Source organism: Bacillus sp. 007/AIA-02/001, assembly GCF_004634455.1.
GTDB lineage: Bacteria > Bacillota > Bacilli > Bacillales > Bacillaceae_G > Bacillus_A > Bacillus_A cereus.
In genome coordinates, this window is the sequence record NZ_SEIY01000001.1 from 57672 (window position 1) to 173014 (window position 115343).

Below are 115343 nucleotides of genomic sequence, written 5' to 3' on the forward strand. Positions count from 1 at the left end.
ATTCCTGTTCAAATGGGATACGAGACATATGGCACTTTAAATAGAGAAAGGTCAAATGTGATTTTGGTTTGTCATTATTTTAGTGCAACAAGTCATGCGGCAGGAAAATATACAGTTCATGATGAGGAGTCTGGTTGGTGGGATGGGCTAATTGGACCTGGAAAAGCAATTGATACAAATAAGTATTTTGTTATATGTACGGATAATCTTTGTAATGTGCAGGTGAGGAATCCATATGTAATTACAACAGGACCGAAATCAATTAATCCAGAAACTGGAGAAGAATATGCTATGGATTTTCCGATTTTTACATTTCTTGATGTAGCTTGTGTGCAATATGAGTTAATAAAAGGTATGGGAATTTCAAGGTTACACGCTGTAATCGGACCGTCGGCGGGGGGAATGATTGCACAACAATGGGCGGTTCACTATCCACATATGGTAGAGCGGATGATTGGCGTTATTACGAACCCACAAAACCCAATTATTACGTCAGTAAACGTAGCGCAAAATGCGATTGAGGCAATTCAACTCGATCCAAATTGGAAAGATGGAAAATATGGAGAAGAGCAGCCGATAAAGGGGCTTCATTTAGCAAATAGAATGATGTTTATGAACGCGTTTGATGAGCATTTTTATGAAATGGCATTTCCTCGTAATAGTATAGAGGTAGAACCTTATGAAAAGTTTTCTACACTAACATCATTTGAAAAAGAGATAAATAAAGCGACGTATACAAGTATAGAGCTAGTAGATGCAAATTCATGGATGTATACTGCGAAGGCAGTTTTATTGCATGATATTGCACATGGGTTTTCTTCACTAGAAGAATCTCTTTCTAACATAGAAGCGAATGTACTTATGATTCCGTGTAAACAAGATTTGCTTCAGCCGTCTCGTTATAATTATAAAATGGTAGATATTTTGCAAAAACAAGGGAAGTATGCGGAAGTGTATGAGATAGAAAGTATAAATGGGCATATGGCGGGAGCATTTGATATTCATTTATTTGAAAAGAAAGTTTATGAATTTTTAAATCGGAAAGTATCTAGTTTTGTTTAGAAGACAAATGATGGGGAAAAGGTGCGATGTTTGTAGTAGGCACCTTTTTTTACATGATTTGTAGACGGAAAATATATGTAGCTATTGCTATACCGAAAAACGCTATGCTAAGCAATAGAAATAAGAATGACATTTCTTGTGGGGATTTTATTTTTCTATTATTTTTCATACTAAGAGCAATAATTGCAGCGAGTAAGAACACAATGCCCATAATGAAAAGAAAAAGTGTCATTTTAATCGACTCCTTTCATAAAACAAGTATATTGAGGATACAATGTGCTAGTTATGTTTGTAAAGAATAAGTTTTACGAGAAAATTGAGAAATAGCTTTTCGATTCTTTGCGTTCTTTCTTTTGCATGCTAAAATTGGTAGAGAATGTTTGTGAAAAAGAAACTAAAGGTTTTATTGTATATAAGGAGGAACTACATATGACAGAAGTTAAAACAATCACTACAGAAGAGGTACAAGAGCGTTTAGAAAATGGAGAAACGTTATTTTTAGTAGATGTAAGAGAAGATGAAGAAGTAGCGGCAGGAAAGATTCCAGAAGCTGTACATATTAAAATGGGCGATATCCCACATAAAGTAGATTTCTTTAATAAAGAGAATGAATATATCTTTATTTGTCGTTCAGGAATGCGCAGTGAAAATGTATGTCATTATTTAAATGAACAAGGGTTTAAAACAGTGAACATGGTTGGCGGTATGCTTCAATATGAAGGTGAAACGAAATAGTTAATTGTAAAAAACTTGAAACGAGTCTGTTTCAAGTTTTTTTCTTTTGCATACAGTATAAAAAAGGAGGAGGGGTAAATGGGGATTAATTTGCGTAAAGTAAAAATTATTAATAATACAGGAGCTGTTAATGTCGGTGACTGTTATGATCTCTCACCTTTAGCTGTAGCAAAAGTATATGCAGGTGCTGGAGGATCGAGTGCGGCTATTTTTTTAAATGGAAAAAGGCAGCCAGAAGCGGTCATTAGAACATCAGTATTTCTTCCGCCTTTGGCAACGAGTACACGTACGTTAGGTTCATAGAGGAAAGGTAGAGTGTAATTATGCCTGCTCATATAAAAGAGTTTGTTATTGTGAATAACACTGGAAATATATTTACCGGTGATAATTTGAGCGACACTTCATTTACTGCTTCGAAATCATATAGTGGTTCAATGGGGTGTACTTGGATTGATGTTGTTACAGTAATAGGGACGGAGACGAAGCTTTGTTTACAGCCGGGAGATTCGGTGACGACGACGTATACAAGGGGCACTCCTGCTGGTACTGTAACAGGAGCAAATATGGGGCAAAATGTAAATACATCGAGTATAGCGCAAGCTGTCCCTAATACAGATAATATGGATTCAATTGCAGGACTTCCTTAAGAAATTAAGGGAGTTTTTATTATTTAAAATAAAAATAGTCTTGGAAATTATTTTTGTAAATAGATTAAGAAGAGGCTTATTTATTATGAAAAAGACGGTTTGTAGGCGGTGAAAGTGTGAAGAATCGTGATAATAATCGGAAGCAAAATTCGTTAAGCTCTAATTTTAGAATTCCACCCGAACTTATTGGGCCTACTTTCCCCCCTGTTCCAACTGGGTTTACAGGTATAGGGATTACTGGTCCAACCGGTCCACAAGGCCCAACAGGACCTCAAGGACCAAGAGGATTACAAGGTCCGATGGGGGAGATGGGCCCGACAGGACCTCAAGGTGTGCAAGGGATACAAGGATCAGTTGGGCCAATAGGTGCAACTGGACCAGAAGGACAGCAGGGCCCACAAGGATTGAGAGGACCACAAGGAGAAACTGGAGCGACAGGACCTCAAGGGGTGCAAGGGTTACAAGGTCCGATTGGTCCAACGGGAGCGACTGGGGCACAAGGTATACAAGGGATACAGGGATTACAGGGGCCAATTGGAGCGACGGGACCTGAGGGACCTCAAGGGATTCAAGGCGTCCAAGGGTTACCGGGTGTAACTGGTCCACAAGGAATACAAGGAGCACAAGGGATACAAGGAACACAAGGACCGAGTGGAAATACAGGTGCAACCGGAGCAACTGGTCAGGGGATAACAGGCCCGACTGGAATAACAGGTCCAACTGGGATAACTGGACCATCTGGAGGACCTCCTGGTCCGACGGGGCCGACTGGTGCGACAGGTCCGGGCGGTGGACCGAGTGGAAGTACAGGTGCGACTGGAGCAACTGGGAATACTGGAGCTACAGGAAGTACAGGGATAACAGGAGCAACGGGAAGTACAGGTCCGACTGGAAGCACGGGAGCACAGGGCTTGCAAGGAATCCAAGGGATTCAAGGGCCAATTGGTCCAACAGGTCCAGAAGGTCCGCAGGGTATTCAAGGTATTCCTGGTCCGACGGGAGTAACTGGTGAACAAGGAATACAAGGAGTTCAAGGTATTCAAGGGGCAACGGGAGCAACAGGGGATCAAGGTCCACAAGGTATACAGGGGGCTATAGGGCCTCAAGGGGCCACAGGAGCAACAGGAGATCAAGGTCCACAAGGAATACAAGGAGTACCAGGGCCATCAGGAGCAACAGGCCCACAGGGAGTTCAAGGGATACAAGGTCCGATGGGTGATATAGGACCAACAGGTCCAGAAGGCCCAGAGGGACTTCAGGGCCCGCAAGGAATACAAGGTGTGCCAGGGCCAGTTGGAGCAACGGGTCCAGAGGGTCCTCAGGGGATACAAGGTATTCAAGGATCGGTAGGAGCAACAGGCCCACAAGGTCCACAAGGAATTCAGGGAATACAAGGTGTGCAAGGGATAACGGGAGCAACTGGAGTACAAGGAGCAACTGGAATTCAAGGGATACAAGGGGAAATAGGAGCAACGGGTCCAGAGGGTCCCCAAGGAGTGCAAGGTGCTCAAGGGGAGATTGGTCCAACAGGTCCGATGGGTCCCCAAGGTGTGCAAGGAGTACAAGGAATTCAAGGAGCGACGGGCGCACAAGGAGTGCAAGGTCCACAGGGAATTCAAGGAATCCAAGGTCCGACGGGGGCAACAGGAGATACGGGAGCAACTGGGGCGACAGGGGAAGGCACTACAGGTCCAACAGGAGTAACCGGTCCAACAGGGGTAACAGGCCCATCTGGAGGACCAGCAGGACCGACCGGCCCAACGGGGCCATCAGGTCCGGCGGGAGTAACAGGTCCATCTGGTGGACCACCTGGCCCGACAGGAGCAACCGGGGCGACAGGAGTAACAGGAGATACTGGGGCGACAGGCTCAACTGGAGTGACAGGAGCGACAGGAGAAACGGGAGCAACCGGAGTGACGGGTTTGCAAGGTCCGCAAGGAATCCAAGGTGTGCAGGGAGAGATAGGTCCGACGGGTCCCCAAGGTGTTCAAGGTCCCCAAGGAATTCAAGGAGTAACGGGGGCCACTGGAGATCAAGGTCCGCAAGGGATTCAAGGCCCACAAGGCGACATAGGTCCAACCGGCCCACAAGGAATTCAAGGCCCACAAGGTTCTCAAGGAATCCAAGGAGCGACAGGGGGAACAGGAGCACAAGGTCCACAGGGAATCCAAGGTCCGCAAGGTGACATAGGTCCGACTGGGCCACAAGGTCCAACTGGAATCCAAGGGATACAAGGAGAGATAGGTCCAACAGGTCCAGAAGGCCCAGAGGGACTTCAGGGCCCGCAAGGAATACAAGGTGTTCAAGGGCCAGTTGGAGCAACGGGTCCAGAGGGTCCTCAGGGGATACAAGGCATTCAAGGACCGGTAGGAGCAACAGGCCCACAAGGTCCACAAGGAATACAGGGAATACAAGGTGTGCAAGGGATAACGGGAGCAACTGGAGCACAAGGAGCAACTGGAATTCAAGGGATACAAGGGGAAATAGGAGCAACGGGTCCAGAGGGCCCCCAAGGAGTGCAAGGTATACAAGGGGCGATTGGTCCAACCGGTCCGATGGGCGCACAAGGAGTGCAAGGAATACAAGGGATTCAAGGAGCAACAGGTGCGCAAGGAGTGCAAGGCCCACAAGGGATTCAAGGGATACAAGGTCCGACGGGAGCAACAGGAGATACGGGGGCAACCGGAGCGACGGGAGAAGGAACTACCGGTCCAACAGGAGTAACCGGTCCAACAGGGGTGACTGGCCCGTCAGGAGGACCAGCAGGACCGACCGGCCCAACGGGGCCATCAGGTCCGGCAGGAGTGACAGGTCCATCAGGTGGACCACCTGGCCCGACAGGAGCAACAGGTGCGACAGGAGTAACAGGAGATACCGGGGCGACAGGCTCAACTGGAGTGACAGGAGCGACAGGAGCAACGGGAGCAACCGGAGTGACGGGTTTACAGGGCCCGCAAGGAATCCAAGGTGTTCAAGGAGAGATAGGTCCAACCGGTCCACAGGGTATTCAAGGTCCACAAGGAATCCAAGGAGTAACGGGGGCAACCGGAGCACAAGGTCCCCAAGGAATTCAAGGCCCACAAGGCGACATAGGTCCAACCGGCCCCCAAGGAATTCAAGGTCCACAAGGACCTCAAGGAATCCAAGGAGCGACAGGGGCAACCGGGGCACAAGGCCCACAAGGAATCCAAGGTCCGCAAGGTGATATAGGACCGACCGGCCCACAAGGCCCCCAAGGAATTCAAGGCCCGCAAGGAATTCAAGGCCCAACGGGAGCTACAGGAGCAACCGGAGCGACAGGTCCACAAGGAATTCAAGGTCCACAAGGAATTCAAGGTCCACAAGGAATCCAAGGCCCGCAAGGAATACAAGGTCCAACGGGAGCTACAGGAGCAACCGGAGCGACAGGGCCACAAGGAATTCAAGGTCCACAAGGAATCCAAGGCCCACAAGGAATTCAAGGTCCAACGGGAGCTACAGGAGCAACCGGAGCGACAGGGCCACAAGGAATTCAAGGCCCGCAAGGAATCCAAGGTCCAACGGGGGCTACAGGAGCAACCGGTTCACAAGGTCCAACTGGAGATACAGGTCCAACCGGAGCTGGAGCCACTGGAGCGACCGGGGCGACTGGAGTTAGTACAACTGCAACGTATGCATTTGCGAATAATACATCAGGAACCGCTATTTCCGTTTTATTAGGTGGTACGAATGTACCATTACCGAACAATCAAAATATTGGTCCAGGAATAACCGTTAGTGGTGGAAATACTGTATTTACAGTTGCGAATGCAGGAAATTATTATATAGCTTATACAATTAATTTAACGGCAGGATTACTTGTAAGTTCTCGTATAACTGTAAATGGCAGTCCGCTTGCGGGAACGATAAACGCTCCGACAGTGGCTACTGGTTCATTTAGTGCAACAATAATTGCTAACTTGCCTGCTGGAGCTACTGTTAGCTTACAGTTATTTGGAGTAGTTGCAATAGCTACATTATCTACAGCAACGCCAGGGGCTACCCTGACTATTATTAGATTAAGTTAATAAGCAGAGAACCTTGAAGCTTTTATGTTTCAAGGTTTTTCTATCTTTGTATTTGTAAGTAAACCTCGTTAACCAGGGGGAGTGAATCCCCTCTAATTATTTAAAGTTTCACTTTATTCACTTGAGCAAAAACATCGCAGTTCGAAAATATATTATAATAGAATGAAAAGAAAGAAATTTGGCAGAAAGGGAGGGTGGCGATGCAGGAGATGGTTAAAGATTTTTTTGGACGCCCACTTCAAGATTTACGTATATCTGTCATTGATCGTTGCAATTTTAGATGTACATATTGTATGCCAGCGGAAATATTTGGGCCAGAATATGCTTTTTTGAAAGACGAGTTTTTACTAACTTTTGATGAAATTGAGCGTTTGGCAAAATTATTTGTTAGCATCGGTGTACGGAAAATTAGACTTACTGGCGGTGAGCCACTGCTTCGTAAAGATTTAACAAAACTTATTGCACGTCTTGTGAAAATTGATGGGCTAATAGATATAGGGTTAACGACAAATGCTATTCATTTAACGAAACAAGCGAAGGCATTAAAAGAAGCTGGATTACATAGAGTGAATGTTAGTTTAGATGCGATAGATGATGACATATTTAAGAATATTAATGGTCGAAATATTAATACGAAACCGGTAATTAAGGGAATTATAGCAGCTAAAGAGGCGGGCTTGGAAGTAAAGGTAAATATGGTTGTGAAAAAAGGGATGAACGATCATCAAGTACTACCGATGGCTGCGTATTTTAAAGAGCAAGGAATCACGCTTCGGTTTATTGAGTTTATGGATGTTGGTAGTACAAATGGGTGGAATTTTGATCAAGTCGTTACAAAACGAGAATTGATTGAGATGATTCATAAGGTGTATCCGCTTGAGCCAGCTGAAGCGCATTACTTTGGTGAAGTTGCGAAGCGATATCGGTACGTTGGAACAAATGTTGAAGTTGGTTTTATTACATCTGTTTCTGAGTCATTTTGTGTCTCTTGTACGAGGGCGAGAATTTCGGCAGATGGAAAGTTTTATACGTGCTTATTTGCGACAGAGGGTTTGGATGTAAGAGAACTTCTTAGAGGAAATCTTTCGGATGAGGAGTTATTAAGTGTTATACAAGATGTATGGATGAATAGAAAAGATAGGTATTCGGATGAACGAACAGAAGAAAGTGCAAAAAATCGTCCGAAAATCGAAATGTCTTATATAGGAGGATAAGAAAGGGGGGTATCGCATGCAGGAGCGATATTCAAGACAAATATTATTTTCTGGTGTTGGAGAAGAAGGACAGAGAAAAATAAGAGAGAAGCATGTGCTTATTATTGGTGCTGGTGCTCTCGGTGCGGCAAATGCAGAAGCGATTGTTAGAGCGGGTGTTGGAAAAGTAACGATTGCTGATCGTGATTATGTAGAATGGAGTAATTTACAAAGACAACAACTATATACAGAAGAAGATGCAAAGCAGTATAAACCGAAGGCGGTAGCGGCAGCAGAGCATTTAAGAGCGATTAATTCTGAAGTGGAAATAAATCCGGTTGTGACAGATGTAACGGTGCAAGAAATGGAAGAATTAGTGAATGATGTAGATTTAATATTAGATGCGACAGATAATTTTGAAACGCGTCTTCTCATTAATGATATTTCACAAAAGTATAATATTCCGTGGATATATGGTGGGTGCGTTGGAAGCTACGGAGTAACGTATACAATTTTACCAGGGAAAACACCGTGTTTTCGCTGTTTAATGGAGCATCCGGCGAGCGGAGCAACATGTGACACAGCTGGTATTATACAACCGGCAGTACAATTAGTAGTTGCGCATCAAACTACGGAAGCGCTGAAAATATTAGTAGAAGACTACGGAGCGCTTCGTGAAACGATGTTATCATTTGATCTTTGGAATAATCAACAGATGGCATTTAAAGTGAATAGGCAGAAAAAAGATACTTGTTTATCTTGCGGAAGGTTACGTACATATCCGAGTTTAACATTTGAAGCACAAACGAAAACAGAAGTGTTATGTGGGCGAAATACAGTGCAAATTCGTCCAGGTGTGCGGAAGAATTTTAATTTGGAAGAAATTAAAAAGCGCTTACAAAGAAGCGTAGAGATAAAGGCGACACCTTATTTATTGTCGTTTCCGGTAGAAGAATATCGTTTTGTTTTATTTACAGATGGCAGAGCTTTCATTCATGGGACGAATGATATAAATGTAGCGAAAAGTTTATATGCAAGATATATAGGTTGAACCTAAAGGGGATCCTTTAGGTTCAACGGAGAAAGGATTATGAATTTCTCGTATAATCTCCACTTTTTCCGCCTGTTTTTTCAAGTAAGTAGGTTTCGCCGATAATCATACCTTTATCGACAGCTTTACACATATCATACACAGTAAGAGCGGTAGCCGAAGCAGCTGTTAAAGCTTCCATTTCAACACCGGTGCTACCTTCTGTTTTAACTTTTACTTCAATGAGTAAACGATATTGTTCTTCTGATTGTTTCCAATCGAAAGAAACGTCAACACCTTTTAATAGTAAAGGATGGCACATTGGGATAATATCAGAAGTTCGTTTCGCAGCCATAATGCCTGCGATTTGCGCAACTGCTAATACGTCACCTTTCCCAATTTCATTGTGAGAGATTTTATCGTAAATTTCTTTCGTAACGACAATGCTAGAGCACGCAATTGCTGTTCGAACGGTTGCTTTTTTGTCACTTATATCAACCATCTTCGCGCGTCCTTGGTCATTAAAGTGTGTAAATGAAGACATGGAATTCCTCCTTGAAGTAATTTCTATTGAATATATAAAGTTTAATCGAGATAAAAAAAATTGCAAATATGAGGTGAGAAACGATGGTAGAAAAACGAATTCCAATTCAAGTTGCTGAGGCAGTAGAACGGGTAATGAAATATGCAAAGCATGGTGAAGTAGAAGAAATTTCTATTACGGAAAGTTACGGGAGAATTCTCGGGGAAGATGTTGTCTCAGATCATGACGTTCCTCATTTTGATCGTTCCCCTTACGATGGTTTCGCCATTCGAGCAGAAGATACGAAAGAAGCAACTCAAGAGAATCCAGTTGAATTTGAAGTAATAGGAGAAATCGGGGCAGGTTCTGTTTTTACAGAAGAAGTAGGATCTTTTCAGGTGGTTCGTATTATGACAGGAGCAGCTATTCCACAAGATTGCAATGCAGTCGTAATGCTAGAGCTGACAGAAGGGTTTGAGAAGAACGGGAAAACATATATGAAGTTAAAACGCCCTTTTAATAACGGTGACAATGTGTCGTTTAAAGGAGAAGATATAAAACAAAATCAAGTTCTCGTTCAGAAAGGCGTTGCAATTAATCCAGGTGTTGCCGCCTTATTAGCAACGTTTGGATATAGCACTGTGAAAGTTGTAAAACAGCCTGTTGTCGGTATTGTAACGACAGGAAGTGAATTATTAGAAGTACATGAGCCGTTAGAACCGGGGAAAATTAGAAATAGTAACTCGTATATGATCGCAGCTCAAATTATGAAAGCTGGCGGGAAAGTTCGTTATTATGGTCAACTCGCGGATGAGTTAGATGCATGTTTTACAGCTGTTCAATCAGCGGTGGATGAGGTCGACATTTTAATTACAACAGGCGGTGTATCAGTAGGAGATTATGACTACTTACCAGCTATTTATGAAAGGTTACAGGCAAATGTACTCTTTAATAAGATAGCCATGAGGCCCGGAAGTGTAACGACAGTAGCTGAAGTTGATGGAAAGTTACTCTTTGGTTTATCAGGAAATCCGTCTGCTTGTTATGTAGGCTTTGAATTATTTGTGCATCCAATTATAAAAACGTATTTGTATGCGAAGGAACCTCACGTATATAGAGCGGATGCTATTTTACAAAAAGATTTTCCAAAGCCAAATCCATTTACTCGTTTCGTAAGAGCGAACGTAACAATTGTGGACGGGGCGTTACAAGCGATGCCAGTTGGTTTAGATAAATCGAGTGCGGTATCTTCACTTGCAGATGCGAATGCTTTTATCGTGTTACCTGGAGGAACGAGAGGATTTGAGACCGGAATGAAAGTATCCGTATTATTGTTAGAGCACTCTGAGGGATGTGATTGGCCATGGGCAAAGCCCCTTCAATCTTACAAATAGTAGGATATCAAAATAGCGGGAAAACAACACTTGTTGAGAAAGTGGTGCATGCATTAGCTGAACGAAAAATGAAAGTTGCTACAATTAAACATCACGGGCACGGAGGCTTTCCAGAAGTAGCGCAAAAAGATAGCGAAAGACACCGTAAAGCTGGTGCTGTCGTAAGTAGTGTAGAAGGTGCTGGATTGCTTTCACTTTCTTCACTAAGAAAGAAATGGTCCTTGCAAGAAATTATTCGCTTATATGAGTTTTTTGAAGTGGATACAATTTTAATAGAAGGCTATAAAAAAGAGAATTACTCGAAAGTAGTGTTACTTCGTTCTGCGGAAGACATTGAGCTTTTACATAAAGTAGAAAATATAGTGGCGGTTATTACGTGGTATGATGTTCCGGCAAATATACGAGAAGAATATAAAGTATTTCATATAACAGAAGAAGAGTTGTACATAGACTGGTTTTTACAAACGGTTAGGAGTGCGAAATGATAAATACATATTATGAAGTAATTGATACAGAAATCTCAATTGAAGAAGTAACGAAGAAAGTAATTCGACGTGAATGCGGTGCTGTTACAACATTTATTGGAACGGTTAGAGAGTTTACGAAAGGGCGTCGTACATTATACTTAGAGTATGTTGCTTATAAGACGATGGCAGAAAAGATGCTAGAGAAAATTGGCTTGGAAGTGAAAGAGAAATGGCCAGGTACATATGTTGCGATTACACATCGCATCGGTACGTTGCAAATTTCTGATATAGCGGTTGTTGTTGCTGTTTCAACACCACACCGTAAAGCGGCTTATGAAGCGAACGAATATATTATGGAACGCATAAAACAAATTGTTCCGATTTGGAAAAAGGAGTTTTGGGAAGATGGTGACTCATGGATTGGTGATCAATTAGAAAAAACACCATATCCGGCGGGAGAGCCTGGGAAGGAGCTATAAGTATGATTAGAGTATTGTTATTTGCGCACTTGCAAGAAGAAGCAGGGACAAGTGAATTACAAATAGAGAAAGAAAATATTACGGTTGCACAGTTAAAAGATGTTGTTGCGAACGAATATAATGTACCAGTTTCAGAGCCAATTATGGTTGCGATTAATGAAGAATACGCAAATGAAGATGACAGGGTCCAATCTGGTGATGTTGTTGCACTAATTCCACCAGTGAGCGGTGGTTAATATTGGATTTATTAAAACGACTTTCCTACATAGGGAAAGTCGTTTTTTTATGGCAGTTTTGAGAACACTAATCTATAGAACAAGGAGGGAACTATGAAAAAAATATGTGTCGTTATCACAATGCTATGTGTGGCCTTTTTCTCTTCTCCAAGCGATTCTTTCGCGAAAGAATCAAGAGAACAGCTTTTAGAGAGTGCATTATCAAATAGGTACTATTCAGTTATTAGACAAGTGACAGAAGATCAATATGAATGTGCTTCAGTTATAGATATAAAGCGTCTCGGCAAGAAAGATGAATTTGTTCCTAGATACGAATTGAAGCTACAATTTCTTACATTTCAAGGAGCGCATAATCCGCCGAACGATAAAGTTACGCTTACTTTGGAAGATCATTTAGATCACGTAAAGATAAAGAAAGTGGAGCGAGAAAAGAATGTTTCTGACGCTATTGCAGAAAAAGTTTGTGAACGGGAAAAAGAAAAAATAAAAGCTCACTCTAACGATTTAGAGTGATAATCTATGGCATTTAGTAAAGAAAGGTAATGAGTGATGGATATATTTTTAGCGATTTTACCAGCTATATTTTGGGGAAGTATTGTGCTATTTAACGTAAAACTGGGCGGGGGCCCGTATAGTCAAACGCTCGGAACAACATTTGGAGCACTTATTTTTTCAATTGTTGTTTATATTTTTATGAAGCCAGTATTAACACCTACCGTTATCGGAGTTGGAGTTGTGTCAGGTTTATTTTGGGCGCTTGGTCAGGCGAATCAATTGAAAAGTATTGATTTAATGGGTGTTTCGAGGACGATGCCAATTTCAACAGGACTTCAATTAGTCGCGACGACTTTATTTGGCGTTATCGTATTTCATGAATGGTCCACGACAATATCGGTCGTTCTTGGGGTTTTAGCGCTCGTTTGTATTATTATCGGTGTTATTTTAACATCGCTTCAAAGTGAAGAAGAAAAGAATGCAGAGCAAGCAGCAAACTTTAAAAGAGGTATCGTAATTTTATTAATTTCAACAGTCGGTTATTTAGTTTACGTAGTAGTAATTAGGTTATTTAACGTAGATGGCTGGTCGGCTTTGTTGCCACAAGCAGTTGGTATGGTGTTAGGTGGGATTTTGCTTACCTTTAAACATCATCCATTTAATAAATATGCAATTCGCAATATTATTCCAGGATTAATTTGGGCAGCTGGAAATATGTTTTTATTCATTTCACAGCCGCGTGTTGGAGTCGCAACAAGTTTCTCGCTATCGCAAATGGGAATTATTATTTCCACGCTTGGTGGGATCCTTATATTAGGTGAAAAGAAAACGAAACGTCAATTAACGGGTATCGTTGTCGGTATCGTTTTTATTATCGCAGCCGGAATTATGTTAGGTATAGCCAAAAGTTAAAGGAGGTATGGAAATGTATAGTGATTTAGCAGGGAAAGTTGTCGTTATTACAGGATCAGCAACTGGTCTCGGAAGAGCGATGGGAGTGAGGTTTGCTAAGGAAAAAGCGAAAGTGGTTATTAATTATCGCTCACGAGAATCAGAAGCGAATGATGTGTTAGAAGAAATTAAAAAGGTAGGCGGCGAAGCGATTGCTGTAAAAGGTGATGTAACCGTCGAATCAGATGTTGTGAATCTCATTCAATCTGCTGTGAAAGAGTTTGGTACGCTTGACGTTATGATTAATAATGCAGGGATAGAAAACGCGGTACCGTCGCATGAAATGCCGCTTGAAGATTGGAATAGGGTAATTAATACAAATTTAACAGGTGCTTTTTTAGGAAGTCGTGAAGCGATTAAATATTTTGTAGAACATGATATTAAAGGGTCTGTCATTAATATGTCTAGTGTTCATGAGAAAATTCCGTGGCCACTATTTGTGCACTATGCAGCAAGTAAGGGTGGCATTAAACTGATGACAGAAACGCTAGCGTTAGAATATGCGCCAAAAGGTATTCGAGTAAATAATATTGGGCCAGGTGCAATTAATACGCCAATTAATGCCGAAAAGTTTGCTGATCCTAAAAAACGTGCTGACGTAGAAAGTATGATACCTATGGGCTATATTGGAAAACCTGAAGAAATCGCAGCAGTAGCAACTTGGCTTGCTTCATCAGAGGCGAGTTACGTAACTGGAATTACGTTATTTGCAGATGGTGGAATGACTTTATACCCATCGTTTCAAGCTGGGCGTGGGTAATATGAAAAGGACAAAGAGTTTTATCTCTTTGTCCTTTTTTACAAAAAAAATAGCGTTCGGCTATTTTAAAATTAATGATTAATTGTATCTTGAAGAAATTCTGTTGCTTGATGTTCAGTAACATTTTGTACGAGCGCGACTTCGCTGATCATCATTTTTCGTGCATTATCTAGCATTTGTTTTTCGCTCGCATTTAATGTTCTCTCTTTATTACGGCGAAGTAAATCCCGAACCACTTCTGCGCTATCTTGTAAATTGCCATTTTTCATTTTTTCCATATTCATTGTATATCTTTGTTTCCATGAGAGTGATGGGTCTGACTCCCCGTTTTGAAATTCAAGAAGTATATCATCTAACGTACCTCGATCAACGATATAACGAATACCTGATTTTTTTAATTGTTCCATCGGAAGCATTACTTGCATATCTTTACTAATGATGCGTATCACACAATATTGACGTGAAGTACCTAATATTTCTTTCTCTTCAATTGCTTCGATAATTCCTGCACCGTGCATTGGATAAACGATTTTATCACCAATTTGAAACAAATCATCCACCTCCATATGTGGTAACCACTTTTAATGATAGCATACGCATGTAAAAATGTCAAATTTTATATAATAACATAACATTTATATTAGAGTCAATAATATGGAGTGGTTTTTTTATGTTTTTTTGAACATATTTATCCCGCATTAACGGGCGATAAGACCCCCATCTCAAAATTTAGAAAAAGCAAAGAAGTTAGGTGGGGGGCGGGCTGATTAAAGTTTCACTTTATAGTGATTTTTTTAGAAAAATAGTACAGGTGAGAAAGAAGGCATATCCACTTATTTTTAAGCATAAAATGTAAAAGCGCTAATACAATATACCTAAATCCGTTCTTTGCAAAGGAGGGAGAGAAGGTGAGGCGCACAATAAAAATTGATATTACAAATAAAGTTGTAGCTAAATTTAGACCAAATTATTTGGAATTATATACGAGTAAATTTATGATAGGTAAGTTTTATGTCTATACTGAAGATAAAAAATATGTGTTAGAAGACGGATATATATATGAGAATGGAAAGTTTTATCGCATCATAGATACGCACCGTGGCAATAATCAAGCGGCGGAGGGCTGCGATCTAGGATGGTGTTAACATGATTCGTGTGAAAGTGTTTGATGAAAGTCACGAAAAAGACTTAGAAGACGCTGTGAATGTGTTTTTGAAAAAGATTGATGATAGCAACTTTGTAGATATTAAGTATCAAGTTGGTGTTTCCATTAACGACGATGAAAACCAAATTTATTGTTTTTCAGCAATGATCGTTTATAAAGCATAAAAAAGAGCTGGCTCACCCAGCTCTTTTTTATGTTTTATGTTGGGACAACATGTGTCGGTAATACGTTCATAATAGATTGGGGTGTGCCTAATTTCTTTGTCGTTAAAAGAGGCTCCCCTGTTTCATGATTTTGGGCATCTTTACACATACCAAGGTGATAACGATCACCTAAAAATGGATCAATATAAAAACCGTTTTTGAATACTTTATCATTCGGATGTTTTTCATGATGAATATCAGAGCAGTTAATGCAATAGAACATAGCTTTCATCCCCTTTTTATTTTTGTTTGAAAAAAGTGAGTCGGTAGTCATTTCGCTCCTGAGGAAATGTTGAGGAGAAGAGAAATAACTACCTACTCAAATGGTGGGCATATTCCTTCTGATTTGTCATATCTCGCGTATTGTCCCTTGAGGGAAGGAGGAGAGACGAAGTACGCATGATATAAGTAAGGCGCTTCTCTCAAGATAAATGATGGAGTTTCATGTTGAGAGAAGTTTTTATTTTGTATTGCCTTTGTGAGTATATTATGAGGAAATGCTAAGAGGGTGTTTGTCCTGTTGAAAAAATGTTGAGAATTTCTCAACAGTAAAAGAATTAGCGTTGACATGAAACTAAAAGGTGTTATATTATCGAAGTATAACCAAAAGGTGTTATGTTATAACGCCGAGTAAAGGAGAATGAAAATGGAACAACAAAATACATTAAATGATATTAAACAAACAATCGTTTTTAACGCGTCTATTCAAAAGGTATGGAGTGTAGTATCAACTGCAGAAGGGATTGCGTCATGGTTTATGCCAAATGATTTTGTATTAGAGGTAGGACATGAATTTCATGTGCAATCACCATTTGGGCCATCACCATGTAAAGTGTTAGAGATTGATGAGCCAAACTATTTATCTTTCTCATGGGATACAGATGGCTGGGTTGTTTCATTTAATTTGAAAGACTTAGGAGATAACAAAACAGAATTTACGTTAATTCACGGCGGCTGGAAACATCCTGATGAAATTCTTCCGAAAGCAAATGCGAAGAGCTCTATTATTCGCGATAGAATGAGCGGTGGTTGGGTAGCGATTGTAAATGAAAAACTGAAAAAGGTTGTCGAAGGCTAAGTGTCCTCGTCAGCAGCGAAATATGATGTATTTCAAGCAATTGCTGATCCAACCCGCCGAGAAGTAATACGGTTATTAAGTGACAAAGAGTTACCGATTTCCAAAATAACGGATCATTTTCCGATGAGTCGTACTGCGGTTGTAAAGCACCTTCATATTCTTTCGGAAGCGAATTTAGTAAGTGGAAGAAAGAGCGGAAGAGAGAAGATATATCGCTTGCATCCAGAGCCATTAGAGGAATTACAGCAGTGGCTCTCGTATTATGAACGTTTTTGGGATAATAAATTGTCCATGCTGAAACATATTGTGGAGAATGAAGAATAAAAAAAGGATGACCAAAATGGTCATCCTTTTTATTGTTGCTCACTTGTTTGTGTAGCTGGCTTTAATAAAAGCCAACCGATAATTAATGTACATACTGCTAATACGAAAGTGCTCATATAAATAACGTGTACACTTGCAGCTAATGCGGATTGTGATTCAGTGGCTACACTTGCTGTAGTCCCGCCGTGTCCACCAGATACAAGATCAAGGTTTTTAATGCCGCGTGCATGAATCATCGTATTAAAGATTGTTCCAAAGATTGCAGCACCTAACGTTTGACTGAATGTATTAATAAATGTGTTTAAACCAACGGCTGTTCCGCGTGTATGAGCTGGTACGGCTGCTTGAATTGTTACCATGTAAATCGGTGTCACAAGCCCCATTCCTAAGCCGAATAATCCGACTGCTACATAAATAAGGAACGATGGTGAATTTGTTGATAGTGTAAATAATAAGAACGTAGCGACTGATAAAATGCTAGCTCCAAGTAAAATGATTTGTTTCGTTTTTAATTTGCCTACTAAGTTACCAGAGAAAATAGCGCCAAATGTCCACATAACAGGGATTGGCATTAAAATAAGTCCAGCTTCTGTAGCATTTTTCCCTAATACACCTTGGCTCCAAATTGGAAGGTACATTGTAATACTAATAATCATTGCGCCAGCAATAAGAGTTAATATATTTATCGTAGATAATGTACGGTTAGAGAAAAGTGCTAGCGGAATTAATGGTTCTGGAGATTTTTTCTCGATGAATAAGAAAATAATAAATGAAATAGCGGCAAAGATTAATAGGCCGATAATTGTCATGTCTCCCCAGTTTTGCTTACTGCTACCTGTTAATAATGCATATAGTAGAGCGATTGTACTTAATGAGAAGACTGTTGCACCAAGATAATCGATATGATGCTTAGCAGGTTTAATAGATTCTTTGTAGTAAATTGCAATCATTAAGCAAGCGATAATTCCGAATGGAACGTTTAGGAAGAAAATATAGCGCCAAGAAAGGGAATCAACTAAAAATCCACCTACTAACGGTCCGATAACACCGGATACACCCCAAACGGCACTCATCCAACCTTGTGCTTTCGCGCGGTCTTTCGCTTCGCTATATAAGTCTCCAATAATCGTCATTGTGATTGGCATAACAGCACCAGCACCGATACCTTGAAGCGCGCGGAAAAAGATTAATTGTTCCATCGATGTAACGACTCCGCAAAGTGCAGAACCGACTAAAAAGATTGTAGCTCCGATCAGTAAAACTTTTTTACGGCCAAATAAATCAGCGAGCTTTCCGTATATTGGAGTCGAAACAGCTGTTGCAAGCATATAAATTGCATATACCCAACTAACAAGTTCGACGCCTGACAAATCACTCGTTATACGAGGGATTGCTGTACTAACAATCGTTCCTTCTACCGCAGAAAGAAACGTCATTAACATTAAAGACATCATGACTTTTTTTCTCATTTGTTTTCCCCTTACCCTTTTTTAAATATTCAACAATATAAAATATAAAGGTACTAAGGTAAATAAAGCAACAAAAAAGCAATGGAAAGTTACATGGAGCAGATATTTGTCGCTTCTTGTCGGTAAGTCGATAAATTTGGAAAATCGCCGATATAAGTTGCAGAATCGCTGATAAATTTGCGGAATCGCTGATATATTTGTGGAATTGCTCGTATAATTTCATGTACCTATAAAAAAAGAAACAGGAATCCCTGTTTCTTTTTTTAATACTGCATTTTCGCGTTTTCTCCAGCTGTCGTTCCGGCAATTCTACCAGTAACAAGGGCTGATGTAATATTATAGCCACCAGTATAACCGTGAATATCAAGAACTTCTCCGCAGAAATATAAGCCGTTCGTAAATTTAGAAGACATTTCTTTCGGGTTAATTTCTTTCACGGATACACCGCCGCCAGTAACGAATGCTTTTTCAATTGACTGCGTACCATTTACATTCACAGTAAACTCTTTAAAGTCTTTCACAAGTGCACGAATCTTTTCGTGAGAAACTTGTCCAGCTTGTTCGCTACCGTCAATTTCATTTTTTTCTAATAAGAATAGGAAGTAACGTTCAGGAACATAACCTTTTAAAACGTTTTTAATTCCTTTTTTCGGATCTTCTTTCATTTGTTTCAGCATGCGCTGGAATAGTTGCTCACTATTTTCCTCTGGCAATGCATCAATACTCATTTGTATTGTATTCGTTTTAAACTTTTTCAGTGCTTTCACGACGAATTGACTACAGCGAAGAGCAGCGGGTCCGGATAGGCCGAAATGAGTGAAGAGCATGTCCATTTTGTGAGAAATGATAGCTTTTCCTTTCGGGTTTAATACACTTAAGTTTATATCACGTAAAGCAAGGCCTTGTAATGAGCGGTCACGTATAAACGGCTCGTTTGAAAGGATAGGTACTTCTGTTGGGAATAATTCTGTGATTGTATGACCCGCTTTTTCAGCCCAAGCATATCCGTCTCCAGTAGATCCAGTTTGAGGAACTGATTTTCCGCCAACAGCGATAACGACGTGATTTGTTTCTAACACTTCACCTGTTTGCAGTATAACTGCTTTCGTTTGACCATTTTCATATTCAATCGTTTCAACAGGCGTATTTGTACGAATTTTTACACCTAAGTCTTTTAATCGTGTTAAAAGTGCGTCTACAACAGATTGTGCTTTGTTTGACACAGGGAACATGCGACCATGGTCTTCTTCTTTCAATTTAACACCAAGATTTTCGAAGAATGTGATAATATCTTCATTATTAAAAATAGAAAAAGCGCTGTATAAGAAGCGACCGTTTCCTGGTATATGTTTAACAATTTCATCAAGTGGTAGACGGTTCGTTACGTTACAGCGTCCGCCACCAGAAATTGCAAGTTTACGCCCAAGTTTATTTCCTTTATCAAGAAGTAAGACATTTGCGCCTTCTTCTGCAGCACCAATTGCAGCCATTAGCCCAGAAGGACCGCCGCCGATGACAATAACATCATAATGCATAATATATCGACCTCATTTTCTACATTTCCTGCCTAAAAGAATAGCATGTTTTCCCTTAAAAGAAAAATAGAGTGAAGTACTGCTTAATGAGAGAATTGTGGTACAATACAAAAGTTAGAGTTCAGCACTATCCTGCCATTTGTAGGCGATAAGACTAAAACCTCAAGATTTAGGAGAAGTAAATAGGGAGTCTGTTAGCCTGTAAATGCTCGAATGGTTCAACTAATAAGGAGTAGGAGAGAAGTCTCCAACTAATTATAGTTTCACTTTATGTAGATGTAGGAGGATTTTTGTATGTCCGATTCGAAATTTCTGCGCGGAACGCTTATTGTTACGCTAGGGACATTTTTAGTAAAGTTCTTAGGCATGATTTACGTCTTTCCGTTTCATGCATTAGTAGGAACAGAAGGCGGAACGCTCTATACATATGGATACATTCCATATACGATCTTTTTAAGTATCGCAACGGCAGGTGTGCCACTTGCTGTTTCAAAATTTGTTTCCAAATATAATGCGCTTGGCGATTATAAAACGAGCCGGAGAATGTTCCGCTCGGGAATGGTTATGATGATAGTAACAGGAGTTCTTTCGTTCCTAGTACTGTACATGACGGCGCCATTGTTTGCAGAAGCGATGCTTGGTAAACAAAGTATACACAATAATGTAGGAGAAGTTACGACGATCATTCGTCTTGTAAGTTTCGCACTTATTGTTGTACCAGCAGCGAGTTTAATTCGTGGTTATTTCCAAGGTCACCAGTCTATGGGACCAACTACCGTTTCACAAATTATTGAACAAATTATTCGTATCGTCTTTTTATTAGCAGGTAGTTTTATCGTTATTAAAGTACTTGGCGGTACAGTTGCAACAGCAGTTGGAGTAGCGACATTTGCTGCGTTCGTTTCAGCGGTTGGAGCACTCGGTGTGTTAATTTGGTACTGGCTAAAACGTAAAAAATATTTGGATCAATATTTAATTGAACAAACTGTACCAGAATCAACAGTAAGCACCGTTCAATTGTTTAAAGAGTTATTTGCATATGCGATTCCTTACGTTGTAATTGGGTTAACAATTCCTTTATATCAACAAATTGATACATTGACATTTAACTCAATTATGCAGGCGATTGGTCAAGGTGATATCGCAGAGCGAGCTCTCGGTATTTTCACAATGTGGACGCATAAGTTAATTATGATTCCTGTATCACTTGCAACAGCGTTTAGTTTAACGCTTGTACCAGCAATTACAAAATCATTTACTGAAAAACAATACCGCTATTTGAAATTGCAAATTACACAAACATTCCAGGCGAATATGTTTTTAACATTGCCAGCAGTTGTCGGTATTTCTTCACTGGCATATCCAATTTATACTGCGTTTTACGATTCAGATCCACTAGGTGGACAAGTATTAATGTGGTATGCACCAGTTGCGTTGTTATTCGCTTTATTTACAGTAACAGCGGCAATCCTGCAAGGTATTAACCAGCAGAAGCATGCGATTATTGCGCTTATAATGGGCGTTATTTTGAAATTTGTATGTAACGTAATCTTTATTCGTTATTTCGGTACAGTAGGAGCAATTCTAGCAACAGCAGTTGGTTTCTTAGCTTCTGTTTGGTACACAAATCAACAAATTAAAAAATACGCACACTATTCATTCGGTGTTGTATATAAAAGAACATTCCAAATTGCAGTACTAACACTTATAATGGTCGTTGCTGTAAAACTATCACAATGGCTTCTATCCTTCATGATTTCGCCTGATGGCCGTATTGGTGCTCTTATAACAGTTGCAATTTGTGCAGGTATTGGCGGTCTTGTTTACGGATTGTTAGCAATTCGCACAGGAGTACTTGAAAGAGTATTTGGCGGAGAAGCATTAGATAAAATTCAACGTAAACTTGGTAGTAGATTTAAAATAAAGTTGAAATCAAGAGGGGCGTAATTACGTCCCCTTTTCTATGATAAATAAAGAAGGTGAAAAACGTGAGATTAGATAAATTATTAGCAAATATGGGATATGGAAGTAGAAAAGAAGTAAAGAAATTATTGAAAGACGGCGTTGTGAAAATTGATGGAACGCCAGTAAAAGATGCGAAAGTTCATGTAAATGTAGAAGAGCAAGAAGTTATGATTCACGGTGAAGTTGTGGAATACAAAGAATTTGTTTACTTAATGATGCATAAACCACAAGGTGTTATTTCAGCGACGGAAGATGATAATCATGAAACAGTAATAGATTTATTAGAATTAGAAGATGCAATCTTTGATCCGTTCCCAGTTGGACGACTTGATATCGATACGGAAGGTTTCTTATTGATAACAAATGATGGGAAGTTATCACATCAATTATTATCTCCGAAAAAGCATGTGCCGAAAAAATATTATGCACACGTTGCAGGAGTAGTAACAGAAGAGGATGTAAAAGAGTTTGCTAAAGGTGTTATTTTAGATGATGGCTATGAAACGAAGCCAGGTGCACTTACAATATTGAAAAGCGATGATATTTCTGAAATTGAGCTTGTGATTACGGAAGGGAAATTCCATCAAGTGAAGCGTATGTTTGAAGCGGTAGGGAAAAAAGTAGTCTACCTAAAGAGAACAGAGATGGGTCCGTTAGTATTAGATGAAGAACTAGAACTTGGACAATACCGAGAGCTAACAGATGAAGAAGTAGAAATGTTAAAAACATATCAAGTAGATACTGAAAAGTAGTACCTTTATAGGCGCAGAAAAGACCCCTTTCTAATTATTAGAAAGGGGTATGTATTTATTTACATACAATTATTTTTCATTATGAGGTCATTCTCACTTTCTTTCCTGTTGTTGTCCACTTACCGCGGCAAGGGCTATACACGAGTTCATTAAACTGCAACACATTTAGATCACGTTGTATCGTTCGCGGTGTGATCCCGAACTCATCTACAAGGTCTTTCGTCGTTACCGTTCCGTTTTCATTGATGTACATATAAATTGATTTAATGCGTGTTAGCATACGAGTAGTTGTAGGTTTCAAGAGAAAACCACTCCTCTACTAGTTTTTTTGACCCCATTCAGGAAAGAAGGTCGTTACTACCATTGTACTCTACATGATAAAATTCATGCTTTAATCTACTTAAATTTTACAGAAATTTAACAAATATTCATATAGAAAAATATTGGTAGTTGACATTGTATATATGGTCAGTCAACTAACACATAAAATTCTACGTAAAACGCCAAATTCCTGCAAATTTTTTTGAAAAAATAAAAGAAAAACTAATAAGAAATATCTGAAATATTACAATTGTTCGGTATTTAGTTTTCGTGTATGGCATAAGAGATTTCGGTTTGTTATGATGAAAGAAACAATATAGTGAAGGATGGATGCGTGATGTCAGCAATTAATTGGACAGAAGAAGTTGCGAAACGAAAAGATGATTTAATTCGTGATACACAACAATTTTTACAAATTAAAAGTGTATGGGAAGAAGAATCGGCGAAAGAGGGCGCACCATTCGGTGAAGGTGTAGAAAAAGCTTTATCTTTCATGTTACATAAAGGAGAAACTGAAGGTTTTGCTTCTAAAAATTTAGAAGGATATGCAGGTCATCTTGAAATGGGACAAGGAGAAGAGTTAGTAGGCATTCTTTGTCACGTTGATGTTGTACCAGAAGGAGATGGCTGGACGACTCCTGCATATAGTGCGGATATTCGCGATGGAAAGATTTTTGCACGTGGTGCAATTGACGATAAAGGCCCAACGATGGCAGCATATTATGCGATGAAAATTGTGAAAGAATTAGGCTTACCTCTTTCCAAACGTGTTCGTATGATTATAGGAACAGATGAGGAAAGTAATTGGAAATGTGTAGATCACTACTTTAAAAATGAAGAAATGCCAACAATCGGTTTTGCACCAGATGCAGACTTTCCAATTATTAATGCAGAAAAAGGAATTTCTGACATACAAGTTGTGCAAAATGGTAGTGAAGAGAAAAAAGGTACATATGAACTTGTTTCATTTGATTCAGGGCGCCGTTTAAATATGGTTCCTGATTTTGCAGAAGCGGTTATTACAGGAGAAGATGTAAATGCACTTACAGTAGCATATGAAGAGTATTTACAAACTGCTAAAAAAATAGGGAAATCGACTATAGAAGGAAATGCAGTGACGTTGCAAATAGAAGGAATTTCAGCGCACGGATCTACTCCTGAAAAAGGAGAAAATGCAGGTTTATTATTAGCAAACTTCTTAACTACAGTTTCACTTGATGGAAAAGCAACTGCATTTGCGACATTTGCAACAGAAACATTTACTGGTGATATTTTTGGTGAAAAAGCTACTATTGCTTATAAAGATGAAATTAGCGGTCCGTTAACAGTGAATGTCGGTCGCATTTCTTATACGAAAGAAAACGGTGGTAACTTAGGGCTAAACGTACGTTACCCAGTTACAACTAACTTTGAAGAAACAATTGTGAAGTTGAAAGAATATGTTGGTACGCATGGTTTTGAAGTGGCTGACTATTCTAATTCTCGCCCACATCACGTCGATAAAGATCACGTATTAATCCGTACGTTACAACGTGTGTATGAAGAACAAACAGGTGAAAAAGCAGAACTATTAGCAATCGGCGGCGGTACTTATGCTCGTTCATTAAAAGCTGGTGTGGCATTTGGCCCGCTATTCCCTGGAAAAGAAGAACTTGCACATCAAAAAGATGAGTATATCGAAATTGAAGACTTATTAAAAGCAACAGCAATTTACGCGCAAGCAATTCATGAATTAGCGAAGTAATGGATATATAAATAATGTCCGCTCTCTATTTTGGAGAGCGGCTTCTTTTTACCTGAATGAGATAAGAAAGAAAAGCAACAATAGAAAGAAGGAGAAGATGTACATGGAACTGCATTATTTTGTCGCAATTACGTTACCGAATCATATAAAAGAAATGCTGTATAACTATAAAAAGGACATGCAAGAGGAATTACAATTTCGTTCATGGGTACATAAAGAAGACTATCATATTACCCTTTCATTTTTAGGGAGTGCAACGGAGGAACAATTAGAGGGAATAAAAAATGGATTACAAACAGTTGCAGAAACAAAAGAACTATCGTTCACGTTACAAGGTTTTTCAACGTTTGGTAGGGAAAATCAGCCCCGTATTTTTTGGGCGAAGGTAAGTGAGAATCACGATTTGTTTCAGTTGCAAAAGCAAGTACATGCCATTTGTGAAGAAAATGGATTTTCTCTAGAAATACGCCCGTATCACCCGCATATTACCGTTGCTCGTAAATGGATAGGAGAAGAAAAGTTTCGTTTAGAAAGTATAAAAGAAGTGCCTGAAATATCATTTCAAGCAGATACAATTACTTTATACGAATCCCACGTGAAAGAAACCCCGAAGTATAAATCGATTGCTGAAATAAAATTACAAAAATAGAATGTTGAAAACGTTTTTTATGCAGGTGAATATACTATAGAGAAGAATGGAGTTACTGTATAGAGTCTTGTTGATAAGAAAAGCCTTATCATTTGCAGCTCATTTTATCTCGCCTAATTGGTCAAGGCTAATAATAAGTGAGGATGGAAAAATTTTCTCGCTCATTAAAGTTTCACTTTATTTTAACTTTGAGAATGATGGTGATTTTTTTATGTTGAAAGTAAAACGTCCATTTGATGCCTATTTAGATGAAATGAATAAAATTACAATTTTGCTCCCACATGCGTATGGAACAAGTCGGACATTTCGTTTGCAAGAAGGAAGTAATGTGAAAGATTTACCGATTGCTCATACTATTGCGCTTCCAGATGCAACGAAGTATGAGTGCTTTATAGAAGAGCCGCTAGATGTGGGGAAGTATTATACAGTACGAGATGAACGGAATGAAGAAACTGATTTACAAATAGGTGCTGTTATTCGAACAAAAATTTTCGATGAAAAGTATTATTACGAAGGTACAGATTTAGGTGCTGTGTATCAAAAACAAGAAACGACATTTAAAGTATGGGCCCCAACTGCAAGGCTTGCGAAAGTAAGAATTTATAAGAGTGATAAAGAATATACCGATCATGAAATGTACAGGGGAGAAAACGGAGTTTGGATTCAAACATTACAAGGTGATTTAGACGGAGCACGCTATACATTTCTTGTTTGTATTAATTTAATATGGAACGAAGCGGTGGATCCTTACGCAAAGTCAGTGACTGTAAATGGAAAGTATGGCATTGTTATCGATTTAGAAAAGACGACTGTAACGAAACGAGAGCAATTACCACCATTACAAGCAATGACAGATGCCATATTGTATGAATTGCATATTCGTGATGCTACTATTCATCCGAACAGTGGAGTGAGTAAAAAAGGGACGTATAAAGGGCTAATGGAAGAAGGAACAACAGGACGAAATGGGACATTGACAGGTTTGTCTCATATAAAAGATTTAGGCGTTACGCATGTTGAATTATTACCTTTATATTGTTTCGGTGGTGTAGATGAGGCGAATCCTTCGTCCGCCTATAATTGGGGATATAATCCATTATATTACAATGCACCAACAGGATTTTATGCTACAAACCCCTCTGATCCGTATAACAGGATAGTTGAGTGCAAACAACTAATTGAAACATTTCATGAACAAGGTATTAGGGTGATTATAGATGTTGTATATAATCATGTTTATGAAAGAGAGCTATCATCATTTGAGAAGCTTGTTCCAGGATATTATTTTCGTCATGGTGAAGATGGTATGCCTTCTAATGGGACGGGAGTCGGAAATGATGTAGCGTCTGAACGGAAAATGATGAGGAAATTCATTGTAGAGTCTATTTTATATTGGCTTACTGAATACAATGTCGATGGATTCCGATTCGACTTAATGGGAATTTTAGATGTTGATACAATGAATATGATAGAGAAAGAAGTGCGAAACATAAAACGAGATGCTTTGTTATTAGGAGAAGGATGGGATTTACAAACACCGCTTCCTCTTGAGGAAAAAGCAACGTTAAATAATGCGAAGAAAATGCCACATATCGCGCAGTTTAATGATCAATTTCGTGATGGGATAAAAGGGAGTACATTTCATATAAATAAGCGTGGTTTTGCATTTGGTGGGCATGTAGACTGTAATCATTTGCAGTATATTGCAGCAGGAAGTCTTTTAAGTATGAAAGAAACAGGGCTGTTTTTAGAGCCGGCGCAAAGCATTAACTATGTAGAATGTCATGATAATATGACGATGTGGGATAAACTAGTGCGCAGTAATGAAGAATCAGAAACGATTTTGAAAAAACGTCACCTATTAGCGAGCGCAATGGTTATTCTTTCACAAGGCATTCCTTTCTTACACGCAGGGCAAGAGTTTTATCGTACGAAGAAAGGAAATGAAAATAGTTATAATGCAAATGATGAGATCAATCAATTAGATTGGGATCAAAAAGAGAAAGAGATAGAGACCGTTAACTATATAAAAGGTTTAATTGCGATTCGTAAAGAGCATGGGGCATTCCGATTACAAAATGCAGACCTTATAAAAAAACATATGACTTTTTTACAAACATCTACAGAAGTACTTGCATATCACCTAGAGCATGCAGAATCGTTTGGGCCGTGGAAAGAGATTATCGTCTTATTTAATAGCGGTTTAGAAGCTAAAACTGTGCAACTTCCGAAAGAAGCAACGTGGCATGTGTTAGTAAACGAAAACGAAGCGAAAATAGAGCCAATTTCTTCATTTAGAGGAAAGGAACTTAGGCTCGCTCCAATTAGCACGTATATATTGACGATAATGTGACAAATCGCTACTTGACGATGAGAATGTAATAAATGTAGAATTGACAAAGGTGACGATTTTGATAAGTTGTCATTCTATGACAGGTTTTGTAAAATAAAATAGAGAATTTTTGGCTTAGGCTAATTTTTCTTTTCATTTACAGTAAAATATATGAATCCACAACATGTGTAGAACTGTTGCGGTTTTTCTTTTCATAACTATAAAAGATAAGGATTTGTTAACGGGTAATGAATATGGAATGGTTGGAACAATTATTAGGAAAAGAGTGGAGTCTTGTACCGGCTGGTGGAGTAACGGGCGATGCATATATTGCGCAAAACGGACAACAGAAGTTATTTTTAAAGCGGAATACATCGCCCTTTTTAGCGGTATTGTCAGCAGAAGGAATTGTTCCAAAATTACTTTGGACAAGAAGGGTAACGAATGGTGATGTAATTTCTGCTCAAAAATGGCTTCCGGGACAGAAGCTAGAGCCAGAGGATATGAAACTAGAACGTGTTGCGAAACTTTTGAAGAAAATACACTCCTCTAAAGCGCTTGTACAGATGATTCAAAGACTTGGGAAGCAGCCGCTTCACGCACAAGAGTTATTACAACAACTGCAACTCGTTTTAAGAGGAGATATAAGGGATGATGAAACAATTCAGCAAGGCCTTCAATATTTAATGGATTCATTAAAAGCTATTGAATACAATGAATTCGTTGTATGCCATTGTGATGTAAACCATAACAACTGGCTATTGTCGGATGAAGATGAATTGTTTTTAATTGATTGGGATGGAGCTGTAATTGCTGACCCAGCTCTAGACCTCGGTATGTTATTATATTGGTACATTCCGCGCCAGGAGTGGAGTGAGTGGCTCGGTTATTATGATATTGAAATGGATGAATCGCTGCTTAGGCGTATGAGATGGTATGTGATAGCACAAACGATTTTGTCTATTCAATGGCATACAACAAAAAAACAGCAAGCAGAAGCTGAATATTGGCATCAATATTTACAGCAACTACTTGCTTCAGAATAATACTTAAGAAAAATTGTCCATTCCAGCAATCCACTGAGTAAGTTGTTCTTGATTATTGGAAATATGGTTGTCCAAATTAGAGGAAGATTTACCCGATTGACTATAAGAATATACATCGTTTAGCATTGTTTTAGCGTCACTACTTATATTATCGTTTGCGAGTAACGATTGAATGAGGCGCTCTAATTGCTCGCATTCTGAAACTGTCCCGCAGCAATCACTTTGGTGGTTGACTAAAATATCTTTCAGCACTTCTAATTGATGTTGTTGATTAATTGGCATGAACGGATCATCCTTTCGATTGTTTTTCTCTTCAAATGTAAGAGAAAAAGCTGTTTCGTCATGGAATGTTTAATGCTGTATGTAGTTTTTATCAAAATGGTACATCTTATACTTGAAAGAAACGGACCGAGTGCTCGTACGTACTTGGTTTTTTGTTTGGTAGATTGATTAAAAAAGAAAGAAGGAATTATTCCTTTAAAATAGCTATGTAAAGAGAGGGAAACATCTATGCGTTTAAGACACAAACCGTATGCAATGGATCGAATTAATGAATATTCACATATCGTAATCGGAAACCCAGAGGAGCGCGCTGGTAGCTGGAAAGAAGTATTTGGAAACGAACAACCAATTCACATTGAAGTAGGTACAGGTCGTGGCCGCTTCATGTATGATATGGCAAAAGCGAATCCACATATTAATTATATTGGAATTGAAAAATTCACAAGTGTTGTTGTAGATGCACTTGATAAATTAATTGAAGAAGAATTACCAAACTTAAAGTTAATTAATAAAGATGCTGAAGATTTAACAGTTTTCTTTGCGAAAGGTGAAATTGATCGCGTTTATTTAAACTTCTCAGATCCATGGCCAAAGAAACGTCATACGAAGCGTCGTTTAACGTATAAAACATTTTTACGTAATTACGAAGAAGTGTTAGTAGAAGGCGGAGAAATTCATTTCAAAACAGATAACCAAGGTCTATTTGAATATTCTCTTATGAGTATGGCTGAGTATGGTATGTTACTAACGTACTTAAGCTTAGATCTTCATAACAGCGACTTTGAAGGTAACATCATGACTGAATACGAAGAGAAATTCTCTAGTAAAGGTCATCGTATTTACCGAGTTGAAGCAAAATATCGTACAGAGCCTATGCAGTAATGCATAGGTTTTTTTACATCTAAAATAATCAGAATTTTATGTTAAGATTAATTGAAAGGGGGATGTGTAATGGAACAGTTACAAATTGGAGATATAAAAGTAACGTGGTTAAAAGGCGGGAATACACATTTAGACGGGGGAGCGATGTTTGGTGTTGTGCCGAAAGTACTTTGGTCACGTAAGTATAAACATAATGATACAAATCATATTTATTTACGAACAGATCCGTTACTTTTGCAAACGAAAGACGGAAATATGCTCATTGATTCCGGAATAGGAAACGGTAAATTGAATGAGAAGATGAAGCGGAATCAAGGTGTAACAGAAGAATCATCGGTTTATGAATCATTAGAAAAACTAGGATTAAAGCCAGAAGATATTCACTATGTTTTAATGACGCACCTTCATTTTGATCATGCATCTGGTTTAACAAAATGGGAAGGTGATCACCTTGTACCAGCGTTTCCGAACGCGAAAGTTTACGTAAGTGAAACAGAGTGGAATGAAATGAGAAACCCAAATATTAGATCCCGTAATACATATTGGAAGGAAAATTGGGAGCCGATTGTAGATCAAGTTGTTACGTTCCAGCAAGAAATAGAAATTACAGATGAAATAAAAATGGCGCATACAGGTGGTCATAGTGATGGACATGCAGTTATTGCTTTAGAAAGCCATGGGGAAACGATGCTTCATTTAGCAGACCTATTACCAACGCACGCACATCAAAATGTATTATGGGTAATGGCATACGACGATTATCCGATGACCTCGATTGAAAATAAGCAAAAGTGGATGAAGTATGGTGCTGAAAAAGAGGCATGGTTTACGTTTTACCATGACGCATATTATCGCGCTGTGAAGTGGAATGAGGAAGGGCATATCGTAGAAAAAATAGAACGGAAAACGAGTATAGAAGCATAAAAATAGGAGGTTGTTCCATCATATTTATTGGAGCAGCCTCTTTTTTATTGTCGGGTTTTGTCGGTAAGTCGATATATTTAAACAAACGCTGATATAAATTGAGTTGCGCCGATATATTCGGAAAATCGCTGATATAATTTTAATCAATACCCGCAATTTCAAAAAAATAAGAGGTTCACCTAATGGGAACCCTCCTTTTTATGCTGCTATAACCTCTAAAACAGTACCTGTTTTAGCATCAACTAAAAATTCAAATCGTTCTTGTATATCATTTAACATTGTTGTAAGACCGCCGCGATAAACTTCATATGCGACATCATATTTTTCAAATGTCTCTGGAACCATATGTACCCAAGAGCCAGTAATTTCACCTTTATGACTTAATGCTTGTTTCACCATTTTCAATGCTTTTTCTGAAGAAATATGGGATTGTTCTTGTACTTTGTTTGCAACGAGATAACCAGCTGCGAACCCAACGCCAAGACCTGCTACTAAACCTTTCCAGCTCATATATTCACCTCAATTCTATAAAATAAAAATAGTGTACCGATAATAATTATAAAGCAAATACAGCTAAAAAAGAAGAAACTAGAAACATTTCGAAAATTTCGTTACAATAAAAGGGGTATTCTACTAAGGTTTGAAAGAAGGGGACTTCGTGAATAAAGAGACATTACAATTATTTCGTACGTTAACAGAATTACAAGGTGCATCAGGTTTTGAACATGATGTACGCCGTTTTATGAAACAAGAATTAAGCAAATATGCAGATGAAATTGTACAAGACGGTTTAGGGAGCGTATTTGGTCTGAAAAAAGGGGACGGAACTGGCCCGCGTGTTCTTGTAGCAGGTCATATGGATGAAGTAGGTTTCATGATTACGCAAATTACGAAAAACGGAATGCTTCGTTTTCAAACGTTAGGCGGATGGTGGAGCCAAGTTTTATTAGCACAGCGTGTACAAGTTATGACGAAGAATGGTCCTGTTATTGGGGTTGTTGGTTCTATTCCTCCTCATTTATTAAGTGACGCGCAACGTGCAAAACCGATGGATATAAAAAATATGTTAATTGATATAGGTGCAGATAGTTATGAAGATGCGATTGAAATTGGTGTAAAACCAGGACAACAAATCGTGCCGATTTGCCCATTCACGCCGATGGCAAATGAGAAGAAAATTATGGCGAAAGCTTGGGACAACCGTTACGGATGTGGTCTTGCAATCGAATTGTTAAAAGAATTAAAAGATGAAACATTACCAAATACATTATATTCTGGTGCTACTGTACAAGAAGAAGTAGGCCTCCGCGGAGCACAAACAGCTGCAAATATGATTCAACCAGACATTTTTTATGCGCTTGATGCAAGTCCAGCAAACGATGCATCTGGTGACAAAACGCAGTTCGGTCAATTAGGAAAAGGTGCTCTTCTTCGTATTTATGATCGCACGATGGTAACACATAGAGGAATGCGCGAATTCATTTTAGATACAGCAGAAACAAACAACATTCCGTACCAATACTTTATTTCACAAGGTGGTACAGATGCGGGCCGTGTACATACAAGTAACTCTGGTATCCCATCAGCAGTAATTGGTGTTTGTGCACGCTACATTCATACACATGCTTCAATTTTACATGTTGATGATTATGCAGCGGCGAAAGAATTAATTACGAAGCTTGTAAGAACAACAGATAAAACGACGTTAGAGACAATTAAGAATAACGCGTAGAGAAGAAGGGCGAAAAACCCTTCTTTTTTTAGGTTGAATAGATGACCCAGCGATGAGTGGTGGCGGTTAGTGCCTAATGGGTGCTCGAATGATGTATTAAGACCGCGGGTAGGAAGAAAGAAGAAGCCTGTTTTTGTGTTTAGGACCAGTAATATTGTAGAAAGCGACCTTCTTTTATGGGGAGAAGGAATTCCCTGATGGTGTGTGGTAGTGGTTGGTACTTAATTTGTGCCGAAGCGGATATTAGAATAGAATGATGAATTTTTATAGAGGTGAACGAAATGAAAGTAGTAGTTGGATCAAAGAATAAAACGAAGGTTGGCGCTGTGGAGAAGGTTTGGAAAGATGCTGAAATTACATCTCTTTCTGTTCCGTCAGGAGTATCAGCTCAGCCTTTCTCAGATGAAGAGACGATGCAAGGAGCGATCAATAGAGCGAAGCGAGCGCTAGAGGAAGGAGAAGCTCCAATTGGTATTGGGCTAGAAGGCGGCGTAATGAAAACGGAGCACGGTTTATTTATGTGTAACTGGGGCGCGCTAGCAACAAGTGATGGGAAAGTATTTGTGGCCGGAGGAGCGCGTATTACGTTACCAGACGATTTTTTAGCACCTCTTGAAGATGGTAAGGAATTAAGCGAAGTGATGGAAGAGTTTGTGCAGAGAAAAGATATTCGTAGTCACGAAGGTGCGATCGGTATTTTTACAGAGGATTATGTCGACCGTACGGAATTATTTGTACACGTTGTTAAGTTGTTAGTTGGGCAATATAAGTATGACAAAAAGCAAGCATAAACCTTGCACCGTGCGCGATGTATGGTAGTATAAAAGAAAGATTATAACATGAAAAATGCACTCGTTAGAGGAGGAAATATAGATGAAGTCATTAGAAAGCATGGAGCAATTCCAACAATTAAAAAATGAAGAGAATGTAGTCTTTATGTTCTCAGCAGAATGGTGCCCAGACTGCCGCTTTGTAGACCCATTTATGCCAGAAGTAGAAGAGAAATATAGTGATTTCTCATTTTACTATGTAGATCGCGATGAGTTTATTGATCTATGCGTAAAATTAGACGTATTTGGCATTCCGAGCTTTGTAGCGTACAATAAAGGTGAAGAAACTGGTCGCTATGTAAACAAAGATCGTAAAACACAAGAACAAATCGAAGAGTTCATTGAAGGTTTAAAATAAGGCAATTTGCCAATTGAATTGTAAAACAACCTCTACCTTCGCGGGGGAGGTTATTTTTTTGGAAGGGAGGAAAAAGAGATGAAGATGACAAGTAAAAAGATGAAAGATGAGTTAATAAAGAAATTATCTCGCCCAGAATGGGACTTTCAGTATGATAGTGAGAAAGAAGTTTTACGTATTGAACAAAAAGACTCCAAAAAAGGTATTAACGTATCGCTTCCAGGAGTTGTGGCAAAATGGGAAGTGAACAAAGAAAAGGCAATTGAAGAAGTTGCTTATTACGTACAAGAAGCGCTAATTGCGATGCATAAAGAAGAAAATAGCGGAGCGAAAATTTTACCTGTTATTCGCTCTACTTCTTTCCCGAAACAAGCAGAAGAAGGAAATCCGTTTATTATGACGGATCATACGGCGGAAACACGTATTTACTATGCGTTAGATTCGAATAAAACGTATCGACTAATTGACGAGCGTCTATTACAAAAATTAGAACTTACAGAACAGCAAGTGCGTGAAATGGCATTATTCAACGCACGCTCATTAGGTTATGAATTTAAACAAGACACAGTAGCGGGGAATACATTCTACTTTTTAAACACAAATGATGGGTATGACGCGACTCGTATTTTAAACGAATCGTTACTACAATCGATGCGTGAAAAGATTTCTGGTGACATGGTTGTTGCTGTTCCTCACCAAGATGTATTAATTATTGCTGATATCGTCAACGAAATCGGTTATGATATTATTGCACAAATGACAATGAAATTTTTTGCCGAAGGGCATGTTCCGATTACATCACTTTCATTCGTATATGAAGATGGAGAATTTGAACCAATCTTTATTTTAGCGAAAAATCGGAAGAAGACAGATGGAAAAGAGAAAGGATGAACGAAGTGAACGTTTTTTACAACCTTGAAGGAATTGGTGACACTTTAATTGTTGCCTTACAAGATATTACTTTAGAGAACCGTACTTTTGATCGCAAAGGAGATGTTGCACGCGTATACGATCGTGAAAGCAACGAGACAGCAGGATTCAACATCTTTAATGCATCTTCTTACTTAGAAGTAAAAGAAACAGGCAACCTTACATTAACGAAAGAGCTTGTAGAGAAAATCAACGAAATTTTAGCGAAGAATGGCTTTGAAGAAACAGTAGAAGCAGATCTTTCTCCGAAATTTGTTGTAGGCTATGTAGCTGAAAAAGAAAAACATCCAAATGCTGATAAGTTAAACATCTGTAAAGTAGAAATCGGTACAGAAACATTACAAATCGTATGTGGTGCACCAAACGTTGATGCAGGACAAAAAGTTGTCGTTGCAAAAATCGGCGCTGTAATGCCAAGCGGTATGTTAATCAAGCCAGCTGAGCTTCGCGGTGTTCCTTCTTCTGGAATGATCTGCTCTGCACGTGAATTAGAGCTTCCAGATGCTCCACAAGAAAAAGGTATTCTTGTATTAGAAGATAGCTTTGAAGTTGGACAAGAGTTCAAATTTTAATTGATATAAGAAAAGAGAGGTTGTCCTTTTGGACAACCTCTCTTTTTTTTGCATTCATTGTTGGTAATTCGAAATTTCGTGTTGAATCGTTGATATATTGAGAATAGTGATAGATATATTTAAAAAATCGTTGATATATTGAGAGTAGTGATAGATATATTCAAAAAATTGTTAATATGATAAGGATGTCACCTTTTTTCTTAAAATCTATATTGTATTTTATAAACAAATTAGTTAAAATTTAGAAAAATAGAAGGAGATAGACGTATGAAACAGCAACCAAAAATCGCAGAACTTCTAAAACGAATTGAAACTTCAAAACAGCAAGATGTTGAGCTAGGTACTTATGAAATATATTTGTTTAGTGAAAGTGAATTAGAAAAAGGACAAATCGGTTACCGATACGATAAACATAAAAATTCATTAATAAGTGAAGAACACGGAAAATGGAAAGAAGAATGGATTACAATTGGATATGAAACGGATATGGGCGATCCAGTTTTCGTAAATATAGATGATGCCGCTTATCCGCTTTATACTGCAGAACGTGGTACAGAAAAATGGCAGCCAGTTTATATTGGAAATATAGATGAGATTATAGGGCAATTATAAGAAAAACTTTGAATCCGGTGCAAAGTGATGGGGGAGAAGTATGAAGTATATAAAAATAATGAGCATGATTGCATTCATTGGAATATATATGGCCGGTTGTTCACAAGAGCAGCCGAAAAAAGAAACTACATCTTCTATACAAGAGAAAAACAAAGATACCAAAGAAGACGCACCGGTAGAAAAGAAGCAAGAACAAGAAAAGAACGAAGAATCGCAAGCAATTCAAACGAATGACCAAGTAGAACATAAGCAAGAGGAAGTATCATCTGATGAAAAGAAAGAAGAAACTACGCCAGTGCAGCCGACTGAGCAACCAGTGCAAAATAATGAACAAAAAATAGAGAGTAATGAAAAACAAGAGAAGTTTCTCGTCGTTATTGATCCAGGGCATCAACAAAAAGCGAATTTAAATTTAGAGCCGATTGGACCAGGGGCAACAACGCAAAAATATAAAGTGACAGACGGTACAACAGGTGTTGTGACGAAAAAGAGAGAGGCTGTACTTGTATTAGAAATGGCTTTTTTATTAAAAGAAAAGCTTGAAGCAAAAGGGATACAAGTATTAATGACGAGAACATCACAAGACGTTGATATAAGTAATAAAGAAAGGGCGACATTCGCAAATAATCATAAGGCTAATTTATTTTTACGTCTGCATGCAGATGGTTCTGAAAATCCAAACCAAAGTGGATTCGCTGTATTGACGCCGGCAGAAGGAAGTCCGTATACGAAAGAGATTTATGCGGAAAGTCTTCAAATCTCTCAAATGATTGTAAATAAAATGAGGGAGAACCAGCAAGTAAAAGTAAATGGAATTAAATTTCGGGATGATCTTTCTGGATTTAATTGGGCAAAGGTTCCTGGTGTGTTATTAGAACTTGGGTTTATGTCAAACCATGAAGAAGATAAAAAATTATCTGACCCGCAATATGTAAATTCTTTATTGCAAAGTGTAACGGATAGCATAGATGCATATCAGAAGAGTAAAGCTTAAGCGCAGTCTTATATGAAAGGCTGCGTTTTTTCATATGAAACACTCGTAAATTAGAATATTGTGGATAAATATGACATGCTTAATTTTACCTGCACTTTTTGCCGAATGCTGATACAATAAAGGATGTTACTATTTAGTAGAAAGAGTGGTAAGCATGTTAGATTGGATGAAAAAGCTGTTTAACAAAGAGGAAGAACAAACAGCGATGAATAAAGAAGTACCAAAGCAAATTGAAAGTCAGCCGAAAATTCCTCGTGTAAACCACTACACTGAAGCAAGAGAAGCACAAATGGCAAGTAGGAATGCAGGTAAATGCCGTTTTCCTTTAGTACCGGATAATGGGTTCGATGAAGAGGATGAAAGCGAAGTAAATCGCTTCGAAGAACAACCTGTTCAAGGAGTAACATATGAAGAACCGACTGCCCAAAGAGGAATAAAGGTGGAAAGAAGCAGACGACCGTATGTGGAAAAGGTAGTTTCTACATATGAAGAGCCGGAAGTGCAATATGAACCGGTGCGGGAGTCTGTCGTTAAAAAGGCATCTGTACCTTCGCAAGAGAGTAACCGTAGACCATTTCGTCCAACAGAAATGATTTCGCCAATTTATGGATATAATCGTCCTTCAGTAGAGAAAAAGGAAGAAAAGCAGGAGGAAGTAAAGGAAAGAGAAGACCTTGAAATATCTGTAGAGGGTAAATCAGTCGTTGATGCATGGTTAGAGAAAAAAGGATATACATTATCTGATTTCTCAGAAGGACAAGCACCAACTTCTTCTAGTCATAGAGCTGCTAACCAGCAAGGGGAGCAACAATATGAAGAGAATAAAAAGGAAGAAAAGTCAGTAGTTGATCAATGGCTAGAGAAAAACGGTTATGAAATTGAACGCCAAGTGCCTTTAGTAGAAGAAAAAGAAGTGATTCAAGAAATGAGTACACCGCAGGAAGTTTCAGCGGATGAATTACTTCATAAAACAGTAGCTGAGCAGATGGAAAGTGCTAAGCTAGAAAAAGATGTAGTGGTGTTAAACAAAAACAATCTACAAGAAGAATTAGTAGCTTCTAAAGTAGAGCACGAGGATACAATATTATCAGAAGAAATTAAACGTAATACAGAAATAAAACAACCTACTATTGAAGTAGAAAAGCAAGCTCCAGAAGAATCAGTGATTGTCAAAGCAGAAGAAAAACTTGAAGAAACAATCATTGTGGAAATACTAGAAGAAGTGTCAAAAGTAGAAGTAATTGCAGAAACGGAAGAGTTTGAAGAAGTAGTTATGGAAACAGAGGCACCTGAAGAAGTGGAAGTAATTACAGAAACAGAAGAGTCAGAAGAAGCTGAAGTAATTGCGGAAGCAGAAGAGTCAGAAGAAGTGGAAGTAATTGCAGAAGCGGAAGAGTCAGAAGAAGTAGAAGTAATTACAGAAACAGAAGAGCTAGAAGAAGTAGAAGTAATTGCGGAAACAGAAGAGCTAGAAGAAGTAGAAGTAATTGCGGAAGCAGAAGAGTCAGAAGAAGTGGAAGTAATTGCGGAAGCAGAAGAGTCAGAAGAAGCTGAAGTAATTGCGGAAGCAGAAGAGTCAGAAGAAGCTGAAGTAATTGCGGAAGTAGAAGAGTCAGAAGAAGTGGAAGTAATTGCGGAAGCAGAAGAGTCAGAAGAAGCTGAAGTAATTGCAGAAATAAACGCGCCTGTAGTAGAGACATTTGTAGCACTTGAGGAAATTCAGCAAGAAGATGAAGCAATTGAACAAAAGAGTGAATTCATATATGTTGCTGAGGCTGATGAACAAACGAAGAAAGATGTTCAAAGCTTTGCGGATGTTTTAATTGCAGAAGAGCAACGAGTTGTAGAAGAAGCGCCAGTCGCAGAAGAGCAACAAGTTGTAGAAGAAGCACCGGTCGTAGAAGAGCAATCAGTTGTAGAAGAAGCGCCAGTCGTAGAAGAACAACCAGTTGCCGAGGAAACACTAGTCGCAGAAGAGCAACGAGTTGTAGAAGAAGCGCCAGTCGCAGAAGAGCAACAAGTTGTAGAAGAAGCACCGGTCGTAGAAGAGCAATCAGTTGTAGAAGAAGCGCCAGTCGTAGAAGAACAACCAGTTGCCGAGGAAACACCAGTCGCAGAAGAACAACCAGTTGTACAAAAAGAAGAACCAAAACGTGAGAAAAAGCGTCATGTACCATTTAATGTTGTTATGTTGAAACAAGATAGAACACGATTAATGGAAAGACATGCAGCTAGAGCAAATGCAATGCAGCCTTCTGCTAATGTACGAGTAGAGAATAAGCCAGTGCAACAAGAGGTAGCAGAACCACAAGTGGAAGAACGCCCAGTGCAGCAAGTAGTAGCAAAACCACAAGTGGAAGAGCACCCAGTGCAGCAAGTAGTAGCAAAACCACAAGTGGAAGAGCAAACAATGCAGCAAGTAGTAGCAGAGCCACAAGTGGAAGAACGCCCAGTGCAGCAAGAGGTAGCAGAACCACAAGTGGAAGAGCAACCAATGCAGCAGGTGGTAGCAGAACCACAAGTGGAAGAACGCCCAGTGCAGCAAGTAGTAGCAGAACCACAAGTGGAAGAGCACCCAGTGCAGCAAGTAGTAGCAGAGCCACAAGTGGAAGAACAACCAATACAGCAAGTAGTGGTAGAGCAAGTACAAAAGCCAATTTCAAGTACGGAAGTACAAGAGAAAGCATATGTTGTAAATCAAAGAGAGAACGATATGCGAAATGTATTGCACACACCACCGACATACACTGTTCCGCCATTAGCGCTGTTGTCGATTCCACAGCAATCAGCGTTAGATAATACAGAATGGTTAGAGGAGCAGAAAGAATTATTAGATACAACGTTTAATAATTTTCACGTTGGAGCACATGTTATTAATGTATCGCAAGGGCCAGCAGTAACTCGTTTTGAGGTGCAGCCAGACCCAGGTGTGAAAGTAAATAAAATTACAAATTTAAGTGATGATATTAAGTTAAGCTTAGCTGCGAAAGATATTCGTATTGAAGCACCGATTCCAGGGAAGAGTGCGATTGGAATTGAAGTTCCAAATAAAGAAAGTAAGCCAGTATTTCTTCGCGAAATTTTAAGAAGTCCTGTATTCACAAAGAGTGAATCACCGCTTACTGTTGCGCTTGGACTTGATATTTCAGGGGATCCAATTGTAACGGATATTCGAAAAATGCCGCACGGACTTATTGCGGGTGCAACGGGTTCAGGTAAAAGTGTGTGTATTAACGCGATTTTAACGAGTATTTTATATAAAGCGAAACCACATGAAGTGAAGTTAATGTTAATTGATCCGAAGATGGTTGAGCTTGCACCATACAATGCTGTTCCACATCTTGTAGCACCTGTTATTACGGATGTAAAAGCAGCAACAGCTGCATTAAAATGGGCAGTTGAGGAAATGGAACGTCGTTATGAATTGTTTGCGCACGCAGGTGCTCGTGATTTAACTCGTTATAATACGATTGTAAGTGAGCGAGAAATTCCGGGAGAAACATTACCTTATATCGTTATTGTCATTGACGAGTTAGCCGACTTAATGATGGTAGCACCTGGTGATGTTGAAGAAGCGATTTGTCGTATTGCGCAAAAAGCACGTGCTTGTGGTATTCATTTATTAGTAGCGACGCAGCGTCCATCTGTAGATGTTATTACAGGTTTAATTAAGTCAAACATTCCAACGCGTATTGCGTTTACTGTATCATCTCAAGTTGATTCGCGTACGATTATCGATATTGGTGGCGCGGAGAAATTACTTGGCCGTGGTGATATGTTATTCTTAGGGAACGGTACATCTAAGCCTGTTCGTGTACAAGGTGTATATGTATCAGATGATGAGATTGAAAAGACAGTTGATCATGTGAAAAAGCAAATGAAGCCGAATTACTTATTTAAGCAAGAGGATTTATTAGCGAAAACAGAACAAGCTGAGTCGGAAGACGAATTGTTCTTCGAAGCATGTCAATTTGTTGTAGAACAAGGGGGAGCGTCCACATCTTCTGTACAGCGAAAATTCCGCATCGGTTATAATCGCGCAGCACGTCTCATTGAAGAGATGCAATCGCAAGGAATTATTTCTGAAGCAAGAGGAACGAAGCCAAGAGATGTCCTTATTTCTGAGGATGAATTCGCTGCTATGCAGGAAACAAATGTATAGTAAACGGTTATGCTGTATACTAAGAGAAAATGTTGGATAGTAAAGTAGGGAGTAAAGCGACATGAAAGAAATTGAATTAAAATTAAAAGGTGAAATAAATAGACTAACAAATAAAACATTTAAATTTGACGAACGTGTTGGAGAAGGGTGGTTCTCTGCCGTTTACTTTTTAAAGACTAGAGAAATCATCGAAGAATTTCGCCCGAAAAGTGTTGTAACGATGCAATTTTTCCAAAAGGAAAATGCAGTTCTTTGCGGAACGGATGAAGTAATTGCGTTGCTACAAACATTCGCTAAAAATCCTGAGGAACTTGAGATTAACTCTTTAAAAGATGGCGATAAAATTAGTCCATTTGAAACAGTGTTAACAATTCATGGTCCTTATGAAAATTTCGGATTTTTAGAAGGTGTCATTGATGGGATTTTAGCTCGTCGTACATCGGTTGCGACAAACGTATATAACGTTGTCCAAGCTGCGCGTAGCGTAGATAAAGAAAAACCAGTTATTTTCATGGGAGATCGTGACGATCATTATACACAACAAGCTGGTGACGGTTATGCAGCATACATCGGAGGTATGAGCGCACAAGCGACGCATGCGATGAATGAATGGTGGGGCAAAAGTGGTATGGGGACGATGCCTCACGCATTAATTCAAATGTTTAATGGTGATGTTGTAGAAGCGGCAAAAGCATATCATAAGAAATTCCCAGAAGATGAATTAGTTGTATTAATTGATTACAACAATGATGTCATTACAGATGCACTTCGCGTAGCGCGTGAATTTGGATCAACATTAAAAGGTGTACGTGTAGATACGTCCCGCACGATGATTGATCAATACTTCATTCGCCACCCAGAAGTACTTGGAACATTCGATCCACGTGGTGTAAACCCATCGCTTGTATTCGCACTTCGTAAAGCACTTGATGAAGAAGGATTCCAGCATGTAGACATCGTTGTAACTGGTGGATTTGATGAGAAGCGTATTCGTGAATTTGAAGCTCAAAACGTACCTGTTGACATATACGGGGTAGGAAGTAGCTTATTAAAAATGAATATTGGCTTTACTGGTGATAATGTAGAATTAAATGGGAAACCAGAAGCAAAAGCTGGTCGTAAATATCGTCCAAACCCACGTTTAGAGCGTGTTCAATTAGAAAAAAGAGAAGAGATGTAAAAGAGAGAAAAACTGATAGGTGATTGACCCTATCAGTTTTTCTGTTATCATAGTATAGCGGCTTCTTTTTTGCTATAATGGACTTGTTATGGATATATAAAGAAGTACGTACGAGTTTATCCTGATAAGTGAAGGGAAGAATAACTTCACTACATCAAAAATGTATGATGATTACCAAAATAAGAAAAGATTCATATACTGTCTTATAGATAGGCCGTTGTATTAGTTCGAAATGTTGGAGGTTCTTTAAGATGACAGTTTACCATTTTGTAGGAATTAAAGGAACAGGAATGAGTTCATTAGCGCAAATTCTTCATGATATGAAGCATACTGTTCAAGGGTCTGATTATGAAAAGCGTTTCTTTACACAAACAGCGTTGGAAAAGCGTAGTATCTCGATCCTTCCTTTTGATAAGAATAATGTAGAAGAAGGACAAGTGATTATTGCAGGAAATGCATTTCCTGATACGCATGAAGAAATCGTAGCAGCAAAAGAATTAAACATCCCAGTCCATCGTTACCATCATTTCTTAGGTGACCTGATGAGCCAATACACAAGTGTTGCTGTAACTGGTGCACACGGAAAAACATCAACAACAGGTTTGTTAGCCCATGTAATGCAAGGTGCACACCCGACATCTTACCTTATTGGAGATGGAACAGGGCATGGGGTAGAAAATAGTAAGTATTTTGTATTTGAAGCTTGTGAGTATCGTCGTCATTTCTTGTCTTATAATCCAGACTATGCAATTATGACGAATATTGATTTTGATCATCCAGATTATTTTGCAGACATCAATGATGTATTCAGTGCATTCCAAGAGATGGCATTGCAAGTGAAAAAAGGCATTATTGCATGTGGAGATGATGAAGAACTTCAAAAAATTCAAGCGAAAGTACCTGTTATTTTCTATGGATTTGGAGAAGATAATGATTTCCAAGCACGCAACATCCAAAAGAGAACAGATGGCACGATATTCGATGTATTCGTTCGTAACACGTACTATGATACGTTCAAAATTACAGGATACGGCAATCACAGCGTATTAAATGCGTTAGCAGTAATCGCGCTTTGCCATTATGAAAATGTTGATGTAGAAGCAGTAAAACATCAATTAACAACTTTTGAAGGCGTAAAACGTCGCTTTAATGAAAAGCCGATGGGAGAGCAAGTAATCATCGATGACTACGCACACCATCCGACAGAGATTAATGCAACGATTGAAGCTGCTCGTCAAAAACATCCAGAGCGTGAAATTGTCGCTGTATTCCAGCCACACACATTCTCACGTACAGAAAAGTTCTTAGATGAGTTCGCAGAAAGCCTAAGCAAAGCTGATCAAGTATACTTATGTGATATTTTCGGATCAGCACGCGAAAACAAAGGTGAATTAACAATCGAAGATCTGCAAAAGCGTATTGACGGTGCAGAACTAATTACAGATACAACAACGGATGTATTAAAGAAACATAAAAACGGCGTTCTAATTTTCATGGGCGCAGGAGACATCCAAAAATTCGAAGCAGCTTACGTAAAAGAAGTTCAAGTTGCAGAGAAGTAATAGGAAAGACGCATAGCTTGGCTATGCGTCTTTTTTGTGTGCTATGTTGGCATATATGATTCTTGAGGTTAGTCGATAAGTCGATATATTAGCGTGTATTTCTTTAGTTATAAATGTTAGAATAATAAGAAAAAAAAAGGGGACCAAAAAACATGTTCACACTTCGAGTAGACGATGAAATCGAATTACAGTTATTAGAGAAGCATCATAAGGAGGAACTATATCAATTAATAGATCAAAACCGTAATCATTTACGAAAATGGCTCCCTTGGGTAGATGGGACGAAATCTGCTGATGCTTATGATGAGATTTTTCCGATGTGGTTAAAGAAGTTTGCAGAGGGAGACGGTTTTGAAAGTGGTATCCGTTACAAAGGAAAGCTCGTTGGGATGGTAGGCATTCATCCAGTGAGCTGGGGGAAGAAAGCGACGAGTCTTGGGTATTATCTTGCAGAAGATGCTGGCGGGAAAGGTATTATGACGCGTAGCGTAAAGGCTGTACTTCACTATGCATTTGAAAATTTAAAGTTGAATAAAATTGAAATTCGGTGCGGTGTTGGAAATGCGAAGAGCCGCGCAATTCCAGAACGTTTAGGATTTAAGTTAGATGGTATTTTACGAGATGAAGAATGGCTATATGATCATTTTCATGATATCGCTGTATATAGTTTACTAGCTTCAGAATGGAAAGAGATTCGATGAACGAGAAGATTCGTATTGTTCCATATGAAAGTACGTTTCAAGAGGAAGTAGTAGATCTTATCGTTCATATTCAGCAAAAAGAATATAATGTTCCCATTACGAAAGAAGAGCAACCTGATTTACTTGAAATAGAAACATTCTATCAAAAGGATCACGGAAACTTTTGGGTAGCAATTTATGATGGGAAAGTAGTTGGAACAGTAGCTTTATTAGATATTGAGAATCTTCAAGTAGCGCTAAGAAAAATGTTCGTGAAGAAAGAGTTTCGCGGAAAAGAATGGAGCGCGTCACATATGTTGCTTCAAACAGCAATTTCATGGGCTGAGGATAAAAAATTGAACGATATTTACTTAGGAACAACAGTAAAATTTTTAGCGGCACATCGTTTTTATGAAAAGAATGGTTTTGAAAGTGTGAGTATAGACGAGTTGCCGAAAAACTTTCCGGTGCTACAGGTAGATAAGAAATTTTATAGGTACATTTTGTAAAAGGTCATTTAGAAATGGCCTTTTTCTATGAAGCAAAATGGAAATAGTGGTATAATTTGGGTTAGGGGGTGTAGGTATGAACTTTCCAATTCAAAGAAGTAAGTCAGTAGTCATTTTCGTTTGTCTTACGTTAGCGTTTATGTTTATATATCCAATTGTCATGCTTTTCACCAATAAAGCGCATTGGATGTCAGCGTTGATTGGGATGGGTTTATGCTTCATTGTAAATGTACCACTCGTTTGGGAAGTATTTATTAAAAAACATAAAGTAGAAAATGGCGTATTAAAGTACGGTATTTTAAATGATGATATTGTATTAAAAGATGTGAGAATTATACGTCAGGTCGGAAAGTCTCTTGAAATTACGACGAATGCATATAAAGTACATATGGTTGCGATGCCGCAAAATATGGATGAATTCTTGGGGCTTATAGAGAAAGAAAATCCACATGTGAAAATAGAAATGGTAGGAAAGAAATAAAAACGCTCGGCGAAAATTCCGAGCGTTTTTATTATTATTTTAAGTTCTCTGGGTTTAAAGCTTCTAGTTCAGGTACAACGAAGCGTCCGTCTTTACGGATTAGTACGTCGTCGAAGTAAATTTCGCCGCCGCCGTATTCAGGGCGTTGGATGCATACTAAATCCCAGTGGATGTTCGAGTTGTTGCCGTTCCATGCATCGTCGTAAGCTTGTCCAGGAGTGAAGTGGAAGCTGCCATCGATTTTTTCATCGAATAGGATGTCTCCCATTGGATGTAAGATGTATGGGTTTACGCCAATTGCGAACTCACCAACGTAGCGTGCGCCTTCGTCTGTATCGAAGATTTTGTTAATGCGCTCTGTATCGTTTGCAGTTGCTTCAACGATTTGACCGTTCTCAAACTTAAGTTGTACATTTTCAAATGTATAACCGTTGTAAGGAGATGGTGTGTTGTAAGAAACTGTACCGTTAACAGAATCACGAACTGGTGCAGAGTATACTTCACCGTCTGGAATGTTTAAATGACCTGAGCATTTAATTGCTGGAATGTCTTTAATAGAGAATGTTAAGTCAGTTCCAGGACCAGTTAAACGAACTTTATCTGTTTTATTCATTAATGTAACAAGGCTATCCATTGCCTTATCCATTTTACCGTAGTCTAAGTTACATACTTCGAAGTAGAAGTCTTCGAAAGCTTCTGTACTCATTTTAGCAAGCTGTGCCATAGAAGCATTTGGGTAGCGAAGAACAACCCAGCGTGTTTTTGGAACGCGAATGTCTCTATGAACTTTTTTACCAACTGTTTGGCCATGAACTTTCATACGCTCACTTGGAACGTCAGCTTGTTCATTAATATTATCACCAGAGCGAAGGCCGATATAAGCGTCCATGTCTTTCATTACGCTTGCTTCATATGCAGCGATTTGTTCGAAATGTTCTTCAGTAGCACCCATTAATAAAGAGCGATCTACTTGATGATCTTTTAAAGAGACGAATGGGAAACCACCAGCTGCATATGCTTCTTTTACAAGTGCAGTTACAAGTTCTTTTTGTAAGCCAAAGTTTTCAATTAATACTTTTTCACCTTTTTGTAAGCGGATAGAGTAGTTAATTAAATTGTATGCTAACTTTTCAATACGTGGATCTTTCATATGTAAAGCCTCCCTACTAATTATGTATCCTCTCCTATTGTAACCTACTTAGTGGAATTTGTTGAATGATTTATGTTACAGTTAACGAATAAGTATGAAAATTCTAATGATGAGATAGGGATTAGAATGAAACGGAAAATGATTGTATAATAGGGGAAAGTATGAAAAAGATAAAGGAAGTGATGAAATGCAAGTTCTTTTATATGTAAGTGCGGCTATTATCGCGGTTGCTTTTGCAGTATTAGTAGTGTATGTATGCAGAACGTTGTTATCGGTTCAGAAGACGTTGGAAAACGTTGCAAGTACGTTAGAAGGTTTAGAAAAGCAAATGCAAGGAATTAGCGTAGAGACAGAGCAATTATTACATAAAACGAATGCGTTAGCTGATGATATTCAACAGAAGTCACAGTCATTAAATAAAGTGGTAGCGGGTGTAGATGGGATTGGAACGACAATCCAATCTTTAAATACGAAGCTTCGTAATGTATCGGACTCTGTAACGGACGAAATTGAAAATAACGCTGATAAAGTAGCGCAAGTTGTACAGTGGAGCAGTGCGGCGATTGAAGTATACAATCATTACCGTGCGTCGAGACAAGAGAAGAAGGTTGAAAAAGAAGAGCGTAAATTAGAAAGAATTGAGAAAAAAGCTGAAAAGAAAGCTGAAAAGAAAGAGAAGCGCTCTAGATTTCGTATGAGAGGTGAATCGTGATGAATATGACAAAACTTGAAACAATTGAAGAGCTTGAAGTCTTAGTAGAAAAGAACGAGCCGTATGTTCTTTTTAAACATAGTACGACATGCCCGATTAGTCACGGTGCATACACAGAATTTCAAGCGTATTGCAGCGAAGAAAGAGAAGTGCCAGCGTATTACTTATACGTACAAGATGCGAGAGATGTGTCAAATCGTGTTGCAGAACAATACAGTATTAGACATGAATCACCGCAAGTGCTATACATAAAAGATGGGATGGTAGTATGGAATACATCTCATTGGAATATTAAAAAAGATGCTTTAGAAGAGAATATAAAGTAAAAAGAAGCAAGCTAAAGGTGCTTGCTTCTTTTTTTTTGTTTTTGTTGAAATATATTTAGTGGTACACTATTAATAGTTCAAACTAAATAACTAGATTGTTGAAAGTAGGTTTTAAGTAATGAAGAAAATGGCATTATCCTTCGCAGTCGTAAGTTTATTACTAGGAGCTTGTAGTAACAATAGTAATACGATTAGTAAGAAGGATGAAGTTATACAAAAAGATACAAAAGAAAAAAGTATGATTCCGAGAACTGCTGTTTCTAAAGATTATTATAGAACTGTTATTCCTTTAAAAGAACAAAAGGTTATTAATACAGCTAATATAAAAACAAATTCTAAATTAGATTTAGCAGAGTATGAAAATGGTTTAATAAATATTGCAACGCAGCAATTTGATACAGAGAGTCACGTACTGCAATTAAACCAGTATATTCCAGAGAAACTAATTGATGAACTAGTTGCGAAAGTAGAAGCGCCAGTTTTGACGAATATTATAGAACAAGACTATTTCGGAAAACAGAATTCAAATGAATTAAGTTTATCTGGTGTTATGATTGGCTTAGCTATGTCTTCAAGTGTATCGAATGAAGAGGCTATGTCTAAAGGGACTGAAGTTGCTAAACAACTTATTGAAGCTATTAACAAAAATGATAAGTATAACAAATCTCCAATTACGTTTGCTATCTTTAAGCAAGAAAGTACTAGTTCTTTAAAAAATGGTACGTATATTGCTAGTGCTACTGTTCAAAAGAATGATACGAACCTTGGAAATTGGAGTACAATTGATGAAAAGTCGTATTCATATCCTTCTGATGAATTTACACAAGCACATGGAGAAGATAATACAAAAATAAATAACTTTGCTAAGGAAATAAAAGGTTTTTCTAATGGAGATTTTATTCCAGTCAACGCTAAAGTTTCTTATAAGAAAGATCAAATGGATACATTAAATATGAATATTGTTATTAAATATAACGGTAAAACAGAATTAATGGCTCTTACCCAATTAGCTGCGCAAGGTATGTTAGACAAATTGCCTAAAGATGCGAAAGTACAATTACAGATCAAGTCCGAGAGTAAAATCGAGGCTGTGATTATAAAAGAGAAAAACAGTGATAAACCGTTTGTTTCCTTCTTGTAAAAAAGACAGTATGTAAACTGTCTTTTTTTATTTTAAATGAAAATATACAACGTTTTTTGATAGTAATTCATTGCTGTATATCGTGTGACAATCGTATATGTATCAGCTATAATAAGTTATCTTAAAAAAGTAACATATAGGAATTTGAAAGAGGTGGCTTTCTTATGGCATCACAACAATTAGGTCGTTTACGTTCTGAAATTGATCAACTTAATTTACAAATATTAGAGTTACTAAACGAAAGAGGTCGTCTCGTACAAGAAGTTGGTAATTTAAAAGAAGTACAAGGTGTGAAACGTTTTGATCCTGTACGTGAAAGAAATATGCTGGATTTAATTGCAGAGAATAATAATGGTCCATTTGAAACTTCGACTTTACAACATATTTTCAAACAAATTTTTCAAGCTGGTTTAGAATTACAAGAAGATGATCATCGTAAAGCATTACTTGTTTCTCGTAAGAAAAAAACAGAAGATACGATTGTTGAAATTAATGGTGAAAAAATTGGTGACGGAAATCAGCATTTTATTATGGGGCCGTGTGCAGTGGAAAGTTATGAACAAGTACGTCAAGTTGCTGAAGCAATGAAAGAGCAAGGTCTGAAATTAATGCGTGGTGGTGCGTTCAAACCACGTACTTCACCGTATGATTTTCAAGGTCTTGGATTAGAGGGATTACAAATTTTGCGCCAGGTAGCAGATGAATATGATTTGGCTGTTATTAGTGAAATTTTAAATCCGAATGATATTGAGATGTCATTAGATTACGTTGATGTTATTCAAATTGGTGCTCGCAATATGCAAAACTTTGATTTGCTAAGGGCAGCTGGTGCTGTAAATAAACCAGTATTATTAAAACGTGGTCTATCAGCAACGATTGAAGAATTCATTAATGCGGCAGAATATATTATGGCAAAGGGAAATGGGAACATTATTTTATGTGAACGAGGTATTCGCACGTATGAAAGAGCGACGCGTAATACGCTTGATATTTCCGCTGTGCCGATTTTAAAGAAAGAAACACATTTACCTGTCGTTGTCGATGTAACGCATTCTACAGGGCGACGTGACCTTCTCTTACCAACTGCAAAAGCAGCGATGGCAATTGGTGCAGACGCAATTATGGCTGAAGTACATCCAGATCCAGCTGTAGCTTTATCTGATGCAGCGCAACAAATGAATATACCGCAGTTCAATGATTTTATGAATGAATTAAAATCATTTGGAAGTAAATTATAAAAACTTTTAATGGGCTGTTCCAAAAAGGCATTTTGGAACAGCTTTCTCTTATTGTATAGCGACTGTCATTGTCGATTTTTGTTGGTAAGTTGATATATTTAAAAAATCGCTGATATAATTAGAGTTGCGGTCGATATATTTGGAAAATCGCTGATATATTTCGAGTTACAGTCGATATATTCGAAAAATCGCCGATATAAATTTCATTTACTATCGTACTGCTTAAAATAAGATTTCTACTTAGGAAACATCTATTTTTTTACAAAAAATGCCCTTTTTTCATAAAAAATACGAAAATACGAGAAAAGAAGCGAATTTTTTCGAAACTTTTGCGGGAAAATATTGTATGAGCCTGCGTTTTTATCGTATCATTAGTAAAAGGAAGAACTCGGGACGATTGGTGGCATCTGCAAATAGAGTTGATGTCTTTTTTTCATTCAAGTAACCGATACATAAAAATAGATAACAAAAATAGAAGGAGTGTGCGATGAGATGAACGTAACAATCTATGATGTAGCGCGCGAAGCAAACGTTTCAATGGCTACCGTATCTCGTGTTGTGAACGGTAACCCAAATGTAAAGCCTACAACAAGAAAGAAAGTATTAGAAGCAATTGATCGTTTAGGATACCGCCCGAATGCGGTAGCACGTGGACTAGCAAGTAAGAAGACAACTACAGTAGGTGTTATTATTCCTGATATCTCAAATACGTTTTATGCAGAACTTGCACGTGGAATTGAAGATATCGCAACAATGTACAAATATAACATCATTTTAAGTAACTCTGATCAAAACAAAGAGAAAGAGTTCCATTTATTAAATACGATGCTTGGAAAACAAGTGGACGGAATTGTTTTCATGGGTGAAGATATTACAGACATTCACATTGAAGAATTTAAAAAATCTCCAGTACCAATTGTATTAGCAGCGTCATTTGATGAGCAAAATGAAACGCCATCAGTAAATATTGATTATACACAAGCAGCTTATGATGCAATGAAGCACTTTATCGAGCAAGGACATAAACGTATCGGTTTCGTCTCTGGTCCTTTCATTGATAAAGCGGGAAGTGCGAAGAAGTTACAAGGTTATAAAAAAGCTTTAGAAGAAGCTGGTATTTCATATGATGAAAATCTTGTAATCGATGGAGATTACACATATGACTCAGGTATCGAAGCATTCGAAAAGCTTTGGAGCAATGATGAAAAGCCAACAGCAATCTTCGTGTCTTCTGATGAAATGGCACTAGGTGTAATCCATGCAGCACAAGACGCTGGATTAAACGTACCAACTGACGTAGAAGTACTTGGTTTCGATAATACACGTCTTGCATTAATGGTTCGTCCGCAGCTTTCAACAGTTGTTCAACCGATGTATGATATCGGTGCAGTAGCAATGCGTCTATTAACAAAGTATATGAACAAAGAAAAAGTGGAAGATCACACTGTTATCTTACCTCACCGTATCCAATTTAGAGATTCAACGAAGTAAGTATAAAAAAGCTCACAGCGATTGCTGTGAGCTTTTATTCGGATTCAGGATAGTATTTTTGTACGACTGCATTTACCATTTCGTCTTTCTTAATGTGTAAAAATCTTGCGTACAGTTCTTTTCCGGTTTCAAATGGTGTATCGTCTAATTCAAACACATGCAACACTTTTCGGAACTTCCACGTTATTTGCTCACCGTACACATTATCGTACGTATCTTCAGATTGCATAGCAATTTTTTTACCAAGTTCGTGAGCATCTTCTAAATTGTTTGCTTTAACAAGAATAATACTTTCTTCAAAAAGTGTATCGTGATTCTCTTCATAATGCCTTCGCTATAGATGGGGCTATTCCTTGTTATATGTCACATAAGTGCAAATTTAACTATTATAGGGCAATGTCATGTATAATAGAAAGAAAAGGCTTGTGAGGGGGGAAAAGAGATGATCGTTCTTTGGATAATTACGCTTTGTATGACTGCTATTTTTGCATATATGACGTTAAAACAAAATGGTTTAAAGCGATTTGTTCCAGGAAGTATTCTTGCAGGAATTGCCCTTATCACGTATGTAATTTCTATTTTTATTGAAAGTGTATCAGTAGATATGAGCACAAGTTTAATGTTTATTGGTATTACACTATTTGCAGGTAGCATTATGGTACTTATGGTTGCTGGTATTATTTTATTTATTCATATGAATTCGGAAACGTTATAGCATATAGAAAAGGCATGTCCCGAGGGACATGCCTTTTTATCCGTTCAATTATGCTCTATCTTTAGAAGAGTTTTGCTGTTTTAGTAAGTCGCGAATTTCGCCAAGAAGAACTTCTTCTTTTGTTGGTTCTGGAATTTCTTCCTCTTTTTCTTCTTCTTCTTTTTTAGATGTTAGTTTGTTGAAAACTTTAACAAACATAAAGATAGAAGCTGCGATAATTAAGAAGTCAAAAATTGTTTGGATGAAGTTACCATACATAACAGCAGATTTACCGTATCCAAAGTGTAAATCTGTAAAGTCAACGCCACCTAATACCATACCAAGTAATGGTGTGATGATATCTTTTACTAAAGAACTAACGATTTTACCGAATGCAGCACCGATTACAACCCCGACAGCTAAATCAACGACATTCCCTTTGAAAGCGAATTTTTTAAACTCGTTCCACATGTGTTAATCCCATCCTTTCCACGATTCATTATGAAATTTATAATTCCTATCAACATATTCTATAGAAATTTACGAGAGAAATAAAGAGGGAATGGGAATGAAAGTAAATTCTGAAAAATGTATCCGTTTTAATTTTTGTTTACATCATCTAGTAAAGATTGTAGCATTTGCTGTGTTTTTAATCCTTCTAATCCATCTACAACGGGCTTTGTATCGCCTTGTACACACTCAATAAAATGATGAACAGCATCTTCAAAACCACGTTGTTTTAACGTCGTATCCCATGATGGGGAACCACTTTGTGAAACTGAGTTTTCCTGTTCAATTTCAAATGTATTCATATTTTTTACGCGAATGATTTTCCCTGGCGTTACAAGTTCAATTTGTTCTAAATTAGTACCGGCATGGCGATGCATTGCAGTAGAAAGTAACAGTCCACTTGGAGTTGTATATGTATGATGTCCGTAAAGAAGTTCATTCTTTTCATTGATTTGCATCATATTGTGAACGGCGTTAAGGTCATCATTAGCTAACCAGCGAGCGGTATCTACAATGTGTAAATAATCATCTAACATAGTGAAGTCGTACGTATATGGCCCGACTTTATTTGTACGATGCTTTTCAATTCGAATCCATGAAATATCATTAGCCTGTTCTTTGGCAGCGACATACATAGGAACGAATCTGCGATTAAATCCGACCATTAATTTTCGGTTATACTTCTCGCTCAACTCGACTAGTTGCTCAGCTTGTTCCACTGTAGCTGCTAGCGGTTTATCAACATAAACGTCGATCCCTTTTTTTAGAAGTTCAGAAACGATTTCATAATGCGATGCAGTTGAACTATGAACGAAGATTGCATCGCATTCCGAAGCTAACATTTCAATAGAATGAAAGTCTTGAATTCGGTATTGCTGGCAAACTTGTTTTCTTTTCTCTGCATTAGGTGTAAACGCCCCTACAAAATTCCAATCAGTTTCTTTTGTAAGTGTTGGAAGATAGGCCTTTTGCGCAATACTTCCAAGTCCAATCATTCCGATTTTAGGTATATTCATTTTATCTCCGCCTTATTATTCAATATTTATATGCCGGAATAAATGTAGCATAGGATAGCTGAGAATGGCAAAAATGAAGAATCTATATTGAGAGATTCTTTATATCATAGTAAGTTCGCTGTCGCTTAATAATTTGTGTAGCATTTTTTCTTGATTTTGTTTAGCTGTTTTATTCCCTGTTTTAGCGTATAAGGAAATTAAATGGTGATACGTATTTTCTTCAAATGGATTCATAGATTGCATACGCATGCAAATATCAATTGCTTCAGTGTAACTCGCGCCTTCTATATAAAAACGAATAAGGGAAAAGGCGTGTTGAAAATATAAGTTTTGTAATCTTGTTCTTTCTCCTTCGCTCCACCAATAGTCCATATCAATAAGGTAATCTCCAGTATATAAAGAGAGGCATGCAATGTATTTATCTAATGTATCGCTACATATTTCTTTTGGAAGAGCGGCTGCTGCTTGTTCGAATAGATCAACATCAATCAAAATGTTTTGTAAATCGAGTTTATATCCGTCATTCACTCGAGTAATGTTTACATTCATTTCGTAAGCATGGATGGTTCTTCGAATTTGATATATGGCTGAATGTAGATTTACTCTTGCTTGTTCTAAATCCGTATTTGACCAGAGTAATTCAATTAAAGTATCTCTATTAATAACTTTATTTCGATTATGAACTAAAAATAAAAATAGTTCTTTCGCTTTTTTTGTGCGCCATTTTTCTAGGGGGATTTTTTTGTCTTTTTCATGATCTACATAATATAACTCACCAAGGCAATTGAGTATCGAAGTTTCTATTGTAGAGGAATTAGTTGTTTCAATCGTCATGCTTTGCATAAGACGTTGAATAGTGTTATGCAATCTTTCCCTCGTAATAGGTTTCATAATGTAATCCAATGCATAAATTTCAAATGCTTCAACCGCATAACGGTCGTGTCCTGTAATGAAAACTATTTTTATATTTTTATGTTTTGATTGTAGTTCGCGGGCTAACATAACGCCATTTTTTTCAGGTATCTCAATATCAAGAAATGCGACATCAATTGTATGATCTTTACTATAAAAACTAAGAGATTCACAATCATCAAAGCAAACGATATCTTTAAAAATTTGAAGTTCTTTTAACATCTTTTCAAGTCTTTGGAGTATTAATGGTTCATCATCAACAATAATTGCCCTCATAGTTCATTACCTCTTTCTTACAATCTTGTTTAATGATTTAACTCAAGTCATATCACCAATAAATATTTAGACAAAATAGGACATTTTTCATTCCTCCATAAATAACCATAAATATTACATGGTAATTATTTGTAATTACTATTATAAATGATTCTTATTAATTGTTATATACGATAAATTATTTAAATATTTCTATTTTTTGATTTTTTGTTCAGTTTTTGTTCAGTATCCCAATTTATACTTTGAGCGTAAAAGTAATTTAGCGAAAAAGGGGGAAATGAGGCGAGATAAATTTATGTTAAGTGAGAGGATGGAACGATGAAGAAGAACGTCACATTATTTATGTTGCTTCTACTCGTATTTCAAGTGATTAGCCCAGGGATAATAGCGGTTGCTGCTAATACGGTGGAAGCGGTGCAGCATAAGGTAACAACTAAATCGACAGGGAATATGTGTTTAAGGGAGCATGAAGGGGAGCTAAGTTTTAAGTGGCCAGCACCAAAACAAAAGAAAGTTGATTTTGTTATTGTGCAAGATGCAAGTGGAAGTTTCAAAGGCACAATGCCAAATGTGAAAAAAGCATTGAGCAATATCGTAGATGAACTAAATCCTGCGACGGATCGGATTATGGTAACGAGTTATCAAGATTATAAGGGATATAAAGCTAGTGACGGTCGTGTACTTGAAAGTAGAGGTAATGGGATTAAAACAACCTTGCAAGCAGGATTAACTAATAACTTTACCTCAGCAAAGAATGGCATCAATAAAATAACTCCAGATAGCGGTACACCAACTGCCAGTGGTCTTCAGTTTGCGTTAGCTGAGTATGAGAAAGCGAAGGGACAAAATGATCCAGACCGAGAAACAGTTTTTCTGCTTGTTACAGATGGTGTTGCTAACATTCGAAAGGATGGCTATATTTACAAATTAACAAATCAACTAACGGATCAGGGCACAGGTTATAGGTCGAATGAATATGGGCAAGATTATGTAGGTGCTTTGAAGGAAGTAACTACAGAGGCTCAAAATATAAAAAACGCGGGATATAAACTTGTTACAGCTTTTTGGGAAGATAAAAGTATACTAGCAGCATCTGACCAATATTATACTAAGTACGATAAAGAAGTAGGTCCATATGCAAGGCAAGAGTTAAAAAAGATGGCAACAAAACCGGAATGGTTTGTACTGGCAAATGATATTGAAGAGTTTACAAAAAATTTAATTGAAACCGTTACAAAAGTGACAAAAAAAGAAAAAGATAAGTTGATTTTAAATATTAATAATGATTTGCTCGTAACAGGTGTGCAAGGGTCTGGTCCAAATGGTGTTAATACAAAGCCTGTTATACAAGGGAATCAGATCATTTGGGATTTAGACGGACAGCCAGAAGGAACTTATAAAGTCACTTATAAGGTGAAGGAAAAAACACCGCAATCGAAAGAATTTAATGTTGCGGATGGATATTTTATGTTCTTTGATCAAAAGTTTGATATTCAAGCCGTCAAGGCACTTCCGAATGAAAATGCTACTAAGTGTAATACGGCGGTAACGAAAAAAGTTTCTGATTCAGATCAAAAACTGGTCGATGAGGCATTGTTAAATTCATTGCATGAAGAATTTGTATATGATGTCAATTACAACTTTGGATTTGATATGGAGTCAAAACAAGAAATCGTTATACAAGATGATTTGGAAGATATTTTAGAAGTTTTAGAGACGAAATTAGTAAATGAAAAAGGCGAAGTTGTAAATATAGCGCCAGTTATAGATAAAGAAAAGTCAATTGTAACGTATAAGTTGCCAAAGCAAAATGATTCGTACGCGTATTTAGCTGGTGGACAATATCGATTAACGATTAAAGCGAAGATAAAGATTGGTACAAATATCGATGTGATCAAAGGGTACCTAGATAAAGGTGGCGTTCCGAATACGGCAAAGCTCATTATAGATAACAATCCAGTTGTTTCTAATAAAGTCATTGTGAAGCCACCAATTGAAGAACCGAAATTACGCAAGACTGTATCGGATGATGATGAAAAGAACGTGGAAAAGGCTACATTATCCAATGTAAAAGAGAAGTTTGTTTGGAATGTGCAGTATGAATTTGGAAGTTCACCAAGTGGATACGATTCTATCGTATTACAAGATGATTTAGAAGATGTTTTAGACATATTAGATGTGAAGGTCATCAATAAAAAAGGTGAAGTCGTAAATATAAAACCAAAAATTGATACTGCTAAGAAACAGGTAATGATTGAAGTACCGAAGCAAGAAGGAAGTTATGTGTATTTAACAGGTGAAGTATATACGGTGCAAATTACATCTAAAATTGCTGATGGTGTAAATCAATCAGAATTAGCACGTTATATAGTAAAAGGTGGAATCCCAAATACAGCAGAGTTAGTACTAAATAATAAGTCAGTGAAATCTAACGAAGTGTATGTGGTTCCTCCGAAGGAAAAACCGAAAGTAACAAAAACCGTTTCTACTCAAAATGAGAAAGAAGTGGAAAAGGGTACATTGCAAGAGAGAAATGAAGAGCTTACTTGGAATGTAGCATATCAATTTGGTAATGATACAGCAAATTTAGAGAAGGTTACCTTACAAGATGACTTAGAGGATATTCTAGATATTTTAGATGTGAAGCTTATGAATGAAAAAGGTGAAGTTGTAAAAGTAACACCGAACATTGATAAGCAAACAAAGAAAGTGACAATTGAGTTAGAGAAGAAAGATGGTTCATATGCGTATTTAGCTGGTTTAAAGTACACGATGCATATTAAAAGCAAGATAGCAGAAGGTACACCAGTAGAGGTGTTAGCGAAATATATTGCAAATGGCGGCGTGCCAAATATAGCAGAGCTCATATTTGATAATACGCCAATTAGTTCGAATAAAGTAGTTGTTATTCCGCCATCTATAGGTAAGATCGAAATTGAAAAGGTAGATGCAGCTGATGAAAATATTAAGTTGCAACATGCGGAATTTCAAGTTTTTAACCAAGAAGGAAAAGAAGTTGGAAAGTTAATTACAGATGAAAATGGCAAGGCTAGCTTAGAGAAACTACCGTTTGGAAAATATACGATTAAAGAAGTGAAAGCGCCGAATGGATATATGTTGCTCCGTGATCCAATTGAGGTCGAGGTAACGGCAGCGACACCTACACAAACGTTAAAAGTAGAAAACAAAAAAAGCGAGTGGGAAATTCCAAACACAGGCGGTGCTGGAACAAATGTATTTTATTTAATTGGTACTTTTTTAATGATTGTAGTTGTATTTTTGTTTTTCCATAAGAGAAATAGTAATTACTAGAATATTAAATTGGTAGAAGAGGAGAACGAGAAATGAAAAAATTTTTAAGTATGTTTTTAATCTTTTTGCTAGCATTTGCTTCATTGCCAAGTATGTTAATAAAAGCGGAATCGAAAAGTGAAAAAAAAGGCACGTTAACAATCCATAAATTTGAACAAGAGCCGCTTAATAATCCAGCTTTAAAAGAAAGTAGCTCTAAAGGAGTAGAAATTCCTAAAGATGCGAAGCCTTTAGCAGGAGTTGTGTATCAAATTAAACAAGTTGAATCATTTGGAACAATTTCAAACGATGGGGAAATTGTTAAAGAAGACATCAAACCAGTAAATGGAGTTCCAATTGAAGTTGAAACGAATGCGGATGGGATTGCATTTTTTGGCGATTTACCACTAGGTCGTTACGAAGTGAAAGAAATTTCTGGACCACCACATGTAAATATAGACACAAAAACATACAAAGTTGATATCCCGATGACAAGTGAAGATGGGAAAGTATTAACATATGATGTTAAAATTTATCCGAAAAATGAAACGAAACGTGGTGCAGTAGAATTAACAAAAATTGGTGTGGAAAATAAAGCGTTAAAGGGTGTTCAATTCTCTTTATATAAAGAAGATGGAACAGAGTTAGAAAAAGGTTTGGAGACAGATGGAAATGGTAAAATTCGTGTCGGTAACTTATCGTACGGGAAGTATTACTTTTTAGAAACGAAAGCGCTAGATGGTTATGTGTTGGATCCGAAAAAATATGAATTCTTCATTAAAGAATCTGGTGTAATTAATAAAGATGGTACAGTTACTTCTGGTGAAGTAGTTAAAGTTGATGTGAAAAACTATGAAGAACCAACAATTGATAAGAAGATTAATGGAGATTTAAACAATTTACCAATTAATACGAAGACGGATTATAACTATGATATTAAAACACTAATTCCAGAAGATATTAAGGATTATAAACATTATGTCGTAACAGATGTATTAGATAGTCGATTAGAAATTCAAGATCAACCAGTTGTAAAAATTGATGGTAAAGTAGTAGATGCAAGTGTTGTAGAAGTAGTTGTAGACGGTCAAAAAGTAACGGCTACTGTAAAAGATTTCTCTAAATTAGATAACAAAAAAGAGTTTCATTTGCAAATTAAAGCACAAATTAGAGATGGCGTAGAAACAGGAGTAGAGATTCCGAATACGGCAACAATTACATTTAAAAACAAAGATGATGTAACAGGTGAGAAGGCAACAAAACCAGTTATCGTTACTCCAACGACTGGTGGTATTACATTAACGAAAGTTGATGGGAAGGATGGTAAGAAATTAGAAGGTGCAGAATTTGCGCTGCAAGATACAAAAGGAAATCCAGTAGAAATCGATGGAAAGAAAGTAGTAGGTACATCTGATAAAAATGGTGTAATTACATGGAATAAGCTACCTTACGGTGAGTATCAAGTTGTGGAAACGAAAGCTCCAACTTATGAAAAAGAAGATGGTACAACAGGTAGTTATCAACAATTAAGAGAGCCAATTCATGTAAAGATTGATGCTGATCATAAAACAGTTACACTTACTGTAGAAAATAATAAGAGTGGGTGGATTTTACCTTCAACAGGTGGTATCGGTACAATCTTATTTACTGTAGTAGGTCTTGTATTAATGATAATAGCAGCATTTGTTTTCTTTAGAAAAAAAGCAACAAATAATTAATAAGCGATTTAAACGGTAATGAAAAGAGGAGAGGGAGGCCTTTCCTCTTTTTCGGCATTTTAGCCCGTTATTTGAGGGCTAACAATCAGTGGGATGAACAAAACCTACACTGATTAAAGTTTCACTTTATAGGAGGATATGATGAAACGTAACATTATATTTGGTGCTATTTTTTTATTGGGACTTTGTATTTTCTTATATCCAACAGTTAGTAATTGGTTAGCAACACGAGCTCATTATTCAGCGGTTAGTTCGTATGATAAAAAAGTAAAAGAGTTACAGAAAAAAGAAATTGAACGTAGGGAGAAAGAAGCGAATGAATATAATAAAAATGTCCAGACGACGTCACAGTCATTTTCGGATCCATTTAATGAAAAAGGGGGCGACGAGAGTGGACATTCATATGCAGATGTATTAAATGTAGGTGAGAGTATGGGGTATATTGAAATTCCTACAATTGATGTAAAGCTTCCAATTTATGCTGGCACATCTGAAAATGTTTTGAGCCGAGGAGTAGGACATATTAATGCTTCTTCTTTGCCAGTAGGGGGAGAAAGTACGCATGCTGTTTTAACGGGGCATCGTGGTTTGCCTTCTGCTTTATTATTTACGGACTTGGATAAGGTGAAGAAGGGAGATACTTTTTACATACATTCATTAAATAAAGTGCTTGCTTATAAGGTGGATCAAATAAAAGTTGTATTACCAAATGAAACGAATGATTTATTAGTTGTGAAAAATAAAGATTACGTTACGTTAGTTACATGCACACCTTATGGAGTAAATACACATAGATTGATAGTTCGAGGGGAACGGGTTCCTTTTGAAGTGAAAGAAAAGGAAGCAGTTGTGGCTCAAGTGAATCCATTTGTAGTAGAAAAGTGGATGATTGGAATAGTAATCGTTCTATTATTTTTCATTGGAATGTTTCTTTATTTTAAAGTGAAAAAACGTTAAAGTACGAGTGATGGGAATATTTTTAGAATATAGTTATTATTCACTCGATAAAGAAAGTGTGATATGTTATGGTAAAGATTTGAAAAGATTCCGTAATTTTATAAAGAGGGAATAAGTATGTCTAAAAGAAAAATATTGATAGTAGTATTCTTATTTATCCTTTGTATTGTCGGTTTTCGTTCCATTTGGTTTAAACAATCTCTTTATATAAATCAACCACATGCTGAAGAAGGGATAGTAAATTTATCAGATATAACATTTGGCGAAAAAAATTTAGTTACGTTAAATGGTGAATGGAAATTTTATCCGAATGTTTTACTTACCCCGGATCAAATGAAGGAAAATAATAAAGATTATGAATATATTAATGTTCCGGGGAACTGGAAAGAAAGAGTTGATCGTACTCATCAAAAAGAATATGGCACGTATGCGCTATCTATCAAAGTGAAGAATTCGAATGAAAATTACGGCTTAAAAATACAGCGTGTTCATAATCAGTTCGATTTGTATGTAAATGGAGAACTTGTACAGGAAAGAGGAAGTATTTTTAAACCGAATGATGTACATAAAACTTCACTTACACCAACTGTCATAAAGGTAAAAGCGAATGAACAAGGGGTAATTAATCTTCTTATTCCTGTTACGAAAACGACACAAGAATCGAAACATGGCGGGATTACAGGTGGAGTGCGTTTTGGCAGTGAAAATGCTATTGTACAGGATAGCTTTAACAATCTTATGATGCAAATTATTGCAACGACAATAGTGTTTTTACATGGTATATATGCATTTATCATTTTTGTGATGAAGCCGAAAAATGTTGAGATTCTATATTTTTCACTTGGTAGTATATTTGCAGGTATTATATTTTTAATTACGGATGAACGTTTTTTGTTCTCTTTGTATGAATTTGAATTTTCAACATATATGAAAATTATATATACATCGTTTGTAGGTTTCGCTTTATTTATTTTACTGTATATGAAAAGGTTTTTACGAGGTTATGGGGACAATAAATTTATTTTATTTACCATCGTATTATGTGGAATTTATGTTTTCGTAGTATTGTTTTCTTCACCTAGACTAGTGCAAGATTTTGGATTTATATTATTTTTTACAATTATTATTCCATTCATTTTAACAGCAATTATTGTTTTACGAGTGGTGGAAAGTGGAAAGTATGATTTAATCTTTTTACTTTTTACAGTGATTAGTGCTACTTCTGGAGTATTGTGTGCGAGTTTTAAAGAGTTTGCGTTCATGTATAGCATAGGGTTTGCGAGGATATTTGATGCGGATTTTTATCCATTTGATATTTTTTTAGCAATGGTATCATTTTCGACTTTTTGGTTTATCCGATTCTTTCGCACGAGTGATGAGAATAGTGAACTGGTTGGAAAATTAAAAGAAGAGCATCATAAGAAAGATCAATTTTTAGCAAATACAGCGCACGAACTTAGAAATCCGTTACATGGGATGATGAATATTGCACAAAGTGTAATGGATGAAGAGAAAGCGATAAATGGTGAAAGTAAACAACATCTAAAACTATTAATGACAATAGGAAGGCGTATGTCGTATTTGTTGAACGATTTAATAGATGTTACAAGAATGGAGCAGAAAGGGATACCGATTCATAAGAGACCGGTTGATTTGCAACCAATTATTACAATGGTGATTGATATGCAAAAGTTTATTGGAGAAGAAAAGAAATTACAAATTATCGCGAATATCCCTGAACGGTTTCCATTTGTATTAGCTGACCAAAATCGTCTTATTCAAATTTTATTTAACCTACTTCATAATGCAGTTAAATTTACGGATGAAGGGGCTATTACAATTGATGTTGAAAAACGAAAAAATTACGCGGCTATTCAGGTTACAGATACTGGTATTGGAATTGATAAAGAAGCGCAAAAGCGAATCTTCCTTCCATATGAACAAGGTAGTGATTCATATGGTGAAAGTGGAGGATTTGGACTTGGGCTAAGTATTTGTAAACAATTAGTGGAAATGCACGGGGGAACACTTACTGTTACATCCGTTTTACATAAAGGCTCTACTTTTACATTCACATTACCACTTGCTGAAAGAGAAGAGATGCTAATTGTGTCAAAAGAAACAATTGAAAAAGTAGTGGAATTAAAACAAGTTGAAATGAAGGATAATCGAGTCGGTAATAGAAGGAGAATTCTTGCTGTTGATGATGATCCTATAAATTTAAAAGTATTAAAGAGTATATTACCACAAGATGAATATGAACTTGAAACGGTAACAACCGGAAGAGAGGTTTTGGAGCGGTTAAATATGGAGTGGGATATGATATTAGTAGATGTGATGATGCCGAAAATGTCAGGTTATGAATTAACAAAAATGATTCGTACCCAATACTCTATTGCAGAGTTGCCTATTGTACTGTTAACCGCTAGGTCGCAGCCAGAAGATATTTATACAGGATTTCTTGCTGGGGCGAATGATTACATTGTAAAGCCTATAGATGCACTGGAATTAAAAGTGAGAATTAATGCATTAACAGAGTTAAAGCAATCAATTCATGAGCGAATAAGAATGGAAGGTGCTTGGCTTCAGGCGCAAATTCAGCCGCATTTTCTTTTTAATACACTAAATACGATTGCTGCATTAGGTGAAATTGATATTGTTAGGATGGAGAAATTAATTGTTGAGTTTGGAACGTATTTAAGAGCCAGTTTTGGTGAAGAAGTGTTAGCGGAAACCGTACCTATACAGCATGAATTAGATTTACTTCAATCATACCTTTATATTGAAAGAGAGCGATTTGGAAAGAGAATACAGAGCGTGCTGGAAGTCGAAGATGGAATAGAATGTGTAGTACCACCGTTTTCTATTCAAACATTAGTAGAGAATGCTGTGCGTCATGGTATATTAAAAAAAGCAAAGGGTGGAAGCATTCATATAAAAATAGAGAGTGTGAGTGGATTTATAAACATTTCGATTGCGGATGATGGGATAGGCATGTCAGATGAAAAAATAAAAGAAATATTAGTGAAAAAACCGAATCAAAAACAGGGAATAGGTTTATTGAATACGGATGCACGATTAAAACAGTTATACGGAACTGGATTAGAAATAAAAAGTGAACTTGGAAAAGGAACGATTGTTTCATTCCAGCTTCCTGTTGTTATGGATAAATAAGGTTGTTAAAAAATCCGAAGTGATGAGCGCTTCGGATTTTTTAGTACATTTTTTACTTATTCCCCTCTAACAAAATCTTCTCTATCTCCTCAAAGTGATGAGCGCGAGCATGCTCTAGCGGAGTAACACCATCATTGTCTGGAATATTTACATCTGCACCGTGCTCAATAAGAAGGCGAATGACTTGTTGCTGTGTTTCGTTTCCGTTACTTAGTACGATGGCTTCCATTAAAGCTGTCCATCCCAAGTTATTTACATGATTTACATCAATATTTGTTTGAGTGAGTAGTTCTTTTATAACGTCAATATAGCCATGTTCTGAGGCTGGGATAAGAGCTGTTCCGCCGTAACGATTTGTAATCGTAGGATCTGCACCAGCATCAATTGTTAGTTTTAAAATGTCTAAGTAACCTTCCGCACCGGCGTATAGAAAGGGATTATTTTTCATGTCATCTTGGATATTTACGTCAGCACCAGCTTTGATAAGTGCCTTTGCGGTTTTTACATCATTTTTGTATGTAGCAATCATAAGCGGAGTACGTCCTTGACTATCCGTCGCATTTATATTTGCGCCTTGTTTTAGTAAAGATATAACAGTATTCGTTTCATTTTTTTCAGTAGCTGCTAGTAGTGCAGTCTCCATGTTTATCATCTCCTTTTTTACTTCTTGTTCTTGCGAGCATCCTTGTAAAAAAATTACGCAACATATCATACTGAATGTTTTTTTGAACATGGAATTTCAACCTCCTAATTTCAACTGTAAAATAGGAACATTAAATTTTTATAAACTGACGCTAAAATTACTATAAAATCGCTTGAGTAATTGAACATATATTTTTATGCTTATAAATAATAAGGTTTGATAAAGTGAGGATTTAAGATATGTCTATTAAAACAAGGTTTTTATTTTCTTATATTGCTGTTATCCTCGTTTCCATTACGCTTATATTAGTCACGGGATTTTTAATCGTTTTTTCGATAACAGGTGACTTGGAAGCAGTGAAAAATTTCTATAAAAGTTCTTACATTCAAAAGCCGCTTACACCAGAAGAAGAGAATGCCTATCTTGAGTTGAAGTCAGCAGCCAAACAGCATCAATCTCAATTGTTAGATGAGTCGTTTGTCTCAGCAATAGAAAAAGAGGGTGTGAAAATAGTAGTAAGAAAAGGAGAAACACTTTCATATGCTTCAAACGTATTTGAAAGTGTATCTTTAAAAGAAGCCCTTCCGAAATTTGAATCAGCAAATATTAATAGTCGTGGTACAACGGAACTAGGCGATACATTTTATCGATATGTAAAGTTTGATTTTTATTTTCCTCAGGAAGAAGAGGGAAGTATATTTGTATTAAAAAAGCAAAGTTCATTTGTAGATCTTACACAAAAATTATTTCCAATCTTATTCGTATCGCTTTTACTACTAGCCATTTTACTCATTGGATTATTAAGTTACCTCGTTTCAAGAAGTGTAATAAAACCAATTTTTGTATTGAAAGGCGCAACGGAGAAAATTAAAGAAGGAAATTTAGATTTTCAAATACCAATTACATCCCAAGACGAAATAGGGCAATTAAATCAAGGGTTTGAGGAAATGAGGAAGAGATTAAAAGAATCGATAGAGATGCAAACACAGTATGAAGAAAATCGAAAAGAGCTTATTTCAAACATCTCTCATGACTTAAAAACACCGATTACATCAATTATAGGATATGTAGAAGGAATAAAGGACGGGGTAGCAAATACGCCAGAAAAAATGGATAAGTATTTAACAACTATCCATACGAAGGCAAAACATATGGACACACTCATTGATGAACTATTTTTATTTTCGAAGCTCGATTTGAATCGAGTTCCATTCCAGTTTGAAACAGTTGAATTAAATACGTTTATGCAAGAATTAATAGAAGAGATGCAGATGGATTTAAGTAAAGAAGGTATAGAAGTGCGCCTACAGTTACATGCATCACCACTATATGTAACGGCTGATTGCGAAAAGATCAATAGAGTTATATCAAATTTAATTCATAATAGTGTGAAATACATGGATAAAGAAGAGAAGAAAATTACTGTAACAGTATCGAGTGATAATAATAAAGTTATTGTGAAAGTGATGGACAACGGATCAGGTATAGAATCTGATACATTGCCGTATATCTTTGAACGTTTTTATCGTGCAGAGCAATCGCGGAATTCTAGCACAGGTGGAAGTGGACTTGGTTTAGCAATAGCGAAGCAAATTGTTGAAGAACATGGCGGGGAAATTTGGGCGGAAAGCGAGCTTGGTAAAGGCACAAGCATTTTCTTCTCATTGGAAAAAGTAGAGGAATGTGGTGAGTAAATTGAAAAGAATTTTATTAATAGAAGATGAAGTAAGTATTGCAGAATTACAGCGAGATTATTTAGAAATTAATGATTTCCAAGTTGATGTAGAGCATTCAGGAGAAATAGGTTTACAAACAGCTCTGCAAGAAGACTATGATTTAATTATTTTAGATATTATGCTTCCGAAAATGAACGGATTCGAAATTTGTAAACAAATACGTGCTGTAAAAGATATTCCGATTCTACTTGTTTCAGCAAAAAAAGAAGATATAGATAAAATTCGCGGACTCGGATTAGGAGCGGATGATTATATAACGAAACCGTTTAGCCCGAGTGAATTAGTCGCAAGAGTAAAAGCACATATTGCCCGTTATGAAAGATTATTAGGAAATGTAAGTAAGCAACGTGATACGTTATATATTCACGGAATTTCTATTGATCAACGAGCGAGAAAAGTTTTTATAAACAATGAAGAAGTTGCGTTTACAACGAAGGAATTTGATTTATTAACATTCTTTGTCACACATCCAAACCAAGTATTAAATAAAGAACAGTTATTTGAACGCATTTGGGGATTAGATTCCGCTGGGGATTTAGCCACTGTTGTCGTCCACATTAGAAAGCTACGTGAAAAAATTGAAAGAGATCCTGCTCACCCGCAATATATTGAAACAGTATGGGGAGCTGGTTATCGTTTTAACGTGTAATATACCTGCCGAGTAATTGGCAGGTTTTTTATGTTATTTGTCAAAAGGAAATAATAGGTAATTTGTGTTAAGATATAAAGAGAGATAAAACATAGTAGAGCATGAGAGGGTGTGCTACATTTTGGGAGATACATTACAAGATAATAAATCAAACAAGGTCTTAAGGATTGGAACTAATATTATAATTATTTTATTAATTATTGGGCAATACAAATGTTTTATGATAAAGATTATACAAATGATCATTTCGGCTGGTTATTTTTAGTATTAGGTTGGATAGTTAGAAGCATTTTTAATATTACGATAGGTTTAAAAGAAGGAGATAAAAAGTCAATGTTGTTTGATGTAGGTTTGGTGCTCTTTTCCTTTTATCTTTTATTTTTATATAGTACGAAATATTTCTTCTGAAAATTTAGCTCATAGTCTTATAGAGACTGTGAGCTTTCCTTAATAATAACGGTACTGGCGTAACGATTTATAAAATATTTGAGTAGTAGAAGTAAACAGGGTCGCTTCTTCTAAAAAAGGATAATGGTTGCTGTTTTCGAATGGAATGAAGATAGAATTACGTATCCCATCATGTATCTCGATAGAATATTGAACTGGACACTGCACATCATATCTTCCGCATATAATAAGTGTCTTTGTTTGGATGAAAGGTAAATACTCTCTTAAATCAAATGAAGGATATTCATTGGCGAAAGCGTTCATCCGGCTAACGGACATTGTTTTATTGATTGGTTTACAAAAATAAGAGTTGTAGTTTTCTGGTTTATACAATGATAATTTTGTTCTCTCAGTAGATAGTTCTTTTCGTTCTTCACTTGTAAGGTGAGGGCTTTTTAAGTTTTCGATGAGTTTTTGCATATAATGAAACTGTGGATGTGCTGGGTGATAAATGCAAAATGGTGTTTCGGTATAGTTACTTGCTGCAGCTCCTGCTACGACTAATGATTGTAAGGAATTTGGATATGTAATCGCATATAAAAGTCCAAGCATACCACCTGTTGAATGACCGGCGAAATGCCATGTTGGAAGTTGTAATGCTTCTCGTATTGCTTCTAAGTCGTGGATTGTTTCAATCATGCTTAATTCGTTTTCTGACTGGGCGGTTACAGAGCGACCAGTATCTCGTAAATTAATGAGAAATACACGATGCGTAGCAGTAAAAACATCCGCAAAGTAATCACCAGTTTCATTAAATTGTGAATAGTGATGTGTAATACAAAGCGATTCGCCATTTCCTTTTGTAAAGAGTTCAAATGTACCGCGTTTCGTGTTGATTATTTGTTGTGTCCACATAATATCACGACCTTTTCTCATAAAAGTTGGGCCAGACTGTTATAAAATGAAAATATATCAGCGATTATTAGAATATATCGGCGCAACTCGGAATATATCAGCGATTATCAAAATATATCGGCGTAACTCGGAATATATCAGCGATTATTAAAATATATCGACTTATCGACAGAAAACGACAATAATAGCAAGCTTTAAATAAAAGGAGGCTATTCAAAAACGAGCCTCCTTTTCGTTTAGTATAAAGATTTTGTCATATTATTCCGAATAATTTCAAGGGATTTCGCTACAGTTAATGCGTTTTTTTCTTCAATTTCTGGTTTACGGGGGATAGGTTTATACATGTTGTCTGGATCTTCCCATGTGAGGGGAAGTTCTGTTTCTGCTTGTCCTTTCCAAGCTTCAATCCATTCTGGAGGGAGATAACCTGAGATGTTTTGGATGTTGTTCATTTCGAGCCAAATGAGTGCCCATGCTCTTGGTACGACACGCCAATGGTCATAGCCGCCACCGCCGACAGCGATCCAGCGACCTTCGCAATATTCATTAGCAATTTCACGAGCGAGCTTCGGTATTTCGCGGTAAATATTCATTGTCGCACAAAGATGTGTAAGTGGGTCATAATAATGTGCGTCAGCACCATTTTGCGTTAAAATAATATCCGGTTTAAAGTACGCTGCAACTTCTTTTACAACAGTTCGATATGATTCTAAGAATGATTCATCTTCTGTAAAAGCATCGAGTGGAACGTTAAAAGAATAACTATAACCATTACCTTGTCCACGTTCGTTTACAGCGCCAGTTCCAGGGAATAAATAGCGACCAGTTTCATGCAGTGAAATGGTGCATACGTTAGGGTCATCATAAAACGACCACTGTACGCCATCACCGTGATGAGCATCTGTATCAATATATAAGACGCGTAAACCGTATTTCTTTTGAATATATTTCATTGCTATGGAGCTATCGTTATAAATACAAAAGCCAGATGCTTTACCACGGAAGCCATGATGTAAGCCGCCTCCTAAGTTAAGCGCGTGTTTTACTTTTCCGGAAAGAACAGCATCGACAGCTGTTAACGTACCGCCAACGAGCAATGCGCTTGCTTCGTGCATATTTGGGAACATCGGTGTATCTTCTGTTCCGAGTCCATATGTCATTGCAATTGATTTTTCTAACTTTCCTTCTCCAGCACGTTTTACCGCATTTATGTACTCCTCTGTATGAACGTAGGCGATCTCTTCATCTGTAGCCATCCGTGGTGAGATGATTTGAGAGGGAGAGATGAAACCGCCCTTTTGTAATAAATCATACGTAAGTGTGACGCGCAGTTGGTTAAAAGGATGATCAGGGCTAAATGAATAGCCCCGAAAGTCATCCGAATAAATAAACGCGCTACTCATGCCTGCATCCCCATGATGTTTGGCCATAATACGCGGTAACCTTCTGCTTCAAGTGCATCAATCACTTTTAGAGGATTCATCGTTTGAATGCGGAAAACGAGTACTTTATCATTCTCGTCTTTTGCTGGGTAGACGAGAACGCTCACGATATTTATTTGTAAATCACTAAAAATAGCAACGACTTTTCCAAGAATACCAGGTTCGTTTTTTACTTGAATTTCAATTTGCGAACTTGGTTGATGTGCTCCTGTTAATTTTACTAATGTGTGCAGTACTGTAGATTCAGAAATGATTCCAACTAACTTCCCGGCCTTTGTAACAGGAAGACAGCCAATTTTATTTTCAAAAAATAAAGTAGCAATTTCCTCAACGAAATCGAGAGGATGGCAAGTCATAACAGGATGTTTCATAATAAGTTCGAGCGGTTGCTGTAGCATATCGATTGAAACTTGTTCATCTAGAATAGACGGACTTGCATCTCTTACATCCCGATCAGAAATAATGCCTACGACGTGATTATTTTGATCGACAATTGGAATGTGCCGAATGCCTTTCGTGCGTATCGTTCGGATTGCTGTTTCGATTGTATCGTTTGGATGCAATGTAACTACATTTTGATTCATAATTTCTTCTACAATCATTCCAGTTGCCCCCTTTATTAATACATAAAACGATTGTGAAAACGTAGACGATCAAAAGCTTGAATAGAATCCGTATCAACGCGTTTACCGATGCGGACCATTAAACAGTTGGCAGGATGTGAACAAATTTCAGGATCGTCTGTAGCCATCCATTGTAACCCACCAGCATTCATCATCTTCTCCATTACTTTTCGGTATTCCCACACATTCAATCCTGTTTGTTTCAAATCCCAGTGCCAATAATATTCAGTCGTCAATATAATGTAATCTTCCATATAATCGTCCATCATAGAAACCTCTAGTAAGTTCTTTCCGACAGAACTCCCGCGGAAGGCTGGGACTACTTCAATTGCCCCAAGCTCAATTAAGTTTTCCATTTTTCCTTCTGACCATCGTTCAAGTGGATCAGGATACAAGTATGTAACATATCCAACAATTGTTTGGTCATGTCTAGCAATAATGAGACGAGCTTCTGGTAATTTAGAAATTTCGACAATTGCTTTATATTGTTGCTCGGCAGGACGAAACGCAATTAAGTCTGGATGAAACTCATACATTTCTAAGTTATGTGTAGAGACAGGACCTTCAATAATTAAAGTGCCTTTCGCTGTTTTTAAGTTTCTAGCATTATATATTTTTTTATGAATCAATGTATTGCTCACCACCTTGAGGGTTTGTGAATCTATTAATATCGTACTTTATAATATATGCGATGTGAATCGAAATTTGTCATTAAAAATTTGTCTAAAAATCAACAAATATACTGAAAATTTTAAATAATGTCATTATAATAGATAATAGAATACATAGGAGGGGGATGTAAAGTATGAAAGTAGAAACGCTTCCTGTCATTAAAGGAGAAAATAATTTGCCGAATTATGATGAGGCATACGCGAATTTTAACTGGGAAGAGGTTAATAAAAACTTTACTTGGAATGAAACAGGCCGAGTAAATATGGCGTATGAGGCAATTGATAAGCATGCGAAATCCGATCGAAAGAATAAAGTAGCTCTTTATTATCAAGATGGATCGCGAAAAGAGAAATATACATTTAAGGAAATGAAGGATTTTTCTAATAAAGCAGGAAACGTCCTTAAGAATTATGGCGATGTAGAAAAAGGCGATCGCGTTTTTATTTTTATGCCACGTTCTCCAGAGTTATATTTCGCACTTTTAGGTGCAGTGAAATTAGGAGCAATTGTTGGACCGCTATTTGAAGCATTTATGGAAGGCGCAGTTCGCGATCGCTTAGAAGATAGCGAAGCAAAGGTGTTAATTACAACGCCTGAATTGTTAGAGCGCGTACCATTAAATGATTTACCGGCTTTAAAAACAGTTTTCCTTGTTGGAGATAATGTAGAAGAAGGCGGTAAAACGGTAGCGTTCAATCCTTTATTTGAACAAGCTTCAAAAGAATTACATATTGAATGGTTAGGCCGTGAAGACGGCTTGATTCTACATTACACGTCTGGTTCTACTGGTAAGCCAAAAGGTGTGCTTCATGCGCAAAACGCAATGGTTCAGCACTATCAAACGGCGAAGTGGGTATTAGATTTAAAAGAAGACGATGTATATTGGTGTACTGCTGACCCGGGCTGGGTAACTGGAACAGCTTACGGTATTTTCGCACCGTGGTTAGTTGGAGCGTCAAATGTTATTTTAGGTGGACGCTTTAGTCCAGAAGCTTGGTATGAAGCGCTGCAAGATTACGGTGTAACGGTTTGGTACAGCGCACCAACAGCATTCCGTATGTTAATGGGAGCTGGACAAGACGCAATTAAAAAATATGACTTATCACAAGTGCGCCACGTATTAAGCGTTGGTGAGCCGTTAAATCCAGAAGTAATTCGCTGGGGTATGAATGCATTTGGACTTCGTATTCATGATACGTGGTGGATGACAGAAACAGGTGGACAAGTTATTTGTAACTACCCTTGTATGGAAATCCGTCCAGGCTCAATGGGTAAACCAATTCCAGGTGTGAAAGCAGCGATTGTTGATAATGAAGGAAATGAAGTGCCTCCTTACACAATGGGTAACTTAGCAATTGCGAAAGGGTGGCCATCTATGATGCGCGGGATCTGGAATAACCAGCAAAAGTATGAATCTTATTTCATGCCGGGAGATTGGTACGTATCAGGTGACTCTGCCTATATGGATGAAGATGGATATTTCTGGTTCCAAGGACGTATTGACGATGTAATTATGACGTCAGGTGAGCGCGTTGGTCCGTTTGAAGTAGAAAGTAAATTAATCGAGCATGCTGCTGTTGCAGAAGCTGGTGTAATTGGTATTCCTGATCCGGTGCGCGGCGAAATTATTAAAGCATTTATCGCACTTCGAGCAGGATACGAACCATCTGATGAATTAAAAGAAGAAATTCGTCAATTTGTAAAGAAAGGCCTAGCAGCTCATGCAGCACCACGACAAATTGAATTTAGAGATAAATTACCGAAAACGAGAAGTGGTAAAATTATGCGACGCGTATTAAAAGCGTGGGAGCTGAATTTACCAACAGGTGACTTATCAACGATGGAAGATTAAGAGGGAAAGGTCTGAACGAAAAATGTTCAGGCCTTTCTTTTTTATGATATCATGAACTTGTATATATAAGTTAAAGGGGATAGTATGATGAAAACAGAAAAGGAAAAGATGATACTAGGAGAAATGTACATACCGGCTGATCCAGTTTTAGTACAAGAAAGAGAGCAAGCACGTATATTAACGAGAAAATTAAATGATACGCCAGAAGAGCAATTAAAAGAGCGTAGCGAAATCGTAAAAGAATTATTCGGAACGACAGGAGATAATATTCATCTTGAATCATCTTTTAGATGTGATTACGGCTATAACATTCATGTCGGTGAAAATTTTTACGCGAACTTTGACTGTACGATTTTAGACGTATGCCCGGTAACAATCGGAGTGAACTGTATGTTAGCTCCAGGTGTTCACATTTATACAGCAACGCACCCACTTGATCCAATTGAGCGTATAAGCGGATCAGAATACGGAAAATCAGTTACAATTGGCGATAACGTATGGATTGGCGGAAGAGCAATTATTAATCCAGGTGTAACAATTGGAGACAATGCGGTGATCGCATCTGGTGCTGTCGTAACGAAAGATGTGCCTAATAATGTAGTAGTTGGCGGGAATCCTGCGAAGATTATAAAAAAACTAAAATAATATTTGAACGAAGTGCCTTCCTCGTCTGTATACATTTATGAAAGAATAGATGAGGGAGGCTTTTATATGTCTAATAAATTACTCTTTGCGACGTTGTAAAGGATTGGAGAGAAGTGAAATTTCACCTCTATTTGACACGCCTATATAAATGATGGTATAAAGAAAAGTATATGAATAATTGAGCGTGGAAAGGGAGAAGTAGTGATCATTTCCCTGTTTTAGAGAGCTGATGGCCGGTGAAAATCAGCACATAGATGATCGCGAATTACGCCCCTAGAGCATCTTTTTTCGATTGAATTGTATTCAAAAGGGAAAAGACGGTGCTAAGCCGTTATGTAAATAAGGTGGTAGGCTTTTTTGCCTGCAACTAGGGTGGTAACGCGATAATCAAAATCGTCCCTTATTTGAAGGGACGATTTTTTTATGTTTTCAACCTTCACGCCAGTAATGAACTTAAAGGAGAGTATGTAGGATATGGGTATTTTACAAGATCTTGAATTTCGCGGTCTAATTAATCAGCAAACAGATGCTGAGGGCCTTGAGCAATTATTAGAAAAAGAAAGCGTTAAATTATACTGTGGTTTTGACCCGACAGCGGATAGCTTACACATTGGTCATATGTTACCAGTATTAATGTTACGTCGTTTCCAATTAGCTGGTCACCAACCAATCGCACTTGTTGGCGGTGGTACTGGTATGATCGGTGACCCGAGTGGTAAAAAAGCAGAACGTACATTAAATACGAAAGATACAGTTGCTTACTACACAGAAAGCATTAAAAACCAACTTTCAAACTTCTTAGAGTTTGAAAACGTGGACAACCCAGCAACGATGGCTAACAACTACGACTGGCTTGGTAGCTTAGATGTAATTTCATTCTTACGCGATATCGGTAAAAACTTCGGTTTAAACTATATGTTAGCAAAAGATACAGTAGCATCTCGTTTAGAAACTGGTATTTCATTCACTGAGTTCAGTTACATGATTTTACAATCATACGACTTCTTAAACTTATACCAACAACATAATTGCCGTCTGCAAATCGGTGGTAGTGACCAATGGGGTAACATTACAGCTGGTCTTGAATTAATCCGTAAATCAGAAGAAGATGCGAAAGCATTCGGTTTAACAATTCCACTTGTTACAAAATCTGACGGTACGAAGTTTGGTAAAACAGAAGGCGGCGCAATTTGGTTAGATCCAGAGAAAACAACTCCTTACGAGTTCTACCAATTCTGGATTAACACAGATGACCGTGATGTTGTTAAATACTTAAAATACTTCACATTCTTATCTCATGAAGAAATTCTTGAGCTTGAAAAGCAAGTAGCTGAAGCGCCAGAAAAACGTGCAGCACAAAAAGCATTAGGTGCAGAAATGACAAAACTTGTTCACGGCGAAGAAGCATTAGAGCAAGCGATTAAAATTTCAGCTGCATTATTCAGCGGTTCTGTAGCAGAACTAACTGCAAGCGAAATCGAACAAGGATTCAAAGACGTACCATCTGTAGAACGTACTGCAGAAGATACAGTATTAATCGACTTACTTGTAGAAAGCAAAATCTCTCCATCAAAACGTCAAGCACGTGAAGATGTAACGAATGGCGCAATCTACGTAAACGGTGAGCGTACACAAGCATTAGACTACGTTGTAACAGAAAACGACCGCATCGAGGGTAAATTCACAATCATTCGCCGCGGTAAAAAGAAATATTTCTTAATTCGTTACTAATCAGAAACGAATATAAAACAAATAGTACCCCGAATTGTAGGCTGAAAATTCTATGATTCGGGGTTTTTTATGTATAAATTTAGATTGCCTCACGAGATCTTGTAAATAGAATATGAAGAATTAATACGAGCATATAAAGTAAGCTAATAAGCATAACAATAAATGCTGTTGGATAAAATTTTGCCGCATATATAAAGAAATCGATTTGATAAATATCTTCGTAATTTGAAACGGTGCCTTTAAAGTAATTCGTAAACTTGGCACTATATTTCCATTCATCAGGATCATCTATTAAATTACTTCCCTGATACCAATTAATAAGTGCGGAAGTAATAAACAACATACATGCACTACCCAACTGAACCATTTGATTTATTGTCAAAACGAATCAACCTCCTATTTAATGGTTATTATAGCGTGCATTCATATTCCTGTAACCTTTTTGTTGTAATCTCCTTTTCGAGTTCATACGGAAATCACATGTAAGCGGTATGATAAATGTATAACAAATAGAAAGGAGTGGTAAAACAAAATGTCACTAGAAGCGCTCATTATTTTTTCTTTGCTAAACGCGGGTCAACTTGCAGAGAATTCGAAGATGGATGTACATAAAGAGCAGAAAGATGCTTATGTATATGTTCAAAAAGAGGAAAATAAATAATTTTAATATATATAAATAAAAGCTACTCGAAGTAACTGTTTTGGTGTCTTCGGTAGCTTTTTTGTATGCATAGGATTCAAATTTAGTAAGTGAGCTATTTAATAGAGGGTTTGTAGAAGAAACAAGTATAATTAATATGAACTGATAAATTGATAAAAATAAACCGTTATAAACAGGAGGATTTGTATGGAACATAGTGAGGCATCTCAAAGGCTGTTTTTTTGATTTAATCTTTTTAATATTAAGTCCCCCCTGTCAAAAAAAGTTTGTCCTCTGGGGAGGGTAGGTAGCGTAGGGGCACATCAATAGTTGCACTATTTTTTTAAAAATGAAGGGGGGTGAAATGTCTATGAAACTCTGTAAGTATTACATAATAAAAGCCACAACTCATGAAAAGACCTTCTAATTTATTGTTAGTTTATTTGATTAATATTCTTTGTCCACTTTTCGTAACTCTGACTGTGTAAGTCCATATGCCTCTGTTGTACAACCTGCTAACAACATAACAGGCATAGCTGAAGTTAATAGTTTACGTTTCATTGAAATATACCCCTTTGTGTTATTTCTTTTTACTTAGTTCTTTTGTTGCTTTGTCTACTAACTCAGAAGCTTCGTCTAAATCCTTTTTAGCGAATTCAATTGTATCTTTATCATCCTCTTCTAAACCTGTCTGCATGTTTTCTACCCCTGATTTCGAGAATAACATTGCTTTACTTATGTTTATCGGTGTTTTATTGTCTTCAGCTAACTTATAATCTAGTTTATCAATCTTATCAATTAATTCGAAATAAGGTTTCGATAACTCTTTTAACTTTTCAGCCTTCTTCTTATTAGATTTTCTGCTATCTACAAGGTCTTTTATTTCTTCCGTTTGTTCAGTGTAATCTTTAAGTAAGTATGTTGCATTCTTATTATAGTCTTCTTTCTTGTTTTCTTTAACAGAAGCTTCCATTACTTCGTCTTTCTTTTTATCGTTTGACTCACAACCTACCCCTGTTATTAACAACATTGGAATCGCTAAAGTTAATAGTTTACGTTTCATTTTCTCATACCCCTTTAGTATTTATTATTCTACTTCACTTACACTTTGTTCGTCTAATGCTCGAATATCGTCTATTGCTTTACCAAACATCCCCATTGCTTCATTTAGACTCTTTGTACCAATGTCTGCCTTAGTCTCACTTATTTCGTCTACCGATTCTAATATCTTATCCCTTGACTTCTCATAAAGAATTAAAGACTTTTTCAATTCCATTTGCAAGTTTTCGTATTGTTTAGGCGGTTTAATGTCTTGTAATTTCTTAGACTCCGCATACACCTTTTCAAGTTGCGCTTTTACTTTTTCTTGGTTTGTTAGTAAAGTTTTATCCTTTTCCATAATCAGAGTTACTTTTTACATTTCCTTTGCAAAACCCTCTGCTTTAGTTTGTACTTCACCGAGATACATATTTAAAGACATGAACTTTCCCTCCCCTTACAAGAAAATAATACCAATTTAAGAGGGGGATTGTAAACGTAATATTCTGATGATTTAACGATTAAAGAGGTACTCGTCCATTAAGTTTTTTAATCTCATTCGGATGATCTGGTAATGAAGAGGTTTTTAAGGTTGAATGTAAATAGAAAAGGGAAGATATAGATTATGTGCAAATAAATACGTTGTAAAAATAATGTTAAGAAAAGGAGAGTATAGCAAAGAAAAATGAATTATGGGATAGAATGTAGTGTTTTTAAGTGTTAGAAGAAGAGGGAGGTTTTTATTAATGTGGATAAAAAATGGATGGAATTCTAGAGAGGGGGTTAAGTTTTATTAACTATAGACTTGCAGTTCTTTTTTATTTTGTTACATTGGTCTGTTTCTATACATATAATCGGTTATATTCAATAAAAAAAGCCCAGGAACCTTGAATTAACAAGGTTCCTAAGGCTTTTAATACGACTCTTTGCAGAGTACCGAGATTAACGAGAGTAGAACTCTACGATTAACGCTTCGTTGATTTCAGCTGGTAACTCAGAACGCTCAGCGTGACGAGTGTAAGTAGCTTCTAATTTGTCAGCATCGAAAGTTAAGTATTCTGGTACGAAGTTGTTAACTTCGATCGCTTCTTTAACAACAACAAGGCTGTTAGATTTTTCGCGAACGCTGATAGTTTGACCAGGTTTTACACGGTAAGATGGGATATCTACGCGAGCGCCATCAACCATGATGTGACCGTGGTTTACTAATTGGCGAGCTGCACGACGAGTGCGAGCTAAGCCCATACGGTAAACTAAGTTGTCAAGACGAGCTTCAAGAAGGATCATGAAGTTTTCGCCGTGCTTACCAGGCATTTTACCTGCTTGGTCAAATGTGCGACGGAATTGACGCTCAGTCATGCCGTACATGTGACGAAGTTTTTGTTTCTCTTGTAATTGTAAACCGTATTCTGAAAGTTTCTTACGTTGGTTAGGACCGTGAGGACCTGGTGCGTAAGGGCGTTTTTCTAATTCTTTTCCTGTGCCGCTTAGAGAGATTCCAAGACGACGAGACAGTTTCCAAGCTGGACCTGTATAACGAGCCATAGTTGACTCCTCCTTTAAAAATGTTTTTATTTACGTAAAATAAAAACAGACGTAATCGATATTTACGGGCATTTTGTTTTCATGTACCTTCGCTCCAGCAGCAGGGAGTTACGAGATACACCTCCGTAGAGGAACAAAATACAAACGATAAACTCACATTACAAGGCTGCCTTTTTATTTTACACAAACGCTATTATATCTTTTACCCAGAGTTTCGTCAAGCGAGTACGTTTTTGTTTTATGCATATAAATTTTGGAAATTAATATAAGAAGGAATTTAAAACAATATAGAAGAAGAGATAGAAACACAAATAAAACGTTTACATAAAATGAAGGAAAACGTTCATCAAATTTTTATGGATGAATATGCGGCAATAAAAACATAAGGGGGATGTTTTTATGAAAAAGAAGCATATGGAGACAGCGTTAATTCATCACGGTTATACACCTGAGGAACATAAAGGAAGTTTAACACCACCTTTATTTCAAACTTCTACATTTACATTTGAGACTGCGCAGCAAGGAGAGGCGAGTTTTGCGGGAGTGGATCCATCTTATATTTACTCACGGCTTGGAAATCCAACTGTGAAATTATTTGAAGAACGTATGGCGGTGTTAGAAGGAGGAGAAGAGGCACTTGCCTTCGGATCTGGTATGGCAGCTATTTCAGCGACTTTAATCGGTTTTTTAAAGGCTGGAGATCATATTATTTGTTCAAATGGATTATACGGATGCACGTACGGTTTTTTAGAAGTGTTAGAAGAAAAATTTATGATTACGCATTCGTTTTGTGATATGGAGACAGAGGTTGATATTGAAAATAAAATTCGCCCAAATACAAAGCTTATTTTCGTTGAAACACCAATTAATCCGACAATGAAATTAATTGATTTAAAACAAGTGATTCGGGTTGCGAAGCGAAAAGGCTTACTTGTTATTGTTGATAATACGTTTTGTTCACCTTATTTACAAAGGCCGCTTGAGCTTGGCTGTGACGCTGTTGTGCATAGTGCGACAAAATATATTGGTGGTCACGGTGACGTTGTAGCAGGTGTAACAATTTGTAAAACGAAAGCATTAGCTGAAAAGATTCGCCCGATGCGAAAGGATATCGGCGGTATTATGGCGCCGTTTGATGCGTGGTTATTATTACGTGGGTTAAAGACGTTAGCAGTAAGAATGGATCGTCATTGTGATAATGCAGAAAAAATTGTATCGTTCTTAAGAAAACATGATGCGGTAGAAGGTGTTTGGTATCCAGAAGGGGAGTTAGCATCTCGTCAAATGAAACGCGGGGGCGGTGTTATTTCTTTTTCAGTAAAAGGCGGAAAAGAAGAGACGCAAGCGTTTATTAATGATCTTCACTTTATTACAATTGCGGTGAGTTTAGGAGATACAGAAACGTTAATTCAGCATCCAGCAACGATGACGCACGCTGCGATTCCAGCGGAACTAAGAAAAGAAATGGGCATTTTCGATAATTTAATACGCTTATCGGTCGGTTTAGAATCGTGGGAGGATATCGTTTCTGATTTAGAGCAGGCATTAAAGAAAATATCTACTGTTAATCAATGAAAAAAGAGTGAGCTATCGGTTTTGTACAGGACGTACTAAATCGATAACTCGCTCTTTTCTTTTTACATATGTTTTAGGAGTGTTTCCACAAACTTTTCTAAATAGCGCTGATCTAATTCATCAAAACGATTTTTTTCAGGACTATCAATGTCCAGTACACCAATGACAGCTCCTTCTTTCACAATCGGTACAACGATTTCCGAATTAGAAGCACTATCGCAAGCGATGTGACCTGGGAATTGGTGAACGTCCGCTACAAGCTGCGTTGTTTTCGTTTCAGCTGCAACGCCGCAAACGCCTCGTCCAAATGGAATGCGCACGCAAGCAGGCATTCCTTGGAACGGTCCAAGAACAAGCTGAGTTCCTTCTGTTACGTAAAAGCCAACCCAATTAACGCGATCTAAAAATTGGTTTAATAATGCGGACGCATTTGATAAGTTTGCGACTACGTTTGATTCGCCAGTTAATAACGCATCCAGTTGTTTAATTACTGTCTCATATTGCTGCACGCGAGATCCTGCATAACTTTCTTTAGTAAACATGGAAACAGCTCCTTTTTTATCGAGATGTGTAAAATATTAGCAAAATACGATGTATTTCACATGACTTTGTCGATAGAAAATTAAAGGAATTTGTCTTAAAAGTCAAGAAATTTAAACTATAGCTGTTCATTGAAGGGAAGTGAGCGCATGAAGCAGACGAAACAAAAAGTAATTGATGCGGCAATATCGTTGTTTAATACGAAAGGTTATGATGGAACGTCGGTGCGAGACATTGCAAAGCGAGCGGATGTGAATGTAGCGAATATTTCATATTATTTTGCTGGGAAGCAAGGTTTATTAGAACAGCTTATTACTGATTTTTTAGAAGGATATATTCATGTGATTGAAATGTCGTTTGAACAGAGGGAGTATTTGTCGGCTAAAGATGTGATGGTGCAAATGGTGCGAGGGATTTTACGATATCAATTTGAAAATAGAGAACTAACACGTTTCTTCTACCGAGAGCTTTCGCTTGATACGACATTAATTCGTGAAGTGATGACCGTTTATTTTTCTAAAGAAAGATATTATATAGAACAAATGATTAGACAAGGACAAATGAAACAAGAATTTCAGAAAGTATCATTTACAATGTTTATGACGCAATTAAAAGGTATGATAAATATGCCGTTTTTATATCCACAATATATATCAGAAGTACTGCATTCTTTCCCGTCTGAGACATTTTTTATAGAGATGTACACGAAAGAGATTGAGCAATGGATGGAACAAGTATTATGTAAAGCGAATATGTACCATGAATGGCCAAGAGCTGTTCATATGTGAAGAATCCCCACCTAACGAACTGAGGTGGGGATTTTTATGTTTACTTTTCTTTGCCATAAATTGTTACATAATAGCGCGATAATTGTTAATGCAGCTCCAGCGATTTCAATTTTATCGACTGTATAACCTCGAAAGATAGAACCAATCAGTGCAAGGATAGGAACTAAATTCATAAATAATATGCCGTTAATAGATGAAATATAGCGATTTCCCATATTCCAGCAAAATACAGCGATAACGCCTGCGATAATCGACATATAAAAGAGCTCAAAACGAACGCTCACAACTGTACGCAGTGACGGCATAGTAACTATATTTGTGTACGTTAAGAAAGTAACAATAACGATGAGTGAAATGGAGCCAAATAAACAAGTTAATGTCGTGTACCTAAGTGGTGACCAAGATTGAAAACGAGCACCCCCGTTTGTATAAATGACCCAGCAAGTAACGCCGCATAGCATCAATATATTTGTTGATAAGTGGCTTGCAGCTCCAAATAGTAATTCAATATTTCCTTTTGAAATGACAAGCATAACACCAAGTAATGCAACAAACATACAAAGGAATGTATAGTTTTGTGGGCGGCGATTTTTCGTTATCCATTGCAGTGATAAGGCAATCAGTGGCATAAGGGATTGAATCATAGCTGCATGGATTGCTCCGGAAGGTCCGGCAAGTTGTTGTCCGTAGAAAACGAGAAAACCATACCCCGCGAAACCGACTGTCCCGTAAAAGAATAGAGAAAGTGTTCTTTTTTCTAAGCGGAGTGAAGTCTTTCCTTCAGTAATTAATAGCAAAATAAGAAAAATAATAGCTGCTGATCCATAGCGAAGCGTTGTGAAGAAGAATGGATCGATAAATTGCAGAGCATTTGCCATTACAGGAAACATAAATCCCCAGGCAGTGACGGCGAGTAAGCATAGAAAGGATCCGAGTAGCATTTGTTTTTTGTTCAAGAGTATCTTTCCCCTTTACATTTCGTTATAGTAAGTTGATGAAATAAGTATAAAGAGTAATTGTTTATAGGAGGAAATATCGATTTCTTATAACGGTTATAACTTTTTGTTAGAGGTGTGTACGATGGATTTGGAGGCAGTACGATCGTTTATTGAAGTGAAGCATACGCGAAGTTTATCAAAGGCAAGTAAGATTTTACATATATCTCAACCAGCGCTTAGTAAACAAATTCAAAAGTTAGAAGCGGATTTAGAGGTTACTTTACTTAAGCGTTCGGCGCAAGGAGTAGAGTTAACGGAGGCAGGAGAGTTATTTATAAAAAGAATGTTACCGATTTTGGAGCAAATAAATGAAGTGAAAACAGAAATGAGGGGGTATCAAGAGAACCGGAAGTTTTCAATTGGTATACTACCGAGTTTAGCGGAGCATTACATATCAGAATGTAAAGATATATTAGGTGATGAGTTCGAAGTGGAATGGCAAATCGGTCATACGGAAGTATTAAGAGATTTATTTAAAGCGCGGGAGATTAACGCGATGTTCATCGATTCAGTAGTAGAAGGTGTTACGTATATAAAAGAAGTGCAACAAGAGAAAATTGTTTGTGCCGTTTCAAATAATCATCCGTACAAAGAGAAGGTAGTCATTCAAATAGAAGAGCTGCACAATGAAAAATTAATTGTATATCCAGAAATATGTGATGTAAGGAAAATGATTATGAACATGTTTCATGAAATAGGTGTAAAACCAACTATAGCTGTGGAAACATCTTACGCAGAACCGATGCTTGCAATGGTAAAAGCTGGCCTTGGTATCACGTTACTTCCAGAAAGGGCAGTAGAGCAGTCTGTAAGGCAAGGAAATGTACATGTAATCTCTGTTGAACCACCACTCATACGGAAAATTTATTTCGTATCCCATACGAAAGATTGTTTGTTATTACAATCATTTGAGGAGAGGTAGTGAGGTAGGCGGAATATTGAGAAAGATTACAATCACATTGAAAGGAACATGAAATTTTTAAAAAAACTAGGTCAAAAACAAACCATTACATGGTATGATTAGTACATTGTTAGTTGTTAAATATAGGGGAATTCCCTTTTTATACATAATGCCTTCCATTTCATAAACGGAACGGACAAAAAAAGAGATATAACTAGGAGGCTTTTTTGCATGGATTCTATCCTGACGATCGTTATCATTGTAGTAAGCTCTATTCTAGTGCTGCTCATGATAGAGCTTGTGATAAGAAATCGTTCATATAAAGATATTGAAGCACTGGAGCAGTGGAAACAAGAGATAAAAGATAAACCTGTGGCAGATGAACTAAAACGGGTAAAAGATTTAAACATGACGGGTCAAACAGAAGAACTGTTTGGTAAATGGCGTGAAGAATGGGATGAAATTGTATCAACAACCCTTCCGAAAGCTGACAAAGATTTAGTGCAAGCGCGAAAATTCGCCTCGCAATTCTCCTTCCGAAAAGCAAAGCATGCGATGAACGAATCCATAAGTGGTTTAGATGACGCTGATAATCGTATTACGGACATTTTAAATGAATTACAGCAATTGTTAGAAAGCCATGAGAAAAATAGCTCGGAAATTGAAGGGTTACGTGATACATATCGTAGTATGAAAAAGAGTGTTCTTGCTCATAGACATATGTATGGAGCAGCAGAGCAGAAAATCGAAGAGATGCTAGACGCTGAATCTGAGAAATTTAAAACCTTTGAAGAAGCAACAAACAATGGCGACTATTTAAAAGCGAGAGAAATTGTTATTAGTTTGGAAGAAGGTTTAGCAGATTTAGAAATCATTATTCACCAAATTCCAGATTTATTGGTAGAGTGCCAAGCGACGTTACCAGTTCAGCTGGAAGATTTATTACACGGACATAATGATATGGTAAGACAAGGTTATGTATTAGATTATTTGGAAGTCCCTAAAGAAGTTCGCGATATGACGAAACAACTACAAACATGTTTAATGGATATACAGGAGCTTCATATAACAGAAGCGGCTGAAAAAGTAGAAAACTTAAAAACACGTTTAGATGGCTTCTACGATCAATTGGAACAAGAAGTACATGCGAGACATTATGTGGAGCAAAAAACACTTTCTGTTTACGATGACTTAGAAGAAATGCGTATCGAAACGATTGAAACGAAAACAGAAACACAACTTGTGAAACAAAGCTATCAGTTACAAGATAAAGACATTGAGTCTCAAAAAGTAATTGAAAAGCAAATGCACATTTTAACGAAACGTTTTGAAATGCTGCAATTACGCGTTGCAGAACAAGATATTGCCTTCTCTATTATTCGTGAGGAACTAGAAGAGGTTTATGAGCAATGTGAAACGTTAAAAGTACTTCATGCAGAATATAAAGAAATGCTGCAAGCGATGCGCAAAGAAGAATTTGAAGCACGTGAGAAGTTACAAGAAATGCGAAATATTATTTTCGAAACGAAACGCTTTATGCAAAAGTCGAATTTGCCAGGTCTTCCAGAGAGTATTATGGAAGATTTAAAAAGAGGGCAAATGGCAATGCAAGCTGTATATGAACAATTAGAAGTGAAGCCGTTAAATATGAACGCTGTAAATAGCAGTTTAGAAGAAGCATACACAACTGTGAACGGTGTAGCTGAAATGACAGAAGAGTTAATTGGACAAGCATATTTAGTGGAAAAATTAATTCAGTACGGTAACCGTTACCGTAGTCATGATGAAAACCTAGCAGAAAGTTTAAATTATGCTGAGAAATTATTCCGTGAATACCAATACGATGCAGCTTTAGAACAAGCGGCTTCAGTATTAGAGCAACTTGAACCTGGCGTTGTTCAAAAAATAGCTGAATATGTAGACAATGAACAAACCCTTTCATAAAAGGGTTTGTTTTTTTATGTAATTTTGCAGGCGATGTTGCTATAATGAATAGCGGAATACAGCAAGGTTATTCGTTTCAAAATAAAGTGAAACTGTAATCGGTGGGAAGATTCATCCCCACTGATTACTAGCCTTCACCAATCGGGCATTTACGGGCAGTTAATCTCCCATCTAACTTCTTTGCTCTAACTGGATTTTGAGGTGAGAGTCTTCTTGCCCGTTAACGCGGGATAAAGTGAAACTGTAATAGGAGAGCATCCTCGCCAATTATTAGCCTTCACCAATCGAGATAAAACGGAACCTTTGCGTAGTCTTAGCGTAATGACACGTATTTATGATATGATTATACGATGTGATAGCGCTGAAAGGGGAAGAACGATGATCTATTTTGATAATAGTGCGACGACTAAGCCATATCCAGAAGCTCTTCAATCGTACGTGACGGTTGCTGGGAAATATTTTGGTAATCCTTCTTCTATTCATTCGCTTGGAGGAGAGGCAGAGCGTCTATTAACACAATCAAGAACGATTGCAGCGCAGCTTCTTCGTGTTAAACCTTCTGAAATTATTTTTACATCAGGTGGAACGGAAGGAAATAACCTTGCGATTAAAGGGATAGCGATGAGGAATCGTTCGCGTGGTAAACATATCATTACAACAAATATTGAACACGCGTCTGTGTTTGAAGCATATAAGCAATTAGAAGAACTCGGGTTTGATGTAACATACTTACCGGTTAACGAGCATGGTGTTGTATCGGTAGAAGATGTGAAACGAGCGCTTCGTGAAGATACGATTCTTGTGTCAATTATTCATGTGAACAACGAAACTGGAGCAATTCAGCCTGTTGCTGAAATTGGAACGTTATTATCGAATCATCCGAAAATAAGATTCCATGTAGATCATGTACAAGGGATAGGAAAAGTACCGCTTGATTTATATGCTTCTCATATTGATCTTTGCTCAATATCTGGACATAAATTCCACAGTGTAAAAGGAACAGGTCTTCTTTATGTACGCGATGGCGTAAGATTAGATCCGATTTTATCAGGTGGTCAACAAGAGCTTAAGTATCGCTCTGGTACAGAAAATTTACCTGGCATTGTAGCGATGGTGAAAGCACTTCGCATGACAATGGAACAAGTGAAAGAAAAGGTAGCTCATTTGCAAAGTTTACAAGCAGAGCTTGTTCGTTTCTTTAAAGAGATGGAAGATGTAACGATTAACACGTCGCTTGCATATGCAGCACCGCACATTTTAAATGTATCATTTGTTGGTTTAAAACCAGAAGTAGTCGTTCATGCTTTAGAAGAACACGGTGTATATGTGTCAACGAAATCTGCTTGTTCTTCAAAAGCAAATGAAGTGAGCAGAGTGTTAGTGTCAATGGGAGTGCCGCATGCAGCAGCTGCAAGCGCTATTCGTATTAGTTTGGCACCAGAAAACACAATGGAAGAAGTAAAACAATTTGAAGGTATTGTAAAAGAGACGCTGCCAAAATTATATGAAGTGATGAGGTAAAGAAATTATGTTGAAATATGAATATATTTTAGTGCGTTATGGAGAAATGACGACAAAAGGTAAGAACCGTTCTAAATTTGTAAGCACATTAAAAGATAACGTGAAGTTCAAACTGAAAAAATTCCCAAATATTAAAATCGATGCAACACATGACCGTATGTACATCCAATTAAATGGCGAAGATCATGAAGCGGTATCTGAAAGATTGAAAGATGTATTTGGTATTCATAAGTTTAACTTAGCGATGAAAGTACCATCAGAATTAGAAGACATTAAAAAAGGTGCATTAGCAGCTTTCTTACAAGTAAAAGGCGATGTGAAAACATTTAAAATTACTGTACACCGTTCTTATAAGCATTTCCCAATGAGAACGATGGAATTATTACCTGAGATTGGTGGACACATTCTAGAAAATACAGAAGATATTACTGTAGATGTTCATAATCCAGATGTAAATGTACGTGTAGAAATTCGCAGTGGTTATAGCTACATTATGTGTGATGAGCGTATGGGAGCTGGCGGTTTACCAGTTGGCGTTGGCGGAAAAGTAATGGTACTTCTTTCTGGTGGTATTGATAGCCCAGTAGCAGCGTACTTAACGATGAAACGCGGCGTATCTGTGGAAGCAGTTCACTTCCATAGTCCACCTTTCACAAGTGAGCGTGCAAAACAAAAAGTAATCGATTTAGCGCAAGAGTTAACGAAGTATTGTAAACGAGTAACGCTTCACCTTGTTCCGTTTACAGAAGTGCAAAAAACGATTAATAAAGAAATCCCATCTAGCTATTCAATGACGGTTATGCGCCGTATGATGATGCGTATTACAGAGCGTATTGCTGAGGAGCGTAACGCACTTGCAATTACGACTGGTGAAAGTCTTGGGCAAGTAGCAAGCCAAACGTTAGATAGTATGCATACGATTAACGAAGTAACAAACTACCCAGTTATTCGTCCGCTTATTACGATGGATAAATTAGAGATTATTAAAATCGCTGAAGAAATCGGCACGTATGATATTTCAATTCGTCCATATGAAGATTGCTGTACTGTATTTACACCAGCAAGCCCAGCGACGAAGCCGAAACGTGAAAAAGCAAATCGCTTTGAAGCGAAATACGATTTCACGCCATTAATCGATGAAGCTGTAGCGAACAAAGAAACAATGGTATTACAAACGGTAGAAGTAGTGGCGGAAGAAGAAAAATTTGAAGAACTTTTCTAAAACCATAAATTACCATATCTAAAACGTGTATGAAGTCATGTTATTTATCACACTCTATACTCACAAGGAGGTGATATAACATGTCACGTAGCACAAATAAATTAGCGGTTCCTGGTGCTGAATCAGCATTAGACCAAATGAAATACGAAATCGCTCAAGAGTTTGGTGTTCAACTTGGAGCTGATGCAACAGCTCGCGCTAACGGTTCTGTTGGTGGTGAAATCACTAAACGTCTAGTTTCACTAGCTGAGCAACAATTAGGCGGTTACCAAAAATAATCCCATATGATGGCTTAGAAAGAGCGGGTTCTCCCGCTCTTTCTTTTTTGTGTTGCCATTTGTCGGTAAGTTGATGTAATTTCGTTTACTAATTCGACAGAACTGAAAAATTTGTCAAAAGAAGAGGGTTCAAAATTAACAGAAAATTCTTTATTATATAAAGGAGGCATAAAGAAAAGGGAGGATATTTTATGAAGCGAGAAGAATTGTTGGCGCCACCGTCTTATAATTTAGTTTCTGAAATAGAGAAATATACGGGTGATAAAGGGAAATTAGCTTTAATTTGGCAAGATGATAAAGGGAATCGAAGGGAAGTTACATACGCTGAATTAATGCAAGGTGCGAATAAAATTGGAAACGCTTTTATAAAAAGTGGTTTGCAAAAAGGGGACAAGCTTCTCATTATGATGCCGCGTTTAATTGAAGCGTACATGACGTATATTGCTGCTATTAAAGCAGGATTTGTCGTAATTCCAAGCTCGGAAATGTTACGTAAAAAAGATATAGAATATCGAATTGAACATGGAGAAGTAAAAGCGATAGTAAGCTATGAGCCGTATATTAGGCAGTTTGATGATATAGAAGCGATGGAATCTCTTCGAAAATTTGTCCTGAGCGAGCAGTCAGTAGATGGATGGATTAATTTAAAAACAGCGTTAGAAACAGAGAGTGACATGTTAGAAATGGCGAAGACAGATAAAGAAGATATGGTCTTTTTATCTTACACGTCAGGAACGACAGGAAATCCGAAAGGTGTCGTTCATACACATGCGTGGGCATACGCTCATTTACGTACGAGCGCTCCAAATTGGCTCGGAATTGAAGAGAATGATATTGTATGGGCAACAGCTAGTCCAGGCTGGCAAAAGTGGATTTGGAGCCCGTTTTTAGCAACGCTAGGATCAGGGGCAACAGGATTTGTATATCACGGTAAGTTTGAACCGAAAACATACCTGAACTTATTAGACGATAATAAGGTGAATGTGCTTTGTTGTACACCGACTGAGTATAGATTAATGGCAAAGGTAGAAGATTTAAGCCAGTACAATTTAGAGGCGTTACATAGCGCTGTATCAGCAGGTGAGCCATTAAATAGAGAAGTCATTGGAACGTTCCAAAAGCACTTTCATATTACAGTAAGAGACGGCTATGGGCAAACGGAAAATACATTACTTGTTGGTGTAATGAAAGGGATGGATATTAGACCAGGATCAATGGGGAAACCAACGCCAGGTAACCACGTCGATATCGTAAATGAGGAAGGTACTCCGGTTAAAGTAGGCGAAGTTGGTGATATTGCAGTTCACATTGAAACGCCGGCCCTCTTTAAACAATATTACAAAGACGATGAACGTACAGCGATGCAATTCCGCGGTGATTATTATATTACAGGTGATAAAGCGAAGAAAGATGAAGACGGCTACTTCTGGTTTGAAGGGCGCGGTGATGATATCATTATTAGCTCTGGTTATACAATCGGGCCGTTTGAAGTAGAGGATGCACTTGTAAAACATCCTTACGTAAGAGAATGTGCAGTTGTCGCAAGTCCTGATGAAATTCGTGGAAGTGTCGTGAAGGCATTTATCGTATTAAGAGAGAATATAGAAAAGAACGAAGAAACATTAATTCCAACACTCCAACAACACGTCAAAGAACTTACTGCACCATATAAATACCCTCGCAAAATTGAATTTGTAGATGAACTACCAAAAACGATTTCTGGAAAAATTCGCCGTATTGAACTTAGAAAACAAGAGATGGAGATTCCGTCAAAATAATTTTGAAAACAGTGAAGTAAATAGTTGAATGAAATGCAAAACAATGATAATATAAAAACGAACACAAGTTCGATTTTATAAACTTAAAAAAGAGGTGTCCGTATGATTTTAGGTATTAATCCGTACTTAGTTTTAGATGGTAGTGGGCAAGAAGCTGTACAGTTTTATAAAGAGGCTTTAGATGCAAAAGTAGAAGTCATGCAAACTTTTGGTGACATGCCTGAAAATCCAGAATACCCGATTCCAGCTGAAGCGAAAGAGCGCGTTTTACACGCTACTTTAAAAGTTGGTAATACGGATCTTATGATTTCTGATACATTCCCAGGTCAAGGACATGCAATCGGATCTCAAGTAACAATCGCAATTCAAATTAGTAATGCAGAAAAAGCAAAAGAAGTATTCGATAAGTTACAAGAAGGTGGAGAAGTTATCATGCCACTTCAAGAAACATTCTGGAGCCCAGCATACGGACAAGTAAAAGATAAATTTAATATTGAATGGCAAGTTACAACGTCTACTACTGAACAAAAGTAATTTTTAGAAAAGCACCATGTTTTGAACTGGTGCTTTTTTTTTATACAATAAAAAATAAAGGAGATGGGATATATGGGAGAAATTTGGTATGGCGGCACCATTTACACAATGAGAGAAGAAAATGAAAAAGTGGACGCTGTTTACGTTGAAAACGGCATAATTGTTGATGCTGGTAATAAGGGAGAATTAGAAAGCAGATATTCAAACGTAAAGTTACATGACCTAAAAGGAAAAACAATGATTCCAGGTCTCGTTGATAGCCATATGCATCTTATTGGGCATGGAGAGAGATTACTCCGTCTAGATTTATCAAATTGTACATCTTATAGCGAAGTACTGGCTCTCGTTCAGAAGCAAGTGGAAGAAGCTCCAAAGGGCTCTTGGATTATTGGAGAAGGATGGAATGAAAATAACTTTACAGATACGAAAGATGTTCACGCGCGTGATTTAGATGAAATTTCGAAAGACCAGCCTATTTTATTAAAGAGAGTTTGTCGTCACGTTACATGGGTGAATTCATACATACTGCAAGAAGCGAATATAACAGAAGCGACAGAAAATCCAAAAGGCGGGAAAATTGGCAGGGATTCATCAAATAAGTTAACAGGACTTTTATATGAACAAGGGCAAGAATTAATTAAACATGTTCAGCCAGAAATTGATGAAGCTTATTTACAAAGAGCTCTGCAAACAGCGATTAAAGATTGCTGGAAATACGGACTTGTTGGCGGGCATACGGAAGATTTAAATTATTATGGTGGTTTTAGAAAAACGCATAATGCGTTTTCTCATGTGATAAAAGAAATGCCATTTAAAGCCCATTTGCTCGTTCACCATGAAGTAGCACATGAACGAAAAGAATATGAAAATGAACATTATATTGAATTTGGGGCAATGAAAATTTTTTCTGACGGTTCTTTTGGCGGAAGAACAGCATTATTAAGTGAACCGTATGAAGATGCGAAGGAAACGAATGGGGTTGCGATTTTCTCATGTGAAGAACTTGCAGAATTAGTGAAGAAAGCACGAGATTTACATATGCCAGTTGCGATTCATACTATCGGTGATTTATCGCTTGAATATGTCATTGATGCACTCGAATTATATCCACCAGCAAAAGGGTTACGTGACCGCATTATTCATTGTCAGCTTGCTCGTGAGGAGTTAATTGAAAGAATGAAAAACTTGCAAGTCATTATAGATATACAGCCAGTCTTTCTTTCATCAGATTTTCCGTCAGTCATTGAAAAACTAGGAGAGCGCCGTCTTCGTTATGCGTATGCTTGGAAGACATTACTGGAAGCAGGGCTACATTGTAATGGTGGCTCAGATGCCCCCATTGAACAAGTAAATCCGTTTCTAGGTATATATAGCGCTGTTACACGTAGAAGTTTTATTGACGGTGTATGCTATATGCCTGAGGAGAGATTAACGGTTTATGAGGCTGTTTCTTTATTTACAACAGGAAGTTCCTATGCAATCGGAAAAGAAGCGAAGCGAGGGCAAATTACAAAAGGATATGAAGCAGACTTTACAATATTAGAACGCAATATTTTTGAAATTGAGGCAGAAGAAATAAAAGAAGTAGAAGCAGAAATGACCGTAATAGATGGCCAAGTTGTCTATAGAAAAAATGCGTAAAAATATATGAGCGATTATTAAAATATATCGACTTACCGACAAAAACTGACAAGAATAACGGGTGGATAGTAAGAGAGTATTGTCCGCGCCAATCGGGGCAAATAAATAACCGCAGAATTATGGAATTCCATAATTCTGCGGTTATTTTAATCCTATAAAAACGTTCTCTGTACTTTTTCCCAGAAAGAATTGTTTTTTAATTTAACTGTTTTAATTTGTTTATCGCTTAAGCGTACAACAGCTTTTTCCACTTGTTTAATGCTAAGCGCTTCGTTATCCATGCCGATAACGGGATAATCGTTACCGTCTGGTCTTAGTTTTAAAGTTAATGTACGTTCGTGATTTAAAATGAAAGGTGAACCGAGCGTACGGTAAGTGTTGTTGTTTAAAGATGCTAGTTCGCTTACTTGGAAACATGGAATAAGTGGGTCAACAACTGCGCCATGCAATGATTTATTGTAAGCAGTACTTCCTGTTGGGGTAGAAACTACTAAACCGTCACCTCTAAATGTTTCGAAATATAAATCATCAACGTGAACATCTACAACGAATGTTTTTATAATACTAGAACGTAATGAGAACTCATTTAAACAATGGAAAGATGTACTGTGATCTACATCTACCTGAATTGTTGGATATTTACGCACTTCAATTTCATTTTTTGTAATTTCTTGAAGGGCTGTATCAACGTGATCAATATGGAAATCGCAGTAGAACGAAGTTTCATCTTTCGTAGAAATCCCTGCGTATAAGCAATCTTCCCTAAAACCAGTTTTACGAACGGCTTGTAAGAAGGTTGCATCATCTCCAACACTGACGATAGCGTTTGCATTTTTTGGATGATCTAATATGGTAAATCCATTCTCTTCTAAAATACGATAGATTGGTTTCATTTTTTCAACGAGCGTTGCTTTGTCATCACCATAAAAGAAAAATAAATTGCGACGATCTGCCATTATGTATCCCTCCACTGCAGTTAAATTTTCTGTTTTTCGTGCTACATATCATTAGAGTCCGTTCCCTGATGATATGTTCAAATAATATATTTCGATATAAAATGTCAAAATACCTTTTTATTTTTAGAAAAATTTTTATATTCAATCTTATAGAACTCTGTTTAATGATGAATAAAGTTGTCGATAATGGGTACGGAGTGAAAGGATGATACGTATGAAGTGGCTCGTAATTGGAATAATAATTCTTCTTCTTTTTATTTTGTTTATACTATTGTCAAAAATAAAGCTTAAGGTGACATTTTTATATTCAGAAATGGAAAAGAAATGTTTGCTTCAAGTGAAAATATGGATGATTCGATATACATTTGATGTGTTGGAAAGAATTGAAAAACAGCAGAAAAAGACAGGACAGAAAATCGAAAAAGCTGAAGAGGACGGCGGACTCGATAATAAAATTATGGCGCAACTTGACAGCATTGGTGAACTGATAAAAAAGCTTCAAGAAGTTCATACTATTGTTAAAGATTTTCTCAAACGAGTGAAAATCAATGGTTGGAAATGGCATACACAAATTGGAGCAGGCGACGCAGCTAGTACTGGAATTGTCACTGGATATGCATGGGGGACAAAAGGTATGGCTGCTGGAGTTGTCGGACAATATATGCATATTGTCGACGTACCAGAATTTGAAATTACCCCAGTTTTTCAAGGAAAAGGATTTGCATCAAGATGTGAGTTAACAGCATCTTTTCGTATATTCCGCACTATAAAAACAGCGGTGAAATTGCTCATATTTATGAGGAAGCAAAGATCTGGTATGACAGAAAAATCTGTTCAAGCATAGGGGGGATATAGAATGGACCATCCAATTCAAGGTTTAATGACAACAGCAATGCAGCATTTAAAACAAATGACTGATGTAAATACAATTGTTGGTGACCCAATTAAAGCGGCAGATGGAAGTGTAATTCTTACTGTTTCGAAAGTAAGTTTCGGATTTGCTGCTGGTGGAAGTGAATTTGGTAAAGTAGAACATTCAGGCCGCCATCCATTTGGCGGGGGAAGTGGTGGAGGAGTTTCTATTAATCCTGTTGCTTTTCTTGTTATAAATGGAGATGGTGTGAAAGTATTGCACTTAGATAAACAAACACATGTCATCGATAAAATAATTGAATTAGCGCCACAAGCTGTTGATAAAGTGAAAGAAATGATGGATAAACGAAAAGAAGATGATCCTGAATTTCAAATTTAACCAATAAAGAAGCTAATCAATAGGTTAGCTTCTTTAATTTTTTTGTAAATAAAGCGATTTTATTTGCATTATCGATAGGGACAAACTATCATTTACATTGTACATATTTTGTTTAAATAAGGGAGGATTTTCAAGTGGCAAACGTAACTTTTAAAGGTAATCCAATGACTTTAGTTGGAACAGAAGTTAAAGTTGGCGATCAAGCGCCAAACTTCCAAGTATTAGCAAACGACTTATCTCCAGTAAGTTTAGAAACATACAAAGGCGAAATGAAATTAATTAGTGTTGTACCTTCAATCGACACAGGTGTGTGTGATGCACAAACACGTCGTTTTAACCAAGATGCAGCAGGTATTGAAAACGCGAAAGTATTAACAATTAGCGCTGATTTACCATTCGCTCAAAAACGCTGGTGTGCAGCAAACGGTTTAGAAAATGTTGTAACACTTTCTGACCACCGCGACCTTTCATTTGGTGAAGCTTACGGCTTAGTAATGAAAGAACTTCGTTTACTTGCTCGTGCAGTATTCGTAGTAGATAGCAATGACAAAGTAGTTTACGTAGAATACGTAAGCGAAGGTACAAGCCATCCAAACTATGAAGCAGCATTAGAAGCAGCTAAATCTGCGAAGTAATGTGAAGAAAATGACCTCTTATAAAGAGGTCGTTTTTTCTCATATATTGCTCTGTAACGGCATCGATATATGAGAAAAAACGTTATATCATATATAACTAAAGGGGAGCTCTTTACAGGAGGTCGCTTTTTCTTTTTGGAAAAAATCACTTTGTGGTATGATATAAGTTATGTGTAAAAGAGAGAAGGAGGAATGTACGTGAGTCAGACAGTAGAAACATTATTTTCTATTTTTGATTCTTCTGCGGTAGTTTTACGTAAAGAATTAGATGTAACATATTTAGAGGCGCTTGTAGAAACAGGTGATAACTTGTTTGAGGGAGCGATTTTACAAGAGGAATTATCCGAATCAGCAATTGAAAGGCTGAATCGTGAATATAGTACGTTTAATGAAGAAACATATAAAGGTGAAGAAATTCGTAAAGCATTTCAGTTAGCCATCTTAAAAGGAATGAAAGAAGGCGTACAAGCGAATCACGAAATGACACCTGATGCAGTTGGGATGTTCATGAGTTACTTATTCCATAAATTTATGCAAGGTCAAAATGAAATTACAGTTTTAGATCCTGCAATTGGAACAGGTAACTTAATGACTACAGTGTTTAATAGCGCTAAAGAAGGACTAACAATGAGTGGATTTGGTGTAGAAGTGGATGAAGTGCTAATTAAACTTGCTTTAGTAAATGCAAATTTACAAAAGCATGCAATCGAATTCTTCCATCAAGATGGACTAGCACCACTTTATATCGATCCAGTTGATGCAGTCGTTTCAGACTTGCCAGTTGGTTATTATCCAAACGAAATCGGTGCAAGTGAATATAAATTAAAAGCAGATGAAGGAATGTCGTATGCCCATCACTTATTTATTGAACAAAGTGTGAAACATACGAAAGAGGGCGGTTACTTATTCTTCTTAGTACCAAACTTCATTTTTGAAAGTGACCAAGCACCGAAATTACATGCATTTATTAAAGAAACATGCTTTATTCAAGGGTTATTACAGCTTCCTGTTTCCATGTTTAAAAACGAGAAAAATGCAAAAAGTATATTTGTTCTCCAAAAGAAAGGCGCTAATGTAACAATGCCAAAACAGGCGTTATTAGTGGAGTTGCCTAAATTCTCTAACATGAAGGCGATGGAAGACATTATGGATCAATTAAATACTTGGTTTGCAACACATAAATAAAGCTAGGTATATGTAACAGCATTAGTGATTTATGTAGTACAGTTTTATATAATATGTCATATTTTTAAATATATACAAGATTTAACTGAATTTTTTTGAAATCTGTAATATATATTTTTTCTTGGTGTTACAATTTTTTCACTTGAAATATATGTCGGACGATGTTTAAATTAAAATCGTGAGTATAAAATTTGCTAATGATGAAACGTTTTCATATTTAGTGAATTTGATCAGATAAAATCGAGCGGTTTGTGGAAACATCCACACAACTACCAAGAGAAAAAGGGGCGAAAGACTAGATGTCAAAAATCATCGCGATTAACGCAGGAAGCTCTTCCTTAAAATTCCAATTATTTGAAATGCCAAGTGAAACAGTATTAACAAAAGGTTTAGTAGAACGTATCGGTTTAGAAGATAGTATCTTCACTATTACTGTAGATGGCGAAAAACAAAAAGAAATTACAAACATTCCAGATCACGCAGTAGCAGTTAATATGCTTCTTAAAAAGTTAACTGAAAACGGAATCGTTAAATCTCTAGATGAGATTGGCGGTATCGGTCACCGTGTTGTTCACGGCGGCGAAAAATTTGCTGACTCTGTTTTAATTACTGATGAAGTATTAGCTGATATCGAAGAATTAAGCGATTTAGCACCACTTCATAACCCAGCAAACGTTGTTGGTATTAAAGCATTCCAAGAAGTATTACCAAACGTACCAGCAGTAGCAGTATTCGATACAGCATTCCACCAAACAATGCCGGAATCTGCATTCCTATACAGCTTACCATATGAGTACTATGAAAAATTCGGCATCCGTAAATACGGTTTCCACGGAACTTCTCATAAATATGTAACTGAGCGTGCGGCTGAATTATTAGGTCGTCCAATTGAAAGCTTAAGCTTACTTTCTTGTCACTTAGGTAACGGTGCAAGTATCGCAGCAGTAGAAGGCGGTAAATCTATTGATACTTCTATGGGCTTCACTCCACTTGCTGGTGTAACAATGGGTACACGTTCTGGTAACCTTGACCCTGCGTTAATTCCATACATCATGGAAAAAACAGGCCAAACAGTAGAAGAAGTAGTTAACGTATTAAACAAGAAGAGTGGTATGTTAGGTCTTACTGGTTACTCTAGTGACCTACGTGACATCATTGCGAAAGAAGAAGAAGGCGACCACCGTGCGAAAGTAGCACTTGATGTATTCGTAAGCCGTATCCACAAATACATCGGTTCTTACACTGCTCGTATGAAAGGTGTAGACGCAATCATCTTCACAGCTGGTGTAGGTGAAAACAGTGCGATTATTCGTGAGCGCGTATTAGAAGGCCTTGAGTACATGGGCGTATACTTCGATGCAAAACGTAATAACGTATTCGGTGAAGAAGCATTCATCAGCTTCCCACACTCTCCAGTAAAAATTATCGTAATTCCAACTGACGAAGAAGTTATGATTGCTCGTGACGTACTACGTCTTGGAGATATTGGTTAATATATGAAAAAAAGACGAAATCCTATAGGATTTCGTCTTTTTTCTTTTGGATGTATTTTAAAACTCTATCCGGATATAATATTTTTTCTTTCTGAATGAATGCCGTAATAGGAATCCATTTCGCATATGCTACTGTTTCCTCATCTTGTATATTTAATATTTTCATTTCATATAGTGACGTGTCTAATAAACGCAAAGAATATAGTTGAATAATTTCATGACCAATGTCTCCATCTAGATGAAAGACATTTTCTAAACAACCTAAATAATTGGTGATTTCCACTTCTGTATGAAGCTCTTCCCTAAATTCACGAATAACGGTATGTGCTGATTGTTCACCAAGTTCAATTGAACCACCAAGAGGTCGGTAAAATGTTTCATCGGCTGAATGATATTCTTGTACGAGAAGACGCCCGTGATGTATAGCAATGCCAAAAGCCTTTGCACGTGGATACATATACAATCACTCCTTATTTTTTTGTATAAGGAAGATTATAATATGTTTTGTAGTAAAGGTGTCATGTATTTAAGAATGTGGTCTAATTGTAATGCCATCAAATAAGTCTTTCCAAAATGCTTCATTGTATTGGTATACATCCATAATAGGACATTTCATAACGCAAACACGTTGTAATCCCCAATCTTCTTGGGTGATAGTTGGTATATCGGCAGGAATTAGTAACAGGACAGAGAATGTATGTGTAACGATTTGAGATAAAATTTGTTCTAGGGAACATGCTTCTTCATATGTTCCTCCAGTTCGAATAAATAATATGGATTCGGCCGTTTCAATTGTAGCTAGAAAACGATTAATACGATGTTCATAATTTAACTTAATTTCTGTATAAGAAGGCCAAGAAGTTGGTGTGTTTACATCTGTTTTAAAGTCATGACAGGAGTCAATTTCATAAAGGTTGTCCCTTAATCTTAATTTTGCATCATCATCCCAAAATGAGATGAAGGATAAATTTTCGAAATTTAAAAAGCGGTCAAATCGATTTTGTAATAATACATTCACTTTTTCTAATGAGGGGCTTAGCATAAAATCAATAACGCCAAAAAATGGTGATAATTCTAATTGATATAATGCCCAAGCAGGCCAGCAGTTTTGTCCTAAGCTGAATACCGCATTATATTCTTTTTTTATATCGGATAGATTCATGTGATTTATCTCATCCTTTTTGTTAATATTTTATGCCATTCAAAAATGGTATGTGAATAAAGATAGACAAGCATATTTGCAAAGAATAAGCAGAAATATGTTACAATAGAAAAAAATCGAACGAGGTGGTTGTTACGATGCGATCGAAGCGAGAACAAGCCATTTTAGACAATATAAAAGAATGGGAAGCGCAATTAGTTGAGCAAGAAGCGACCGATTTTCAAAAAGTGTTTGATAAATGGTTACATACTACAGTTGCGAAATTACCTGAGAAAAAGCGAAAAGAATTCTTCACGAAAGCAGATGGATGGCTCTTTCATTTGCATGCATTTATTCAAAGTTCACAAGCACAGTTAGATGCACGTAATCGGATTTTAGGAACATCAAGATTATTTGATGAATCGATTGAACAGCTTGAAGATTTGAAAGCATTATCTATTGATCAATTAACATACATAGCAGAGCAGCAAACAGCACGTCATCGTCTATATTCATTTGTACAAGGCGGGGCAACAGGTGCTGGAGGTTTATTATTATTAACGGCGGATTTTCCGGTTATGATCGCATTAAATGTGAAGGCAGTCCAACTTATTGCAACATCATTTGGACATGATGTGAACAAGCCGTATGAAATGATGCTTGCGTTAAAGGTGTTTCATGCGTCATTACTACCAGGAAGACTTCAGCAATACGCATGGTACAATTTATTGCAAGAGCTGGAGCAAGAAGATTCGTTCTTCTACGAAGGAGACGAAGCAGTGCTACAAACAGCTTCTACTGAGGTTGTGTTAAAACAAATTTTGAAGACATTTTCGATTTATGCTCTTCGTCGTAAATTATTCCAAGGTATACCGGTAATTGGAATGGCAATTGGATCTACAGTGAATTATCGTTTAACAAGAAACGTTACTGAATTTGCAAATAGATTTTATCAAGTGCGCCATATAGTCGAGAAAGAAAAAAGAGCATAAAAAAAGCGAGAGGCCGAAGCCTTTCGCTTTTTTAATTTGTTGCATGTTTTTTAGACATTGGAACAGATACTGGCTGCTTTTCTGCTGTTTTTTCTGTTTTTGGATAATAAATTAAATCCAATGTTTTTGCCTGTACGGCAATCGAAAGAATAGTAAAAGCAATTTCTGTCCAATTTAAATAATATAATGAAAGCGCAAGAACAATCGCGTCAAAGACGAAGAAAATTTGCCCAATTGTAAAACGAGTTCGTTTACTTAATACAATTGTTAAAATATCGTCTCCACCGGTTGCACCGCCAAATCGCAATATAAAACCGAGTCCAATACCAGCTAACGCACCGCCAACTACTGCAGCTATAAATAAGTTATTTGATAAATCTACCGTAAATGGAGAATAATTTTCCATAAAGGAATAAAATACTCCGAATGAAATTGAACCTAGGAATGAATAGCCAACCATTTTTCTACCTAAAAATGAAGCACACAGTAAAATAATTGGGATATCCATTAATACAGTTGAAATAGATGGTGAAATATCATAAAAGTTTTGAATGAATAGTGCAATTCCTACAAAGCCACCTTCTGTTAAGTGGTTTTGGAAGTGAATGTGATATAGCGCTGCTGCTAAAATAAATGAACCGATTAAAACCATAAAAATTTCTTTAATAATTTGCCGACTTTGGATGTTCCTCATCGTTATTCCTTCTTTCCGTAGTTAGTAGTCCTTTTTGTGTTGTAAACTAACTACGAGCTCACATGTAGCTTTCAGTTAGTTTACGAAAAAACTAACTACGCTATATGTCGCTGAAGAAATAACGAATAATCCTCTCGTCCATCAATTCTCCCTACCTTCGTTTTAGTTTAAGTCTTAAAACGACTAAACAAAACGTGGAGTAGGATTCTTCATTTAGCAATCCTGCTCTTCTTTGTTTTGTTTAGTTAGTAACAATTAAGTCCTAAACAAAACGCTATGTGTAAGAAGAGTCTTTTTTTTGCCAAATTATCCTTCGGGCAATCATAATTTCCCCACTCTCGTATTTTTTTCGCTAGACTAAAGTATCTGAGCTGAAAAATACGCTACGTGTATGATTCGTCAATACGATGCCACATGCTCCTTCGAGCGATCATGATATCAAAATCCCTTCCTTCAAGATTTATACTATTATATCATACTTTTAAAAAATGTATGCGGATGGAAACCGACAATAAACGGAGGGAATCTACAAAAAATGTTATGTTTAAATATTTTTGTAGAAAAGCCTAAGTTATTTCGGAGGATTGGACAGTTTGTAACGGTTTGTCCAATAAGTAAGAAAAAAAGGTTTTATTCCGTTGTATTCTTTTCATCACTTTTATCTTTGAAAAACGCATCCCAACTAATCACACTTAAAAAAGTTAAAGCGATAATAACGAAAGCACGCATAAGCTGTAGACCTCCTTTTGTACATAGTATATGAATCATTCGATTCGGAATGTGTCATTTTTTTACAAGTCTTAACTATTATGAGAGTATATTAATATAGATAGATGAAGGGGAGAGTGAAGGTATGCTAAAAGAAATGTTCAAAAGAAAAGAATTAATATGTATTTCATGTCAGAAAAAAATTCAATATGAAGAAGAGCTTGTTGCTTTTGTAAAGTTGCCGAAAGAAAGAAGTATATTAGTTGGCCCTTTTGATGTGTGTTTGGCAAAAACAGCACAAGAGATATATTGTAAATCATGTTACGACAAAAAAAGCATGACCCAAAGTAATTGAGGGGCATGCTTTTTTCATTGGTGTGCTTTCCCCTCAGATACATTTTGAGTGAGTCGATACCAAAGCCAAAGGTCATTAATGATGGAAGCAAGATCGGCAATTTCTGAATTTAGTTTACAAGAAACTTCGAAGTCTTCTTCGTTATTTAAATAATGTTGTTTTTTATTAATATAGTGCTCAAGTTCTTTTATACGATCAGGAATTTTCCCGCGAACTTGTTCCCATTTTAGTAAAATAGCATGTTGCATTTTTTCGGGGATTTCTTCCCAGTCTTCTTGTAAATGTGGAATTTCAATTCCTAGATGTTCATCGTATAAGAAATACTTTTCCATAAGTTCACCCCCGTTTTCCTGCTTATATTGTACAGAAAAACAGAAAGAAGTTCGACGAAATTGTTTGAAAAAATTTGAAAATGACTCTTGATACATTTTGTGAAAGGTGTTAAAGTGTGAATTATTATAAAAGAAAATGAATATTTATTCTTTAGGGGGATGCAAAATGGAGAAGAAAAAAGTTGTATTAGCATATTCCGGAGGTCTTGATACTTCCGTTGCAATTAAATGGTTACAAGAGAAGAATTATGATATTATCGCGCTTTGTTTAGACTTAGGGGAAGGTAAAGACTTAGCATTTGTAAAGGAAAAGGCACTTTCAGTAGGTGCAATTAAATCATATATGATTGACGTTCAAGAAGAATTTGCAAACGAATATGCATTGATGGCGATGCAAGCACACACATTATACGAAGGAAAATACCCTCTTGTCTCTGCATTATCTCGTCCGCTTATTGCGAAGAAATTAGTAGAAATCGCAGAACAAGAAGGCGCAACTGCAGTTGCACACGGATGTACAGGAAAAGGAAATGACCAAGTTCGTTTTGAAGTTTCTATCCAAGCATTAAATCCTTACTTAGAAGTGATTGCGCCTGTACGTGAATGGAAATGGTCACGTGAAGAAGAAATTGCATATGCAAAAGAAAACGATGTACCAATTCCGATTAATTTAGATAGCCCGTTTTCAATCGATCAAAACTTATGGGGACGTAGCAACGAATGTGGAATTTTAGAAGATCCATGGGCAGCGCCGCCAGAAGATGCATATGAGATGACATTAGCGTTAGAAGATACACCGAATAAACCAGAGTTTGTAGAAATCGGATTTGAAGCGGGCGTACCGACTACTTTAAATGGCACTGCATATTCACTTGCAGAATTAATTAAAACGTTAAATGCGCTTGCTGGAAAACACGGCGTTGGACGTATTGATCACGTAGAAAATCGTCTTGTCGGTATTAAATCTCGTGAAGTATACGAATGTCCAGCAGCAATGACGTTAATCACTGCGCATAAAGAGTTGGAAGATTTAACACACGTAAAAGAAGTAGCGCATTTTAAACCAGTGATTGAACAGAAAATAACAGAACTTATTTATAACGGTTTATGGTTCTCACCTTTAAAACAAGCGCTTCATGCATTTTTACAAGAAACGCAAAAGAATGTAACAGGTACAGTGCGTGTGAAATTATTTAAAGGTCATGCGATTGTAGAAGGACGTAAATCTGAATACTCTTTATACGATGAAAAATTAGCAACATATACTGCCCAGGACGAATTTAATCATGATGCAGCAGTTGGATTCATTTCATTATTTGGTTTACCGACGAAAGTATACAGCCAAGTGAATCAAAAGAAGGTGGAAGCGTGAGCAAACTTTGGGGCGGACGTTTTACTGAAGAAGCGGAAGCGTGGGTTGAAGAGTTTGGAGCATCCATCTCTTTCGATCAACAATTAGTAAATCAAGATATAAACGGGAGTATTGCACACGTAACGATGCTAGCAAAGCAAGGCATCGTTACGAAAGAAGAAGCAGAGAAAATAAAGATAGGTCTTCAATATTTATTGAAAGAAGCAAAAGAGAATAAGCTACAATTTTTAGTAGAAGCAGAGGATATTCATTTAAACATCGAAAAAATGTTAATTGAACAAATTGGCGAAGTAGGAGGAAAACTTCACACTGGCCGAAGTCGTAATGATCAAGTAGCGACAGATATGCATTTGTATTTAAAAGAAAAGGTAGAACATATTATAAAAGCTACAAAACAATTGCAAACTGTTCTTGTTCATCAAGCAGAAAATAATATTGAAACGATTATGCCTGGCTATACGCATTTGCAACGTGCTCAGCCGATTTCATTTGCTCATCATATTCTCGCTTACTTTTGGATGTTAGAGCGTGATGTAAATCGTTATGAAGATTCGTTAAAGCGTATTAATATCTCCCCATTAGGAGCAGGAGCGCTAGCTGGGACGACATTCCCGATTGACCGAGAATATAGTGCGGAGCTTCTTGGATTTAATGGAATATATGAAAATAGTTTAGATGCAGTAAGCGATCGTGATTTCATCTTGGAGTTTTTAAGTAACTCATCTCTGCTTATGATGCACTTATCGCGCTTTTGTGAAGAACTTATTTTATGGAGTAGCCAAGAGTTTCAATTTATTGAAATGAGCGATCAATACGCAACTGGAAGCAGCATTATGCCGCAAAAGAAAAATCCGGATATGGCGGAACTAATCCGTGGTAAAACAGGCAGAGTATACGGTAATTTATTCAGTTTACTTACAGTAATGAAAGGATTACCGCTCGCTTACAATAAAGACTTGCAAGAAGATAAAGAAGGAATGTTTGATACAGTAAAAACAGTAGAAGGATGCCTTCATATTATGGCAGGCATGCTTGAAACGATGACTGTAAACAAAGAAAAAATGGGGCAAGCTGTGACGCAAGATTTCTCTAATGCAACAGAAATTGCCGACTATTTAGCAAACAAAGGACTACCATTCCGTCAAGCTCATGAAATTGTTGGGAAGTTAGTGCTATATTGCACACAAAAAGGAATTTATTTATTAGATGTCCCGCTTGAAACATATAAAGAAATGAGCTCTTTATTTGAAGAAGATTTGTATGAAGTTCTTTCACCATATGCGGCTGTAAAGCGTCGTAATAGTTCGGGTGGAACAGGATTTGAACAAATCAAAAACGCTTTGGAGAAGGCGAAGGGGTTAACGAAAGAATTTATTAAGAATTGAGTTGGGAAGTACGCCAGTCTAGTAAAGTCTGGCGTACTTTGTTTTTTAATAATATTTAAGTTACAATATAGTAAAAAATAACAATTTAGGGGAAGTCTATGAAAAAAATAGTGTTTATCATTGTACTGGTAATTAGTTTAATTGCAAATGCTAAAGTGTTTCTTTTGGACAAATATATGTATGTTGGTGAAAAAGAAAAGCGAGAAGAAGCGATTATCGCAACGATGTGGCATTTGCAAGATAAAGGATATAAAGAAAGTGATATTTTATATATAAAACCGGCCTTTTATAGCAAAATGGATTCGTATGGAATGAATGTGCAGTTTAAAGATGAACCAAATGAATCATATACATATAGAGTTTTAAAAGATACGAAAACAAATAAACTAACTGTACACCAAGATAGCAATGAGCAAGGTGGTATGGGCGGGAAGCATCAAGAGCTTAAATAAAGAAAGAAAACGACTGATGGCATTCGCCTGCAGTCGTTTTTCTTTTAATCATACTTATGTCGATCTTCCGTAATTCGAATATACTCAATATCCATCAAATCTCTAAGTAATGCACCGTTACTTAGTTCAACGCCATGTTTCTCTTTAAAATGAGTACGAATCGTATCTAGCATTTCGAGTTCTTTCCCATTCACATCTAAAATAATACGTTCAGAATCATCCATGTTGCATCCTCCTTTTTTACACATATATATTTTGTCCGTCTATTTCTAAAAAATGTATGTTAACGTAATGTTAGGAAATAAGAAAGGGATGAAAAATGAGACGTATTTATTTTATAGGGTTAATTTTGTACACGCTAATTGTATTACACGTTGCATTCCCAAATATCTTTTCATTTGAGGATTTAGAAACAGTACACGTTGCGATATTTATTTTTGCTCTATTTGTAGTAGATTGCTTTATTTCTATATGGATTTCGAAAAGAAAAGATATACAAGGTGAAAAAGAAATGGAACGGAAAAAGAGAAAACATTCATTTTGGATGATGACATACTGTTTGTCTTTAGTGCTTACTGCTGCTTTTTTTAGTGAACATATTCCATTAGAAAGATTAAATATTGGATTTGGAGCGTTCGTATTTGCATACTATTTTTTTATGCACTTTCTTCCTTATATGAAAGAAAAGCGAGGAGAAGAGGAAAATCCGCTTGTAGAAGAAGCGAGAGAGCAAGAGCATAAGAGAATAGAAGAAGATATAAAGAAACTCGGAGAACAAAAGTGGTATTTAAAATCAAAAATCATATATGTTCTTTGCTTTATTACGCCGCCAATTGGCTATTTGTACGTTTTCTTACTTCGTAAAAAAATGACAGCAGATGCAAGGCAAACGTACTTAACGATCGCGACAATTATGATGGCATTATGGTCTTTGAAGTTTCTTCCGCCTTATGTGTTGGCAATTACCGTTGTTGTCGTAGCATGTCTTGTGTTTATAGTGAAGTTTATAAAATGAAAAACACCAAGCCTATGTGGACTTGGTGTTTTATCTATAAATTAAAGCTCACCTTGTTCCTCATCACCACGAACAACAAGGACATCGCATTTCGCATAGCGAATAATATGTTCAGAGACGCTACCAATTAGGAAACGCTCAACAGCATTTAAACCAGTCGCACCACACATAATTAAATCTACTTTATGATTTGGAGCGATTTCTTTTGAAATTTTTGATTTAGGATTACCGAATTCTAATACAGTTTCAATTTTTTCAAGACCAGCTTCAAGCGCAGTTTTTTTGTAGTCTTCTAATAAGTCTTCTGCAAATAGATTTGCACGTTCCGCAATTGCACGGCTATAAGCTTCTACTGCTGAGTATGCTTTTACATCAACGATATGAGCAATTGTTAATGTTGCATTGTTGCGCTTTGCGACTTGAATTGCTTTTTTAAAGGCTTTTTCTGCTTCTTTAGAACCATCCACCGCGATTAAAATATTTGTATATGTATTATTCATAGTAAATTCCTCCCAATCTGTTTTATAACTGTTTACAACTTAATTATAAAACAAATTTTGGTAACGTGCTTGCCAGAAACGTTACAGAATTTTGAAAACTCTGTTTCAATTCATTTTAGTTGTAATTGGAGCGAGAACTTGTTACATATGAAGTATAGCAATTTAAAAGGGGGCAGTTTTGTGAGACATGCGCTCATTACAGCCGGTACGAAAGGTTTAGGAAAGCAAGTAACAGAAAAGTTATTGGCTAAAGGCTATTCAGTAACAGTAACGTACCATAGCGATACCACGGCTATGGAAACGATGAAAGAAACATATAAAGATGTGGAAGAGCGTCTACAATTCGTGCAAGCGGATGTCACGAAAAAGGAAGATTTACATAAAATAGTAGAAGAAGCGATGAGCCGTTTTGGCAAAATTGACTTTTTAATTAATAATGCTGGTCCATATGTATTTGAACGAAAAAAGTTAGTTGATTATGAAGAAGATGAATGGAATGAAATGATTCAGGGAAATTTAACAGCGGTATTTCATTTATTAAAACTTGTCGTTCCGGTCATGAGAAAACAGAACTTTGGCCGTATTATTAATTACGGATTTCAAGGGGCGGATAGTGCACCGGGATGGATTTATCGTTCAGCTTTTGCCGCAGCGAAAGTAGGACTTGTTTCATTAACGAAAACAGTTGCTTATGAAGAAGCGGAGTATGGTATTACTGCGAACATGGTATGTCCTGGTGATATTATAGGCGAGATGAAAGAGGCAACTATTCAAGAAGCACGTCAGCTGAAAGAGCATAACACACCGATTGGTAGATCTGGAACAGGTGAAGATATTGCAAGAACCATTTCGTTTTTATGTGAGGACGATTCCGATATGATTACCGGTACAATTATTGAAGTTACTGGTGCAGTGGATGTTATTCATAGACATCGATAGAATAAAATAAGATGAAGTTTCGAATAATTGGACAGTTTATCCATTGTGCTGAGAGGTGCGGATAATACTGTCCTTTAATATAAAATTAAATCTATCGGAAAACTCGTGTTATTTTTTTGTCAAATATTGAGATATTATGTTAAAATATAAGAGCGTAGAAAGCGCTTTAAAAAAAATGATTCAGGGGTCATTTCATAACTCAAGGGGGAACTAATCATGCGTATCGGTATTCCAACAGAAATTAAAAACAATGAAAACCGTGTGGCAATGACGCCAGCGGGAGCAGTACATTTAGTACAAAATGGTCATGAAGTTTTTGTTCAAAAAGGAGCAGGTTTAGGATCTGGCTTTACGGATGAAGAATACGTACAAGCTGGTGCGAAACTTGTAGAAACTGCTGAAGAAGCATGGAATCAAGATATGGTTATGAAGGTAAAAGAGCCAGTAGCAAGTGAATACGGCTATTTCCGTGAAGGTTTAATTTTATTCACATACTTACACTTAGCTCCAGAACCAGAATTAACGAAAGCATTAATCGATAACAAAGTTGCATCAATCGCATACGAAACAGTACAATTAGACAATCGTTCTTTACCTTTACTTGCACCTATGAGTGAAGTAGCTGGTCGTATGTCTGCACAAATCGGTGCACAATTCCTTGAGAAAAACAAAGGTGGTAAAGGTATTTTACTTGCAGGCGTTCCAGGGGTAAAACGCGGCAAAGTAACAATCATCGGCGGTGGTCAAGCTGGTACAAACGCAGCTAAGATTGCAGTAGGTTTAGGTGCAGATGTAACAATCATTGACTTAAGTGCAGAACGTCTTCGTCAATTAGATGATATTTTCGGTAACCAAGTAAAAACATTAATGTCTAATCCATACAACATTGCAGAAGCTGTTAAAGAATCTGACCTTGTTATTGGTGCAGTATTAATTCCAGGTGCAAAAGCGCCAAAACTTGTAACTGAAGAAATGATTCAATCAATGGAACCAGGTTCTGTCGTTGTAGATATCGCGATTGACCAAGGTGGTATTTTCGAAACAACTGATCGTATTACAACTCATGACAACCCAACTTACGAAAAACATGGCGTTGTTCATTATGCAGTTGCTAATATGCCAGGTGCAGTTCCACGTACGTCAACTCTTGCATTAACAAACGTAACAGTACCATATGCAGTACAAATTGCGAACAAAGGCTACAAAGATGCTTGCTTAGGCAACACTGCATTACTAAAAGGTATTAACACATTAGATGGATATGTAACATTCGAAGCAGTTGCAGAAGCTCACGGCTTACAATACGCTGATGCGAAAGAGCTACTTGAAAAAGCTCCTGCTTTATCATAATAGAAATACATTCGAGACCTTCCTTTATGAGGAGGGTCTTTTTTTATGGAGAAATAACATGTGAATAATTGTTATTTATTGGTGTAAATCGATTTTTATTATGATAATTTAGAATTATATAACAAAAAGAGGGGATTCAATGGGGAGCAAAAAGAGGAAGAAAAATCAAGTTAAGAGACAAAAGTATATGAAGAGAAAACAGGAACAGAACATACCTTTTTCAAAAAAAGTAGTCCTTATGATAGAAAAAGTATTTCGATATATTTGTATGTTCTTGTATGTGATTTTTTGTGTGTTTTTATGTGGGATGGTTAAATGTTTGGGGATAACCCCTAATGTTATTGAAGGTATTTTTGGCGTTATGCTTGTTATGGTAGAAGGAATCTTATTCTTTATATTATTTGATAAGGTTTGGCCTAGTCATGAAAGTAAAAAAGATAGAAAAAGAAGCAAAAAATCTTCATCCAATTCAAGCTCATCAAGTGGATTCGGTGACTACAGTAGCAACGATTGTAGCAGCTCAAGTGATGGCGGAGGAGATTGCGGAGGTGGTGGAGACTAAGTTGGTTTTTCAGAAGAACGACTAATGGAAGGATGGGATGAAATATGGAAACTGTGAACTTAATAGAATTAACAAAAGACATTCAAGATCAACATAAAAACTTCGTCGTTTCAAACATAAACAGTCATTGCTTACGCATCGCTGTATTTACTGGTGAATATGATTGGCACTATCATTCTAATTCGGATGAATTATTTATTGTGCTAGAGGGAGAGTTACTTATTGATTTTGAAGATGGAGAAACGGCGGTTTTAAAGCCAAATGATTCTATTTTAATTCCAGCATGTACGATTCATAGAACGAGAGCATTAAAGAGGACGGTAAATCTTTGTTTTGAACATATAGAGGCTGATACGATTATAGTGGAGCAATTATGAAAAAATTATCTGTAGCCGAGTATAGAAAAATCATTCCGATTTTGGAAAGTAATACAAGAACGACGACATTTGCTTATGCGGTATGTGATCAAATGGTAGATGGTGAGATTTTTGCCAACGAGAAGTTAACAGCAGGATTAATTCGTACAGTTAACGGTATCTATTATTTATTTGGTCATACGGCTGATCAAAATTATAATGAAGATTTATTGATGTATTTAAAAATGGCTATTGAAAAAACAGAGAAGAGATTTACACTATTCGCTTCAAGTGAAGAGTGGGAAATGATGATTGAAGGGCGTTTTAGTAATGTACTTCGGAATATGCCACGAATGAAATTCCAAAGAGAAATCTTTGAAGAGCGAACACAAGATGCAAATAAAAATACATATGCAGTGAAGCGTATTGATAAAAGTGATATAGAACGAAGCAGTGAATTTACAGAGAAGTATTATAAAGAATATTGGGGATCAAAAGAACTATTTTTGAACGGTGGTTTCGGATTTTGTATAGAACAAGGTGGGATGATTATAGCTGAATGCGTCTCAATATTTAGAGGGAATAGTTTTGCTGAAATCGATATTGCTACGCATAAAGCATATCAAGGGAAAGGATTAGCTCAAGCTGTTGCGACACGGTTCGTTGAGCATTGCATGCAAAATGATATTACACCGTGCTAGGATTGTTATGTAGACAATATTCCTTCGCAAAAACTAGCTAGTAAATTAAGTTTTCATAATCCGATAGAATATAGATTGTTTGTACGTAAGAAAACGGGGGAATAAAAATGAATGTGGAATTAACGAGATTCAAAGTGAAACAAGGTAAAAGTCATCGTGTAGATGAATGGATACAGCTTCTTAATGACAATATGAAAGAAGTGCTTTTGACATTAAACGACGAAAAGATGTACGTTGAGACAATTTTCCGGGAAATAAGAGATGGAGAAGAATACTTATATTGGTATTCTGTGCAAGGAGAAGGCGGGGCTCTTGTCGAAAATTCTCATTATGAAATCGATAAAAAGCACTTGGAATTTTGGCATGAATGTATTGATGAAGAAGCACCATCTGTTGATATGAAAACGGAAGTTGTTATGATTCAAGATGTTGTGAGGGAAGCGATGGAATAATAGAGTAATATTTTGTGAACAAAAAACAGTCTTATTTTTTTGCTGAAATATATATTATTGGAGATGCTATAGGATGAGAATTAGTAATAAATATATCACTCTCGATGAAATAGAGATAATAAGAGAATCCTTAAATAAATTGCATGAATATCATAATAATAAATCAAAATATTTTTCTGGCGATTACCCAAGAATGACATTTGAGGAACGTATTGAAAATTATAAAAAGAACTCAAAGTACGGAGAATATAGAATTGAATTATTGATTGAGTCAGAAACAGATAATATATTAGGATTTTGTATAGCGTATAGTAAAAGCGTAAGCGGAAAGATTGAAGTTTTATTTGTTGATGAAAAATACCGAAGAAACGGATTTGGTTTGAAATTAATGAATAGTGCAGTGGAATGGTTTAAAGTGAAAAAGATAGATGAAATTGAATTAACAGTAGTGTATGGAAATGAAGCTGTATCATTTTATGAAAAGCTGGGATTTTATCCTCGTTCAATTATTATGGCAACTAAGTCATAACGATAGTATGGGGAGAGATGAGTGGGAGTTTTTGTTTCAAAAAAATGGTTCATATTTTACTAAATTATATGTGAAGAGCACATCAAAATAAATGTGCTTTTTACTATGGAAAAATTTATAAAAGCTGTATTTGGATATCTTTAAGTGAAAATAAAGAGGGATATCGAGAATATTTTAGGATAAACTATAAAGTGAAACTTTAATCAGTGGGGGGGCATCCCCTACTGATTATCAGCCCTCACCAATCGGGCTTTTACGAGCAGTCCGCCCCCCCTAACTTCTTTGCTTCCGCTGAATTTTGATGTGGGGTCTTACTGCCTGTTAATGCGGGATAAAGAAATAAAAAACACCAAAACAAAAGACTTACCAATATACGGTGTAGTCGTAACAGGAAAACAGAGGATTTACAAAGTTTACAAGGGTCACCGTATATTAAGGCTGCTGTAAGAGGTGTAACAGTTGAGAAATATTGATTACAAGTAATTAATGTGAATAATCAGAAAATTTATGTTATAATATGGGAAAAGGAGGTTTATATGAGGCAAATACATGGAGCAATTTATATTTACATAACAATGTTTTTCGTGGCGATATCCTATGGATTGGGGCACGTGTATTCGCATCCTATACTAACTTTTTTAAGCGGAGCATGTATGGCGTTTGCGCTTCTTGTCCACCTTTTCTCAGTTTGGATCGTGAAATTTCAATTAAATATTAGTGAAATAGAAGAAGGCACTTTTTGAGTGGCCTTCTTTTTTTAATAATATTTTGGAAGTTCTTGTAGCAATTTTTCAATTTCGCATTCTGTTTCTTCACATATAGACAGTGTGCGTAGTCTGAAGAATAAGCTGCGCAAGAAAGATTTAATATTTCCGTATAGGTACTCGTACGATTTAATATGTAATGTTTGTTTTTGGACGGGTAATTGAGCTACTAAATCATGAAGGGCTAATATGAGTACTTCTTCTTTTAGACCACTTTGGAGCATTGCGACAATCGGATAAACGATACGTTCATCTTCCTCATATTTGTAGTAAATAGAATGGACGCAAACTTTGTTTAATAAAGTTTGCAATATTTCTTCGTAATATAAAGCTTCCAGTTTAGGACTACGAACAAGCGCCTCAAATGTATCAGAAGCGTGAGCGATACTATGTGCCCAGCCGTGGTCTTGCACATATCCGCGGAAATCATGCTCGTTGTTCATATATAACACTAATCGATCTTTTACATGTAAAAGATCAGCCTGTGATAAGAAATTATGATTTGTATCGGCATCAATAATGAGTGCAATTAATAATGTTGTAAATGCACGGGTAAATACCGCATCTTCGTCATCCGAATGAATCTTATACAATAAATATTTGTCACTGATGCTTTCTAATAATAGTTTCTGTAATTGTGTGTGTGAAAGGTAGTCCTTTTTGATGAGATGGTAAAAAGTAGAGCAAATAAGTTTGTCCCTTAAATAGCTATCGGTAACACCGATATGTTTAAGCATATTGGAAATTAAAGAATCCATGTTAATTGTATCCATTACGTAATGATTATTACGAATTTCTTCTAACTGTTGTTGTAACATATAAACCACCTATTTTAGAAAATTCTGTATTTTAATAGTATAATAAGAGGAAGAAATAGACAATAAATAAATGCTTTTGAATGGAGGGGGGCATTATGAAGAGAGCATTATTCTTTTTCATTAGTATTTTCTTTTTAGGAAGCTGTTCCATTTTGTATGTTACTTTTTCTAGCGAGAGCAAAAGTTGGACTGGACAATATAAAGGGCATATTAAGGATGACAGTGAAGATGGGATGTTTACGTTTCAATATAAGGGCGGGGATGGAAAGACAGAATTTAAAAACTTAGAGATTGCTATTAATGGAGCCTTTAGTACAATGACACAAACGTCAGAAGTTCATAGAGGAGCAAAGGTTGAAATGAAGTCTTCTTGTGTAAGTTGCGCGCCTATCTCTAAAGATGAACCTATAGAAGTTGTGATTAAATGGGATGATAAGTATGAGGAGAAGATGGTGCTAAATTTGAAATAGTAGAGAAATAAAAAAGGCAGCAATCCCGCTGCCTTTTTTATTATTTTACAAATTGTAATTCTTTCGGGAATTTCGTTAAAATTTCTGATCCGTCTTTTGTGATGTAAATATCATCTTCAATACGAACGCCACCTACGTTTGGTACGTAAATACCTGGCTCGATTGTGAAGACCATACCTTCTTTTAATGGAGACTCGTTGCCAGCTTTTACATCTGGATATTCGTGTACGCTAATTCCAAGTCCGTGACCCAGGCGGTGTGGGAAGAAGTCACCGTAACCTGCATCTGCGATAACAGAACGAGCAGCGTTGTCGATTGCGCCAAGTGTAACACCTGGTTTACATGCTTCAACTGCTTGTAGTTGTCCAGCAAGTACAGTGTTGTAAATGCGAGTTTGCTCTTCAGAAATTTCACCGAATGCTACTGTACGTGTAATATCAGAGCAATAACCATCAATGATTACGCCTAAATCAAATAGTACGAAATCGCCGCGTTTCATTTTGTTTGCGCCAGGAATACCGTGTGGAAGAGCAGAGTTCGCACCTGCTAATACCATCGTATCAAATGACATTTTATGTATGCCTTTTGTTTTTAATTCGTGTTCAATAATTGCTAATACTTCTAGCTCGCTGCGGTTTTCTTTAATTGCATTTACACCAACTTCAACAGCATAGTCCGCCATTTTAGCTGCTTCGCGTAAAATAGAAAGTTCTTTTTCATCTTTAATTAAACGAAGTTCGCGAACTTTCTCCTCAGCTGATTTGAAAGCTGCATTTGGGAATAATTTCTTTAATTCTTCGTAGCGCTCTACGTTTAAATGTTCTTTTTCAATTGCAACTGCATTTGCATTGATGCCGCGGTCTTTAATTGCTTTTGCAATCATATCCCATGGTCTGTCAGTATCAGTAAATCCGATAATTTCATGTGCCCAGCCAGCGTTACGTGCTTGGCCTTCTTCCATTTTAGGGCAAATTAAAATAGGTTCTTTTTCTTGGAATACAAACATACCAAGAAGTCTTTCGTGTGGTTCACAGTGGAAGTTTGTCATGTAGAAGACGTTCGGTGTAGAAGTTAAGAACGCAGCTTCTACGTTTTTTTCTTTTAGCCATTGCATTAAATTTTCTAATCTAGCATTCATCGATTGGCACCCCCGAGATATTTAATTACAAATATAACTTTAACTCGGAAGAAAGCGTTATGACAAGTAAATAGATGTTAGAAAAGACAGGGGATTGAAAAATCATGTAGAATAAAAAGTGAGAATGTGAATAGGGGAGGAATGTAATAATGAAAGTATCTTATCATGGACATTCAGTTGTGAAAATTGAGGCGAATGGAAAAGTTATTTTAATTGACCCGTTTTTAACAGGTAATCCGAGAACAGATTTAAAAGCTGAAGATGTAAAAGTGGATGCAATCCTTTTATCGCATGGACACGGTGATCATGTTGGAGATACAGTAGAACTTGCGAAGAAAAATAATGCAGTTGTTGTAGCGCCATTTGAACTAGCAACATTTTTAAGTTGGCAAGGTGTAAATACACACCCGATGCATATTGGTGGTTCACATGAATTTGACTTCGGAAAAGTGAAGTTTACACAAGCATTCCACGGCTCTAGTTATATTGATGAAGAAAATAAGACGATTACATATACAGGTATGCCAGCAGGTATTTTATTTACAGCAGAAGAGAGAACTGTATACCACGCAGGAGATACTGCACTATTCTCTGATATGAAGTTAATTGGGGAATTAAATAAAGTTGATCTAGCATTTTTACCAATTGGTGATAATTTCACA

118 protein-coding genes, 4 pseudogenes and 1 other annotated feature (2 of these 123 cut by a window edge) are annotated in these 115343 nt (G+C 37.0%); of the genes and pseudogenes, 88 read left to right on the plus strand and 34 right to left on the minus strand.

Annotated features, from left to right (window positions below):
* Positions 1-1062, plus strand: the 3' portion of a protein-coding gene (locus ES895_RS00350) for a homoserine O-acetyltransferase family protein (RefSeq protein WP_097995472.1). 63 nt of this gene lie to the left of the window's left edge; only the last 1062 of its 1125 coding nucleotides appear in the window; the start codon falls outside the window, past its left edge; its stop codon occupies positions 1060-1062.
* Between the two features lie 49 nt (positions 1063-1111).
* Here the strand turns inward: ES895_RS00350 and ES895_RS00355 are convergent, their stop codons facing one another.
* Positions 1112-1294, minus strand: coding sequence for a hypothetical protein (locus tag ES895_RS00355; RefSeq protein WP_000171888.1), 183 nt, complete (start codon positions 1292-1294; stop codon positions 1112-1114).
* A 197-nt stretch (positions 1295-1491) separates the two neighbouring features.
* On the opposite strand from ES895_RS00355, the gene ES895_RS00360 reads away from it, so the two are divergent.
* From ES895_RS00360 to ES895_RS00390, 6 genes are all read left to right on the plus strand, one after another.
* On the plus strand, positions 1492-1797 hold the full coding sequence (locus ES895_RS00360) for a rhodanese-like domain-containing protein (RefSeq protein WP_000141207.1): 306 nt from the start codon (positions 1492-1494) through the stop codon (positions 1795-1797).
* 78 nt (positions 1798-1875) lie between these two features.
* Positions 1876-2100, plus strand: coding sequence for a spore germination protein (locus ES895_RS00365; protein ID WP_000512465.1), 225 nt, complete (start codon positions 1876-1878; stop codon positions 2098-2100).
* A 20-nt stretch (positions 2101-2120) separates the two neighbouring features.
* Positions 2121-2444, plus strand: coding sequence for a hypothetical protein (locus ES895_RS00370; RefSeq protein ID WP_001110848.1), 324 nt, complete (start codon positions 2121-2123; stop codon positions 2442-2444).
* Positions 2445-2560: 116 nt separating this feature from the next.
* Positions 2561-6490, plus strand: coding sequence for a BclA-related collagen-like exosporium protein (locus ES895_RS00375; RefSeq protein ID WP_135238124.1), 3930 nt, complete (start codon positions 2561-2563; stop codon positions 6488-6490).
* Between the two features lie 200 nt (positions 6491-6690).
* Positions 6691-7704 (plus strand): GTP 3',8-cyclase MoaA, encoded by a 1014-nt coding sequence (gene moaA, locus ES895_RS00385; protein WP_001157117.1) that lies wholly within the window; start codon positions 6691-6693, stop codon positions 7702-7704.
* A 16-nt stretch (positions 7705-7720) separates the two neighbouring features.
* Complete coding sequence (locus tag ES895_RS00390) at positions 7721-8734, plus strand: molybdopterin-synthase adenylyltransferase MoeB (protein WP_001158103.1); 1014 nt, start codon at positions 7721-7723, stop codon at positions 8732-8734.
* Between the two features lie 37 nt (positions 8735-8771).
* Here the strand turns inward: ES895_RS00390 and moaC are convergent, their stop codons facing one another.
* Positions 8772-9257, minus strand: coding sequence for a cyclic pyranopterin monophosphate synthase MoaC (gene moaC / locus ES895_RS00395; RefSeq protein WP_000094146.1), 486 nt, complete (start codon positions 9255-9257; stop codon positions 8772-8774).
* Positions 9258-9340: 83 nt separating this feature from the next.
* Between moaC and moeA the strand changes: the two genes are divergently transcribed.
* From moeA to ES895_RS00430, 7 genes are all read left to right on the plus strand, one after another.
* Complete coding sequence (moeA, locus tag ES895_RS00400) at positions 9341-10630, plus strand: molybdopterin molybdotransferase MoeA (protein ID WP_000229698.1); 1290 nt, start codon at positions 9341-9343, stop codon at positions 10628-10630.
* Positions 10600-11115 carry a molybdopterin-guanine dinucleotide biosynthesis protein B gene (mobB, locus tag ES895_RS00405; protein WP_000513645.1) on the plus strand — a complete coding sequence of 172 codons (516 nt, stop codon included), beginning with the start codon at positions 10600-10602 and terminating at the stop codon, positions 11113-11115. The genes moeA and mobB overlap by 31 nt, the downstream gene beginning before the upstream one ends.
* Positions 11112-11576 (plus strand): molybdopterin synthase catalytic subunit MoaE, encoded by a 465-nt coding sequence (gene moaE, locus ES895_RS00410; protein ID WP_000611226.1) that lies wholly within the window; start codon positions 11112-11114, stop codon positions 11574-11576. Before mobB ends, moaE begins: the two co-directional genes overlap by 4 nt.
* Before the next feature lie 2 nt (positions 11577-11578).
* Positions 11579-11812: a molybdopterin converting factor subunit 1 gene (gene moaD, locus ES895_RS00415; protein ID WP_000621778.1), complete on the plus strand. Its 234-nt coding sequence runs from the start codon at positions 11579-11581 to the stop codon at positions 11810-11812.
* A gap of 93 nt (positions 11813-11905) precedes the next feature.
* Positions 11906-12325: a DUF3888 domain-containing protein gene (locus ES895_RS00420; protein WP_000717677.1), complete on the plus strand. Its 420-nt coding sequence runs from the start codon at positions 11906-11908 to the stop codon at positions 12323-12325.
* A 36-nt stretch (positions 12326-12361) separates the two neighbouring features.
* A complete protein-coding gene (gene glcU, locus ES895_RS00425) occupies positions 12362-13219 on the plus strand; it encodes a glucose uptake protein GlcU (RefSeq protein WP_000350867.1) in 858 nt (285 codons plus the stop codon).
* 13 nt (positions 13220-13232) lie between these two features.
* Positions 13233-14018 carry a glucose 1-dehydrogenase gene (locus ES895_RS00430; protein ID WP_000286673.1) on the plus strand — a complete coding sequence of 262 codons (786 nt, stop codon included), beginning with the start codon at positions 13233-13235 and terminating at the stop codon, positions 14016-14018.
* A gap of 71 nt (positions 14019-14089) precedes the next feature.
* Here the strand turns inward: ES895_RS00430 and ES895_RS00435 are convergent, their stop codons facing one another.
* Positions 14090-14584 (minus strand): CarD family transcriptional regulator, encoded by a 495-nt coding sequence (locus ES895_RS00435; protein WP_000451446.1) that lies wholly within the window; start codon positions 14582-14584, stop codon positions 14090-14092.
* A gap of 342 nt (positions 14585-14926) precedes the next feature.
* On the opposite strand from ES895_RS00435, the gene ES895_RS00440 reads away from it, so the two are divergent.
* Together ES895_RS00440 and ES895_RS00445 are read left to right on the plus strand one after the other, a co-directional pair.
* Positions 14927-15163, plus strand: coding sequence for a DUF2553 family protein (locus ES895_RS00440; RefSeq protein ID WP_061138910.1), 237 nt, complete (start codon positions 14927-14929; stop codon positions 15161-15163).
* A gap of 1 nt (position 15164) precedes the next feature.
* Positions 15165-15347, plus strand: coding sequence for a sporulation protein Cse60 (locus tag ES895_RS00445; RefSeq protein ID WP_000621751.1), 183 nt, complete (start codon positions 15165-15167; stop codon positions 15345-15347).
* A 34-nt stretch (positions 15348-15381) separates the two neighbouring features.
* Here ES895_RS00445 and ES895_RS00450 read toward each other — a convergent pair whose 3' ends face one another.
* The gene (locus ES895_RS00450; protein ID WP_000498988.1) at positions 15382-15609 is read right to left on the minus strand and encodes a DUF3973 domain-containing protein; all 228 of its coding nucleotides are present in this window, start codon (positions 15607-15609) and stop codon (positions 15382-15384) included.
* Between the two features lie 423 nt (positions 15610-16032).
* Between ES895_RS00450 and ES895_RS00455 the strand changes: the two genes are divergently transcribed.
* The gene (locus tag ES895_RS00455; protein ID WP_000437770.1) at positions 16033-16464 is read left to right on the plus strand and encodes an SRPBCC family protein; all 432 of its coding nucleotides are present in this window, start codon (positions 16033-16035) and stop codon (positions 16462-16464) included.
* Positions 16465-16788, plus strand: a complete 324-nt coding sequence (locus ES895_RS00460; RefSeq protein ID WP_000098837.1) for an ArsR/SmtB family transcription factor — start codon at positions 16465-16467, stop codon at positions 16786-16788.
* A gap of 29 nt (positions 16789-16817) precedes the next feature.
* On the opposite strand, the gene ES895_RS00465 is transcribed toward ES895_RS00460, so the two are convergent.
* Together ES895_RS00465 and ES895_RS00470 are read right to left on the minus strand one after the other, a co-directional pair.
* Entirely contained in the window at positions 16818-18257 is a 1440-nt protein-coding gene (locus ES895_RS00465; RefSeq protein WP_001228022.1) for an MDR family MFS transporter, read from the minus strand.
* Between the two features lie 263 nt (positions 18258-18520).
* Positions 18521-19792 carry a BaiN/RdsA family NAD(P)/FAD-dependent oxidoreductase gene (locus ES895_RS00470; RefSeq protein ID WP_000558859.1) on the minus strand — a complete coding sequence of 424 codons (1272 nt, stop codon included), beginning with the start codon at positions 19790-19792 and terminating at the stop codon, positions 18521-18523.
* Between the two features lie 294 nt (positions 19793-20086).
* Between ES895_RS00470 and ES895_RS00475 the strand changes: the two genes are divergently transcribed.
* Both ES895_RS00475 and ES895_RS00480 read left to right on the plus strand, forming a co-directional pair.
* On the plus strand, positions 20087-21739 hold the full coding sequence (locus ES895_RS00475) for a putative polysaccharide biosynthesis protein (protein ID WP_001284029.1): 1653 nt from the start codon (positions 20087-20089) through the stop codon (positions 21737-21739).
* 41 nt (positions 21740-21780) lie between these two features.
* The gene (locus tag ES895_RS00480; RefSeq protein ID WP_001234947.1) at positions 21781-22509 is read left to right on the plus strand and encodes a pseudouridine synthase; all 729 of its coding nucleotides are present in this window, start codon (positions 21781-21783) and stop codon (positions 22507-22509) included.
* 79 nt (positions 22510-22588) lie between these two features.
* Here ES895_RS00480 and ES895_RS00485 read toward each other — a convergent pair whose 3' ends face one another.
* Positions 22589-22810: a DeoR family transcriptional regulator gene (locus ES895_RS00485; protein WP_000805512.1), complete on the minus strand. Its 222-nt coding sequence runs from the start codon at positions 22808-22810 to the stop codon at positions 22589-22591.
* A 357-nt stretch (positions 22811-23167) separates the two neighbouring features.
* Here ES895_RS00485 and pepV point away from each other — a divergent pair, with 357 nt between their 5' ends.
* From pepV to ES895_RS00505, 4 genes are all read left to right on the plus strand, one after another.
* Complete coding sequence (gene pepV, locus ES895_RS00490) at positions 23168-24574, plus strand: dipeptidase PepV (RefSeq protein WP_001274251.1); 1407 nt, start codon at positions 23168-23170, stop codon at positions 24572-24574.
* A 103-nt stretch (positions 24575-24677) separates the two neighbouring features.
* The gene (gene thpR / locus ES895_RS00495) at positions 24678-25223 is read left to right on the plus strand and encodes an RNA 2',3'-cyclic phosphodiesterase (protein WP_087967215.1); all 546 of its coding nucleotides are present in this window, start codon (positions 24678-24680) and stop codon (positions 25221-25223) included.
* Between the two features lie 211 nt (positions 25224-25434).
* On the plus strand, positions 25435-27576 hold the full coding sequence (pulA, locus tag ES895_RS00500; RefSeq protein WP_000921745.1) for a type I pullulanase: 2142 nt from the start codon (positions 25435-25437) through the stop codon (positions 27574-27576).
* A 227-nt stretch (positions 27577-27803) separates the two neighbouring features.
* Positions 27804-28601: a phosphotransferase family protein gene (locus tag ES895_RS00505; RefSeq protein WP_001986674.1), complete on the plus strand. Its 798-nt coding sequence runs from the start codon at positions 27804-27806 to the stop codon at positions 28599-28601.
* A gap of 3 nt (positions 28602-28604) precedes the next feature.
* Here the strand turns inward: ES895_RS00505 and ES895_RS00510 are convergent, their stop codons facing one another.
* The gene (locus tag ES895_RS00510) at positions 28605-28883 is read right to left on the minus strand and encodes a YtzH-like family protein (RefSeq protein WP_001122235.1); all 279 of its coding nucleotides are present in this window, start codon (positions 28881-28883) and stop codon (positions 28605-28607) included.
* A gap of 228 nt (positions 28884-29111) precedes the next feature.
* On the opposite strand from ES895_RS00510, the gene trmB reads away from it, so the two are divergent.
* Together trmB and ES895_RS00520 are read left to right on the plus strand one after the other, a co-directional pair.
* Complete coding sequence (gene trmB / locus ES895_RS00515) at positions 29112-29765, plus strand: tRNA (guanosine(46)-N7)-methyltransferase TrmB (RefSeq protein WP_001239385.1); 654 nt, start codon at positions 29112-29114, stop codon at positions 29763-29765.
* A 69-nt stretch (positions 29766-29834) separates the two neighbouring features.
* The gene (locus ES895_RS00520; RefSeq protein WP_061654602.1) at positions 29835-30689 is read left to right on the plus strand and encodes a YtnP family quorum-quenching lactonase; all 855 of its coding nucleotides are present in this window, start codon (positions 29835-29837) and stop codon (positions 30687-30689) included.
* A gap of 198 nt (positions 30690-30887) precedes the next feature.
* On the opposite strand, the gene ES895_RS00525 is transcribed toward ES895_RS00520, so the two are convergent.
* Positions 30888-31199 carry a PepSY domain-containing protein gene (locus tag ES895_RS00525; RefSeq protein WP_000118543.1) on the minus strand — a complete coding sequence of 104 codons (312 nt, stop codon included), beginning with the start codon at positions 31197-31199 and terminating at the stop codon, positions 30888-30890.
* 148 nt (positions 31200-31347) lie between these two features.
* Between ES895_RS00525 and ES895_RS00530 the strand changes: the two genes are divergently transcribed.
* From ES895_RS00530 to ES895_RS00590, 13 genes are all read left to right on the plus strand, one after another.
* Entirely contained in the window at positions 31348-32421 is a 1074-nt protein-coding gene (locus ES895_RS00530; protein ID WP_053514570.1) for a M42 family metallopeptidase, read from the plus strand.
* 281 nt (positions 32422-32702) lie between these two features.
* The gene (locus ES895_RS00535) at positions 32703-33212 is read left to right on the plus strand and encodes a DUF84 family protein (protein WP_047386993.1); all 510 of its coding nucleotides are present in this window, start codon (positions 32703-32705) and stop codon (positions 33210-33212) included.
* Positions 33213-33294: 82 nt separating this feature from the next.
* Positions 33295-33609, plus strand: a complete 315-nt coding sequence (locus tag ES895_RS00540) for a thioredoxin family protein (protein WP_000838193.1) — start codon at positions 33295-33297, stop codon at positions 33607-33609.
* Positions 33610-33687: 78 nt separating this feature from the next.
* Positions 33688-34500, plus strand: coding sequence for a DUF1444 domain-containing protein (locus ES895_RS00545; protein WP_000784588.1), 813 nt, complete (start codon positions 33688-33690; stop codon positions 34498-34500).
* On the plus strand, positions 34497-35111 hold the full coding sequence (gene ytpR, locus ES895_RS00550) for a YtpR family tRNA-binding protein (protein ID WP_001006761.1): 615 nt from the start codon (positions 34497-34499) through the stop codon (positions 35109-35111). The genes ES895_RS00545 and ytpR overlap by 4 nt, the downstream gene beginning before the upstream one ends.
* A 267-nt stretch (positions 35112-35378) precedes the next feature.
* Complete coding sequence (locus ES895_RS00555; RefSeq protein WP_000813342.1) at positions 35379-35723, plus strand: hypothetical protein; 345 nt, start codon at positions 35379-35381, stop codon at positions 35721-35723.
* A 40-nt stretch (positions 35724-35763) separates the two neighbouring features.
* On the plus strand, positions 35764-36717 hold the full coding sequence (locus ES895_RS00560) for an N-acetylmuramoyl-L-alanine amidase (RefSeq protein ID WP_000874039.1): 954 nt from the start codon (positions 35764-35766) through the stop codon (positions 36715-36717).
* Between the two features lie 154 nt (positions 36718-36871).
* Positions 36872-40879, plus strand: coding sequence for a DNA translocase FtsK (locus ES895_RS00565; RefSeq protein ID WP_135238125.1), 4008 nt, complete (start codon positions 36872-36874; stop codon positions 40877-40879).
* 61 nt (positions 40880-40940) lie between these two features.
* Entirely contained in the window at positions 40941-42059 is a 1119-nt protein-coding gene (locus ES895_RS00570; RefSeq protein ID WP_000658370.1) for a nicotinate phosphoribosyltransferase, read from the plus strand.
* A gap of 251 nt (positions 42060-42310) precedes the next feature.
* Positions 42311-43621: a UDP-N-acetylmuramate--L-alanine ligase gene (gene murC / locus ES895_RS00575; RefSeq protein WP_000219468.1), complete on the plus strand. Its 1311-nt coding sequence runs from the start codon at positions 42311-42313 to the stop codon at positions 43619-43621.
* 152 nt (positions 43622-43773) lie between these two features.
* On the plus strand, positions 43774-44322 hold the full coding sequence (locus tag ES895_RS00580; RefSeq protein WP_000494653.1) for a GNAT family N-acetyltransferase: 549 nt from the start codon (positions 43774-43776) through the stop codon (positions 44320-44322).
* Positions 44319-44810: a GNAT family N-acetyltransferase gene (locus ES895_RS00585; protein ID WP_135238126.1), complete on the plus strand. Its 492-nt coding sequence runs from the start codon at positions 44319-44321 to the stop codon at positions 44808-44810. The genes ES895_RS00580 and ES895_RS00585 overlap by 4 nt, the downstream gene beginning before the upstream one ends.
* A gap of 76 nt (positions 44811-44886) precedes the next feature.
* Complete coding sequence (locus ES895_RS00590) at positions 44887-45291, plus strand: PH domain-containing protein (protein ID WP_001010629.1); 405 nt, start codon at positions 44887-44889, stop codon at positions 45289-45291.
* A gap of 34 nt (positions 45292-45325) precedes the next feature.
* On the opposite strand, the gene ES895_RS00595 is transcribed toward ES895_RS00590, so the two are convergent.
* Positions 45326-46441: an aminopeptidase gene (locus tag ES895_RS00595; RefSeq protein ID WP_000654731.1), complete on the minus strand. Its 1116-nt coding sequence runs from the start codon at positions 46439-46441 to the stop codon at positions 45326-45328.
* Positions 46442-46628: 187 nt separating this feature from the next.
* Here ES895_RS00595 and ES895_RS00600 point away from each other — a divergent pair, with 187 nt between their 5' ends.
* From ES895_RS00600 to ccpA, 5 genes are all read left to right on the plus strand, one after another.
* Positions 46629-47153, plus strand: a complete 525-nt coding sequence (locus tag ES895_RS00600) for a DUF948 domain-containing protein (protein ID WP_205687979.1) — start codon at positions 46629-46631, stop codon at positions 47151-47153.
* Positions 47153-47479, plus strand: a complete 327-nt coding sequence (ytxJ, locus tag ES895_RS00605) for a bacillithiol system redox-active protein YtxJ (protein ID WP_001057469.1) — start codon at positions 47153-47155, stop codon at positions 47477-47479. The genes ES895_RS00600 and ytxJ overlap by 1 nt, the downstream gene beginning before the upstream one ends.
* A gap of 118 nt (positions 47480-47597) precedes the next feature.
* Entirely contained in the window at positions 47598-48620 is a 1023-nt protein-coding gene (locus ES895_RS00610) for a CamS family sex pheromone protein (protein WP_000738025.1), read from the plus strand.
* Positions 48621-48784: 164 nt separating this feature from the next.
* Positions 48785-49858 (plus strand): bifunctional 3-deoxy-7-phosphoheptulonate synthase/chorismate mutase, encoded by a 1074-nt coding sequence (locus ES895_RS00615; protein ID WP_000168204.1) that lies wholly within the window; start codon positions 48785-48787, stop codon positions 49856-49858.
* A gap of 492 nt (positions 49859-50350) precedes the next feature.
* On the plus strand, positions 50351-51349 hold the full coding sequence (ccpA, locus tag ES895_RS00620; protein ID WP_001103297.1) for a catabolite control protein A: 999 nt from the start codon (positions 50351-50353) through the stop codon (positions 51347-51349).
* A 34-nt stretch (positions 51350-51383) separates the two neighbouring features.
* Here the strand turns inward: ccpA and ES895_RS00625 are convergent.
* A pseudogene (locus ES895_RS00625) lies at positions 51384-51677 on the minus strand (DUF4288 domain-containing protein); the annotation flags it as partial.
* A gap of 114 nt (positions 51678-51791) precedes the next feature.
* On the opposite strand from ES895_RS00625, the gene ES895_RS00630 reads away from it, so the two are divergent.
* The gene (locus ES895_RS00630) at positions 51792-52064 is read left to right on the plus strand and encodes a DUF3917 domain-containing protein (protein WP_000636589.1); all 273 of its coding nucleotides are present in this window, start codon (positions 51792-51794) and stop codon (positions 52062-52064) included.
* 48 nt (positions 52065-52112) lie between these two features.
* Here the strand turns inward: ES895_RS00630 and mscL are convergent, their stop codons facing one another.
* The 3 genes from mscL to ES895_RS00645 form a co-directional block, all read right to left on the minus strand.
* Positions 52113-52514, minus strand: a complete 402-nt coding sequence (gene mscL, locus ES895_RS00635) for a large conductance mechanosensitive channel protein MscL (RefSeq protein ID WP_000267010.1) — start codon at positions 52512-52514, stop codon at positions 52113-52115.
* Between the two features lie 128 nt (positions 52515-52642).
* Complete coding sequence (locus tag ES895_RS00640) at positions 52643-53569, minus strand: Gfo/Idh/MocA family protein (protein WP_001025050.1); 927 nt, start codon at positions 53567-53569, stop codon at positions 52643-52645.
* A gap of 99 nt (positions 53570-53668) precedes the next feature.
* Entirely contained in the window at positions 53669-54757 is a 1089-nt protein-coding gene (locus tag ES895_RS00645) for a response regulator (protein ID WP_001201607.1), read from the minus strand.
* Positions 54758-55075: 318 nt separating this feature from the next.
* Here ES895_RS00645 and ES895_RS00650 point away from each other — a divergent pair, with 318 nt between their 5' ends.
* The 4 genes from ES895_RS00650 (at position 55076) to ES895_RS00665 (ending at position 63897) form a co-directional block, all read left to right on the plus strand.
* Complete coding sequence (locus ES895_RS00650) at positions 55076-58069, plus strand: isopeptide-forming domain-containing fimbrial protein (protein WP_097998288.1); 2994 nt, start codon at positions 55076-55078, stop codon at positions 58067-58069.
* Positions 58070-58101: 32 nt separating this feature from the next.
* Complete coding sequence (locus ES895_RS00655) at positions 58102-59766, plus strand: SpaH/EbpB family LPXTG-anchored major pilin (RefSeq protein ID WP_069605064.1); 1665 nt, start codon at positions 58102-58104, stop codon at positions 59764-59766.
* 141 nt (positions 59767-59907) lie between these two features.
* A complete protein-coding gene (locus ES895_RS00660) occupies positions 59908-60723 on the plus strand; it encodes a class C sortase (RefSeq protein WP_135238128.1) in 816 nt (271 codons plus the stop codon).
* 117 nt (positions 60724-60840) lie between these two features.
* A complete protein-coding gene (locus ES895_RS00665) occupies positions 60841-63897 on the plus strand; it encodes a hybrid sensor histidine kinase/response regulator (RefSeq protein WP_000044276.1) in 3057 nt (1018 codons plus the stop codon).
* A 52-nt stretch (positions 63898-63949) separates the two neighbouring features.
* Here the strand turns inward: ES895_RS00665 and ES895_RS00670 are convergent, their stop codons facing one another.
* On the minus strand, positions 63950-64630 hold the full coding sequence (locus tag ES895_RS00670) for an ankyrin repeat domain-containing protein (protein ID WP_098203078.1): 681 nt from the start codon (positions 64628-64630) through the stop codon (positions 63950-63952).
* A gap of 149 nt (positions 64631-64779) precedes the next feature.
* Between ES895_RS00670 and ES895_RS00675 the strand changes: the two genes are divergently transcribed.
* From ES895_RS00675 to ES895_RS00685, 3 genes and pseudogenes are all read left to right on the plus strand, one after another.
* A complete protein-coding gene (locus ES895_RS00675) occupies positions 64780-66234 on the plus strand; it encodes a sensor histidine kinase (RefSeq protein WP_000023890.1) in 1455 nt (484 codons plus the stop codon).
* A 1-nt stretch (position 66235) separates the two neighbouring features.
* On the plus strand, positions 66236-66925 hold the full coding sequence (locus ES895_RS00680; protein WP_001986686.1) for a response regulator transcription factor: 690 nt from the start codon (positions 66236-66238) through the stop codon (positions 66923-66925).
* Between the two features lie 121 nt (positions 66926-67046).
* A pseudogene (locus ES895_RS00685) lies at positions 67047-67333 on the plus strand (hypothetical protein).
* A 39-nt stretch (positions 67334-67372) separates the two neighbouring features.
* Here the strand turns inward: ES895_RS00685 and ES895_RS00690 are convergent.
* The 4 genes from ES895_RS00690 to acuA form a co-directional block, all read right to left on the minus strand.
* On the minus strand, positions 67373-68248 hold the full coding sequence (locus ES895_RS00690; RefSeq protein WP_135238130.1) for an alpha/beta fold hydrolase: 876 nt from the start codon (positions 68246-68248) through the stop codon (positions 67373-67375).
* 215 nt (positions 68249-68463) lie between these two features.
* A complete protein-coding gene (gene acuC / locus ES895_RS00695) occupies positions 68464-69630 on the minus strand; it encodes an acetoin utilization protein AcuC (RefSeq protein WP_000092824.1) in 1167 nt (388 codons plus the stop codon).
* Complete coding sequence (locus ES895_RS00700; protein ID WP_000634578.1) at positions 69627-70271, minus strand: acetoin utilization AcuB family protein; 645 nt, start codon at positions 70269-70271, stop codon at positions 69627-69629. Before ES895_RS00700 ends, acuC begins: the two co-directional genes overlap by 4 nt.
* A 17-nt stretch (positions 70272-70288) precedes the next feature.
* Positions 70289-70921, minus strand: a complete 633-nt coding sequence (acuA, locus tag ES895_RS00705; protein ID WP_000581388.1) for an acetoin utilization protein acetyltransferase AcuA — start codon at positions 70919-70921, stop codon at positions 70289-70291.
* 176 nt (positions 70922-71097) lie between these two features.
* Between acuA and acsA the strand changes: the two genes are divergently transcribed.
* The 3 genes from acsA to tyrS all read left to right on the plus strand — a co-directional run bounded on the left by acsA (position 71098) and on the right by tyrS (position 75192).
* The gene (gene acsA / locus ES895_RS00710; protein WP_000862049.1) at positions 71098-72816 is read left to right on the plus strand and encodes an acetate--CoA ligase; all 1719 of its coding nucleotides are present in this window, start codon (positions 71098-71100) and stop codon (positions 72814-72816) included.
* 84 nt (positions 72817-72900) lie between these two features.
* Entirely contained in the window at positions 72901-73461 is a 561-nt protein-coding gene (locus ES895_RS00715) for a maltose acetyltransferase domain-containing protein (protein ID WP_002005819.1), read from the plus strand.
* A gap of 176 nt (positions 73462-73637) precedes the next feature.
* Positions 73638-73865, plus strand: a binding site (T-box leader).
* 70 nt (positions 73866-73935) lie between these two features.
* Positions 73936-75192 carry a tyrosine--tRNA ligase gene (tyrS, locus tag ES895_RS00720; RefSeq protein ID WP_000512086.1) on the plus strand — a complete coding sequence of 419 codons (1257 nt, stop codon included), beginning with the start codon at positions 73936-73938 and terminating at the stop codon, positions 75190-75192.
* 79 nt (positions 75193-75271) lie between these two features.
* Here tyrS and ES895_RS00725 read toward each other — a convergent pair whose 3' ends face one another.
* Positions 75272-75574, minus strand: a complete 303-nt coding sequence (locus ES895_RS00725; RefSeq protein ID WP_000154632.1) for a YjdJ family protein — start codon at positions 75572-75574, stop codon at positions 75272-75274.
* A gap of 150 nt (positions 75575-75724) precedes the next feature.
* Here ES895_RS00725 and ES895_RS00730 point away from each other — a divergent pair, with 150 nt between their 5' ends.
* A complete protein-coding gene (locus tag ES895_RS00730; protein WP_053514539.1) occupies positions 75725-75853 on the plus strand; it encodes a hypothetical protein in 129 nt (42 codons plus the stop codon).
* Positions 75854-76412: 559 nt separating this feature from the next.
* On the opposite strand, the gene ES895_RS00735 is transcribed toward ES895_RS00730, so the two are convergent.
* From ES895_RS00735 to rpsD, 3 genes are all read right to left on the minus strand, one after another.
* Positions 76413-76895 carry a hypothetical protein gene (locus tag ES895_RS00735; RefSeq protein WP_000823777.1) on the minus strand — a complete coding sequence of 161 codons (483 nt, stop codon included), beginning with the start codon at positions 76893-76895 and terminating at the stop codon, positions 76413-76415.
* A gap of 24 nt (positions 76896-76919) precedes the next feature.
* Positions 76920-77231: a hypothetical protein gene (locus ES895_RS00740; protein WP_049106949.1), complete on the minus strand. Its 312-nt coding sequence runs from the start codon at positions 77229-77231 to the stop codon at positions 76920-76922.
* A 581-nt stretch (positions 77232-77812) separates the two neighbouring features.
* Positions 77813-78415 carry a 30S ribosomal protein S4 gene (rpsD, locus tag ES895_RS00745; RefSeq protein ID WP_000135317.1) on the minus strand — a complete coding sequence of 201 codons (603 nt, stop codon included), beginning with the start codon at positions 78413-78415 and terminating at the stop codon, positions 77813-77815.
* A gap of 399 nt (positions 78416-78814) precedes the next feature.
* On the opposite strand from rpsD, the gene megL reads away from it, so the two are divergent.
* Positions 78815-79990, plus strand: a complete 1176-nt coding sequence (gene megL, locus ES895_RS00750) for a methionine gamma-lyase (RefSeq protein ID WP_000726572.1) — start codon at positions 78815-78817, stop codon at positions 79988-79990.
* A gap of 62 nt (positions 79991-80052) precedes the next feature.
* Here megL and ES895_RS00755 read toward each other — a convergent pair whose 3' ends face one another.
* Positions 80053-80532: a GAF domain-containing protein gene (locus tag ES895_RS00755; protein ID WP_000494341.1), complete on the minus strand. Its 480-nt coding sequence runs from the start codon at positions 80530-80532 to the stop codon at positions 80053-80055.
* A gap of 147 nt (positions 80533-80679) precedes the next feature.
* Here ES895_RS00755 and refZ point away from each other — a divergent pair, with 147 nt between their 5' ends.
* Positions 80680-81318: a forespore capture DNA-binding protein RefZ gene (refZ, locus tag ES895_RS00760; protein ID WP_000814922.1), complete on the plus strand. Its 639-nt coding sequence runs from the start codon at positions 80680-80682 to the stop codon at positions 81316-81318.
* Between the two features lie 11 nt (positions 81319-81329).
* Here refZ and ES895_RS00765 read toward each other — a convergent pair whose 3' ends face one another.
* The gene (locus ES895_RS00765; RefSeq protein WP_002101415.1) at positions 81330-82274 is read right to left on the minus strand and encodes a DMT family transporter; all 945 of its coding nucleotides are present in this window, start codon (positions 82272-82274) and stop codon (positions 81330-81332) included.
* A gap of 124 nt (positions 82275-82398) precedes the next feature.
* On the opposite strand from ES895_RS00765, the gene ES895_RS00770 reads away from it, so the two are divergent.
* From ES895_RS00770 to ES895_RS00805, 8 genes are all read left to right on the plus strand, one after another.
* Positions 82399-83238, plus strand: a complete 840-nt coding sequence (locus ES895_RS00770) for a LysR family transcriptional regulator (protein WP_135238131.1) — start codon at positions 82399-82401, stop codon at positions 83236-83238.
* Positions 83239-83448: 210 nt separating this feature from the next.
* Positions 83449-85161 carry a septation ring formation regulator EzrA gene (gene ezrA / locus ES895_RS00775; protein ID WP_058839728.1) on the plus strand — a complete coding sequence of 571 codons (1713 nt, stop codon included), beginning with the start codon at positions 83449-83451 and terminating at the stop codon, positions 85159-85161.
* Between the two features lie 378 nt (positions 85162-85539).
* Complete coding sequence (locus ES895_RS00780) at positions 85540-86682, plus strand: cysteine desulfurase family protein (protein ID WP_000638991.1); 1143 nt, start codon at positions 85540-85542, stop codon at positions 86680-86682.
* Between the two features lie 7 nt (positions 86683-86689).
* On the plus strand, positions 86690-87904 hold the full coding sequence (gene thiI / locus ES895_RS00785; protein ID WP_000922341.1) for a tRNA uracil 4-sulfurtransferase ThiI: 1215 nt from the start codon (positions 86690-86692) through the stop codon (positions 87902-87904).
* An 80-nt stretch (positions 87905-87984) separates the two neighbouring features.
* The gene (locus tag ES895_RS00790; RefSeq protein ID WP_000091640.1) at positions 87985-88182 is read left to right on the plus strand and encodes an alpha/beta-type small acid-soluble spore protein; all 198 of its coding nucleotides are present in this window, start codon (positions 87985-87987) and stop codon (positions 88180-88182) included.
* Positions 88183-88373: 191 nt separating this feature from the next.
* Positions 88374-89960 carry an acyl-CoA synthetase MbcS gene (gene mbcS / locus ES895_RS00795; RefSeq protein WP_098938303.1) on the plus strand — a complete coding sequence of 529 codons (1587 nt, stop codon included), beginning with the start codon at positions 88374-88376 and terminating at the stop codon, positions 89958-89960.
* A gap of 102 nt (positions 89961-90062) precedes the next feature.
* A complete protein-coding gene (locus ES895_RS00800) occupies positions 90063-90494 on the plus strand; it encodes a VOC family protein (RefSeq protein WP_000600350.1) in 432 nt (143 codons plus the stop codon).
* Between the two features lie 72 nt (positions 90495-90566).
* Positions 90567-92135, plus strand: coding sequence for an amidohydrolase (locus tag ES895_RS00805; RefSeq protein ID WP_135238132.1), 1569 nt, complete (start codon positions 90567-90569; stop codon positions 92133-92135).
* Positions 92136-92287: 152 nt separating this feature from the next.
* On the opposite strand, the gene ES895_RS00810 is transcribed toward ES895_RS00805, so the two are convergent.
* The gene (locus ES895_RS00810; protein ID WP_000785186.1) at positions 92288-93091 is read right to left on the minus strand and encodes an NAD kinase; all 804 of its coding nucleotides are present in this window, start codon (positions 93089-93091) and stop codon (positions 92288-92290) included.
* A gap of 205 nt (positions 93092-93296) precedes the next feature.
* Between ES895_RS00810 and ES895_RS00815 the strand changes: the two genes are divergently transcribed.
* The 5 genes from ES895_RS00815 to ackA all read left to right on the plus strand — a co-directional run bounded on the left by ES895_RS00815 (position 93297) and on the right by ackA (position 97656).
* A complete protein-coding gene (locus tag ES895_RS00815) occupies positions 93297-93935 on the plus strand; it encodes a DUF2953 domain-containing protein (protein WP_002101410.1) in 639 nt (212 codons plus the stop codon).
* 12 nt (positions 93936-93947) lie between these two features.
* Positions 93948-94343: a GerW family sporulation protein gene (ytfJ, locus tag ES895_RS00820; protein ID WP_000350003.1), complete on the plus strand. Its 396-nt coding sequence runs from the start codon at positions 93948-93950 to the stop codon at positions 94341-94343.
* Positions 94344-94477: 134 nt separating this feature from the next.
* Positions 94478-94978 (plus strand): thiol peroxidase, encoded by a 501-nt coding sequence (gene tpx, locus ES895_RS00825; protein WP_135238133.1) that lies wholly within the window; start codon positions 94478-94480, stop codon positions 94976-94978.
* A 198-nt stretch (positions 94979-95176) separates the two neighbouring features.
* Positions 95177-96163 (plus strand): class I SAM-dependent methyltransferase, encoded by a 987-nt coding sequence (locus ES895_RS00830; RefSeq protein WP_000084367.1) that lies wholly within the window; start codon positions 95177-95179, stop codon positions 96161-96163.
* Between the two features lie 299 nt (positions 96164-96462).
* Positions 96463-97656 carry an acetate kinase gene (gene ackA / locus ES895_RS00835; RefSeq protein ID WP_000034575.1) on the plus strand — a complete coding sequence of 398 codons (1194 nt, stop codon included), beginning with the start codon at positions 96463-96465 and terminating at the stop codon, positions 97654-97656.
* A gap of 22 nt (positions 97657-97678) precedes the next feature.
* Here the strand turns inward: ackA and ES895_RS00840 are convergent, their stop codons facing one another.
* Entirely contained in the window at positions 97679-98113 is a 435-nt protein-coding gene (locus ES895_RS00840) for an NUDIX hydrolase (protein ID WP_098207154.1), read from the minus strand.
* Positions 98114-98182: 69 nt separating this feature from the next.
* Entirely contained in the window at positions 98183-98818 is a 636-nt protein-coding gene (locus tag ES895_RS00845; protein WP_001053732.1) for a DUF1796 family putative cysteine peptidase, read from the minus strand.
* A gap of 137 nt (positions 98819-98955) precedes the next feature.
* Here ES895_RS00845 and ES895_RS00850 point away from each other — a divergent pair, with 137 nt between their 5' ends.
* Positions 98956-99789, plus strand: a complete 834-nt coding sequence (locus ES895_RS00850; RefSeq protein ID WP_001256853.1) for an EcsC family protein — start codon at positions 98956-98958, stop codon at positions 99787-99789.
* 31 nt (positions 99790-99820) lie between these two features.
* Here ES895_RS00850 and ES895_RS00855 read toward each other — a convergent pair whose 3' ends face one another.
* Positions 99821-100483, minus strand: a complete 663-nt coding sequence (locus ES895_RS00855; RefSeq protein WP_001244515.1) for a YitT family protein — start codon at positions 100481-100483, stop codon at positions 99821-99823.
* Positions 100484-101336: 853 nt separating this feature from the next.
* On the opposite strand from ES895_RS00855, the gene ES895_RS00860 reads away from it, so the two are divergent.
* Positions 101337-101546, plus strand: a complete 210-nt coding sequence (locus tag ES895_RS00860; protein ID WP_000910674.1) for a hypothetical protein — start codon at positions 101337-101339, stop codon at positions 101544-101546.
* A gap of 14 nt (positions 101547-101560) precedes the next feature.
* Here the strand turns inward: ES895_RS00860 and ES895_RS00865 are convergent, their stop codons facing one another.
* Positions 101561-101878: a hypothetical protein gene (locus ES895_RS00865; RefSeq protein ID WP_000417216.1), complete on the minus strand. Its 318-nt coding sequence runs from the start codon at positions 101876-101878 to the stop codon at positions 101561-101563.
* Between the two features lie 166 nt (positions 101879-102044).
* Here ES895_RS00865 and ES895_RS00870 point away from each other — a divergent pair, with 166 nt between their 5' ends.
* The 3 genes from ES895_RS00870 to ES895_RS00880 all read left to right on the plus strand — a co-directional run bounded on the left by ES895_RS00870 (position 102045) and on the right by ES895_RS00880 (position 105087).
* Positions 102045-103250, plus strand: a complete 1206-nt coding sequence (locus ES895_RS00870) for an argininosuccinate synthase (protein WP_000412315.1) — start codon at positions 102045-102047, stop codon at positions 103248-103250.
* Positions 103247-104635, plus strand: coding sequence for an argininosuccinate lyase (gene argH, locus ES895_RS00875; RefSeq protein ID WP_000041280.1), 1389 nt, complete (start codon positions 103247-103249; stop codon positions 104633-104635). Before ES895_RS00870 ends, argH begins: the two co-directional genes overlap by 4 nt.
* Before the next feature lie 98 nt (positions 104636-104733).
* On the plus strand, positions 104734-105087 hold the full coding sequence (locus ES895_RS00880; RefSeq protein ID WP_000724675.1) for a DUF3139 domain-containing protein: 354 nt from the start codon (positions 104734-104736) through the stop codon (positions 105085-105087).
* Positions 105088-105131: 44 nt separating this feature from the next.
* Here ES895_RS00880 and ES895_RS00885 read toward each other — a convergent pair whose 3' ends face one another.
* Positions 105132-105311 carry a hypothetical protein gene (locus ES895_RS00885; RefSeq protein ID WP_000342765.1) on the minus strand — a complete coding sequence of 60 codons (180 nt, stop codon included), beginning with the start codon at positions 105309-105311 and terminating at the stop codon, positions 105132-105134.
* 95 nt (positions 105312-105406) lie between these two features.
* On the opposite strand from ES895_RS00885, the gene ES895_RS00890 reads away from it, so the two are divergent.
* Positions 105407-106102, plus strand: a complete 696-nt coding sequence (locus ES895_RS00890) for a hypothetical protein (protein ID WP_001252886.1) — start codon at positions 105407-105409, stop codon at positions 106100-106102.
* Positions 106103-106143: 41 nt separating this feature from the next.
* On the opposite strand, the gene ES895_RS00895 is transcribed toward ES895_RS00890, so the two are convergent.
* Positions 106144-106602, minus strand: coding sequence for a universal stress protein (locus tag ES895_RS00895; RefSeq protein ID WP_001066673.1), 459 nt, complete (start codon positions 106600-106602; stop codon positions 106144-106146).
* Between the two features lie 147 nt (positions 106603-106749).
* Here ES895_RS00895 and ES895_RS00900 point away from each other — a divergent pair, with 147 nt between their 5' ends.
* The 9 genes and pseudogenes from ES895_RS00900 to ES895_RS00940 all read left to right on the plus strand — a co-directional run bounded on the left by ES895_RS00900 (position 106750) and on the right by ES895_RS00940 (position 112234).
* Positions 106750-107541 carry an SDR family oxidoreductase gene (locus ES895_RS00900; RefSeq protein WP_002062486.1) on the plus strand — a complete coding sequence of 264 codons (792 nt, stop codon included), beginning with the start codon at positions 106750-106752 and terminating at the stop codon, positions 107539-107541.
* A 216-nt stretch (positions 107542-107757) separates the two neighbouring features.
* Complete coding sequence (ald, locus tag ES895_RS00905; protein ID WP_001219402.1) at positions 107758-108891, plus strand: alanine dehydrogenase; 1134 nt, start codon at positions 107758-107760, stop codon at positions 108889-108891.
* A 139-nt stretch (positions 108892-109030) separates the two neighbouring features.
* Positions 109031-109453, plus strand: coding sequence for a hypothetical protein (locus ES895_RS00910; protein ID WP_000534950.1), 423 nt, complete (start codon positions 109031-109033; stop codon positions 109451-109453).
* 44 nt (positions 109454-109497) lie between these two features.
* Positions 109498-109830, plus strand: a complete 333-nt coding sequence (locus ES895_RS00915; protein ID WP_000450931.1) for a cupin domain-containing protein — start codon at positions 109498-109500, stop codon at positions 109828-109830.
* Positions 109827-110615: pseudogene (locus tag ES895_RS00920) on the plus strand (GNAT family N-acetyltransferase). The gene ES895_RS00915 and the pseudogene ES895_RS00920 overlap by 4 nt, the downstream one beginning before the upstream one ends.
* A 2-nt stretch (positions 110616-110617) precedes the next feature.
* Positions 110618-110962: a DUF6176 family protein gene (locus ES895_RS00925; RefSeq protein ID WP_001100226.1), complete on the plus strand. Its 345-nt coding sequence runs from the start codon at positions 110618-110620 to the stop codon at positions 110960-110962.
* Between the two features lie 73 nt (positions 110963-111035).
* The gene (locus ES895_RS00930; RefSeq protein ID WP_001222923.1) at positions 111036-111491 is read left to right on the plus strand and encodes a GNAT family N-acetyltransferase; all 456 of its coding nucleotides are present in this window, start codon (positions 111036-111038) and stop codon (positions 111489-111491) included.
* Between the two features lie 333 nt (positions 111492-111824).
* Positions 111825-111964: pseudogene (locus ES895_RS29580) on the plus strand (anti sigma factor C-terminal domain-containing protein); the annotation flags it as partial.
* A gap of 63 nt (positions 111965-112027) precedes the next feature.
* Positions 112028-112234 carry a hypothetical protein gene (locus ES895_RS00940; RefSeq protein WP_001248905.1) on the plus strand — a complete coding sequence of 69 codons (207 nt, stop codon included), beginning with the start codon at positions 112028-112030 and terminating at the stop codon, positions 112232-112234.
* Positions 112235-112248: 14 nt separating this feature from the next.
* Here the strand turns inward: ES895_RS00940 and ES895_RS00945 are convergent, their stop codons facing one another.
* Positions 112249-113073 carry a DUF2785 domain-containing protein gene (locus ES895_RS00945; RefSeq protein ID WP_000941453.1) on the minus strand — a complete coding sequence of 275 codons (825 nt, stop codon included), beginning with the start codon at positions 113071-113073 and terminating at the stop codon, positions 112249-112251.
* A 95-nt stretch (positions 113074-113168) separates the two neighbouring features.
* Here ES895_RS00945 and ES895_RS00950 point away from each other — a divergent pair, with 95 nt between their 5' ends.
* Positions 113169-113543, plus strand: coding sequence for a hypothetical protein (locus ES895_RS00950; RefSeq protein WP_135238134.1), 375 nt, complete (start codon positions 113169-113171; stop codon positions 113541-113543).
* Positions 113544-113583: 40 nt separating this feature from the next.
* On the opposite strand, the gene pepQ is transcribed toward ES895_RS00950, so the two are convergent.
* Positions 113584-114681, minus strand: coding sequence for a Xaa-Pro dipeptidase (pepQ, locus tag ES895_RS00955; protein WP_000994024.1), 1098 nt, complete (start codon positions 114679-114681; stop codon positions 113584-113586).
* A gap of 149 nt (positions 114682-114830) precedes the next feature.
* Between pepQ and ES895_RS00960 the strand changes: the two genes are divergently transcribed.
* Positions 114831-115343, plus strand: the 5' portion of a protein-coding gene (locus tag ES895_RS00960; protein ID WP_000868930.1) for a metal-dependent hydrolase. The gene runs 171 nt beyond the window's last position; the window shows 513 of its 684 coding nt (coding positions 1-513); the start codon lies at positions 114831-114833; its stop codon lies off the right edge, out of view.

Coding starts and splice junctions, on each gene's coding strand:
- ES895_RS00355 (WP_000171888.1), bottom strand. CDS start 1,294: ATGACACTTTTTCTTTTCATTATGGGCATTGTGTTCTTACTCGCTGCA.
- ES895_RS00360 (WP_000141207.1), top strand. CDS start 1,492: ATGACAGAAGTTAAAACAATCACTACAGAAGAGGTACAAGAGCGTTTA.
- ES895_RS00365 (WP_000512465.1), top strand. CDS start 1,876: ATGGGGATTAATTTGCGTAAAGTAAAAATTATTAATAATACAGGAGCT.
- ES895_RS00370 (WP_001110848.1), top strand. CDS start 2,121: ATGCCTGCTCATATAAAAGAGTTTGTTATTGTGAATAACACTGGAAAT.
- moaA (WP_001157117.1), top strand. CDS start 6,691: ATGCAGGAGATGGTTAAAGATTTTTTTGGACGCCCACTTCAAGATTTA.
- ES895_RS00390 (WP_001158103.1), top strand. CDS start 7,721: ATGCAGGAGCGATATTCAAGACAAATATTATTTTCTGGTGTTGGAGAA.
- moaC (WP_000094146.1), bottom strand. CDS start 9,257: ATGTCTTCATTTACACACTTTAATGACCAAGGACGCGCGAAGATGGTT.
- moeA (WP_000229698.1), top strand. CDS start 9,341: ATGGTAGAAAAACGAATTCCAATTCAAGTTGCTGAGGCAGTAGAACGG.
- mobB (WP_000513645.1), top strand. CDS start 10,600: ATGGGCAAAGCCCCTTCAATCTTACAAATAGTAGGATATCAAAATAGC.
- moaE (WP_000611226.1), top strand. CDS start 11,112: ATGATAAATACATATTATGAAGTAATTGATACAGAAATCTCAATTGAA.
- moaD (WP_000621778.1), top strand. CDS start 11,579: ATGATTAGAGTATTGTTATTTGCGCACTTGCAAGAAGAAGCAGGGACA.
- ES895_RS00420 (WP_000717677.1), top strand. CDS start 11,906: ATGAAAAAAATATGTGTCGTTATCACAATGCTATGTGTGGCCTTTTTC.
- glcU (WP_000350867.1), top strand. CDS start 12,362: ATGGATATATTTTTAGCGATTTTACCAGCTATATTTTGGGGAAGTATT.
- ES895_RS00430 (WP_000286673.1), top strand. CDS start 13,233: ATGTATAGTGATTTAGCAGGGAAAGTTGTCGTTATTACAGGATCAGCA.
- ES895_RS00435 (WP_000451446.1), bottom strand. CDS start 14,584: ATGGAGGTGGATGATTTGTTTCAAATTGGTGATAAAATCGTTTATCCA.
- ES895_RS00445 (WP_000621751.1), top strand. CDS start 15,165: ATGATTCGTGTGAAAGTGTTTGATGAAAGTCACGAAAAAGACTTAGAA.
- ES895_RS00450 (WP_000498988.1), bottom strand. CDS start 15,609: ATGTTCTATTGCATTAACTGCTCTGATATTCATCATGAAAAACATCCG.
- ES895_RS00455 (WP_000437770.1), top strand. CDS start 16,033: ATGGAACAACAAAATACATTAAATGATATTAAACAAACAATCGTTTTT.
- ES895_RS00465 (WP_001228022.1), bottom strand. CDS start 18,257: ATGAGAAAAAAAGTCATGATGTCTTTAATGTTAATGACGTTTCTTTCT.
- ES895_RS00470 (WP_000558859.1), bottom strand. CDS start 19,792: ATGCATTATGATGTTATTGTCATCGGCGGCGGTCCTTCTGGGCTAATG.
- ES895_RS00475 (WP_001284029.1), top strand. CDS start 20,087: ATGTCCGATTCGAAATTTCTGCGCGGAACGCTTATTGTTACGCTAGGG.
- pepV (WP_001274251.1), top strand. CDS start 23,168: ATGTCAGCAATTAATTGGACAGAAGAAGTTGCGAAACGAAAAGATGAT.
- thpR (WP_087967215.1), top strand. CDS start 24,678: ATGGAACTGCATTATTTTGTCGCAATTACGTTACCGAATCATATAAAA.
- pulA (WP_000921745.1), top strand. CDS start 25,435: ATGTTGAAAGTAAAACGTCCATTTGATGCCTATTTAGATGAAATGAAT.
- ES895_RS00505 (WP_001986674.1), top strand. CDS start 27,804: ATGAATATGGAATGGTTGGAACAATTATTAGGAAAAGAGTGGAGTCTT.
- ES895_RS00510 (WP_001122235.1), bottom strand. CDS start 28,883: ATGCCAATTAATCAACAACATCAATTAGAAGTGCTGAAAGATATTTTA.
- trmB (WP_001239385.1), top strand. CDS start 29,112: ATGCGTTTAAGACACAAACCGTATGCAATGGATCGAATTAATGAATAT.
- ES895_RS00520 (WP_061654602.1), top strand. CDS start 29,835: ATGGAACAGTTACAAATTGGAGATATAAAAGTAACGTGGTTAAAAGGC.
- ES895_RS00525 (WP_000118543.1), bottom strand. CDS start 31,199: ATGAGCTGGAAAGGTTTAGTAGCAGGTCTTGGCGTTGGGTTCGCAGCT.
- ES895_RS00535 (WP_047386993.1), top strand. CDS start 32,703: ATGAAAGTAGTAGTTGGATCAAAGAATAAAACGAAGGTTGGCGCTGTG.
- ES895_RS00540 (WP_000838193.1), top strand. CDS start 33,295: ATGAAGTCATTAGAAAGCATGGAGCAATTCCAACAATTAAAAAATGAA.
- ES895_RS00545 (WP_000784588.1), top strand. CDS start 33,688: ATGAAGATGACAAGTAAAAAGATGAAAGATGAGTTAATAAAGAAATTA.
- ytpR (WP_001006761.1), top strand. CDS start 34,497: ATGAACGAAGTGAACGTTTTTTACAACCTTGAAGGAATTGGTGACACT.
- ES895_RS00555 (WP_000813342.1), top strand. CDS start 35,379: ATGAAACAGCAACCAAAAATCGCAGAACTTCTAAAACGAATTGAAACT.
- ES895_RS00560 (WP_000874039.1), top strand. CDS start 35,764: ATGAAGTATATAAAAATAATGAGCATGATTGCATTCATTGGAATATAT.
- ES895_RS00565 (WP_135238125.1), top strand. CDS start 36,872: ATGTTAGATTGGATGAAAAAGCTGTTTAACAAAGAGGAAGAACAAACA.
- ES895_RS00570 (WP_000658370.1), top strand. CDS start 40,941: ATGAAAGAAATTGAATTAAAATTAAAAGGTGAAATAAATAGACTAACA.
- murC (WP_000219468.1), top strand. CDS start 42,311: ATGACAGTTTACCATTTTGTAGGAATTAAAGGAACAGGAATGAGTTCA.
- ES895_RS00580 (WP_000494653.1), top strand. CDS start 43,774: ATGTTCACACTTCGAGTAGACGATGAAATCGAATTACAGTTATTAGAG.
- ES895_RS00585 (WP_135238126.1), top strand. CDS start 44,319: ATGAACGAGAAGATTCGTATTGTTCCATATGAAAGTACGTTTCAAGAG.
- ES895_RS00590 (WP_001010629.1), top strand. CDS start 44,887: ATGAACTTTCCAATTCAAAGAAGTAAGTCAGTAGTCATTTTCGTTTGT.
- ES895_RS00595 (WP_000654731.1), bottom strand. CDS start 46,441: ATGAAAGATCCACGTATTGAAAAGTTAGCATACAATTTAATTAACTAC.
- ES895_RS00600 (WP_205687979.1), top strand. CDS start 46,629: ATGCAAGTTCTTTTATATGTAAGTGCGGCTATTATCGCGGTTGCTTTT.
- ytxJ (WP_001057469.1), top strand. CDS start 47,153: ATGAATATGACAAAACTTGAAACAATTGAAGAGCTTGAAGTCTTAGTA.
- ES895_RS00610 (WP_000738025.1), top strand. CDS start 47,598: ATGAAGAAAATGGCATTATCCTTCGCAGTCGTAAGTTTATTACTAGGA.
- ES895_RS00615 (WP_000168204.1), top strand. CDS start 48,785: ATGGCATCACAACAATTAGGTCGTTTACGTTCTGAAATTGATCAACTT.
- ccpA (WP_001103297.1), top strand. CDS start 50,351: ATGAACGTAACAATCTATGATGTAGCGCGCGAAGCAAACGTTTCAATG.
- ES895_RS00630 (WP_000636589.1), top strand. CDS start 51,792: ATGATCGTTCTTTGGATAATTACGCTTTGTATGACTGCTATTTTTGCA.
- mscL (WP_000267010.1), bottom strand. CDS start 52,514: ATGTGGAACGAGTTTAAAAAATTCGCTTTCAAAGGGAATGTCGTTGAT.
- ES895_RS00640 (WP_001025050.1), bottom strand. CDS start 53,569: ATGAATATACCTAAAATCGGAATGATTGGACTTGGAAGTATTGCGCAA.
- ES895_RS00645 (WP_001201607.1), bottom strand. CDS start 54,757: ATGAGGGCAATTATTGTTGATGATGAACCATTAATACTCCAAAGACTT.
- ES895_RS00650 (WP_097998288.1), top strand. CDS start 55,076: ATGAAGAAGAACGTCACATTATTTATGTTGCTTCTACTCGTATTTCAA.
- ES895_RS00655 (WP_069605064.1), top strand. CDS start 58,102: ATGAAAAAATTTTTAAGTATGTTTTTAATCTTTTTGCTAGCATTTGCT.
- ES895_RS00660 (WP_135238128.1), top strand. CDS start 59,908: ATGAAACGTAACATTATATTTGGTGCTATTTTTTTATTGGGACTTTGT.
- ES895_RS00665 (WP_000044276.1), top strand. CDS start 60,841: ATGTCTAAAAGAAAAATATTGATAGTAGTATTCTTATTTATCCTTTGT.
- ES895_RS00670 (WP_098203078.1), bottom strand. CDS start 64,630: ATGTTCAAAAAAACATTCAGTATGATATGTTGCGTAATTTTTTTACAA.
- ES895_RS00675 (WP_000023890.1), top strand. CDS start 64,780: ATGTCTATTAAAACAAGGTTTTTATTTTCTTATATTGCTGTTATCCTC.
- ES895_RS00690 (WP_135238130.1), bottom strand. CDS start 68,248: ATGAGAAAAGGTCGTGATATTATGTGGACACAACAAATAATCAACACG.
- acuC (WP_000092824.1), bottom strand. CDS start 69,630: ATGAGTAGCGCGTTTATTTATTCGGATGACTTTCGGGGCTATTCATTT.
- ES895_RS00700 (WP_000634578.1), bottom strand. CDS start 70,271: ATGATTGTAGAAGAAATTATGAATCAAAATGTAGTTACATTGCATCCA.
- acsA (WP_000862049.1), top strand. CDS start 71,098: ATGAAAGTAGAAACGCTTCCTGTCATTAAAGGAGAAAATAATTTGCCG.
- ES895_RS00715 (WP_002005819.1), top strand. CDS start 72,901: ATGATGAAAACAGAAAAGGAAAAGATGATACTAGGAGAAATGTACATA.
- tyrS (WP_000512086.1), top strand. CDS start 73,936: ATGGGTATTTTACAAGATCTTGAATTTCGCGGTCTAATTAATCAGCAA.
- ES895_RS00730 (WP_053514539.1), top strand. CDS start 75,725: ATGTCACTAGAAGCGCTCATTATTTTTTCTTTGCTAAACGCGGGTCAA.
- ES895_RS00735 (WP_000823777.1), bottom strand. CDS start 76,895: ATGAAACGTAAACTATTAACTTTAGCGATTCCAATGTTGTTAATAACA.
- ES895_RS00740 (WP_049106949.1), bottom strand. CDS start 77,231: ATGGAAAAGGATAAAACTTTACTAACAAACCAAGAAAAAGTAAAAGCG.
- rpsD (WP_000135317.1), bottom strand. CDS start 78,415: ATGGCTCGTTATACAGGTCCAGCTTGGAAACTGTCTCGTCGTCTTGGA.
- megL (WP_000726572.1), top strand. CDS start 78,815: ATGAAAAAGAAGCATATGGAGACAGCGTTAATTCATCACGGTTATACA.
- ES895_RS00755 (WP_000494341.1), bottom strand. CDS start 80,532: ATGTTTACTAAAGAAAGTTATGCAGGATCTCGCGTGCAGCAATATGAG.
- refZ (WP_000814922.1), top strand. CDS start 80,680: ATGAAGCAGACGAAACAAAAAGTAATTGATGCGGCAATATCGTTGTTT.
- ES895_RS00770 (WP_135238131.1), top strand. CDS start 82,399: ATGGATTTGGAGGCAGTACGATCGTTTATTGAAGTGAAGCATACGCGA.
- ezrA (WP_058839728.1), top strand. CDS start 83,449: ATGGATTCTATCCTGACGATCGTTATCATTGTAGTAAGCTCTATTCTA.
- ES895_RS00780 (WP_000638991.1), top strand. CDS start 85,540: ATGATCTATTTTGATAATAGTGCGACGACTAAGCCATATCCAGAAGCT.
- thiI (WP_000922341.1), top strand. CDS start 86,690: ATGTTGAAATATGAATATATTTTAGTGCGTTATGGAGAAATGACGACA.
- ES895_RS00790 (WP_000091640.1), top strand. CDS start 87,985: ATGTCACGTAGCACAAATAAATTAGCGGTTCCTGGTGCTGAATCAGCA.
- mbcS (WP_098938303.1), top strand. CDS start 88,374: ATGAAGCGAGAAGAATTGTTGGCGCCACCGTCTTATAATTTAGTTTCT.
- ES895_RS00800 (WP_000600350.1), top strand. CDS start 90,063: ATGATTTTAGGTATTAATCCGTACTTAGTTTTAGATGGTAGTGGGCAA.
- ES895_RS00805 (WP_135238132.1), top strand. CDS start 90,567: ATGGGAGAAATTTGGTATGGCGGCACCATTTACACAATGAGAGAAGAA.
- ES895_RS00810 (WP_000785186.1), bottom strand. CDS start 93,091: ATGGCAGATCGTCGCAATTTATTTTTCTTTTATGGTGATGACAAAGCA.
- ES895_RS00815 (WP_002101410.1), top strand. CDS start 93,297: ATGATACGTATGAAGTGGCTCGTAATTGGAATAATAATTCTTCTTCTT.
- ytfJ (WP_000350003.1), top strand. CDS start 93,948: ATGGACCATCCAATTCAAGGTTTAATGACAACAGCAATGCAGCATTTA.
- ackA (WP_000034575.1), top strand. CDS start 96,463: ATGTCAAAAATCATCGCGATTAACGCAGGAAGCTCTTCCTTAAAATTC.
- ES895_RS00840 (WP_098207154.1), bottom strand. CDS start 98,113: ATGTATCCACGTGCAAAGGCTTTTGGCATTGCTATACATCACGGGCGT.
- ES895_RS00845 (WP_001053732.1), bottom strand. CDS start 98,818: ATGAATCTATCCGATATAAAAAAAGAATATAATGCGGTATTCAGCTTA.
- ES895_RS00850 (WP_001256853.1), top strand. CDS start 98,956: ATGCGATCGAAGCGAGAACAAGCCATTTTAGACAATATAAAAGAATGG.
- ES895_RS00855 (WP_001244515.1), bottom strand. CDS start 100,483: ATGAGGAACATCCAAAGTCGGCAAATTATTAAAGAAATTTTTATGGTT.
- ES895_RS00860 (WP_000910674.1), top strand. CDS start 101,337: ATGCTAAAAGAAATGTTCAAAAGAAAAGAATTAATATGTATTTCATGT.
- ES895_RS00865 (WP_000417216.1), bottom strand. CDS start 101,878: ATGGAAAAGTATTTCTTATACGATGAACATCTAGGAATTGAAATTCCA.
- ES895_RS00870 (WP_000412315.1), top strand. CDS start 102,045: ATGGAGAAGAAAAAAGTTGTATTAGCATATTCCGGAGGTCTTGATACT.
- ES895_RS00880 (WP_000724675.1), top strand. CDS start 104,734: ATGAAAAAAATAGTGTTTATCATTGTACTGGTAATTAGTTTAATTGCA.
- ES895_RS00885 (WP_000342765.1), bottom strand. CDS start 105,311: ATGGATGATTCTGAACGTATTATTTTAGATGTGAATGGGAAAGAACTC.
- ES895_RS00890 (WP_001252886.1), top strand. CDS start 105,407: ATGAGACGTATTTATTTTATAGGGTTAATTTTGTACACGCTAATTGTA.
- ES895_RS00895 (WP_001066673.1), bottom strand. CDS start 106,602: ATGAATAATACATATACAAATATTTTAATCGCGGTGGATGGTTCTAAA.
- ES895_RS00900 (WP_002062486.1), top strand. CDS start 106,750: ATGAAGTATAGCAATTTAAAAGGGGGCAGTTTTGTGAGACATGCGCTC.
- ald (WP_001219402.1), top strand. CDS start 107,758: ATGCGTATCGGTATTCCAACAGAAATTAAAAACAATGAAAACCGTGTG.
- ES895_RS00910 (WP_000534950.1), top strand. CDS start 109,031: ATGGGGAGCAAAAAGAGGAAGAAAAATCAAGTTAAGAGACAAAAGTAT.
- ES895_RS00915 (WP_000450931.1), top strand. CDS start 109,498: ATGGAAACTGTGAACTTAATAGAATTAACAAAAGACATTCAAGATCAA.
- ES895_RS00925 (WP_001100226.1), top strand. CDS start 110,618: ATGAATGTGGAATTAACGAGATTCAAAGTGAAACAAGGTAAAAGTCAT.
- ES895_RS00930 (WP_001222923.1), top strand. CDS start 111,036: ATGAGAATTAGTAATAAATATATCACTCTCGATGAAATAGAGATAATA.
- ES895_RS00940 (WP_001248905.1), top strand. CDS start 112,028: ATGAGGCAAATACATGGAGCAATTTATATTTACATAACAATGTTTTTC.
- ES895_RS00945 (WP_000941453.1), bottom strand. CDS start 113,073: ATGTTACAACAACAGTTAGAAGAAATTCGTAATAATCATTACGTAATG.
- ES895_RS00950 (WP_135238134.1), top strand. CDS start 113,169: ATGAAGAGAGCATTATTCTTTTTCATTAGTATTTTCTTTTTAGGAAGC.
- pepQ (WP_000994024.1), bottom strand. CDS start 114,681: ATGAATGCTAGATTAGAAAATTTAATGCAATGGCTAAAAGAAAAAAAC.